The 115,343-nt window shown below is 50.0% G+C and carries 86 protein-coding genes (2 of these 86 cut by a window edge); 45 read left to right on the top strand and 41 right to left on the bottom strand.

The window, feature by feature from the left end:
- A protein-coding gene (locus CWM47_RS21760) for a GAF domain-containing sensor histidine kinase (RefSeq protein WP_100990300.1) crosses the window boundary here: on the bottom strand, window positions 1–351 show its beginning. Its footprint begins 1,017 nt before the window's first position; only the first 351 of its 1,368 coding nucleotides appear in the window; its start codon is at window positions 349–351; the stop codon falls past the left edge of the window.
- A gap of 502 nt (window positions 352–853) precedes the next feature.
- Here CWM47_RS21760 and CWM47_RS38245 point away from each other — a divergent pair.
- The gene (locus CWM47_RS38245) at window positions 854–1,054 is read left to right on the top strand and encodes a hypothetical protein (protein ID WP_157816040.1); all 201 of its coding nucleotides are present in this window, start codon (window positions 854–856) and stop codon (window positions 1,052–1,054) included.
- A 62-nt stretch (window positions 1,055–1,116) separates the two neighbouring features.
- On the top strand, window positions 1,117–3,423 hold the full coding sequence (locus CWM47_RS21765; RefSeq protein ID WP_100990301.1) for a S41 family peptidase: 2,307 nt from the start codon (window positions 1,117–1,119) through the stop codon (window positions 3,421–3,423).
- Window positions 3,424–3,536: 113 nt separating this feature from the next.
- Here the strand turns inward: CWM47_RS21765 and CWM47_RS38250 are convergent, their stop codons facing one another.
- The 5 genes from CWM47_RS38250 to CWM47_RS21785 all read right to left on the bottom strand — a co-directional run bounded on the left by CWM47_RS38250 (window position 3,537) and on the right by CWM47_RS21785 (window position 6,864).
- Entirely contained in the window at window positions 3,537–3,713 is a 177-nt protein-coding gene (locus tag CWM47_RS38250; protein ID WP_157816041.1) for a hypothetical protein, read from the bottom strand.
- Window positions 3,714–3,751: 38 nt separating this feature from the next.
- On the bottom strand, window positions 3,752–4,105 hold the full coding sequence (locus tag CWM47_RS21770; protein ID WP_100990302.1) for a tellurite resistance TerB family protein: 354 nt from the start codon (window positions 4,103–4,105) through the stop codon (window positions 3,752–3,754).
- A 78-nt stretch (window positions 4,106–4,183) separates the two neighbouring features.
- Window positions 4,184–4,573, bottom strand: a complete 390-nt coding sequence (locus CWM47_RS21775; RefSeq protein WP_100990303.1) for a hypothetical protein — start codon at window positions 4,571–4,573, stop codon at window positions 4,184–4,186.
- A gap of 237 nt (window positions 4,574–4,810) precedes the next feature.
- Window positions 4,811–6,172, bottom strand: coding sequence for a sensor histidine kinase (locus CWM47_RS21780; RefSeq protein WP_100990304.1), 1,362 nt, complete (start codon window positions 6,170–6,172; stop codon window positions 4,811–4,813).
- Window positions 6,169–6,864: a response regulator gene (locus tag CWM47_RS21785; protein ID WP_100990305.1), complete on the bottom strand. Its 696-nt coding sequence runs from the start codon at window positions 6,862–6,864 to the stop codon at window positions 6,169–6,171. Before CWM47_RS21785 ends, CWM47_RS21780 begins: the two co-directional genes overlap by 4 nt.
- A 252-nt stretch (window positions 6,865–7,116) precedes the next feature.
- Here CWM47_RS21785 and CWM47_RS21790 point away from each other — a divergent pair, with 252 nt between their 5' ends.
- From CWM47_RS21790 to CWM47_RS21805, 4 genes are all read left to right on the top strand, one after another.
- The gene (locus CWM47_RS21790) at window positions 7,117–7,917 is read left to right on the top strand and encodes a 2Fe-2S iron-sulfur cluster-binding protein (RefSeq protein ID WP_100990306.1); all 801 of its coding nucleotides are present in this window, start codon (window positions 7,117–7,119) and stop codon (window positions 7,915–7,917) included.
- A gap of 20 nt (window positions 7,918–7,937) precedes the next feature.
- The gene (locus tag CWM47_RS21795; RefSeq protein WP_100990307.1) at window positions 7,938–8,960 is read left to right on the top strand and encodes an FAD binding domain-containing protein; all 1,023 of its coding nucleotides are present in this window, start codon (window positions 7,938–7,940) and stop codon (window positions 8,958–8,960) included.
- 20 nt (window positions 8,961–8,980) lie between these two features.
- A complete protein-coding gene (locus CWM47_RS21800) occupies window positions 8,981–11,107 on the top strand; it encodes a xanthine dehydrogenase family protein molybdopterin-binding subunit (protein ID WP_100990308.1) in 2,127 nt (708 codons plus the stop codon).
- A gap of 148 nt (window positions 11,108–11,255) precedes the next feature.
- Entirely contained in the window at window positions 11,256–11,681 is a 426-nt protein-coding gene (locus CWM47_RS21805; protein ID WP_157816042.1) for a DNA-binding transcriptional response regulator, read from the top strand.
- Window positions 11,682–11,722: 41 nt separating this feature from the next.
- Here CWM47_RS21805 and CWM47_RS21810 read toward each other — a convergent pair whose 3' ends face one another.
- Complete coding sequence (locus CWM47_RS21810) at window positions 11,723–12,733, bottom strand: SDR family oxidoreductase (RefSeq protein WP_100990310.1); 1,011 nt, start codon at window positions 12,731–12,733, stop codon at window positions 11,723–11,725.
- Window positions 12,734–13,025: 292 nt separating this feature from the next.
- Here CWM47_RS21810 and tpx point away from each other — a divergent pair, with 292 nt between their 5' ends.
- On the top strand, window positions 13,026–13,619 hold the full coding sequence (gene tpx, locus CWM47_RS21815; protein ID WP_100990311.1) for a thiol peroxidase: 594 nt from the start codon (window positions 13,026–13,028) through the stop codon (window positions 13,617–13,619).
- A gap of 5 nt (window positions 13,620–13,624) precedes the next feature.
- On the opposite strand, the gene CWM47_RS21820 is transcribed toward tpx, so the two are convergent.
- The 5 genes from CWM47_RS21820 to CWM47_RS21835 form a co-directional block, all read right to left on the bottom strand.
- Entirely contained in the window at window positions 13,625–14,026 is a 402-nt protein-coding gene (locus CWM47_RS21820; RefSeq protein ID WP_100990312.1) for a DUF2147 domain-containing protein, read from the bottom strand.
- Window positions 14,027–14,406: 380 nt separating this feature from the next.
- Window positions 14,407–16,131, bottom strand: coding sequence for a tetratricopeptide repeat protein (locus CWM47_RS21825; RefSeq protein ID WP_100990313.1), 1,725 nt, complete (start codon window positions 16,129–16,131; stop codon window positions 14,407–14,409).
- A 207-nt stretch (window positions 16,132–16,338) separates the two neighbouring features.
- Window positions 16,339–17,256 (bottom strand): intermediate filament family protein, encoded by a 918-nt coding sequence (locus CWM47_RS21830; RefSeq protein WP_100990314.1) that lies wholly within the window; start codon window positions 17,254–17,256, stop codon window positions 16,339–16,341.
- A 207-nt stretch (window positions 17,257–17,463) separates the two neighbouring features.
- Complete coding sequence (locus CWM47_RS38255) at window positions 17,464–17,667, bottom strand: hypothetical protein (protein ID WP_157816043.1); 204 nt, start codon at window positions 17,665–17,667, stop codon at window positions 17,464–17,466.
- 392 nt (window positions 17,668–18,059) lie between these two features.
- Window positions 18,060–18,788 carry a 3-keto-disaccharide hydrolase gene (locus CWM47_RS21835; RefSeq protein WP_100990315.1) on the bottom strand — a complete coding sequence of 243 codons (729 nt, stop codon included), beginning with the start codon at window positions 18,786–18,788 and terminating at the stop codon, window positions 18,060–18,062.
- Between the two features lie 378 nt (window positions 18,789–19,166).
- Between CWM47_RS21835 and CWM47_RS21840 the strand changes: the two genes are divergently transcribed.
- A complete protein-coding gene (locus tag CWM47_RS21840; protein WP_100990316.1) occupies window positions 19,167–20,420 on the top strand; it encodes a GDSL-type esterase/lipase family protein in 1,254 nt (417 codons plus the stop codon).
- Between the two features lies 1 nt (window position 20,421).
- Complete coding sequence (locus CWM47_RS21845; protein ID WP_100990317.1) at window positions 20,422–23,913, top strand: PVC-type heme-binding CxxCH protein; 3,492 nt, start codon at window positions 20,422–20,424, stop codon at window positions 23,911–23,913.
- 134 nt (window positions 23,914–24,047) lie between these two features.
- On the opposite strand, the gene CWM47_RS21850 is transcribed toward CWM47_RS21845, so the two are convergent.
- From CWM47_RS21850 to CWM47_RS21860, 3 genes are all read right to left on the bottom strand, one after another.
- A complete protein-coding gene (locus CWM47_RS21850) occupies window positions 24,048–24,617 on the bottom strand; it encodes a YceI family protein (RefSeq protein ID WP_100990318.1) in 570 nt (189 codons plus the stop codon).
- Window positions 24,618–24,853: 236 nt separating this feature from the next.
- Entirely contained in the window at window positions 24,854–25,717 is an 864-nt protein-coding gene (locus tag CWM47_RS21855; protein ID WP_100990319.1) for a glycerophosphodiester phosphodiesterase, read from the bottom strand.
- 28 nt (window positions 25,718–25,745) lie between these two features.
- Window positions 25,746–28,943, bottom strand: coding sequence for a TonB-dependent receptor (locus tag CWM47_RS21860; RefSeq protein ID WP_100990320.1), 3,198 nt, complete (start codon window positions 28,941–28,943; stop codon window positions 25,746–25,748).
- Window positions 28,944–29,261: 318 nt separating this feature from the next.
- Here CWM47_RS21860 and CWM47_RS21865 point away from each other — a divergent pair, with 318 nt between their 5' ends.
- Window positions 29,262–29,534, top strand: coding sequence for a hypothetical protein (locus CWM47_RS21865; protein WP_100990321.1), 273 nt, complete (start codon window positions 29,262–29,264; stop codon window positions 29,532–29,534).
- Between the two features lie 124 nt (window positions 29,535–29,658).
- On the opposite strand, the gene hemN is transcribed toward CWM47_RS21865, so the two are convergent.
- The gene (gene hemN, locus CWM47_RS21870; protein ID WP_100993984.1) at window positions 29,659–31,020 is read right to left on the bottom strand and encodes an oxygen-independent coproporphyrinogen III oxidase; all 1,362 of its coding nucleotides are present in this window, start codon (window positions 31,018–31,020) and stop codon (window positions 29,659–29,661) included.
- Between the two features lie 116 nt (window positions 31,021–31,136).
- Between hemN and CWM47_RS21875 the strand changes: the two genes are divergently transcribed.
- The 4 genes from CWM47_RS21875 (at window position 31,137) to CWM47_RS21890 (ending at window position 37,990) form a co-directional block, all read left to right on the top strand.
- Window positions 31,137–33,656 (top strand): heavy metal translocating P-type ATPase, encoded by a 2,520-nt coding sequence (locus tag CWM47_RS21875; RefSeq protein WP_100990322.1) that lies wholly within the window; start codon window positions 31,137–31,139, stop codon window positions 33,654–33,656.
- A gap of 162 nt (window positions 33,657–33,818) precedes the next feature.
- A complete protein-coding gene (locus CWM47_RS21880) occupies window positions 33,819–34,991 on the top strand; it encodes an MFS transporter (protein WP_100990323.1) in 1,173 nt (390 codons plus the stop codon).
- 118 nt (window positions 34,992–35,109) lie between these two features.
- Window positions 35,110–37,260: a catalase HPII gene (gene katE, locus CWM47_RS21885; protein ID WP_100990324.1), complete on the top strand. Its 2,151-nt coding sequence runs from the start codon at window positions 35,110–35,112 to the stop codon at window positions 37,258–37,260.
- Between the two features lie 151 nt (window positions 37,261–37,411).
- The gene (locus CWM47_RS21890; RefSeq protein ID WP_100990325.1) at window positions 37,412–37,990 is read left to right on the top strand and encodes a DUF4082 domain-containing protein; all 579 of its coding nucleotides are present in this window, start codon (window positions 37,412–37,414) and stop codon (window positions 37,988–37,990) included.
- A gap of 167 nt (window positions 37,991–38,157) precedes the next feature.
- Here the strand turns inward: CWM47_RS21890 and CWM47_RS21895 are convergent, their stop codons facing one another.
- Together CWM47_RS21895 and CWM47_RS21900 are read right to left on the bottom strand one after the other, a co-directional pair.
- Window positions 38,158–40,953, bottom strand: a complete 2,796-nt coding sequence (locus tag CWM47_RS21895) for a TonB-dependent receptor (RefSeq protein WP_100990326.1) — start codon at window positions 40,951–40,953, stop codon at window positions 38,158–38,160.
- A 333-nt stretch (window positions 40,954–41,286) separates the two neighbouring features.
- On the bottom strand, window positions 41,287–42,036 hold the full coding sequence (locus tag CWM47_RS21900; protein ID WP_100990327.1) for an acyl-CoA desaturase: 750 nt from the start codon (window positions 42,034–42,036) through the stop codon (window positions 41,287–41,289).
- 173 nt (window positions 42,037–42,209) lie between these two features.
- Here CWM47_RS21900 and ccoS point away from each other — a divergent pair, with 173 nt between their 5' ends.
- From ccoS to CWM47_RS21935, 8 genes are all read left to right on the top strand, one after another.
- Window positions 42,210–42,431, top strand: coding sequence for a cbb3-type cytochrome oxidase assembly protein CcoS (ccoS, locus tag CWM47_RS21905; RefSeq protein WP_394341947.1), 222 nt, complete (start codon window positions 42,210–42,212; stop codon window positions 42,429–42,431).
- 15 nt (window positions 42,432–42,446) lie between these two features.
- Window positions 42,447–44,645 (top strand): cytochrome-c oxidase, cbb3-type subunit I, encoded by a 2,199-nt coding sequence (gene ccoN / locus CWM47_RS21910; RefSeq protein ID WP_100990329.1) that lies wholly within the window; start codon window positions 42,447–42,449, stop codon window positions 44,643–44,645.
- Window positions 44,646–44,752: 107 nt separating this feature from the next.
- Complete coding sequence (locus tag CWM47_RS38795) at window positions 44,753–44,923, top strand: hypothetical protein (RefSeq protein WP_170069440.1); 171 nt, start codon at window positions 44,753–44,755, stop codon at window positions 44,921–44,923.
- Between the two features lie 14 nt (window positions 44,924–44,937).
- On the top strand, window positions 44,938–45,774 hold the full coding sequence (locus CWM47_RS21915) for a cbb3-type cytochrome c oxidase N-terminal domain-containing protein (protein ID WP_100990330.1): 837 nt from the start codon (window positions 44,938–44,940) through the stop codon (window positions 45,772–45,774).
- A 58-nt stretch (window positions 45,775–45,832) separates the two neighbouring features.
- The gene (gene ccoG / locus CWM47_RS21920; protein WP_100990331.1) at window positions 45,833–47,293 is read left to right on the top strand and encodes a cytochrome c oxidase accessory protein CcoG; all 1,461 of its coding nucleotides are present in this window, start codon (window positions 45,833–45,835) and stop codon (window positions 47,291–47,293) included.
- A 140-nt stretch (window positions 47,294–47,433) separates the two neighbouring features.
- Entirely contained in the window at window positions 47,434–47,859 is a 426-nt protein-coding gene (locus CWM47_RS21925) for a FixH family protein (protein ID WP_100990332.1), read from the top strand.
- 6 nt (window positions 47,860–47,865) lie between these two features.
- Complete coding sequence (locus CWM47_RS21930; RefSeq protein ID WP_100990333.1) at window positions 47,866–48,588, top strand: sulfite exporter TauE/SafE family protein; 723 nt, start codon at window positions 47,866–47,868, stop codon at window positions 48,586–48,588.
- A gap of 279 nt (window positions 48,589–48,867) precedes the next feature.
- A complete protein-coding gene (locus CWM47_RS21935; RefSeq protein WP_100990334.1) occupies window positions 48,868–51,384 on the top strand; it encodes a cation-translocating P-type ATPase in 2,517 nt (838 codons plus the stop codon).
- Here the strand turns inward: CWM47_RS21935 and CWM47_RS21940 are convergent.
- Window positions 51,370–51,681, bottom strand: coding sequence for a thioredoxin domain-containing protein (locus tag CWM47_RS21940; protein ID WP_100990335.1), 312 nt, complete (start codon window positions 51,679–51,681; stop codon window positions 51,370–51,372). The genes CWM47_RS21935 and CWM47_RS21940 overlap by 15 nt on opposite strands.
- A gap of 396 nt (window positions 51,682–52,077) precedes the next feature.
- Between CWM47_RS21940 and CWM47_RS21945 the strand changes: the two genes are divergently transcribed.
- The 3 genes from CWM47_RS21945 (at window position 52,078) to CWM47_RS21955 (ending at window position 55,329) form a co-directional block, all read left to right on the top strand.
- Window positions 52,078–53,697 carry a sensor histidine kinase gene (locus CWM47_RS21945; RefSeq protein WP_100990336.1) on the top strand — a complete coding sequence of 540 codons (1,620 nt, stop codon included), beginning with the start codon at window positions 52,078–52,080 and terminating at the stop codon, window positions 53,695–53,697.
- The gene (locus CWM47_RS21950) at window positions 53,675–54,733 is read left to right on the top strand and encodes a response regulator (RefSeq protein WP_100990337.1); all 1,059 of its coding nucleotides are present in this window, start codon (window positions 53,675–53,677) and stop codon (window positions 54,731–54,733) included. The genes CWM47_RS21945 and CWM47_RS21950 overlap by 23 nt, the downstream gene beginning before the upstream one ends.
- Window positions 54,734–54,906: 173 nt before the next feature.
- A complete protein-coding gene (locus CWM47_RS21955) occupies window positions 54,907–55,329 on the top strand; it encodes a hypothetical protein (protein WP_100990338.1) in 423 nt (140 codons plus the stop codon).
- A 102-nt stretch (window positions 55,330–55,431) separates the two neighbouring features.
- On the opposite strand, the gene CWM47_RS21960 is transcribed toward CWM47_RS21955, so the two are convergent.
- Window positions 55,432–56,085, bottom strand: coding sequence for a class I SAM-dependent methyltransferase (locus tag CWM47_RS21960; protein WP_100990339.1), 654 nt, complete (start codon window positions 56,083–56,085; stop codon window positions 55,432–55,434).
- Window positions 56,086–56,386: 301 nt separating this feature from the next.
- Entirely contained in the window at window positions 56,387–57,220 is an 834-nt protein-coding gene (locus CWM47_RS21965) for a universal stress protein (RefSeq protein ID WP_100990340.1), read from the bottom strand.
- Between the two features lie 233 nt (window positions 57,221–57,453).
- Between CWM47_RS21965 and CWM47_RS21970 the strand changes: the two genes are divergently transcribed.
- The 3 genes from CWM47_RS21970 to CWM47_RS21980 all read left to right on the top strand — a co-directional run bounded on the left by CWM47_RS21970 (window position 57,454) and on the right by CWM47_RS21980 (window position 60,140).
- Complete coding sequence (locus CWM47_RS21970; protein ID WP_100993985.1) at window positions 57,454–57,936, top strand: pyridoxamine 5'-phosphate oxidase family protein; 483 nt, start codon at window positions 57,454–57,456, stop codon at window positions 57,934–57,936.
- 345 nt (window positions 57,937–58,281) lie between these two features.
- Window positions 58,282–59,160, top strand: coding sequence for a universal stress protein (locus CWM47_RS21975; RefSeq protein WP_100990341.1), 879 nt, complete (start codon window positions 58,282–58,284; stop codon window positions 59,158–59,160).
- Window positions 59,161–59,321: 161 nt separating this feature from the next.
- Window positions 59,322–60,140 carry a universal stress protein gene (locus CWM47_RS21980; RefSeq protein ID WP_100990342.1) on the top strand — a complete coding sequence of 273 codons (819 nt, stop codon included), beginning with the start codon at window positions 59,322–59,324 and terminating at the stop codon, window positions 60,138–60,140.
- 177 nt (window positions 60,141–60,317) lie between these two features.
- On the opposite strand, the gene CWM47_RS21985 is transcribed toward CWM47_RS21980, so the two are convergent.
- A complete protein-coding gene (locus CWM47_RS21985) occupies window positions 60,318–60,599 on the bottom strand; it encodes a hypothetical protein (RefSeq protein WP_100990343.1) in 282 nt (93 codons plus the stop codon).
- A gap of 911 nt (window positions 60,600–61,510) precedes the next feature.
- Here CWM47_RS21985 and CWM47_RS21990 point away from each other — a divergent pair.
- Window positions 61,511–63,043, top strand: a complete 1,533-nt coding sequence (locus tag CWM47_RS21990; RefSeq protein WP_100990344.1) for a DUF2271 domain-containing protein — start codon at window positions 61,511–61,513, stop codon at window positions 63,041–63,043.
- Entirely contained in the window at window positions 62,988–63,668 is a 681-nt protein-coding gene (locus tag CWM47_RS21995) for a PepSY-associated TM helix domain-containing protein (protein WP_100990345.1), read from the top strand. The genes CWM47_RS21990 and CWM47_RS21995 overlap by 56 nt, the downstream gene beginning before the upstream one ends.
- 140 nt (window positions 63,669–63,808) lie before the next feature.
- Here the strand turns inward: CWM47_RS21995 and glgP are convergent, their stop codons facing one another.
- Window positions 63,809–65,488, bottom strand: coding sequence for an alpha-glucan family phosphorylase (gene glgP, locus CWM47_RS22000; RefSeq protein WP_100990346.1), 1,680 nt, complete (start codon window positions 65,486–65,488; stop codon window positions 63,809–63,811).
- Window positions 65,489–65,710: 222 nt separating this feature from the next.
- On the opposite strand from glgP, the gene CWM47_RS22005 reads away from it, so the two are divergent.
- The 4 genes from CWM47_RS22005 (at window position 65,711) to CWM47_RS22020 (ending at window position 70,306) form a co-directional block, all read left to right on the top strand.
- Complete coding sequence (locus CWM47_RS22005; RefSeq protein ID WP_240625389.1) at window positions 65,711–66,958, top strand: acetate/propionate family kinase; 1,248 nt, start codon at window positions 65,711–65,713, stop codon at window positions 66,956–66,958.
- An 18-nt stretch (window positions 66,959–66,976) separates the two neighbouring features.
- Window positions 66,977–69,337, top strand: a complete 2,361-nt coding sequence (locus CWM47_RS22010; RefSeq protein WP_100990347.1) for a phosphoketolase family protein — start codon at window positions 66,977–66,979, stop codon at window positions 69,335–69,337.
- 175 nt (window positions 69,338–69,512) lie between these two features.
- Entirely contained in the window at window positions 69,513–69,758 is a 246-nt protein-coding gene (locus tag CWM47_RS22015) for a hypothetical protein (RefSeq protein ID WP_100990348.1), read from the top strand.
- A 32-nt stretch (window positions 69,759–69,790) separates the two neighbouring features.
- Window positions 69,791–70,306: a hypothetical protein gene (locus CWM47_RS22020; RefSeq protein WP_100990349.1), complete on the top strand. Its 516-nt coding sequence runs from the start codon at window positions 69,791–69,793 to the stop codon at window positions 70,304–70,306.
- A gap of 194 nt (window positions 70,307–70,500) precedes the next feature.
- On the opposite strand, the gene CWM47_RS22025 is transcribed toward CWM47_RS22020, so the two are convergent.
- From CWM47_RS22025 to CWM47_RS22035, 3 genes are read right to left on the bottom strand one after another with little or no spacing between them, the layout of a single operon-like run.
- Window positions 70,501–71,280 carry a 3-hydroxyacyl-CoA dehydrogenase gene (locus CWM47_RS22025; RefSeq protein WP_100990350.1) on the bottom strand — a complete coding sequence of 260 codons (780 nt, stop codon included), beginning with the start codon at window positions 71,278–71,280 and terminating at the stop codon, window positions 70,501–70,503.
- A 10-nt stretch (window positions 71,281–71,290) separates the two neighbouring features.
- A complete protein-coding gene (locus CWM47_RS22030) occupies window positions 71,291–71,980 on the bottom strand; it encodes a YjjG family noncanonical pyrimidine nucleotidase (protein WP_100990351.1) in 690 nt (229 codons plus the stop codon).
- A 51-nt stretch (window positions 71,981–72,031) separates the two neighbouring features.
- Entirely contained in the window at window positions 72,032–72,337 is a 306-nt protein-coding gene (locus CWM47_RS22035; protein WP_100993987.1) for a (2Fe-2S) ferredoxin domain-containing protein, read from the bottom strand.
- 212 nt (window positions 72,338–72,549) lie between these two features.
- Between CWM47_RS22035 and CWM47_RS22040 the strand changes: the two genes are divergently transcribed.
- On the top strand, window positions 72,550–73,071 hold the full coding sequence (locus tag CWM47_RS22040; RefSeq protein ID WP_100990352.1) for an RNA polymerase sigma factor: 522 nt from the start codon (window positions 72,550–72,552) through the stop codon (window positions 73,069–73,071).
- A 14-nt stretch (window positions 73,072–73,085) separates the two neighbouring features.
- Here CWM47_RS22040 and CWM47_RS22045 read toward each other — a convergent pair whose 3' ends face one another.
- The 3 genes from CWM47_RS22045 to CWM47_RS22055 all read right to left on the bottom strand — a co-directional run bounded on the left by CWM47_RS22045 (window position 73,086) and on the right by CWM47_RS22055 (window position 75,856).
- Window positions 73,086–73,784: a hypothetical protein gene (locus CWM47_RS22045; protein ID WP_100993988.1), complete on the bottom strand. Its 699-nt coding sequence runs from the start codon at window positions 73,782–73,784 to the stop codon at window positions 73,086–73,088.
- Window positions 73,785–73,884: 100 nt separating this feature from the next.
- Window positions 73,885–75,348 (bottom strand): Gfo/Idh/MocA family protein, encoded by a 1,464-nt coding sequence (locus tag CWM47_RS22050; RefSeq protein WP_100990353.1) that lies wholly within the window; start codon window positions 75,346–75,348, stop codon window positions 73,885–73,887.
- Between the two features lie 166 nt (window positions 75,349–75,514).
- Window positions 75,515–75,856, bottom strand: coding sequence for a hypothetical protein (locus tag CWM47_RS22055; protein ID WP_100990354.1), 342 nt, complete (start codon window positions 75,854–75,856; stop codon window positions 75,515–75,517).
- Window positions 75,857–76,003: 147 nt separating this feature from the next.
- On the opposite strand from CWM47_RS22055, the gene CWM47_RS22060 reads away from it, so the two are divergent.
- Window positions 76,004–76,405 carry a hypothetical protein gene (locus CWM47_RS22060; RefSeq protein ID WP_100990355.1) on the top strand — a complete coding sequence of 134 codons (402 nt, stop codon included), beginning with the start codon at window positions 76,004–76,006 and terminating at the stop codon, window positions 76,403–76,405.
- 66 nt (window positions 76,406–76,471) lie between these two features.
- Here the strand turns inward: CWM47_RS22060 and CWM47_RS22065 are convergent, their stop codons facing one another.
- Entirely contained in the window at window positions 76,472–76,999 is a 528-nt protein-coding gene (locus tag CWM47_RS22065; RefSeq protein WP_100990356.1) for an ABC transporter permease, read from the bottom strand.
- A gap of 65 nt (window positions 77,000–77,064) precedes the next feature.
- Complete coding sequence (locus tag CWM47_RS22070) at window positions 77,065–78,492, bottom strand: glycoside hydrolase family 125 protein (RefSeq protein ID WP_100990357.1); 1,428 nt, start codon at window positions 78,490–78,492, stop codon at window positions 77,065–77,067.
- A gap of 329 nt (window positions 78,493–78,821) precedes the next feature.
- Between CWM47_RS22070 and CWM47_RS22075 the strand changes: the two genes are divergently transcribed.
- On the top strand, window positions 78,822–82,373 hold the full coding sequence (locus CWM47_RS22075) for a ThuA domain-containing protein (RefSeq protein ID WP_100990358.1): 3,552 nt from the start codon (window positions 78,822–78,824) through the stop codon (window positions 82,371–82,373).
- A gap of 83 nt (window positions 82,374–82,456) precedes the next feature.
- On the opposite strand, the gene CWM47_RS22080 is transcribed toward CWM47_RS22075, so the two are convergent.
- The gene (locus CWM47_RS22080; RefSeq protein WP_100990359.1) at window positions 82,457–83,029 is read right to left on the bottom strand and encodes an RNA polymerase sigma factor; all 573 of its coding nucleotides are present in this window, start codon (window positions 83,027–83,029) and stop codon (window positions 82,457–82,459) included.
- Between the two features lie 302 nt (window positions 83,030–83,331).
- On the opposite strand from CWM47_RS22080, the gene CWM47_RS22085 reads away from it, so the two are divergent.
- The gene (locus tag CWM47_RS22085; RefSeq protein WP_100990360.1) at window positions 83,332–87,516 is read left to right on the top strand and encodes an ATP-binding protein; all 4,185 of its coding nucleotides are present in this window, start codon (window positions 83,332–83,334) and stop codon (window positions 87,514–87,516) included.
- 176 nt (window positions 87,517–87,692) lie between these two features.
- On the opposite strand, the gene CWM47_RS22090 is transcribed toward CWM47_RS22085, so the two are convergent.
- The 5 genes from CWM47_RS22090 to CWM47_RS22115 form a co-directional block, all read right to left on the bottom strand.
- Window positions 87,693–88,970 (bottom strand): MFS transporter, encoded by a 1,278-nt coding sequence (locus tag CWM47_RS22090; protein ID WP_100990361.1) that lies wholly within the window; start codon window positions 88,968–88,970, stop codon window positions 87,693–87,695.
- A gap of 527 nt (window positions 88,971–89,497) precedes the next feature.
- Entirely contained in the window at window positions 89,498–90,820 is a 1,323-nt protein-coding gene (locus tag CWM47_RS22095; protein WP_100990362.1) for an MFS transporter, read from the bottom strand.
- 154 nt (window positions 90,821–90,974) lie between these two features.
- Window positions 90,975–91,760 (bottom strand): SDR family NAD(P)-dependent oxidoreductase, encoded by a 786-nt coding sequence (locus tag CWM47_RS22100; RefSeq protein ID WP_100990363.1) that lies wholly within the window; start codon window positions 91,758–91,760, stop codon window positions 90,975–90,977.
- A 186-nt stretch (window positions 91,761–91,946) separates the two neighbouring features.
- Window positions 91,947–93,005: a sugar phosphate isomerase/epimerase family protein gene (locus CWM47_RS22110; RefSeq protein WP_100990365.1), complete on the bottom strand. Its 1,059-nt coding sequence runs from the start codon at window positions 93,003–93,005 to the stop codon at window positions 91,947–91,949.
- A 25-nt stretch (window positions 93,006–93,030) separates the two neighbouring features.
- Entirely contained in the window at window positions 93,031–95,589 is a 2,559-nt protein-coding gene (locus CWM47_RS22115; RefSeq protein ID WP_100990366.1) for a DUF7133 domain-containing protein, read from the bottom strand.
- 386 nt (window positions 95,590–95,975) lie between these two features.
- Between CWM47_RS22115 and CWM47_RS22120 the strand changes: the two genes are divergently transcribed.
- The 3 genes from CWM47_RS22120 (at window position 95,976) to CWM47_RS22130 (ending at window position 101,398) form a co-directional block, all read left to right on the top strand.
- Window positions 95,976–97,598, top strand: coding sequence for an FAD-dependent oxidoreductase (locus CWM47_RS22120; RefSeq protein WP_100993989.1), 1,623 nt, complete (start codon window positions 95,976–95,978; stop codon window positions 97,596–97,598).
- A gap of 96 nt (window positions 97,599–97,694) precedes the next feature.
- The gene (locus CWM47_RS22125) at window positions 97,695–99,419 is read left to right on the top strand and encodes an FAD-dependent oxidoreductase (protein WP_100990367.1); all 1,725 of its coding nucleotides are present in this window, start codon (window positions 97,695–97,697) and stop codon (window positions 99,417–99,419) included.
- Between the two features lie 161 nt (window positions 99,420–99,580).
- A complete protein-coding gene (locus CWM47_RS22130) occupies window positions 99,581–101,398 on the top strand; it encodes a beta-N-acetylhexosaminidase (protein WP_100990368.1) in 1,818 nt (605 codons plus the stop codon).
- A 168-nt stretch (window positions 101,399–101,566) separates the two neighbouring features.
- Here the strand turns inward: CWM47_RS22130 and CWM47_RS22135 are convergent, their stop codons facing one another.
- Window positions 101,567–103,345 (bottom strand): SGNH/GDSL hydrolase family protein, encoded by a 1,779-nt coding sequence (locus tag CWM47_RS22135; protein ID WP_100990369.1) that lies wholly within the window; start codon window positions 103,343–103,345, stop codon window positions 101,567–101,569.
- A gap of 344 nt (window positions 103,346–103,689) precedes the next feature.
- Here CWM47_RS22135 and CWM47_RS22140 point away from each other — a divergent pair, with 344 nt between their 5' ends.
- The 4 genes from CWM47_RS22140 (at window position 103,690) to CWM47_RS22155 (ending at window position 112,721) form a co-directional block, all read left to right on the top strand.
- Window positions 103,690–106,869, top strand: coding sequence for a SusC/RagA family TonB-linked outer membrane protein (locus CWM47_RS22140; protein ID WP_100990370.1), 3,180 nt, complete (start codon window positions 103,690–103,692; stop codon window positions 106,867–106,869).
- A 19-nt stretch (window positions 106,870–106,888) separates the two neighbouring features.
- The gene (locus tag CWM47_RS22145; RefSeq protein WP_100990371.1) at window positions 106,889–108,442 is read left to right on the top strand and encodes a SusD/RagB family nutrient-binding outer membrane lipoprotein; all 1,554 of its coding nucleotides are present in this window, start codon (window positions 106,889–106,891) and stop codon (window positions 108,440–108,442) included.
- Window positions 108,443–108,555: 113 nt separating this feature from the next.
- The gene (locus tag CWM47_RS22150; RefSeq protein WP_100990372.1) at window positions 108,556–111,969 is read left to right on the top strand and encodes an FG-GAP-like repeat-containing protein; all 3,414 of its coding nucleotides are present in this window, start codon (window positions 108,556–108,558) and stop codon (window positions 111,967–111,969) included.
- A 143-nt stretch (window positions 111,970–112,112) separates the two neighbouring features.
- A complete protein-coding gene (locus tag CWM47_RS22155; RefSeq protein WP_100990373.1) occupies window positions 112,113–112,721 on the top strand; it encodes an RNA polymerase sigma factor in 609 nt (202 codons plus the stop codon).
- Window positions 112,722–112,804: 83 nt separating this feature from the next.
- Here CWM47_RS22155 and CWM47_RS22160 read toward each other — a convergent pair whose 3' ends face one another.
- The 3 genes from CWM47_RS22160 to CWM47_RS22170 form a co-directional block, all read right to left on the bottom strand.
- Window positions 112,805–113,725, bottom strand: coding sequence for an SMP-30/gluconolactonase/LRE family protein (locus CWM47_RS22160; protein ID WP_206170535.1), 921 nt, complete (start codon window positions 113,723–113,725; stop codon window positions 112,805–112,807).
- Window positions 113,726–113,853: 128 nt separating this feature from the next.
- A complete protein-coding gene (locus CWM47_RS22165; protein WP_100990374.1) occupies window positions 113,854–115,137 on the bottom strand; it encodes an amidohydrolase/deacetylase family metallohydrolase in 1,284 nt (427 codons plus the stop codon).
- Between the two features lie 86 nt (window positions 115,138–115,223).
- Window positions 115,224–115,343, bottom strand: the end of a protein-coding gene (locus CWM47_RS22170; protein WP_100990375.1) for an aminotransferase class V-fold PLP-dependent enzyme. The gene runs 1,101 nt beyond the window's last position; 120 of the gene's 1,221 nt are visible here — the last part of the coding sequence; the start codon falls outside the window, past its right edge; its stop codon occupies window positions 115,224–115,226.

Here is a 115,343-nt window from a genome sequence, read left to right on the forward strand (position 1 = left end):
TGTTTTCAGAATAATCGGAAAGGAAATGTAGCTCTGAAACCCATACATCAACGGAGTGGGATGCTTACAGAACGTATCACTTTCCCGAACGTGGTCAATAACGATAGCCTGATGCGAATCCCGAATCTCATTACAAATCGTGGTTTCAACTTTTAATTCACCACCAGGAATCAAGCCAAATTGAATATCATCGCGGACACTACAGGCAATCCACCTATCCTCTGTGACACGGGCCAATGCGGCAAATCCCATTCCAGTTACCTGGCACACTACGTCGAGTAATGTAGTGATCAGGGGTATCTTGTTAACCCGTTCAATGTCCTTCGCAAAATCAACGTTTACAGTACTCATGCATTCGATGGATTGATAACCAAAGATATGCGTTTTGATGGCCCAAAATTAGATTTATGCACGTTTAGCGCCCGAATATATCCTGTTAGAATCACCTATACATCTTAAGTCGTTTTTAGTATACGCTTCTCCATTTATATAGTATCAGCAAGCCTGGAAAAGCAGAAAAAACCTACGAAATTCACACATACGGTCTAGTTTTGGCACCGTTGCCTGGCCATTTTTACTAGGGCCTCGTGTGTTGCATTCTGATTAAGCACTTCGATTGCCTGGTGGATTGAGCTCAACTGCTGACCTGGAGTAAGTTTTAAGCGTCGGGCTACTGAAGGATAAACATCAAGAGAAATCTTATCGTAATAGACTGTAACTGGCATATGGATTAGACAATAACTATTCTACTATATAGACTTTGATTCATTAGGTATGTCACTATCAATGCCAGTAAACTCCGGCTAGCCGGTAAGTTAATGGCGACCATCTAAATGACTTGGTATCTGACCGTTTGGGCCTTCATCAACTGGGGGCGAAGGTATCAAAGGGGATGCCCATGTCGGTAGAACTGGTTGATTCCGACTTACGTGTGTATATCCGATTGAGCCTTCGCGAGGTCATAATAGATAAAGACCGGTTGCATCAAACAGCAGCATTTACCGATATTCGCTCAGGATGCTGTGAATTTGTATCTGCGCCCGGCATAGGTTAAACCAAATCCGGACTGCGGCTGCCCATTACCAGCTAATACCTGACAGAAGCAACCCTATTATTATGCACCAGTTTTATCAACGTTTACCGATCCTTTTTCTATTAATGGCGGTCTTGCTGACCCTGTCAGGCACGGCTCAGATCATCACCTACACACCCGCGCAAGTAGAGCGAGTAGCTAAACTCTCGGAGTTGTACGGCCACATGAAATTTTTTCATCCTTACTTGGGATACAAGCCTATCAACTGGGACTCGGCTTTTGCCGTAGCTGCCCCACGCGTTGCCCTGGCCAAAACCGATGCTGAAACCGTTGTTGCTATCCGGCAACTGCTAGCCGTACTGAACGACGATGCAACGACCGTCACACAGAAAGAAAAGTCTACCGCCCGAACCTTCACGGCTGCGGATTCGATGAAGATCTACCTGACGCCAGACAGTGTATTGGTGTTCAAGGCAAACGGATATGCCGGGGCGGAGGATTACGATGTTCCGCTGGAGAAACTGAGTTCGTTTGTGGATATGCTCCCCAAAGCCAAAGCCATTCTGCTGGATTTGCGGGGGAAAGAATTGCCTTCGAATGAGCAGATTGACTATTTTCAGTATGGGCTTAGTTACGTTGGTGTGGAGCGGCTTCTTTCGGCTGAACCGTATGCGACGGCGGGTAGCCGAATGCGGAATTACAGTGGATTCGTTCCCGAAGGTGGTGGTGGAAGTGGAGGCTACTGGTCGGCATTTTATACAGTTAGCGGCCAGATAGTACTGCCCCGGAAGAGCGCAGTAAACCGTCCGCTGGCAATCCTGAGTAACAGGAACGCCATCCTGTCACCAGCGCTTTTTGCCCTGCGCACCCGTCCGCACGTCCAGTTTTATGCCACCGAACCCCTGTCGGATGCACAACTGGCCCGAACAACGACATTCCCTTTCAGTGAAACCATCGACGTTCGCTTCCGTACCGGTGAGGTCGTCAATACCGATGGAAGTCTGGGCGTAACGGGCACTTTGCTAATTCCTGCCGCAACAAACCAGTCCGGCGGTTCCGCTGATGCCGCAGAAGCCTACGTGCTGGGGCAATTACGTACGGCAAAGACGCAGCCGATGACGACCCCGCCAACGACCCCGGCAGCTTTACCTGTAACGCCCCCGCCAACGGTATATCCAGCCGGCAAATACCCATCCCTGGGGTACAGATTACTGGCCGGTGCCAAAATCTGGTCGGTTATCCATTACTTCCACGCCTATAAAGACCTGATGCCTACAAATTGGGATGCCAACCTGCGAACGGCTATCGGGGAGTTAGCCGCAGCGTCGGATTCAACCCAATATGCGCTGGCTATTGCTCATTTTTATCGCACGATTCAGGACGGTCATGGGTTTATCAGTGCCTCACCCCTGCGCTATTATGCCGGAGATGGCGGGGTGCTCATTGATATTCAGTTCGTCGAGAATAAGCCTGTTATTACCCGCGTCTATGCCGATTCGGTTGCCGCCAAAGGCATTCGGACGGGCGACATTATTACCGAAGTCAACGGTGAAAAAATAGCTAGCAGAATTGCCCGGATGGCGGCCATTCAACCGGCATCGAACGAGTGGACCCGGCTGCATTACGTGCGTAACCGATTGTTGCGCAGCCCGGTGGGTACGCCCATCCGCCTGAAGTTGCTGGGTGCCGATGGGCGGGAGAAAACCGTTTTGCTCACTAGTCAGCCAGCCAGCCAATTAACTACGCCCCCCGATACATCAGCTCACTTCCGACAACTGGCTGGGGGTATTGGCTATGTAGATATGGGCCGACTGCAAACCAGGGATGTCGACCGGATGTTCGACGCGTTCAAACAAACGAAAGCCATTATTTTTGATGTGCGAAATTATCCGCAGGGGACTGCCTGGGCCATTGCCCCCCGACTGACCAATAAGCGTGAGGTTGTAGGCGCTCGTTTTTCCCGTTATTCGCCAAACGAGCCGGATTTCGCCAACGGGGAGGCTGCCGGGTCGGTTCAAAAATACTTCTTTGACCAGCGTTTACCCGCTAACACCGGCAAGTCGGTCTATACCGGTAAGACGGTTATGCTCATGGATGAGCGTACCCAGAGCCAGGCTGAGCATACGGGCCTGTTTTTTGAAGCTGCCAACGGTACGGAATTTATTGGTAGCCCCACTGCCGGAGCTAATGGTGATGTAACGAACTTCTTTATTCCCGGTGCTATAAGCCTGACGTTTAGCGGGCAAGACGTTCGCCATGCGGATGGACGTCAACTGCAGCAGGTGGGTTTACAGCCCAGGATTCTCGTTCGGCCAACGATCAAGGGCATTCGGATGGGTAAAGACGAGGTACTGGAGCGGGCGGTGCAGTATTTGAATACGGGGAAGTGACCTTCAGCCATACTTAAGTCATCTCCCCGCTGACAGAGTTGCCATCTAATAGCTAAACCAACGGTTGATGAACGAGATATTTTGCAGTGCCGAGGCAGTTTACTAGGGACCGACTACACCTTACCCGCTGCCATGCGAAGCAGCTCGGGAAATTCAGCTTTTTCGAAGCATGGTTTCAGTTTACTCGTTTGGGCCGATGAAGACTCAACTATCAGGAATAGCAGGATCAGGAACGTACCAATTGTTCGTATGCGAAGACCATTAATTTCCTGAATACTATGTATGGACACGGTAGTTAACGGGTAGCACAGCCTGATCTCATAAAGATTCAGAGTGGCTGAATATCCCGCCAGAATGTACGAATGAACAATAATTCCGCAGGGGACATACCCTCATGGGACCGGGCTACCCGCAATAAAATTGTCACGAATCGCCTTTTGGTACGTTCGGTGAGTTCGGCCCGCTTGTCGATCAGGCGACGCATGCCAAAGGCATAGGCATCCTCGGCCGATTCCTGAACGCTTTCCCGCAAAAAGTACCCGCTCAATGCCAATGCGCTGTGGGGACCTTCTGACAGGAGAAATTGGGCGATCTGTGTTTCCTCCTTCTGGACGTGGCCATCCAGTTTGGACAGGGCGTAAACGATACTCCCAAAGCCCAGCGATATCTCGGGTGAATACATAAGGCATATATCATTTATATAGCGAATAGCGTAGCCAGGTCATATCCCGGCTTACGCTACTTCCTGACGTCTTGTCGATTATTGTCCGCTATTCACCGATTGACGAAGCACTCGATCCGCTACAACAGAATCCGTTTGTGGCGTTGGTTTGCTAACACTAACCCGTTGTATTTTGTAATTTCGGACGGCAACGTCCATATCAGGGGTATGCGGCACCACTACGCCACCCATGGATGCGGCACCCGGAACCGGATGCTTATAGTTGGCCAAAGGCCCCGTACTGAGTCCGGGTGTTTGAACCACAACACCCGATGGTTTTTCCCACTGCCGGGCAGCGGTTGATTTGTTGGGGTGCTTATAGTTGTGCGTTGAATAGGTATGATCTTTCCGCAGTTTACGATTATCCTGGGCTGAGGCCGTCAGAACCAGAAGGCTGCTAAAGGCTAAGACAAACAGGTATGTTTTCATGGCTTTTCTTATTGTTTACGTACTGTACCAGTCTGGAATGTGACGTTAATAGTCTATCCGCTGATTGACTCTACAAAGGTCACACACCGGCGTTAAGCTCGAGTTAGAGCCACATTAGAACGGCATTAGAAATGCAGTTGGGTCCTTACAGAGGCAAAATGGCGTAGAGGTAACCGCACATTTACCGATGAGCGATGAGGCTGCGTATCCGAAACAGCAAGAAAGGAATTGAGGGAATTAACGAGGTAAGGTGACCGTAAAGGTCGTGCCCACTTCTGGTGAGGAGTCAACTCGAATCTGGCCCTGATGCAACTCGACAATGCGTTTAGTGAGGGCAAGGCCAATCCCGTGGCCCGGTAAACCACTGGCGTTGCTGCCCCGTTGAAACGGGCTGAAAATTGCCATTAACTGGTCGGCAGGAATTATTGATCCCGAATTATGAACGGTTACCAGCATGGAGCTACTTTGCGCGGAAAGTGTCACCGATACGGTATGGTCGGGCGAAAATTTGCCGCCATTATCGATCAGGTTAAAGAAAGCGGTTCGCAGCAGGGATTCGCTACCCGTTAGTTGCCAGTCTCTATAAGGTTTGGTGGGCGAGTCGATACGAAGATGAATATTGTATTGCGGTTGAAGTCGCTGAAAATCAAGTTGTATCTGGCTCAGTAGCGAGTCTAGCTGTACGGGTAGCATCGGCACCGCTGAAGAGTCCATACTCGCGCTGGCCAGACCCAGTAACCCATTTGTCATCTGGTTTAAACCGCGCACATCATCAAGAACAGAACGGAGCGTTTCCCGAAGTTCGTCGGCGTCGTCATCGGCCAGTAGCGACACTTCCAGTTGACCTGTAATGGCCGTTAGCGGTGTTCGTAATTCATGAGAGGCATGGGAAACAAACGATCGTTGCAGGCGAAACGCATCTTCCAGCCGATTCAACATCCGATTGAACCGCCGGGCCAGTTGGGTGAGTTCGTCTTCTGTATCGCCTTCAGATAAACGCAGCGACAGGTTAGAAGCCGTAATGGTATCGATGCGTTGATTGATCTGGTTAATGGGCTGTAACGTCCGACCCGCAAAAAAACGTCCGGCCAGGAGCATGAGCCCCGTCATCACACACCACCCGATGGCCAGCAGCCGGGCGAAGTCCTTTAGTGTGCGATGGCCATAGGTATCAACGGCTGAGGCAAAAATGACCGATGCCGCCTGCTCTTCTGTAAACAGAATGCCTACGATCTCCCGGTTCGCTTCCCGCCAGTACAGGCGTTTCTGCTGCCGTATGCCTGCTAACGTAGCGGGCGAAACGGTCAGGTAATCCGTACCACTTTCGTAGATTAGTTTGTTGTTGGCGTCATAGATAATGATTTCCTCCTGCGGTAAAACGGTCAGCTGATTTTTGTCGAGTAATTTATAGAGGGTTGGCCCCATCCGCTCTTTGCCTACCAGCAAATGCCCCGCCGTTTGCGCTTCGGCCTGCAGGCGATTCTGGAATTCATTCCCCCTATATCGTTCGGCAAGTCCATAAAGCAACCCGCAGAACAAAGCCAGCAGGAGGGAGACGATAGCGGTAAATAAAAGGGTAAGTCGGGTCCGAAGGCTCATTTTTCTTTCAGCACGTAGCCCATACCAATCAGGGTGTGAATGAGCTTGGTAGGCGAATCTTTATCGATTTTAGCGCGCAGGTAACTAATATACACATCAATCACATTGGTACCCGTATCAAAGCCAATATCCCAGACCTGCTCGGCTATATCGACCCGCGAGACAACCCGGCCCGCATGTCGCATCAGGTACTCCAGTAAGGCATATTCGCGGGCGGTCAGGTCAATCGTCTGGCCCCGTCGGCGGGCAACGCGCTCGTGGCGGTCAAGTTCCAGATCAGCTACCCGCAGGATTTGATCGGTCTCCTCGGCCGATGCCGACCGGCGTAGTAAGGCTTTTAAACGGGCAAGCAGCTCCATAAAATCAAACGGCTTGGCCAGATAATCATCCGCACCAGCCTCAAAACCCAGCAATTTATCGGCGGTCGTGTCCAGCGCAGTCAGCATCAAAATAGGAATCTTGCGATCCTGGCGACGAATGGACTCGGCCAGTTCCAGTCCGCTTATATCGGGCAGATTGATATCCAGAATCACTAAATCGTACGGATTGGTGGCAAAGAGTCGTTTGCCTTCCGCTCCCGTTAAGGCTATATCGGCAACATAGTCCTGCGTTTGCAGACCTTTTTTAATGAAGCCGGCCACTTTAGGCTCATCTTCAACCAGCAGTATATAAGCAGTAAACGGAGTAGGCATCCGACAGGAATGAAATGAATGGTTATTGGTCTATGTAGACGACAGATTGAGCTGGAAAGATACTAAGATTAACTGTTTTGCTGCTTTTTGATGGCAGGTAAACGAACGGCGGGCTTAAGTGCCTGTTTGAAAGTAATTATTCTCTTAACAATCGGCTTCACTTCGCAGTTAGGGATTCGTCGGCGCTTGTCGTAAAAATAATCGGAATGATTGTCAGCGACAGCAAACGGCCACCTAAAGACTGTTAAGGGCATGATAGACGAAAACGAATCACCAGAACTGACGGAAGACGAAAAGCGGTTGTTTGCCGATCTGATGCCCGAAGACCTGAACGAAATTCTCGATACAGGTGTCAACCGGCGTCATTTTCTCAAATTGATAACGATGGCGGGCGGAGGTGTTCTGGCCGCTCAATCGGCAGTGGCCGAGCAGTTGATGACCCGGCCATTTGCCGAAACAGGCACAGCGGAATTTGCACCCGACAGTCTCGATAATGGGGTGAGCGTATCGTTCAAGGTCAATGGTACAGCCCGCAAACTAACGGTCGACTCCCGAATGACTTTGCTGGATACCCTACGCGAACGACTCGACCTGACCGGCTCTAAAAAAGGCTGTGATCATGGTCAGTGCGGTGCCTGTACCGTGATCGTAAACGGTCAGCGGATATTATCGTGCCTGACACTGGCCGCGAGTTGCGAAGGGAAAACCGTGCAGACGATTGAAGGAATTGCACAGGGATCGACCGGGGCGACCACCCGACTTCATCCGGTGCAGGAAGCTTTCCTGAAACACGACGGATTCCAGTGCGGCTTCTGTACACCCGGCCAGATCTGCTCGGCGGTGGCGATGCTCGACGAAGCGAAAAAAGGCCACCTAAGCTACGTAAGCGAGAATGTTCGTCAGCCAGCGGCCCCCGCAAAACTTTCCAATGAAGAAATTCGAGAGCGGATGTCGGGGAATATTTGTCGGTGCGGGGCTTACCCTAACATTGTCGCTGCCATTCAGGAGGTTCATAGCGGCAAGCCCGTCGAACAGATTTTTCGCTCGGTTTAATTCTTCATCAATCGTATCCAATGAGACCGTTTACCTACAGCCGGGCCAAAGACCCTTCGTCTGCCATCAAGATGCTGGCTCAAAACCCCAATGCCAAATTTCTCGCTGGCGGCACTAACCTGCTCGATCTGATGAAAGAGGACGTCGAACGGCCCGACGCCCTGATCGACATTTCTGAACTAGGGCTGAGTGATATCAACCTCATAAGCGCAGGCACGAATCAGGGTGGTATTTCACTGGGTGGCCTTAGCAAAAACACGGCTACCGCCAATCATCCGCTGGTACGGCAGAACTATCCGTTATTGACGCAGGCGATTCTGGCGGGGGCCTCGGGTCAACTGCGGAACATGGCGACCAATGGCGGGAATCTGCTGCAACGAACCCGCTGTCCATATTTCTACGAAGTGGCCATGCCCTGCAACAAACGGGAGCCGGGCACGGGGTGTGGCGCAAAGGAAGGTATCAATCGGATGCACGCTATTTTCGGCTGGTCCGAACAATGTGTGGCGGTCTATCCATCCGACATGGCCATTGCGCTGGCGGCTCTGGATGCTGTTGTTAAGGTCCGAAGCGCGAGTGGACAGGAACGAAGCATCTCGATGGCCGACTTTCACCGGTTGCCGGGCGATCAGCCCGAAAAAGATACCAATCTGGCTCATGGTGAATTGATCACAGCTATTGAACTGCCCAAAAACCGGTTTGCCGATAAATCCTATTACCTCAAAGTTCGTGACCGTGCTTCCTATGCCTTTGCGCTGATATCGGTCGCAGCGGCTCTGGAAATGGATCAGGCCAACGGGCCAGGTAACCGAATCAAGCAAGTGCGCATTGCGATGGGCGGGGTCGCCCATAAACCCTGGCGGGCATTGAAAGCGGAACAGATGCTGGTTGGTAAAGAGGCCACGGAAGCTAATTTCAATCTGGCCGCCAGTGCCGAAATGGCCGACGCCAGGCCATTGGAACACAATGCATTCAAAGTTGAATTGGGGAAACGAAGCATCGTTCTGGCCTTGAAAATGGCTTTCAACGGTGGCAAAGCATAAGGGTAACGTCAACACAGTCTATGAAGGATACCACAAAAACAATCGGCACGCCAATCAGCCGGATCGATGGAATCGCCAAGGTGACGGGCAAAGCAGCGTATTCGATGGATCATCCGGTCAAGAATCCGGCCTATGCCATTTTGTTTAAAAGCACTATCGCTGCCGGAACAATTCGGGATATCGATACGACTGCCGCCGAGAAAGCCCCCGGTGTGCTGGCCGTGATTACCCACAAGAACGCGCCGAAACTTAACGTTAAGGGCGGACTGCGTGGGGGCGCTTTACTGCAAAGTCCCGAGGTTGACTTCTTCGGGCAAAACATCGGTATTGTGGTGGCCGAAACCTTCGAACAGGCTCGGTATGCATCCCGACTGGTCAATGTTACCTACGATAAAAAAGAACCTAAAGTTGATTTCGATAAACTGGCCAGTCAGGCCCGTCTGCCGAAGGATAAAGAGAAAGCTGACGCCATACGGGGTGATGCAAAATCTGCACTTGGCCAGGCAACGATTAAAGTAGAAGAGGTCTACGAAACGCCCATTGAGCATCACCACCCGCTGGAACCCCATGCCGCCATTGCCGAATGGAACGGCGATAAGGTGACGCTGTATAGCAGTGCTCAGATCGTGAATGGTGCGCAGACGGCTGCGGCTGCCACGCTGAATCTGAAGCCGGAACAGGTGCGTATCATTTCCCCCTTCATTGGCGGTGGTTTTGGCTCGAAAGGTGGCCAATGGGCCAATCTGGCGCTGGCGGCTGTTGCGGCTAAACACGTGAACCGCACCGTGAAGCTTGCCCTGACTCGTCAGCAGATGGTCAACTCGGTGGGTTTCCGGCAACATAATCGGCAGAAGGTGGGTCTGGCCGCTACGGCCGATGGCAAACTGACGGCGCTGTCGCACGAGATTACGACACATTGTGCTATCGACGATGAGTTTGTTGAACCTTGTGGCGACTGCTCAAAAATCATGTACGACACGCCTAACTCGCTCATTACGTATCGGGTAGTGCCCATGAACCTGATTCTGCCTACCTATACGCGCGGTCCCGGTAAATCGACGGGCAGCTTTGCGCTCGAATCAGCGATGGACGAACTGGCGTACAAACTTAAAATGGACCCGATCGAATTTCGGATCAAAAACGAACCCGAACGCGACCCATCCAATGGCAAACCCTGGTCGTCGCGTACAACCGTGCAGTGCCTGCGGGAAGGAGCAAAAGCGTTCGGCTGGGAAAAACGCAAGCCTGAACCCCGCCAGAACCAGCAGGGTAATTACTGGATTGGCTATGGCGTTGCGGCCGGAACCTACCCCGCCCACCAGCGCCCCACGTCGGCGCTGGTAACGCTGAAACGAACCGGCGATGAGGTAACGGCCACCGTGGAACTGGCGGCTGCCGACCTGGGTACGGGCACTTACACCATCCTGACTCAAACGGCTGCCGATGCGCTGGGGCTATCTATTCAGCATGTCAAAGTAATCATTGGCGACTCGGATCTGCCTCCGGCTGCCGGTGCGGTGGGTTCGGTGGGTGCTGCCAGTTATGCTAACGCCGTGAATGATGCCTGCCAGAAAATTACGAATGAGTTGGTCGCCAAGTCGGGCAAGCAATTTTTTGTAGCGCCAACGGCTGCGCAGTTGATGCGTTCGGAAAAACTGACCGATTATAAGACTCGGGTGGAGTCCAAAGCGCCCGAAAGTGCCGAAGACTTTTCGGCCCATAGCTTCAATGCCAACTTTGCGGAAGTCGCCGTGAACAAATCGACGGGAATGGTTCGCGTAAATCGTTTTCTGGCAGTGACTGGGGCGGGTACTATTCTGAATCCAAAAACCGCCCGCTCGCAGATTATCGGCGGGAATGTCTGGGGCATTGGCATGGCGCTGACCGAAGAGTCGGTGGTTGATCCACGCTGGGGCAATTTCGTTACCCGCTCTTTGGGCGATTATCACGTTCCGGCTAACCTGGACATTGGTCATCTGGACGCTATTTTCATCCGCGAGAACGACGAGCACGTCAACACGCTGGGGGTAAAAGGCATCGGGGAGGTGGGCATCGTAGCTGTAGCAGCCGCTGTTGCCAACGCCGTTTTCAATGCTACCGGCAAACGGGTACGTGATCTGCCGATAACGCCGGATAAGTTATTATAAGTTATGTTGAGATGCCATGCATTCTCAAAAAAAGTAGTGTCTTGCTCTCAAATAAACGGACGTTCTTTAAACGTTAATTAAGTAGTTGACAGCTATTAAAGCTGTCAACTACAATCAGGTGCATACAGTTGGTTATACACCGTTTCCTATGGACACAATAAAACCTTGGGTTGCCTTGCTGGATGCAGACGAAGACGACTATCTATTCTGGCAACATGGCTTTCGCAGATGGGCGCAGCATCTGGAACTGTATTGGTTTAGCTCAGTCGCCGAGTTTATATCAGCCACTTCGTTGGGTAATGACAAACCGGTGGCTTTGGTAATGGATGGGGTTGTTCCGGATGGGGAGGAAATAAAGTGGCTTAGTACGCTTCTACTCCATCCCAGCTGTCAGAAAGCTTGTCTAATTATGTTGTCAGGGGAAGTGATCGAGCAGCAACGGATAGACTACTTGAGACTGGGAGCTACAGATCATTTACAAAAACCTGTGCATCTGGATGACTTACAGGTAGTGGTTTTAACTGTGAGTAACCATATCGCCCATAATTCAGGCTTGCCTCGTGATAACGTATAAGTGCTTGATAAGCCATTTATCAAGCACTTTTCTGACTTGTACTAGGGCTGTCCACCTCCACCGGCAGCTCCGTACACCTGACCTGTGGCATAGCTGCCATCACTAGCTGCCAGTTGGACATAAATAGACGCCAGTTCGACAGGTTGCCCAGGTCGACCAAGTGGCGTATTACCACCAAAGGTTTTTAGTTTTTCCTGCGTAGCACCACCACTAGGCTGTAAGGGCGTCCATATTGGACCTGGGGCCACGCCATTCACCCGGATACCCTTAGGACCGAGTTGTTTAGCCAGGGACTTGACAAAATTCATTGTCGCGGCTTTCGTTTGCGCGTAGTCGTACAAATTAGGCGAAGGGTCATAAGCCTGCTCGGAGGTTGTACCAATAATGGCCGATCCGGCTGGCATATGGGGCAAGGCCGCTTTGATGATCCAGAAGGGGGCATAAATATTGGTTTTCATCGTCGCGTCGAAGTCTTCGGACGTTACATCCAGAATGGATTCGCGACTTTGCTGGCGGGCGGCATTGCTCACCAGGATATCCAGCCCACCCAATCCTTTCACCGCTTCATCGACTAATCGTTTGCAGAAGGCTTCGTCACGAATATCGCCGGGGATGGCAACCGCCTTACGGCCTTCTTTTTTGATCAGCTCAATTACCTCTTTAGCGTCGGATTCCTCGGCTGGCAGGTAGTTAATGGCGACATCTGCTCCTTCACGAGCGTAGGCAATAGCGGCTGCCCGTCCCATTCCCGAGTCTCCGCCGGTAATTAAGGCTTTGCGTCCAAGTAAGCGTCCCGAACCCTTATAGCTAGTCTCCCCATGGTCGGGACGAGGGTCCATTTTACTGGCCAGGCCCGGCCAGGGTTGCGGCTGGGCTTTAAACGGAGGCTTGGGGTATTTTGTGGTTGGATCGACAAGCGGTGCGGGCGCTGTCGTCGTTGTTACGTTTGGCTCCGCATTTGCCAATACCGAAGGGCCCATTACGGAAGCCGCCAAGCCGCTGCCAATACCACCAATAACCTGGCGTCTGGTAAACTGATTCTCATTACTCATGATTGTATTCGTTTGTTGAGCAAAAGTTTGTTGTCGTACCCTATAGCTAACCTACAGGATATGGCTCTCAACGCGTGGCAGGCCAGTAAGGTTAGATATTCTTTCAGTTTAATGAGGCAATTAGGATACACAGGCAAAGGACAGACTGCCTTTGTCAACTCCTGTGTAGGCTCTGATTTTTGTACTGGACGGGTATAAATTGAGCGTTTATGATTTTATCGGCTGGTATGATTGATTTTCATGCCTGTTTTCTTCGCACATTTGTGGTTCAACGATCAATCTAAAACAACTTATGACCAGTATTAAAAACTCCATACACGCTTACAAAGTCCTTTTTCTGGGACTTGCAGGACTATTCATTACAGGTATTTCGCTAGGGCAAACGACAGGCACGGCCGTTACGCTGGGGGGTAAAACAATTCATACCGTTGGTAAACTGCCCGCTTTGGGAACACCGGTCAAAGATTTCACATTGACCGGTATTGATCTTATGGATAAGACATTAGCCGATTATAAAGGCAAATATGTAATCATGAATATTTTTCCGAGTGTGAACACCGGTGTTTGTTCCAAATCGGTACGGAAGTTTAATGAAGATGCGGCTGGACTAAAAAACACAACTGTACTCTGTATTTCCAAAGATCTGCCTTTTGCCCAAAAAGCTTTTTGTGGGGCGGAAGGTATTAAAAATGTCGTGATGCTGTCTGATTTCAGAACTGATTTTGGCCAATCTTATGGGGTGCAAATTGCTGACGGACCCATGAAAGGCCTGTTAAGTCGTGCTGTAATCGTAGTGAATCCCGAAGGAAAAATCGTCTATGAACAGCAAGTGCCGGAAATAGGGCAAGAGCCTGATTACTCGGCCGCTATCGCTGCCATCAAATAGCGGACCTATTTTCGGGTCATGGTGAATTTGCGGTGAAGCAGTTTGATGCCTTTGTACACAATTACGTCGATGGCCTGGGGGTCCGTCATGGATACTTCGACGCTTAATTTAATGCCTGATTTAGGATGGACTAACTGCCCGTCGGACCAGACCTGTCCATCATATTTCAGATTTCGAATGATAACGGCGTCTTTGACGAGGCCAAAATTTTTCTCGCCAGCCTGGTCAACATCCGCGACACGGACAAAATATTGATTATCTATCCGGAAGATGTTGACGCTGGACCCCCTGGAAGGGAACAGCCAATGCCCCAACAACTGATCGGCCGGCTGATCGGCTTTGGCTCCTATCAGCAGGAAGGGTAAAAAGACTACCCAAAGCTTGTTTCGATATGATAACGACTTCATTTGTTTGCTGTCTGTTTTGGCTCAATCGGTAGGTAGGCTATCCTGGGGTGTTTATTTAAAAACAAGCAATAGTTGACAACTAATAGGTAGGCAAATTACACTGGTTTAGTCGTTCAATAGCGCTTTCCTGACTTATAGCTCCAATAGCTGAATGACACTCTGGATTTGAATGTTCTGGAAAGCTTTATCCTACAGATTGTTGCCGATAAAGATACCACGTTTGTGTTAAAGAAGGAAGTAAACGACTAGAGTAGTTAGCGTAGGGTGTTTGCCAACATTCGGTTCAGATCATTTCTAGGTAGCAACTACAAAAAAAACGCTACCAGAGATCATTGCCCCGGTAGCGTTCCGAAAACTAAAAATCAACAATGAAAAAGTAATTACTGGTTATCAGTCTCGGCCGTAGCGATTTTGGCTAGATCCTTATTTTCTGGTAACAATTCAAGCCCTTTTTTGAGCCACTCACTGCGGGCGGCCTCGTCTTTCGTGACAAGCTCGTTGTATGAAATCATGTATTTGAAGGCCAGGGCCAGATCTTTTTTGTACCGGTTTCGCTCCTCAGGTTTATCGGCTACCATCGTAATAAACTGCTCGAAATAGGGTTTTGCCTTTCCATTAAGAACAGATTCTTCAGGCGTGTAGGCATAGTAGTTGGCCTTGGCCCTGTAAAGCACGGTTGGTGCATAGTCCGGCGTTTGTTTCTGGGCAAGTGCCAGGGCAGAATCTGCCATTGCAAACCGAACGGTATCGCGCACTAATTTTCCCAGACTGTCGCGCCCGAAGCCCAGTGTGTAGTTGCTCATGCCATAGCGGAACAAGTCCTGCACATCGGCTTTAAAGCCGTGTTTGGCCGCCGAATCGAGTGTGGCTACGGCTTCGGGGTGTTTCTTGGACCGATAATAGTATTTGGCAATTTCGCTGTACAGATTATCCGTCGTGTCGAAAGGAGCGGCCTTGGCGAGATAGGTTATTCCAACGGAGTCGTTCATAGCTTTTAGTGAATCATTGGCAAATCCCTCGTTGGCCAGATAAGCCTTACCGAGGTATTTATAATCGTCGGACATGGCTTTTTCGGGGGCTTTTTCCAGAAACGTAGTCAGGTTCTGGATTGCTTTCTGCGGTTCTTTCAATGACGAATAGGCCCAGCCTTCGATTCGATAGACGATTGGATTTTGGGCCAATACCGTTCGATTGCTGTCAATCAGATTCACGGCTCGCTGATAATCCTTGGCCAGAAAATGGAATTGTGCCTGTCGCAGCAGCGTTTCCTGACGCTTGTCTTTCGATACGTTTACATACTGATCGATATAGCTGGCTGCTTCCTTGTAGCGATTTACCAGAAAATACAATTCGGCCAATTGGTTATAAGCCGGAGAATACGAACTGTTGGCGTCGATGGCTTTTTTGTAGTTCTCGACAGCCAGGTTGAGGTTCCGGCCCTGCCAGTAAATATCCCCAATGCGTTGATACACACGAGATGGATTCATACCAAGCTCAAGGGCACTTTCGTAGCGGGTTACAGCAGTACCGGCATCTTTGTTGAGGTAATAGGCATCGCCAAGGGCTAACTGAATAGCGGGGTTTTTCTTGTCGCGCTCAACCGCCCGGTTCAGGTACTCAATGGCTTTCGTGGCATTGACCGCCTTGGGGTAAAGCGGTTTGATTGACCCATTTCCGGGGGTTAGATAGCCTGTGTAAGCCTCGCCAATCCGGTATAGAATATCGGCATTTTTGCCTTTGCTTTTGCTAATCACTTCGGCCAGTTTCGCACCAGCGTTGGCCGAATCTTTTTGAACAAGGAACGTGAGTGCTGAGCCCGTTTGATTGAGCGGAACCCGTTTTTCATCCATCGGAATTCCTTTAGAAAACCAGATGCGGGCTGAGTCGGGCTGTCCGGCCCGGAGGTAACCATAACCTGCATCGAAATTAGTTTGAAGGGATGGGTTTTGCTGCGCATTTCGAACCAGCAACTGCTTGGCTTCATCGAAACGCCCCAGGTTCATCAGGGTCGTTGCATCGGGAGCAGGCGTTTGCGCCAGGGCTGGCCTGGTCAGCATAGCGCCGGTCAAGCTCAATAAAGTCAGAATATGAACATGCGTTTTCATAGGAATACTGTGTTTAGGCGATTACCGCTGTAATCTGATTAGTATGCCTACAAGGTATCCCCCAGATTTAAGAGCGGGCTTAGAGATTTCTTAGAATTGACTTAGAAAGCAAATCAATCCATTTACGCCCTACCTCACTCAGGTAAAATAGTGAACCCGTCCCGTACAGTTAATTAACTAACTGGTACTAACGCTGTGAAGAAAGGCCTAAAAAAACCAGAAACTATCCCGGAAACTAAATTCCACGGCGCCCAGGTATCGATCTTTCGTATAAACAGACGCCCGGTATAAACCTGGTTTGATGGTTTCTCCCGGCTCAAATTGAAACGAGATTCGCTGAGAGTTGCCTGTAAAGTTCACCGTTTGCTCCGCGTGAATCGGGATTACTTCATTGATGTTTGGGAGTGTTACCGTCGTTGTTCTCAGCGGAGGCATCATTACTTTATGTTGCTCGTTGGTGAGGCTCAGGTACACATTCTGCCTGCCTTCCAGCTGTAATTGGGCTGGTACGTTGAGCGAGATGGAGAGTGTACGAACTTTTTTCGCTTTGGCCGTTTCTTTTCGATTCGATTTTGCGGCCTTCACCAGAAAAGCATCGCCCGTCATGGACGAGTACGGGATTTTAGTAGATAAGTTGACATGAAGATCGTCGACCATCTTTTGCAGGCTTTTATTTTGCTCCAGGACTAGTTCATTTGACTTGGTTATCCAGCCAATTTTGTCCCGCATAGCCTCCATTTGATTGGTTAAGCTGTCGCGTTGGAGAGTAAGCTTATCCATTATCTGCCGAAAATCCTGAATGGTGAGATTCCTATTAGCAGCCTTCTGCCGTAGCTGAGCCAATGCCTCATCGCGCTCGCTCAGTTGCTGGTGCAGGTTATCGATTCGGTTCGTTAGATACGCATTTTCGTCGGTAGTTGTTTCAAGCTGCCGTACCAGACTTCGGATGTCGCCTTCCAGCTGGAGTTTGACGGACAGCAGCGAGTCGGCCCGTTGTTCGACCTGATCATACCGAATAGTCATTACACGGTTATGGTTCCAGTAAAGGCCTCCTGATATGCCTATTATAATCAACATCGCCAGGGCACTGGCCAGGCTAAATGGGTTACGTTCTGTCGTTGTCATGATGCCGGGAGATTGCGTAAGCTAGCTTTCTATCGACGCAAAATTGGCCCTCTCCGTTAACAGCGGACTTAGAGAAAACTTAAAATTTGCTTAGAATCTGGCTCATAGTCAATCATATACACGGCTACACGGCGTTGAGGTTGAATACTGCAAAACAGTCTGTTGAACCACATATTCCTGAGTCAGAATACTGATAGCCTCATTACTTCAGCGAAATAAACTCGGAAACTCAACTAACCACAGAATAAGCAACGTCAGCAGAAACAGGGCACTCATTAATAACACAAGCCAGTCAGGTTTGCGGGGCTTTTCATTATACGTGAACCTTGATGTTTTTCGGGACTCAGCCGGACTAACCGGGCTCGGCGGGAAGAAAGGGCTATAGGAATAGGCTATTGTTTTATCTATCATCTTACCGGTGTTATTCGGTTACGGACTAAGCTACTTTTGTATCAAAGATTACTAGTACGACTTAGGATTCGCTGATAAACTCCTTAGAATCTGCTTAGAATTTTCTGATTACTGAGCTAATTCAACAGTAAAAATGGTAGAGGATAAACCTTCAATACACACGCTACGGGGTCAACCGGCATAGGCAGTTGTCGCGGGAAATTATCTTTGATCCAGTCTGCCAACTCGTTTTTGCAGGTTTCCCAACGTAACGATTACTTTATTGCTTAGGAATAGTATTAGGTGTTGTTGCCCGCCAGTATTTTGAGCAAATCAACCATGTCAAACTGCTCCGGCGGTCTGGCTTTGTTCAAACGTACACTCATAAGGCATACGGCTGGCCTGGATTGTCTCTAGCCGTTTCTGAGTTTAATATCCCGGAACCAGACACTGGTATTCCAGTCCTGTAGACCAATCCGTCCGCTAAACTTTCCTTTGCCAACTGGCTTATCTTTAAGCTTACTTGTTGACATGCGCTGTTTCCAATCGGCACTGGTTAGATCGTGCTCCTGAACCGTGTAGCCATTTAATATAACCGTCAGTTTGTTTTTTTTCAGACTGACCATAAGCTGATTCCAGCTTCCAAGTGGTTTGGGTTCCTGAAGCCGTACATCAGCCAGGCCAAATAGATCACCTGAACTGTGTGGATGAGGCACCTCTTTTTGATAGAGCTTATCATCACCCACCTGAACCTCAATAGACGTATCGAATATTTTTTTATACTCAGGGGCTTCCTGCACAAAGAAAAAGAAACCGCTATTGGTGTACTTTTCGATTTTAAACTCCGCTTTAAATTCAAAATCACCCGTTACAATCGCATCGGTCACTAAATCGCCCGCATCGCGCGATGGGCCAGTTGCCGTAGTGGATACATCCAGGTGAAGTACGCCCTGTTCGACTTTCCAGGATGCGGGTGTGTCTTTAGCATTATATCGGTGCCAACCCTTCAGATCCCGGCCATCAAAGAGAAGTTTCCAGCCATCTTTTTTTTCCTGAGCCGATAATATATTGGGGGTTTGCGCCTGTACACTCGTGTACGCTAGACTTATGAGTAAACCGAAAGCAGTTAATTTAGCGAACATATGAATTCTGATAAAATAGGGGTAGTGTTCAATAAAGAATAATGCCGAAGCGAATTACTTACATCAAAATCCTGTATTTGCCGGATGGGTAAACATTAAGTCAAAAATTTTAATTGGCTGACGGCGACTATCCTCGTATTCACGGCCGGGTGTATGATATGGGCAGGGCACCGTTGTTGACCTGCTTATTAATAAGGCTAACTTTAGGGAGGAACTGGATATATATCGACTGGATAAATGCCCGATAGCATGGGCAACTTACCAGTCTCTATTTTCATGTTTTTGACTCACGCGTAAAGAGTAAGACTTTACGCGTCTTCACTTCTTTATAGAGCACATCCGAAGGGGGTGTTGCGTAGTAACGTTGACTTAAAAAGCATGAGAAAGATTAAGGTATTGGCCATGCCTGGGTGTAGTTTGTTTGTGCTCCTCTTCCTTTCCTTCAGATTGGCCGTTGCTCAGAGTAGACCCCGGACGGCTACAGAATCTACGAAGATTCCATTTGACCTGAAAAATGGCGAGCGGGTCGTTTTTCTTGGAAATTCGCTTTTCGAAAATGACTTTCAGTACGGGTATCTGGAGTTGGCCCTGACCACTCGCTGGCCAGATCGGGATGTTACCTTTCGGAACCTCGGCTGGACCGGCGACAATGTCTATGGCGTGGCACGAAGCACCATTACCAACCCGCCCACGGGCTATGAGTTGTTGATGCAGCACCTCACCAAAGCACAGCCAACACTGGTTTTTGTTGCCTATGGAGGCATCGAAGCGCAGGATGGGGAGGATGGCCTGCCTGCGTTTAACGAAGGATTGAGCAAACTGCTCGACAAAATTGATCAGTTGGGGGCAAACGCTATTCTGGTATCCCCAATGCCGATTCTGGCCGCCGATTCTGCGCAAAGTTTGCAGAAACGAAACGCTATGCTGGAACTATATGCGTCGGCTATAGCAAAAATGGCCTCGGAGCGCGGCAAACAGTATATCGACATCTACAAACCTATTCAGGAGATCAGCAAACAAATGCCCCTGACAGATAATGGGATTCACCTGAACGAAACGGGATACTATCAGCTGGCCACGATTCTTGAACGAAGCCTGGGACTGGGACCCCGCACAACGCCCGTTTCGATTACTACAGGAAAAAATACGGCAGAGGTCGCGGGGCCAGCTAAGCTACAGGGTTCCGGAAGTACGAACGAAAACCTCACCTTTACCATCGATGAACGGTACCTGCCGCTGCCCACGCCCACAGACGTAAAAGAACGTCCTGGTCAGGGACAATTACTAAAAATAACAGGCTTAAAAAAGGGGTTTTATAGACTCACCGTCGATAACGAAGAGGTATTAACCGCTTCGGCAAAAGAATGGGGAGAAGGGGTCTCGATTAAACAGGGAAGTTCGTTTGAACAGGTTCGTGAACTGCGGCAGATGATCCTGAAAAAGAACGACCTGTTTTTCTTCCAGTATCGCCCGTTGAACACAACCTATATCCTTGGCTTTCGCTCCTATGAGCAGGGGCGTCATGCAAAGGGCCTCGAAGAGCAAAGTATTCTTATTAAGTGGCTGGAAGGGCAGATTGCCGTAAATCGCAAGCCTAAAACCAGCGTGTATCAACTTTCCCTCCTGAAGTAATATGAACGTTAAGAACGGTACATGGCCCCTGAGGCTCCTCCGTAAAATAAGCCTGTTTTCTGTCGTTCTGCTGATTACCTCAGCCATAAATCAGGATGCTCAAAACGACATTCCCGATCCTGACCCAACCCGTGAGCTGGCGTCCTTTAAGGTTGCCGACGGTTTCGAGGTGACGCTATTTGCCGCAGAACCGCTGGTGGCCAAACCCATTCAGATGAACTGGGACGCCGACGGGCGGTTGTGGGTGGTGAGCAGTACGGCTTACCCACACCTGAAAACGGGCGAAACGGCGAACGACAAAATCTTTGTGCTCGAAGATACCGATGGCGATGGCAAGGCCGACAAATCGACCATTTTTGCCGAAGGGCTGCTGACACCTACGGGAATCCTTCCCGGCGACGGGGGTGTGTACGTTGCCAATTCAACCGAAATCCTGCATTTTATGGATACGGATGGTGATGGCAAGGCCGACAAAAAACGCCGGATTCTGAACGGATTTGGCACCGCCGATACGCACCACCTCATTCATACCTTCCGTTGGGGACCTGAAGGACTGCTGTATTTCAACCAGTCTATTTACATCTATAGCCATGTCGAAACGCCCTCCGGTATCAAGCGGCTGGAAGGCGGTGGCGTGTGGCAGTTAAATCCAAAACACCTCGAACTGGACATCTACGCCAAAGGGCTGGTCAATCCGTGGGGGTTGCAGTTTGACCGTTGGGGCCAGTCTTTCCTGACCGATGGGGCCGGTTTTGAAGGCATCAATTATGCGTTTCCGGGGGCTACGTTCCTTACCTCGCCGGGGGCCGCCCGCATTCTTCGGGGCTTAAATCCGGGGCAACCCAAACACAGCGGACTGGACGTGATTTCGGGTCGGCATCTGCCCGAATCCTGGCAGGGGAGTGTGATTACCAACGACTTCCGGGCCAACCGAATCAACCGATTTAAGCTGGAAGAGCAGGGAAGCGGCTATGCATCCCGGCAGGTCGAGGATTTGATGTGGACAGACAATGTCGCGTTTCGCCCGGTCGATATCTCCGTTGGGCCGGATGGCGCTATTTACGTGGCCGACTGGTACAACCCGATTATTCAGCATGGCGAGGTTGATTTTCATGATCCGCGTCGCGATCAGCAGCACGGGCGCATCTGGCGGATCGTTGCCAAAAATCGTCCGTTGGTGAAAAAACCAGCCTTGACGAAAGCCAGCGTCCCCGAGCTGTTAGACGCCTTGAAACTGCCCGAAGACTGGACCCGCTCGCAGGCGAAGCAGGTTTTGAAAGCGCACGGTGCTACAGAAGTGGTTCCGGCGCTACAGAAATGGGTTCAGGGACTGGACAAAACCAATTCCGATTACGAACACAACCTGCTGGAAGCCCTTTGGGTCTATCAAACCCTCGAAGTCGTGAACGAGCCGCTTCTGGTGCAACTGTTGTCTGCCGAAAATCACAAGGCTCGGGCTGCGGCCCTGCGTGCACTGGAGTTGTGGTATCCTAAACTCACCAACGTGTCGGCTCTGCTGACCAAAGCCGTAGCCGATAAACACCCGCAGGTACGGATGGAGGCCGTTATTGCGCTGCGGAAAGTGAAAACGCCAGAAGCGGTCCGCACCGCCTTATCGGTATTGGATAATCCGATGGATGAGTTTCTGGATTACGCGCTCTGGCAAACCGTTCGCGAGGGGGAACCGCTATGGGCAAACCGGCTGAAAAAAGACCCCGACTTTCTGGGCGATGCCCGGAAGACCGTCTTCGCGCTGAAATCGGTGAGTAGTCCGGAAGCCGTTACGCAGTTGAGACAATTGTATCAGCGGGGTAAAGTACCGGAAGACTATAAGAAGGACGTGCTCGGGTCGATTGCGAAGTTCGGCAGTGCGGCTGACATTGGCGGTCTGTTCGAAAAAGAATTACAGGTTAAAGGCAGTTCGGCTAAGGAGGTTGCCATGGTACTCAGTACGCTGGAAGAAGCCGCCAGTCGGGATGTCAAACCAGCCGGAGATCTGGACCGGATTACGGACTTTATCGACAGCGACGACGAAACTGTGTCGACAAGCGCCATTCGACTAATTGGGCTGTGGCATGTTGACGAGCTAACCGGCACGCTGGTGAATCTGGCCCAAAAGGGCGATAAGACGGTACAGAAAGCCGCGTTGGATGCGCTGACAACGCTGAACAACGACAAAGCCCGGACGTCGCTCGTAACGCTGACAACAGCCAAAAATCCGACCGATCTTCGGCTGGCAGCAGCTTCGCAGCTTGTGTCGGTAAATGCCGCAGAAGCCGCCCGGATCAGTGCCGATCTGTTGCGGACGTTACCCGCACAAACCGATGTTTCTCCGTTGTTTAACGCATTTTTAGCCAGTAAGCAGGGTGCACAGGCACTCGCCGACGAATTGAATGCCCGCAAAATACCCGAGAAAATGGCTATTGCCGGTCGGCAGGCGATGCAACGAAACGTGCCGTACAATCGGCGTAACAGCGACGATGTAAAATTACTGGCGAAGGCACTGGAGGCATCCGGTGGTGTGTTGCCTGTCGAGAAGATGCCGCAGGAGCTTACAGCGGAAGAAATTAGTAGTCTGGCTAAAACAGTAAGCCAAACCGCTGACCCGATCAAGGGTGAGATGGTCTTCCGGAAAAGCAACCTTACCTGTCTTACCTGCCACGCTATTGGCGGAGCCGGCGGACGAATCGGGCCTGATTTAAGCAGTCTCGGCACAAGTTCACCCGTCGAAACCATTACCCGGTCCATTCTCTACCCGAACCTGTCCATCAAGGAAGGGTATGAGCTACAACGTCTGGTGAAAAAAGATGGCAGCGAACAACTGGGCTATCTGGTAAGCAACGGCACCTCCGAACTGGTGATACGCGATGTGACAGGTTCAGAGATTTCTATTCCCAAAAGCCAGGTGAAGAGTATCGAGAAAGTGCCGGGTTCGCTGATGCCAGCGGGATTAACGGCTGGTCTGGACAAAGAGGAGTTTATTAACCTGCTGGGATTCCTGTCTAAAATGGGCGAATCGGGTAAGTTTCGTGTACCCACGGCCCGATTTGTTCGTCGCTGGAACACCGTTTCGCCTACGAAAGAGTTTGCAAAAAAGCTCCGGGAAGAGGGTGTAGGTGCTGTCGTGAAAGACAATACAAAGTTAGCCCTGCAACCGGCTTACAGTAAAGTTTCCGGCGATCTGCCAATGGAGGAACTACCTGTTATCGTTGCCAACGCCAATAAAACCTACAGCGTTGTCCGGTTTGATATCGAAGTAGTGAGTAAGGGCAATGTGAGTCTGGGCCTGAACACAATGGCTGGGCTAACCGCCTGGGTCGACCAGAAGCCGGTCAAACTGACGAACAATGGCTTAGTGGCCGAGCTGTCGCAGGGTATTCACACGTTCACTCTGGCCATTGACAGAACCCTGCATAAAGACGATCCGCTAAGCATACAGCTTCTGGATGCCGATAACTCTCCGGCGCAAACGCGGCTGGTTATGGGGCGGTAGGTTAGGCAATTGACCTTCCGGCAGCGGCCGACCTCACCCCAACCCCTCTCCTTGAAATAAGGAGAGGGGCTAAAAAAACTCGCATTAGTCCCTCTCCTGTTTTAGGGGTGGGGTGAAGTACACTATATAGCTAATCAGTTCTTCTGAAGCTCGCCCGTTGCTTTTAGCTCCACTTCTTCGCTTACAAGAGCAGAGGGCATGGATGCTCCCAAACCAAAATCCTTGCGGTTAATCGTGCCAACGGCTTTAATACCTACGGCTGGCTTTTTGTTATTCGGGTTCGGCTCGGGGCCAACCATCGTTACCGCGAGTGTAACGGGTTTAGTGATGCCTTTGATGGTTAGATCACCGTCCATCTTGTATTTTCCATTGCTCACTTTCTTGAATGAGGTACTTTTAAAGCTCATGGTGGGCTTGTTGGCGGCATCGAAGAAATTTTCGCCTTTGAGGTCATTATCCCGCCGTTCATTTTCGGTATTGATGCTGGCCGTTTCGGCGGTCATCTCAAATACGGCGTCAGAAAAATCATCTTTTGTTGCTGTCATCTTCGCATCGAATTTGCGGAAATACCCATCGACCTCCGAAATCATATGGTGTGTTACGGTAAAGGCAATTTTGGAGTGGCCTTTGTCCAGCGACCAGGTTTGCGCAAACGCACTGGCTGTACTCAGTAAAATACTGAAGAATAGTACTGCTTTTTTCATGAGAATAGGGGAGTTAACGGTATCGTGATTTGCGTGTAAATAGAGCAATTATACTCAGTTGGCAATCAAGATTACATTAACTTTCTGACTTCATCGCTGACAATCGCCCATTGGCCTGAATTTGCCGATAGGCAGACCGTTTTAGCCGATGAGATGCCACTAAACATAAGCCGGGAGCCCTATACGAACGAATACGCATAGGGTTCCCGGCTCGGGCTGTCTCGTCAAAAAGAAGGCTAAAACAGGTTTGGGTAGTCAGTAATAATGCCATCCACCCCCATCTGTTTAAGGCTTGCTATTTCCTCTTTTGTATTCACTGTCCAGGGAATGATCGACATCCCCTGCTGATGGCAGGCTTTTACTGTTTCGGCCGTTACCGTTTTATAGTACGGGCTGTAGGTGTTCGGTTTGAAGCCCAGCAAGGCCAGATTTTCGTCCAGCGTTTTTGGGTTGGCCGTCAGGTAGGAGAGGGATATAGTTGGCTGTTGCTTATGAATCAACTGCAACGGCCGAACGTCGAACGACTGGATGATGAGTCGGTTGCCCAGCGAATACTTGGTCAAAACAGCCATCACCAGATTGACAAATTCCGCTGGTTCGGGATGAGAAACGCCGTCGCCTGCGGGAGCCGATTTGATCTCAATATTGAACATGGGCATGGGTAAGCCCTTGGCCTTAGCATAGGTATCGACCGAGTCGATCAGTTCGGATAGAAGCGGCTTATACGCCTTGAACTTCTGTTGCTGGGCAAACTGAGGATGCGGCTTACTGCCCACGTCGAACTTTTTGATCTCCGCATAGGGCAACTCATAAAGATTGATCTTCTTCTGCTCCTCCGGCGTTACGGGTGTACCATCCGGCTTGAGTGCAATATCTGCCGACATGTAGGTATCGTGCGAAACGACTACCTGTTTGTCTTTCGAAATGATCACATCGAGTTCCAGCGTATTCACGCCCAGATCCATCGCCTTTTTCATAGCGGCAACGGTATTTTCCGGCATGAGTCCCCGGGTTCCCCGGTGGCCTTCGCGGTTAAATTTTGGTTGTGCCATCAGGAGATGAGTGATAAACAGCAGGGCGAGTGTTAGTATCGTTTTCATGGTATTAGGTAGTTTGCCAGAAACATAATTAAAATCCGTAGCGCAGCCCGATCTGAATTTGGAACGGATCGCCTGAGGGTGTAACGACACCCGTTGCGTTTACGCGGTAGTTAAACTGTTGAGTTGCCTGACTAAACGCAGGTACAGCTGCGTTCCCCCCCGAGGCTGGAATACCCAACGCATACAACGTCTGGTTTCCCAACGATAGGTTTGTTCCCTTGTTGCGGTTCAGCAGATTGGCCACGTTGAACGCATCGACCGATACGTCAACATATTGCCGTTTCTTGAACAACAGGAACCGCTTGTTGGCACGAAGATCGAAAACGCCGTAGAAACTATTGATTCCCCCGTTACGCTCGGCAATCTTACCCGAGTAGGCATTGACGTAATTTTTGAGGCTCTGGCTGGCGGTAGGACTATCCAGCAGCGTCTGCAAACCGGTCCGTATGTTAGCGGCTGTTTCGGGGCTGTTTCTGTCAAAAACGAAGGCCAGATCATTTGTTCCGACAAAGTCGCCATTGTTGTTGGCTCCCGACAGCAGCGAGTAGCGCGTACCGCCAATACCCGAATACCGGAAACCTACCGAGATGCCATAAAACGAAGGCAGCGTACCGTAAATAACCAGTTTGTTCCGGAACTGGTTGTCAGAATACGTCATCTGGCTCAGGTTGCGCGGATCGTCTTTCACCAGTTGAACCAGCGTTGCTGTATTCGCTACGTTACCATTGAAGGACGTATTGTCTTTGGTGTCGTTCCAGGTGAAGCTGGCCGAAATTTCGCCATCACGAAAATACTGGTAGGTTCCATCGAGCACAACGGCAAACTGGTTGACTTTACCCTGGCTCCCCAGCTCCAGTACACGGCCCAGCCGCTGGCTGATACGGCCCTGCTGCCAGTCGCCCGCGCCGTTGGCAGGCATCGAAGCCAACGGTACGTAAACACCTCTATTGGCCTCGTTGGCTAAGCGGAAAAACGGCTCTGCCACAATGTTCCGGTCAACATACGTGTAGTTATGCCGGGCCAGTGAGGCATAGCCCGTCAGACTAACTTTCAACTTATCGGTCAGGTAATGGGTATATGACAGGTTTGCTTTGTACAGTACAGGCACCCGCGCATCGGCACCGGTCATGTTAATGGTGGGCAACTGGAAAGCGGCCAGCGACGGAATACTGGCGTAGTTGGCCCGGTAAGCAGCAAAATCCGGCGTTGGTACGTTCGGAGCCCGCACATCGACTGTGCCATAGTGTTTACCGTCGAAGGTCAGGTTATTGATGATGACGTAGTTGTTGATATCAGAGGCAAACACACCCGCACCAAAACGGACGAAATCTTTGTGCTGTTCGTTCACATCCCAGGTCAACTGCAAGCGGGGCTGTGCTACAAATGCTTTAAGCTGGTTGTCGGTGCGTAATTTCAGGTCGTCAAAGACCACCTGATTAAAGGCCGCCTTTGGATACACAGCATAATCGAACCGCAACCCGGCGGTCATATCCAGACCCGGAGCCAGCTTGGTACTCATCTGGCCATATAAGCCAGCATTGAGCGTATTCCCCACCACACTTGGGTCGGCAACTAAGGGCACTTCCCGGAAATACCGGTAGGGTTGCAGTTTCTCAAACTTATCCAGTGCCGAAGCAGAACCATCTACCGTGTAATGAAACCGGCCGTTGACCTCACTGCCATACAGCGACTTGGCATGCGTGTACATCACATCGACGCCAAACGTGTACTGCGCTTTGTTGGTGTTGTAATATAGATTATCCACCAACTGAACCACGTTGTTTGTAAACCCTTCCTGCGCGAAGCGGTGGCCCCCCATCTGGATATTCGTTGCCCGACTGACCCCACCAATAGTTGAGGCTACGTTTTCGACAATATTGCGGGGAATATTGGCTTCCGGTAACTGATCGCCGGGGCTGCTTTTCTGGTAGGTATATAAATGCTGAACTTTCAATTCGTTCGTGAACTGCGGGTTCAGCGATGTGCGCAACGTAGCCAGCAAGCTGTTATCCACGTTGAAATCATTCCCATACGATTCGAAGATGTTGATGGCTGTGTTATCGGCCAGACCCAGCTTGTTGCGGTCGTTGGTGTAGTTATTACGAATTGTGAGCAGGTTCTTTTCGTTCAACTGCCAGTCGATGCGAGCAAAGGCGGCATCAGAACCCCGAACTTTACCGAATGTGCCGTACTGGGGTGTGTTGGCCGTGCCATACTGGGTGCGCGCAATGTTCACAAAGCGGTCGAGGGTGGCGCGGGTAACCAGAAACCGGCTTTCATCGGCGGGCGTCTGAACGTCGGCAATGATCAACGGGCGCGAATCCTGCTGGTGATCCCAGACGAGAAAAAAGTGCAGCTTGTCTTTGATGATCGGCCCGCCCAGCGAAAAACCGAACTGGTTGGTCGAGAATGGAACCTTGCGTTCGTTGCCCCGAATGTCGTACTGGCTCGATAACCAGTTGGCCCGTGTGTAGTTAAAAACGCTACCCGTTAACTTGTTCGTTCCGGCTTTCGTCACGGCGCTGATGGTACCGCCCCCGCTGCGACCGTAAATCACATCATACTGGTTTGTAACCACCTTAAACTCACGAACGGCTTCGATAGAAATCGAGTAGGGAGCTCCGCTACGGCTGGTCGTTGCCCCGGCGGAGGTGGGGTTCTTGGCCGTGGTACCGTCGATGGTAAAGTTCGTTGATGAGCCAAGCTGACCGGATAGATTGGTGCCCCGGCTTAACGGCGACAGATCGGTTAAGGACGTAAAATTCCGGCCATTGACCGGCAGGGCGGCAATGGACCGGGCCGATATTGTTGTAGCCGCTCCCAAGTACTCCGTCTTGTTTTTCAAACCCGACGCTACTACCTGTACGACTTCGAGCGACTGGCCGCTCTCCTCCATGCTGAGGTTCAGGCGTATGGCATCGCCCTGATTCAGTGTGTAGCCCGTTCGGGACTGGTCGCCGAAACCAACGAAGGTAGCGCGAACGGTATAGGGACCGCCCAGGGGCAGTTCTTTGAACAGATATTCGCCCTGGGCATTGGTTACGGTGCCGGTCGTGAAGCCCGTCGATTCGTTTCGCACCTGAACGGTAGCACCGGGTAGGGCAGACTTCTTATTGTCGGAAATAACGCCCGAAATGGACGCCTGAGTGGTTTGCGCGACGGCTTTGTCTATCACCAGACAAGATACCAGAAGCAGCAAAAGGATAGAAAGTACATGTTTTTTCATAGGGCAGATGAGCGACTAAAATTTCGTGCCGCAAAGAGAGTTAATCTACTATTAACCTATATTATCTATATATAAACAAATTGTGATGTTTGCGGTATTTTGGTAATATTAGTTGTAAAAATTGTGCTGAAGCAAGTTATAGTTTCGTGTCATGTCGAATCGTCGAAATAAAATAGTCTTCTGCTATCAAGGTTAAGGTTAAACGGTACGTGAACAACACGCATCCATTGGCGTTTATCATACGCATTAGTGACGGATAAGGCTGGGCTACCCATTGGCGGTTCGCCTTTGCCGAAGTTCCGTTACGCTTGAGCGTATATGAATACCATAGATCAACCAAAAGAAATAGTACTGAAGAAAATTCAGAAACGACTGCGACGGGTAATCAGGACTTACGAAAAAGTCATTGAAAAGCTGGAGATTCAATTAGCCAAAATGAACCTGTTGGATGAGGAAGAAACGGGTACAACGGTCAGGCAGACCATACTACTAGGTCTCGACCAGTCCCGGAAATTTCTAGTGAAAGCCCGACTGGATTATCAGAAAGTGCTCGAAAAACAAGCTGATTTAGTGGCAGGTAATATGGAGTAAAGTAATACGTACCGTGGCGTCGGGCCGGGTGGCTGATCGTCTGCGGTTGCATAAAAAATATAAAAAAACGGGTGAACGTGCCGCAGTGGCGACGTTCACCCGTATAGTTTTTAAAGGGTATGCCTTAAACCGTTTGCGAAAACAGTTTCGTTTGCGGTTGGGCGTAGTTAAGCCGTTCATCGAAGGCCATGCAAATGTTTCGCAGGAAAGGTCGACCTGCCGGATTCACCGTGAGACCTTCGTCGTCGTACTCCAGCAATCCATCGAGCCAGAACGATTCCAGACGCGCGCTGAGGGCTTCCCACTCGTGTCTGGACCAGCTTCCGGGATGCCATTGTGTTTGTCCCTGGCACATGATGTTCAGGATTTGCCGACGTAGAAACTGGTCCTGATCATCGAGAATATGCCCGCGCAGCAATGGCAGCTCGCCCGCTCTAACCTGATTCATATAGGCGTCTAAATCCTTTTCATTCTGGGAAAAGCCCGTCCATACATCGCTGATGGACGAGGCTCCAAGCCCCAGTAATACACGTGTTTGAGTGGTGGTATAGCCCATGAAATTCCGGTGCAGTGTACCGTTCTCCAACGCTTTGTACAGTGAATCGTGCGGTAGGGCGAAGTGGTCCATGCCGATTTCGACGTAACCTGCCTGCTCCAGTAAATTCCGGCCGGTTTCATACAGCACCCGTTTCTGGTCGCCGGAGGGCAGGTCTTCATCCCGAAATCCCCGCTGGCCGTTGCCTTTTATCCAGGGTACGTGGGCGTAGGAATAAAACGCGATACGGTCGGGCTTGAGAGAGAGGGTTTTATAAATTGTATCGGTAATAGCGTCGGGCGTCTGGAAGGGTAAACCAAACACCAGATCGTGGCTTATGGATGTATACCCAATTTCGCGCGACCAGGCCGTTACCTGCTTCACATTCTCGAATGGCTGGTGACGGTAAATGGCGCGTTGTACGACGGGATCATAGTCCTGAACGCCAAAACTCACGCGCCGGAAACCAAAACCATACAGGATTTTAAGGTGCTCGCGGGTTGTGTTGTTGGGGTGGCCTTCCCAACCGAAATCCGTTTCATCGGCCGGATCGGCATATCGGAAAAGGCCCGTTACTAATTGGTTGAGGTGATGGGGCGAGAAAAAACTGGGCGTTCCACCACCCAGATGAAGCTCCGCAATACGGGGTCGTTCGGGCAGTAGATCGCAGTATAGATTCCATTCTTCCAGAAGGGCGTCGATATAGGGTTCTTCGACCGTATGATTTTTTGTAATGCGCTTATTGCAGCCGCAAAACGTGCACAGGCTTTCGCAATAGGGCAGGTGAATGTACAGGCTGATGCCCGTTGTGCCATTCGTAGCCGAAAAGGCCCGCCGTAGGTTGCGTACCCAGGCGGTTTCGCTGAAGGTGCTTTCGTCCCAGAAAGGCACAGTTGGGTAACTGGTGTAACGCGGACCGGGAACGTTGTATTTCTGAATAAGCGAGTTCATGTACAAAAATGGGTCAGCTAGCAATGCCAAACCCTGAGTCGTATCAGGGAAAGTTGTGACGATCATCAGGGTTTGGCAAGGCGTCGGCTGCCAACTTGCCCCCAAATTTCTAAGGCATGAATACGGCAACATCCGTTGGGGCAACATCCGTTGGGGCAACATCCGTTGGGGCAACATCCGTTGGGGCAACAATCTCAGTAACTGGCTGCTACCACTGTGGCAATGACTGCACTGAACACGACATCAAGTTTGACGAGAAACATTTTTGCTGCGATGGCTGCAAAACAGTCTATTCTATTCTAAGCCAGCATCAGCTTTGCCAATATTACTCCATTGAGCAGGAAGATGAAGGTAGTCGGCCGGGTACACGTCTCGAAACAGAAAGTGCGAGTCAGGCCCGGCTCGAATTTCTGGACCACCCCGACATTATGGCCCAGTTACTGGAGTTTTCCAGCGATACAGTGGCCAAGGTTACGTTTTATGTGCCCACTATTCACTGTAGCTCCTGTTTGTGGCTGCTCGAACATCTCTATAAAATTCACCCCGGCGTTCAGCAATCGCGGGTTGATTTCATGAAAAAACAGGTTCACCTGACCTATCAGCCCGATAAATTGACGCTCCGGCAAGTCGTTGAACTGCTCAGTTCCATTGGCTACGAGCCGCTCATTAGCCTCAACGATGTGGTAAAAGAACAACAAAAGCCATCTTATCGGCCCCTGTTGTATCGACTGGCCGTTGCTGGTTTTTGTTCGGGCAATATTATGCTGTTCAGCTTCCCGGAATACCTCGGTCTGGACGATGCGTCATTTACGCATCTCTTTGGTATTCTCAATATCATTCTGGCCATACCCGTTGTGTTCTATTCGGCGTCGGGCTATTTCGATTCGGTCTGGACGAGTCTGAAAAAGGGGGTTGTCAATATTGATTTTCCTATTCTGCTGGGTATTTTGATGGCCTTTTTTCGGGGAACTTACGAAGTGCTGATTCTCAACGGTGCGGGCTATTTCGATTCGCTGACGGGGCTGGTATTTTTCCTGTTATGCGGTAAATGGTTCCAGCAGCGCACCCACGAATTTCTGTCGTTCGAACGCGACTATAAATCTTATTTCCCAATGGCTGTTACCCTTCTGGGGCGTAAAGCCGAGGGAGAGGCAAGTCCGGCCAATGGGCCTTCACGACCTACTGCCGAGCAGGTTATACCCGTATCGCAGTTGCGGAAAGGTGACCGCATCCGGCTGCGTAATCAGGAATTGATTCCGGCCGATGGCATGCTCTATAAGGGTCAGGCCATGATCGACTACAGTTTTGTAACGGGTGAGTCGGAGCCGGAGTATAAATCGCCGGGGGCGTTGGTCTACGCGGGCGGCAAGCAGCTTGGCGAGGCAATTGAACTGGAGGTTGTGCGCGATGTGTCGCAAAGTTACCTGACTCAGCTCTGGAACAACGACGCTTTCCGCAAGGGCGAAACATCCCGTATGCACACCTTCGCCGATGCGGTCGGTAAATATTTTACCCTAACGGTCATTACCCTAGCCACCCTTATTGGAGCGTACTGGTACACACAGGACCCGGCGCGGGCGGTCAATGCCTTTACGGCGGTGCTCATTATCGCCTGTCCGTGTGCGCTCTCGCTCTCGTATCCGTTTGCCCTTGGAAATGGAATTCGAAAGCTGAGCCAACAGAAACTGTACCTGAAAAATGCCGAAGTCATTGAGCAAATGGCCAACTGCGATACCATCGTTTTCGACAAGACCGGTACGCTCACCACCACGACACAGGCCACTGTAAATGAGTCTTTTGAACAGCCATTAACAGATTACGAACGGTCGCTGGTGCTATCGCTGGTTCGGCAGTCGACTCACCCCCTTAGCCGGAAATTAACAACTGCCTTAGCCAGTGCCAAACCCATGATAGTAGAGGGATATACCGAAGTGCCGGGTCATGGTGTGCAGGGTATGGTAGATGGCTGGGTCGTGAAAGTGGGGTCGTACTCGTTTGTAAACCCCTGGGCAGAGTTGCCCCGCTCTGCATCGACACAAACCAGTGGAGCCGCCGTTTACGTTACAATCGAGAAAAATTACCGGGGTTGTTTTCATTTCCCGAATCAGTATCGCACCGGCCTCGATGCGATGTTGGCTACCCTCAAATCGACACACAAACTATACCTGCTGTCGGGCGATAACGCGGCATCGCGCCCCGAACTGGCCCTCTGGTTTGCGCAGGCCAATATGACGTTCGACTGCCAGCCGCAACAGAAGCTGGATGTGGTACGGCAACTACAGGAGCAGGGCCACCGAGTGCTGATGGTTGGCGATGGGCTGAACGATGCCGGAGCTCTCAAACAAGCCGATGTTGGTATTGCCGTTACCGACGATACGATTCAATTTACACCCGCCAGCGATGCCATTCTGGAAGCGTCATCGTTGGCTAAACTGCCTGATTTTCTGGGGTATAGTCGGTTTGGTATGCGTCTGATCCACGTCAGTTTTGTGGTGTCGCTGCTCTACAATTTCATTGGCCTGTCTTATGCATTAACGGGCAATCTGTCGCCGGTTGTTGCCGCTATTCTGATGCCGGTCAGTTCGGCATCCATGTTGCTGATTGCCACAGTAGGCATGCGCTGGAAGAAGTTGTAAGTATCTGTCTGGCGCATCTGGCGCGGGTATTTACCCGTGCCTGTTTATAGAGCCAGCATTCGCTGGCAGCACAGTTCAATTAAATGCCAGCGAATGCTGGCTCTATGAACAGGCACGAGCAAATGCTCGCGCCAGATGGCGCTCACTTGCCTATCTTTGGCGATGCTTCCGTCTGCACGTATCAATCGTCAATTACTTGTTGTTGTTTTTGCTCAGTTTGCCGGTACTTCCCTCTGGTTTGCCGGTAATGCAATCCTGCCCGAACTGCAACCGCTGCTGAAGTCTTCGGGGCTCGTTAGCTGGATTACATCGGCAGTACAAATTGGCTTTATCAGCGGAACGCTTCTTTATGCTCTTTTTGCTATACCGGATCGTTTCCGGTCGACCTATGTGTTTCTGGTATCCGTTGCGCTGGCGGCCTCGGTCAATGTCGTCTGGCTATTTCTTCCGCTCAACGCGGAAACAATTGTCGCCAGCCGGTTCATGACCGGCTTTTTTCTGGCAGGCGTTTACCCCGTTGGGATGAAGATTGCCGCCGACCGGTTTACATCTGTGCTGGGGCGGGCAATGGGTTTCCTGGTTGGGGCACTGGTACTGGGCACTGCCTTCCCTTACCTAATCCGTGGATTGGGCGGTAATTTACCCTATCATACGCTAATGCTATCGGTAAGTGCACTGGCCGTTAGCGGTGGCGTGTTACTGGTTGCTTTTGTACCGGCCAACACCATCCCGTTTGGCGGCAGCTTCTTTCGCTATCAAACGCTGCTTTCTTTAGGAAAACCTTCGGCTTATCGACCGGCTATGCTAGGCTATTTTGTCCATATGTGGGAGTTATACACATTTTGGGCTTTTCTTCCCATCCTGATTCGCTACTATGAGCAACATCACCCTGAATTGGCGATAAGCAATCCATTGTGGACGTTTGGGGCTATTGCTGCCGGGGCTATAGGCTGTGTAGGCGGAGGCTATGTTGCCCTGCGAGTTGGCAGCGCACGGGTAGCCCGGTTTTTATTGCTGGTTTCGGGCTTGTGTATCATGCTGGTACCCCTGTTTGTAGCAGTACCGCCCCTGTTGTTTGGCTTGTTTTTACTGGTATGGGGGGCCAGTGCTGCTGGTGACTCTCCACAGTTTTCAACCCTCGTTGCCAGCCGTGCCGCCGGTGATAATCGGGGCAGCATTCTAACCCTTGTTACCTGCTTTGGCTTTCTGCTAACGGTGCTGTCTATTCAGTTGATGGCCTGGCTGGTCGCTCATGTGGGCGTCTCGGGCTGGCTGTTCTATATCCTTCTTCCCGGCCCATTGGTAGGGCTCCTGGCAATGAGAAAGGCGGGCTAGTCAGCGCAAAGAATCATACGTAGACCATTTCCGCACAATGGCATTAAATTACTGAATGACACAAACAAAATGATACGCCCGGTCTTTCTATAGAGTAAAAGGACTAACAAAGAGTATCATGCCTACGGAAAACAACAAAACCAACACAAACGACAAAATTGAGGAATTGGAGAAGAATCGGGAATATAGTACCGATGAATTTCTGACAACAAACCAGGGCTTACGGGTCAGCGATGATCAAAATTCGCTGAAAGCTGGTCCACGCGGAGCCACGCTACTGGAGGACTTTATCCTTCGGGAGAAAATCACGCATTTCGACCATGAGCGTATTCCTGAGCGTATTGTACACGCCCGTGGTGCAGCGGCTCATGGCTATTTTCAGGCCTATGAGTCGCAGGGCAATCTAACCAAAGCGAAATTCTTACAGGACCCTTCCTTAAAAACGCCCGTATTTGTACGGTTTTCCACTGTGGCCGGTTCGCGCGGCTCGAGCGATCTGGCGCGTGATGTTCGCGGGTTTGCCGTCAAGTTTTACACCGAAGAAGGTAACTTCGATCTGGTTGGTAATAACATACCGGTCTTCTTCATTCAGGATGCTATCAAGTTCCCTGACCTGATTCATGCCGTAAAACCCGAACCGCACAACGAAATTCCACAGGCGGCCTCTGCGCATAATACCTTCTGGGATTTTATCTCGATCACCCCCGAGTCGATGCACATGATTATGTGGGTTATGTCTGACCGCTCCTTACCCCGGAGTTACCGGATGATGGAAGGTTTTGGCGTTCATACATTCCGGTTTATTAACGCCGAAGGCAAATCCAGCTTTGTGAAGTTTCATTGGAAACCGCTTCTGGGCGTTCACTCGGTGGTTTGGGATGAAGCACAACTTATCTCGGGCCGCGATGCTGATTTCCACCGTCGCGATCTATGGGACTCGATTAAAGGAGGGGCTTACCCTGAATGGGAATTGGGCGTTCAGATTGTGGACGAGGCCGACGAGCATAAATTTGACTTCGATCTACTGGATTCGACAAAACTCATTCCCGAAGAACTGGTGCCGGTTCAACGCCTTGGTAAGATGGTGCTTGACCGCAATCCCGACAATTATTTTGCTGAAACCGAGCAGGTTGCTTTCCATTTGGGCCATGTGGTTCCCGGCATAGATTTCAGCAATGATCCGCTGTTGCAGGGGCGTTTGTTCTCGTATACAGATACGCAATTGAAACGGCTTGGTGGACCAAATTTCCACGAAATTCCCATCAACCGCCCCATCGTACCCATTCACAACGGGCAGCGCGACGGACACATGCGCCAGGCCATTAATGTTGGCAAGACCAGCTATAGTCCTAATACGCTTAACGGTAATTCACCCGCTCAGGCAGGGGAAAAAGACGGTGGTTTTTCAAGTTACCCTGAACGCATCGACGCGAACAAAGTGCGTGCGCGGAGTAAGAGCTTCATGGATCACTACAGCCAGGCTAAATTATTCTGGAACAGTCAGTCGGATACCGAAAAAACGCACATTGTAAAAGCCCTTCGCTTTGAGTTAGGTAAAGTAGAGGCCGAAGAAATTCGCAAACGGATCGTTATCCAATTGTCTCAAGTTGACACGACACTGGCCACGCTTGTTGCCGAAGGCTTGGGCCTTGAGGTGCCATCGGCAGATGGGGTACAGCTAAACTGGGGTGTCCCCGCCGACGTTGATCCGGAGGAGTATAAGTCCATTCCCGCTCAGTCGAATGTAGGCAGTTCGGCAGCGTTGAGCATGGCCAACCCGCCAAAAGTGGGCATAAAGACCCGTCAGGTAGCTATTCTGGCGGCTGATGGAGTAGACGCTACTGACCTGGAAGCAATGAAAAACGCTTTGTCGGCAGAGGGGGCTGTTATTGCTATTATTGCACCACGGGTGGGTATGCTCAAGACGTCGACTGGTGAGATGGTCAAAATTGACGGCAGCCTGCAAACGTCGGCGTCGGTCGTGTTCGATGCTGTGTATGTGCCCGGTGGTCAGGCCAGCGTCAAATCGCTTTTGCAGGAAGACGAATCCATCCGGTTCATTCATGAAGCCTTCATGCATTGCAAACCCATTGCTGCTACAGGCGAAGGGGTGGATTTGCTGAAAGCTGCTGCTACTGGCGGTGCCGCAACGTTACTAAGCAGTGACGGCGTTATCACCAGCGATCAGTCAAGTAGTGAGGTTCCTCAGAAATTCATTGAGGCTATCGGTCAGCACCGCTTCTGGAGCCGGGAAAAAGTACTCGTGTAAGTAAGCGGGTCGTAATTGTATAGGATTGACAGGGGCTGCCAGCGATGGTAGCCCTTTTTGATTTACCGTTCGCTCAATGCCTGCTTTCATCTGTTGCCGTTTACGAGTAGCCCTGCGACCAATGGTTTAGAACAAATAATTTATCTGAATCATGAGAACAGGATTACTTTTTGGCATGCTACTGGGAGTAGCGAGCCTCAGCGGTTGCGCAACTAAAGAAACCGTAAAACCAACAGAAAACGCGTTAACTACCTTTATCAATGCCGAAAATGCCATTACGTCGGGGTCACGCACGTCGGGTCCCTGGGAGTTGGGTGTGGTATTCAGTTCGTCGGTGGCGGGTAAATTAACGCAGGTCGGTAGTAAGATGCCGGAGCCGGGCTCCTACCGGATCATCGTGTGGGACTTTGATACAAAGCAGGTACTACGTCAAAAATCTATAGAGCAAACTGCGCCTGACAAACTTACCTTGAATGACGTTGAGTCGCTGGCCCTGTCGGCTAACAAAAAGTATGTGATCAGCATCAATAGCCAGTCGGGCGGGGTGAATAAGAAGTATGGCTTCGCCTACAAAACAGGTAGTGTCGATTTCATGCCATTTACAAAGGGGAGCATACTGGTATACAATGCCTGCTATCGCAACACGGCTACCGCTTTGTTCCCCGATGTTACTACCAATGTCAAATATGAACTGTACGGATATCCTGAGTTCACGTTCATACCCGATTGATCCTAAACCCTTCCTCGATTTTAACGTCTCAAGCAAAAAAAGGGCTCTCTGTAGTAGAGAACCCTTTTTTTGCTTGAGACCTGTTTAAACAGGTTCTTAATGAAGAATGATAATTTCCTGATTGATACAATTATTCATTCTACACTCTCCATTATTTTCCCTGTCGCTTAGAACTTGACGTTCACGTTGGCATTGAAGGTCGTGCCCAGCTGGCTGAACTGCGAACCGTTATACCCCAGAATGTCGTAACGACCACTAAAGCCCAGGAAGCCACGCAATAACGCTTTGTCGGCGGGTTTGGCAATGGCTTGTGCTCCCGCGTCGTTCAGGGCTACTAAATCCCATTTAGGCAATACATTCAGCAGGTTGTTTACGTTTATAGTAGCCGAGACTTTTTTGGAGAAGCTATAGCCAACGCTCAAATCAGTAACAACGGCTGGTGTAAACGTAGCTTTGATGTTCTCCATTGCCGAGCCGCCGTTATCCAGATCCTGGAATGAGGTTGAGCCAAACAGGGTGTTGTTCAGATTGATATTCCACCTGGCTATCGAATAATCACCACCAAAGATTACTTTATATTTTGGACGACTCTCGGTGAGCAATGATTTGATCTGCGTGTTCAGGATGCTTGAACCTGCCTCTTTGATGGCCGGCGGATCGGCGGGTGTACCCAGAATTTTGTTTTCCAGCATGATGTTACCCGCTACGTTCAACCCTAACTTACCGGCACCGAGGCTGATGTTCCGGTAAGAAACGACATAGTCAAGACCGGCATTAACCGTGTTGATACCGTTAATGAAGAACTGAACCGTTTTGACACCCGCCTGAGTCAAAATCTTGCCCAGTGTACTGTTGGGGTCCGACGACGAGATGGATGAGCTATAAACGATACGGTCGGTTACGTTAATGTTAAAGTAATCCAGCGTGATAGTCAGGTTTTTCGTTGGATTCAACGCAAGACCTACCGTGTAGTTGGTCGATTTCTCCGGCTTCAGCGGAGGAATACCCAGCAAACTAGCCTGCGAACTGCGGTTGTTGAATAAGCCCGACAATTGGATGGTACCACCCACAAAGGCCGCCTGAACCGACTGTGCGTAGATCTGGTGCAGGGTAGGGGCCCGGAATCCCGTTGAGGCCGAAGCTCTCAACACCACTTTGTCATCCGCAAATTTATAGCGCGATGATAGCTTCCAGACATTGGCTGTGCCGAAATCGCTATAGCTTTCTGTACGGGCAGTACCGTTCAACAGGAAGTTTTTGGTAACGTCATAACTCACATCGGCGTAGGCACCGATGTTGAAACGCTGGTTTGTTCCAGCGTTCAGCTTATTGATACCGGGGAATGAATTGGCCCCTTCGCCGTCGTACGATGCGTCATCTCCTGCAAGGATCGTGTATTTCTCTGTCCGGCCCTCAATACCGAAAGCGATACCTAATTTGTCGGTCACCTGTTTGGATACATCGATGTTGCCAACAAGATGCCCGAACTGGTAGCCGCCTGGTTTGAAGCGTGTTGGACTGGATTTTCCTAGGGTGCGGTTTACAGTGTTCTCTACTGTATAGACCTGCTCATTGAAACCGGTAGTTAAGCTGGCATCATGTTTCCATCCGTTGGTTTCGCCTTTTACACCTACCGTTGCATTGTAGTCGATCAGATTACCTTCAAATGTTGGCCCATAACCGATATACCCTTTGTACAGATCAACATTGTCTTCGGTTGGGAAAGCAAGCGTGGCCTGTGTCAGGTAGTTTTTGCCGCCGTTGTCGGTAATGCTGTGCAGCAAGCCGCGATCCTGCCGCCAGTAAGGGGGACGATAGTTGGCAAAACTAGCTACCCGTTTCACAACCATAGCTGCGTTACCGTACAGATCAAGTTTATCGCCAATGGGTATACTGGCGTTGATCAGGAAGCGGGCCGCTTTTGTGGCCCCCGTACCGTTCACGTTGTTGGCGGTAGGGTAATCTTTCAGGTAGTTCGTGATCAGCGCATTCTGGGCGGCATCGCCACCAAACGTAGCAATCTCGGTGGGTACATCGACAATGCCCGACCGAACGGCACTGTTCTGCTGCATGAAGTCGACGGTGTAATTGACAAATCCTCTACTGCCAACGTTGCTGCCACCATTGAGGGCCAGGTTATACATGCCGCCGTCACCTTTTGACGTGACACCCGTGTTCAGGTTAACGCTGGTATAGTCGAATTTATCTTTCAGGATTATGTTCATTACCCCGGCAATGGCATCGGAACCATACTGGGCCGAGGCACCATCGCGCAAAATTTCAACGCGTTTGATGGCCTGCTGTGGAATGGCCGAAATGTCGACGCCTGTTTCGCCACGACCCGGTGAGAACTGCACATATAACAGTGAACTCAGGTTTTTGCGTTTTCCGTTGATGAGGATCAATGTCCGGCTGGGGCCCATGTTGCGGAGTTCCCAGGGGTCAAGAAGGGTAGTGGCATCGTTAACGGGGGTGTTAACGGTGTTGAACGAAGGCACACGATACTGCAACGATCTGTCGAACGTAGGCTGTCCGGTCGTTCTCAGGTCGTTGGCGGAAATAATATCGACGGGCACGGGTGAGTCGATCAATGAACGCTGTGAAGCGCGGCTACCCACTACCACCACTTCGGCCAGGTCTGCCGAGGACGCATCGAGGGCCACATCGAGCGTAACATCGCTACCCGCTATGCTCACTGTTTTTGTTACCGTTGTTAAGCCCACAAAGGAGTAAACAACCTGATAGCTGCCATTGGCCAGCCGTAACGTATAGGCACCGTTCGCATCGGTCGTTGTGCCCGTTGTGGTCCCTTTGAGTGCGATAGTTGCGCCTACAATAGGTTCTTTAAGCGCATCCCGAACAATTCCTTTCAAAAGGGACTGTGCCTGTGCATTGCCTAATGAAAGGCAAATAAGAAAACCTATTGTACAGAGTGAGTTGATAAGTAAACGATATTTGATCATACTGGTTATATAATAGTTAGACTGTAAATGTATGGGAAATGAGTATATCTGACAAAGTTAAATATCCTTTTTATTAGGTACAATTAATTCTGTAGCTCCAAAAGAATTGTTTTCATTTCAATTAATAAAATAATGTTTTGATTTATTCATAAATAGTAAAATTATTGTTTAATAAGATTTTGAGTAATCATGTTGGATATACTGTATTATCATGTATCTACACCGATACATTCATTTGCTTGGTAGCCGATCTCCCAATTATATACAAAAACGGCGTTCCGCTCAAAAGGCCACAGCCCAGGCGGAACGCCGTTCTATTACAAACGAACCAACTCACATATACGCTTCGTCGCGCCCTACACGCAATTTCACGATTTTAAGGGCATTCAATAGTTTCAATAATGGATAGGCGGGGTCGAACTCGTGCCAGCGAAATCCACCAAAATTGGCTCGACCGCCATATTTGTGGTGATTGTTGTGGTATGACTCACCCATCATCAGGAAGTCGAACGGCAGCAGGTTCCTGGCTGTATCGTCCACTTCGAAGTTGATGTAGCCATAGCGGTGGGCATACCAGTTGATGATGGCACCGTGAACCGGGCCCATCAAAAAGTGGAAAGGGAGCAACAGAAATAACCAGGGGGATGTTGCGAACTGGATATAAAACAGCGTGTAAGCCGTCATCCAGGCTACCCGTACCAGCCATTGATCACCTAAACGTTCCATCCACGGCCAGTTTGGAACCCCCTTTTTGAACTTCGCCGGAATCGAATCGCGGTTGTTCAGGATATCGTTATAATAGGTTCGGGTCTTCCACATCATATCGAATAGGTTTTTAGAATAATCCGGCGAATGCGGGTCATTCTCTGTATCGGCATGGGCGTGGTGCAGCCGGTGCATGATGCCGTAGGCGCGGGGGCTTAGAAAGGAAGAACCCTGGCTGATGAATGTCAGAACGTAAAAAACTTTTTCCCATCCTTTGCTCATGGTGAACATCTGGTGGGCAGCATAGCGGTGGAGGAAGAGCGTCTGCATGAGTACCGAGAGATACCAATGCGCAAGAAAAAAAGCAAGAATAATCATTCGTAAACAGGAGCCCGATGGAAGCCGGGTAAGGGGAGTTAAGCGAATTCCGGCCGTAAAAGTAGCGGCTCCTGGAAGTGCGGGAACTGACTTCTGTCAGATACGAAGATGAGATTAATTAGCTCGTTTTCAGCTTGAATTTTATCAGTTGTTTGCCTGATGAAACTCATACGTTGCCCATCAGATTACCCGCACTTTTGGGCCAGCAAACGCTTACGGATATGCATGTTATTTTCTTTATGATCGGCATTAGTCTGCTGATGGCAATGGGGTTTCTCGGCGCTTTTCTGTGGTCAATGCGCAGCGGCCAGCAAGACGATTTGTATACACCCGCTATGCGAATGCTGGTCGATGACAATGAACCAACCACTGCCTCCACTGATACCCCCGTTTAACAGTCTGTTACCACTATGAATGTTTCACAGAAACCGCCCACAATTATCTCGTCTGATCGAACCCAGCTTGGGAAAGCAGACACACCGCCTGTTGAGTACTTTGCGTATGACAACACCACGGTCCGTAATTTTGCCATAGCCACCATCATTTGGGGGGTAATTGGTATGCTGGTCGGTGTTATAATTGCCAGCCAGTTGTTTGCACCAGCCGCCAACCTTGGCAATCAGTACACGACCTTCGGACGGATTCGGCCCTTGCACACCAACGCGGTCATTTTCGCCTTTGTGGGTAACGCCATTTTTATGGGCGTTTATTATTCGCTCCAGCGGCTCTGTAAAGCCCGGATGTTTAGCGATGTGCTGAGTAAAATTCACTTCTGGGGCTGGCAGGCGATCATAGTATCGGCTGTTTTGACATTACCCCTGGGGCTGACCACTTCGCACGAATACGCCGAACTTGAATGGCCTATCGATATTGCCATCACGTTGATCTGGGTTGTGTTCGGGATCAATATGTTCGGTACGATTATCAAACGTCGGGAACGTCACCTGTATGTAGCCATCTGGTTTTACATCTCAACGTTCGTAACAATTGCCGTACTGCACATTGTGAACTCCTTCGAAATGCCGGTTAGCCTGTTCAAAAGCTACTATCTGTATGCTGGCGTACAGGATGCGCTTGTTCAGTGGTGGTATGGTCACAATGCCGTAGCGTTCTTCCTGACTACGCCGTTTCTGGGAATGATGTATTACTTCCTGCCCAAGATGGCTAAACGGCCTGTTTATTCGTACAAACTATCGATTCTGCACTTCTGGGCCTTGATTTTTTTATACATCTGGGCCGGTCCTCACCATTTACTTTATTCGTCGCTACCCGATTGGGCGCAATCGCTGGGAACCGCTTTCTCCATCATGCTTATTGCGCCATCCTGGGGCGGTATGATCAACGGTCTGCTCACCCTGCGTGGTGCCTGGGACAAGGTACGTGAAGATACCATCCTGAAATTCATGGTGGTAGGCGTGACGGCCTATGGCATGGCCACCTTCGAAGGCCCCCTATTGTCGCTCAAGAACGTGAACGCCATTGGCCACTTTACCGACTGGATCGTAGCCCACGTGCACGTGGGTGCTTTAGGCTGGAATGGCTTCCTGGTTTTTGCTATTCTGTACTGGCTCATTCCGCGTATATATCGCACGGAGCTATACTCGAAAAAACTGATGGCCATCCACTTCTGGATCGCTACGCTGGGTATTCTGTTCTATGCTGTTCCTATGTATATCTCGGGCTTTACCCAGGGTATGATGTGGAAAGAATTTACAGCTGAGGGTGTTCTGAAATACCCTAACTTTCTGGAAACGACGCTGCAATTGCTGCCTATGCACATGATGCGGGCCTTTGGTGGCACGCTCTACCTGACGGGGGCTATTCTGATGGCCGTTAATATCTTCAAAACGATGGCCGCTGGTAAGCTGGTTGCCAATGAAGCCGCCGAAGCACCTGCCCTTGCGGTTGCCTACGTGCCTACCGGTGGCGATACCTTCTGGCACCGCTGGCTCGAACGGAAACCTATTCCGTTCCTGATTGGCTCACTGGTCGTTATTTTGATTGGCTCCATGATCGAGCTGATTCCAACCTTTATGGTGCAATCCAATGTGCCTACCATTTCGGCTGTTCAGCCGTATACGGCGCTTGAAGTGCAGGGTCGTGACCTCTACATTCGTGAAGGTTGCGTGAACTGCCACAGCCAGATGGTTCGGCCGTTCCGCTCAGAAACAGAGCGTTATGGCGAATATTCGAAAGCGGGTGAATTTGTTTATGACCACCCATTCCTGTGGGGTAGCAAACGTACCGGACCGGATCTTCACCGCATCGGCGGCAAGTACCCCGACTCTTGGCACTACCACCACATGCGTGAACCAACATCCATGTCGCCGGGCTCAATTATGCCGCCTTACCCCTGGTTGCTGGAGCAGAAACTCGACGTTTCGAACACATCGGATAAACTCGCTGCCCTGCGCAAAGTGGGTGTTCCTTACTCTGACTTCACGGTCTACAACGCTAATGTTGAGTTAGAAAAACAGGCGAAGGGCGTAAGTGACCAACTGGCTAAAGATGGTATTAAGGTAGCCCCCGATAAGGAGATCGTTGCCCTGATTGGCTACCTGCAACGGTTAGGAACGGATATTAAGAAAATGGAAACAAGTCAAAAATAAGGAGTTAGTATGCAGGAGCGAGTAGTGAGGAGTTGCTTTCGCGTCAGCAAGAGTAAGCGTCAGCCCTCCTCACTCCTTACTCCTCGCTCCCAATACTAAAAAAAGCCATGTTCAAACAATTTATCTCCAAAATACCCGGTGCCGATGTTTATATGGTCGGCTCGTTTCTCACCTTCTTTGCCTTTTTTGCGCTGGTTGGCCTGTATCTCCTTCTGGTTGACAAGACGTACATTAAACAGATGGGCCAACTGCCGCTCGATGATTCGCCAACCGATTAACACCATTCTTCTCCATGAACTTAGTTATATTATTTACTAGCGGGCTGCTGGCCCTGGAGCCGACTCCATCCATGTGGACTGTATCGTCGGGTCAGGATTTGTTGATTATCATGCTGGCCCTGATCCTTCTGGCGGGCATGGTAGTAGTAGGCTTTGTAGCCTTGTATATGTTTCTTGTTCTCAAGAAGGTTTTAGCTCCTGAAGTTGTTGACCAGGTCGTTAGCCATAAGACGTTCCTTCAACAGATAACAGGCATGAAACCCCTGGAACAGGAACATGAACTGGTAATGGAACATGCCTACGATGGCATTGCCGAACTCGACAACCCAACACCACCCTGGTTCATGTGGTTGTTCTATAGCTCAATTATTTTCGCTGTGATCTATATGGTCTCGTACCACATCATTGGTGATGGCAAGGTTATGGTTAACGAATACACGCAGGAAATGGCTATTGCCGATAAAGCGCGTGAAGAGTACATCAGCAAAGTGGCGGGCTCGATCAACGAGAATACTGTAACCCTGATGAAAGACGCCAAAGCTGTTGATGCCGGTAAGACGCTCTTTGCCCAATACTGCGTTGCCTGTCATGGTGCCAGTGCCGAAGGTAAAGTAGGGCCAAACCTGACAGACCCTTTCTGGCTGCACGGCGGTAATGTAAAAGCCGTTTTCCATACCATTACAGAAGGCGTACCCGAAAAAGGTATGATCTCCTGGAAAAAGCAACTTAACCCGCTCCAGGTGCAGCAGGTTGCCAGTTACATACTTTCGCTTCAGGGCTCGAACCCAGCCGGAGCAAAAGAGCCACAGGGTGAAAAAGAAGCTGGTGCCGCTCCGGTAGCCATGCGCTAATAAGACAAATGGACAACGGCCCGAGCCATTTTTTTTCGGGCCGTTGAGCTTTAAAAAGATGAGTGTCAACGTAATTCCCCCTCCAGCTAATTTTCGCAACGTACTGCCCACGTCCGACTCGTCGGGCCATCGGCGCTGGCTTTACCCCCGTAGTATCACGGGTCGTTTTACCCGCTGGCGCACGGTTGTGGCCATTGTTTTACTGGTAGGTTTGTTTGCCGGGCCGTTTGTGTGGGTTGATGGACATCCGTTGTTCATGTTCAATGTACTCGAACGTCGGTTTATCTTTTTTGGAGTTACGTTCTGGCCTCAGGATTTTTATCTGGTTGCCTTCGGCCTTATCACGTTCATTGTATTTGTTATCCTGTTCACGGTGCTGTACGGACGGGTGTGGTGCGGCTGGGCTTGTCCGCAAACGATTTTTATGGAAATGATCTTCCGTAAAATCGAAGTCCTGATCGAAGGCGATTATAACGCGCGTCAACGGCTGGATAATGGCCCCTGGACAACCGAAAAAATAGTTAAAAAGGGTATTAAGCATGCTGTTTTTCTAGTTATTGCTTTTGCCATTAGTAATACCTTTCTGGCCTACATGATCGGTCGCGATCAGTGGTACAGGCTCATTACGGATAATCCCGGCGAGCATTTAGCCGGGCTCTCATCCATGCTGGTGTTTACGGGTGTATTCTACCTCGTTTTTGCCCGTCTGCGCGAAATTGTCTGCACAACTATTTGCCCGTATGGACGCTTACAGGGTGTTTTGCTCGATAAAAATTCACTCATTGTTGCCTATGATTTCATTCGGGGCGAACCCCGGGGGAAAAAAGTGAAGCATAATACCGATGATCAATCAGAGGCTATTCCATCAGGCTTGATTCCCTTGCCTATAGTGCAAAGCGCACCGCCAAAAGGCGACTGTATCGACTGTAAACTTTGCGTGCAGGTTTGCCCAACGGGTATTGATATACGTAATGGAACGCAACTGGAATGCATCAACTGTACACTGTGCGTTGATGCCTGCGACGATATAATGCACAAGATCAATCGCCCGCTCGGTTTGATTCGCATGGACTCCCAGGAGGGTATTGAAAAAGGGAAACCTTTCCGATTTACGGGCCGGATCATGGCGTATACCGGGGTGCTTGTTGCCTTGCTGAGTATTATTGGGTTTATGCTTATTAGCCGTCCCATGCTGGATGTTACGGTACTTCGGGCACCGGGGCAGTTATACCAGCACGAAAAAGGGGGTAACGTATCAAACTTGTATCTGGTTGAACTGGTCAACAAGACCTACAAACCAATTCCTATTCGTTTCAAATTGAGCCGTCCCGATGCCAAACTGGTTTTTGTGCAGCCGTTTTCGGTCATTCCGGGGGGTGAACTGGCAAAGAGCATGTTCTTTATTTACCTGCCCGAAAAATCTATTCAGGAAAACAGTACCCCATTGCAGATTGATATTCTGGTCGACAATAAAGTCATAAAACAGATCAAAACAACCTTTCTGGGGCCGGTAAAGTAAGTGGAGTAAGTGAAGTATGTGGAATTAGTGAAGTAAGTTAAAACGGGTACCAACCACTCCACACACTTCACATACTCCACTAATTCCACCCACTCCACCAATACCACTCACTCCACCAATTCCACTTAATCATTAATACTATGAACTGGGGAAAATCAATTGTACTCACTTTTGTTGTCTTTGCCGGGTTTATTGGCACGATGGTTTACAAAATGACCCGCCAAAGTGTCGATCTGGTACGCGACGATTATTACCAGACCGAGATGACGTATCAACAGCAGATTGATCGCGAAATCAATGCCCGCCAGAAAAGTCCTGTTAACATGACGTATCAGGCTGATAAAAATCAATTTGCTATTGAATTACCCGCCACGCTTCGTAAGGGCGACATCCACTTTTATCGGCCTTCAAATCTCAAATTAGACTTCAGTATACCGCTCGATGCCAGTCAGGTTGGAACAAAAGTAGTGTCGACCGCTAAACTGGCTCGGGGTCGCTGGCTGGTGAAACTAAACTGGTCTGACGATCAGCGAGAATACTATACTGAGCAGGAATTGTCCTTATAAATTACCATGAATATTTACACGCTCTGGTGGGCCGCAGCACTAACGACAGGCCTGGTTGGGAGTCTGCACTGCGTTGGCATGTGCGGGCCGCTGGCTATGGCGATGCCGGTAGGGCGGTTGCCCCGTTCGCAGCGTGGTCTGGCCATAGGGCTGTATCATGGCGGTCGGGTACTGGCCTATTCCGGCCTGGGTTTGCTCATGGGCACCATTGGGCAGGGCATATTACTGGCTGGCTTGCAGCGCCCGGTGTCTATTGTAGCGGGCCTGTTTTTACTGGCCTGGACACTGGTTAACCGGGGACTGTTTCCGGGACTTACCATGAGCCGGGCAACGCGCTGGGTGGTTCAGCCAATGACTCGTTTTTTGCAAAATCCTACCTTGTCGGCATTTGCAGGCCTGGGATTTCTCAATGGGTTGCTGCCCTGTGGATTTGTCTACGTAGCTCTTGCCGGTGCCGTAACGACAAGCAGTGCGGCAACCGGTGCGGTGTATATGGCCCTGTTTGGGTTAGGAACCGTACCGGCACTGGTATCGATTCGGTTTTTGCCGAGCTTATTCCCGGCGGCTCTGCGTCGGCGGTTTACCTTATTTGTGCCCGTCGTTACTGTTGCGCTGGGCCTTTTACTACTCGTGCGGGGCGTTTATAACCCCACCATAACCGACGAACACGGACATCAGATTCCCGTTTGTCATGGCAGCACCGCGCTCTCAGCACCCCATCCGCATTAATAATCATGCAGAATTAAAACATATTTTTTACCACAGAGACGGTCCGCCGTGCGGCACAGAGAGCACAGAGGTCAAACAGGCTAATTTCTTTCCTATTTGAACCTCTGTGCTCTCTGTGCCGCACGGCGGACCGTCTCTGTGGTAAAAAATTTTCTTAGGTATTTATAATCCTGAGCATAAAGCCTGCGTATGACAAGTATCAGGCTTTGTACTCTCAATCATCAACCATTTGCCCCGCTGGCAGAGTGAACTTAGAGCACATCTTTTTTTGTGCTCAGCATGCGTCATAAATCGCCCCCCAAAGATCATTCATTAACCGGTCTTTCGACTGTGCAGGCCGAAACTGCCCGGAATAAATTCGGTAGTAATCAGCTAACAAAGCCGGAATCCCAAACGGGTTGGCGGCTGCTTGTTGAAGTGGTTTCCGAACCTATGTTTATTCTGCTGGCCATTGCGGGGACACTGTATGTGTTGCTGGGACAGTGGCAGGAAGGTATTATACTGGGTATTGCCATGTGCCTTGTGTCGGGAATCTCGGTCTTTCAAACGATACGCAGCGATCGGGCCCTGCTGGCCCTCCGGCAGCTTACACAACCAATGGCTTCGGTTCTTCGTGATGGCAAGCTCACTACAATAGCCGTAGAGCAGGTTGTGGTAGGTGATACTGTCTGGCTTACAGAAGGGCAGACGGTTCCGGCCGATGGGCTGCTGATTCAGGCCAACGACTGCGCTGTCGATGAAGCCATATTGACCGGTGAATCGGTGCCTGTAAGTAAACTAACATCCGATACGGATCAGTTCTTTGCCGGGACATTACTGGTGTCTGGAAGTGCTTATGTGCGGATAACGGCCGTTGGGGGTACCACCGAACTGGATAAACTGGGTCGTTCACTTCAGGCTATCAAGGTCGAAAAAACACCCTTACAGCTGCAAATCAACCAGTTTGTCCGACGAATGGCCGTTGCCGGTTTTGGCGCTTTTGCGCTGGTATGGGGTGTTAATTTTGCTCATTCCGGCAACTGGGCCACCTCGCTGTTATTGGGGCTGACCATCGCCATGTCGGTATTGCCCGAAGAAATTCCGGTTGCTTTTAGCAGTTTCATGGCCCTGGGAGCGGCAAGAATGATTCGGTTTGGCGTTCTGACCAAACAGCCCCAGACCGTCGAAAGTGTAGGCTCGGCTACCGTAATCTGTACTGATAAAACGGGTACGATTACCCAGGAGGGTATGACCCTCGCTAAGCTGTATGACGGTAACACAATGACAGAACTATCCCTGAATCAGTTCTTGACCAGCTCGGCACGTACTGTGCTTTCCTATGCCCGCTGGGCCAGTGAATCTGAGCCGTTTGATTCAATGGAGCGAGCTATTGTCGTGGCCTATCAGCGTGTCTTTAACGCAAAGGACGCTATTCTAAGGCCTATTATTCATGAATATCCGTTAGGGGGAACACCGCCTATGATGACCCACGTTTATTCGCTCGATACCGGGCCGGAACGAGTGGCGGGCAAGGGGGCTGTAGAACGTATTGTTCGCATCTGTCATTTATCGGAAAGTGACGCGGCTCGAATACTTCTGGAGGCAAACGAACTGGCAAAGCAGGGTTACCGGGTGCTGGGTATAGCGGGCAGCGACTGGGCAGGCGATACGTACCCCACCGATCAGGATGATTTTAAGTGGTCATTCAAAGGATTGATAGCGCTGGAGAATCCGCCCAAACCCAATGCAAAAAAGGTTATTCGCCAGTTCGGACAGGCGGGCATTACCGTGAAAATGATTACCGGCGATTCGCCCGAAACGGCTCAGGCTATTGCCCGTCAGGTGGCACTGCCTTCTAATGACAGGCTCCTCACCGGCGATCAGGTCATGGCACTTTCCGATGTTGACTTACAGCAGGAAGTTGCTTCTGTTAATGTCTTCGCCAGGATGTTTCCTGAGGCAAAACTGCGCGTTATTCGGGCGCTGAAGGCGGTTGGCGAGGTGGTGGCCATGACTGGCGACGGCGTCAATGACGGCCCGGCCCTCAAAGCTGCTCATATTGGTGTGGCTATGGGCAAACGGGGTACAGAGTTAGCCAGGCAAGCGGCATCGCTGGTATTGGTCAACGATGATTTGAGCGGAATGGTGGATGCTATTGCCCAGGGACGACGAATTTACCAGAACCTGAAGCGGGCAATTGGCTATATTGTTTCGATCCATATCCCGATCATTCTGACAGTAGCTATTCCATTGCTTTTTGGCTGGCGGTACATAAACCTGTTCAGCCCTATACACGTCATTTTTCTGGAATTGGTGATGGGGCCAACCTGTTCGATTGCTTTCGAGAACGAACCGGCTGAAGGCGATTTGATGAAACAGCCGCCCCGACCACTGTCTGATACTTTTTTTACCGGGGGAGAACTTAGCTTTCGGGTGCTCCAGGGATTGGCCATCGCACTGGCCACGTTGGGTATTTATTACCAGATGATGAAGGAAGGGAACACGCTCGAACACGTGCGAACCATGACGTTTCTAACGCTTGTGCTGAGTAATATATGGCTTACACTGGTGAGCCGCTCAGACCGGGCGTCGGTGCTGACAACGCTTCGGCGTCCTAATCGACTGCTTTGGCTTATGCTGGGCCTCACTATTGGTATGTTGACGGCCATTTTATGGTTGCCTGACGCCCGGCATCTTGCTCAATTCGACCGGTTGGCGGTTAATGAACTCGGTCGTTGTGTGTGGATGTCGCTGGCGGGTGTAGGCTGGATAGAGGGCTATAAACTCTGGAAACGGCAGCGATCAAACGTTCGATAAACCAAGCGATAGCGCTTCGGGGTTGACCTCGTCGGAAGGTCCCTCATGGCGCCATAGTTCAATGCCCTGTTGGACTAGAATATAGGTGGGGAATTTATCTACTGAAAAACTTTGTACCACATCGGGGTGTAACGTTTCGTCGATCTTTAAAATTTTAATTGCCTCACCAAGGTACTGCTGTAACGTGTCGACAAGTTTCGACACGGCACCGTTCTCGCGACTCGCTGATGGCAAAAAAGCCAATAATACGGCCGTTTTTGCGGGAATCAGTATGGGGGGATGTTTAGTAAGATCCATGATGAATATATCCGGTCGTCGTATTAATAAGCAGTATAGCTGGAATGGTAATTGTCTGTAAAGTTGGAGCAATAGCCTTACAAACTCTATGATGAGAGTCAAAAAGGGGACTGATTTTTAACAGATTTACCCGGATGGAGCCAGGGTAAACCACAAAGATGATTCGCTTCTTCAACCTAGTACGCACGGGTGTTAATTCAGTTGGATAGTAAACTTAGTTTTATGTTTAATGAGTTTTAGGGAAATTTATATACATTCATACTTCAATACACCGGCTATCTGAGGATTTAAGTCAACCAATTTTGTAAGTCGGTTATTTTGTATCTGTCCAACCTAAAAAATAGTTTTCGTAACCGCACGATATCGTTTACTTACAGGCTATGTCAACCTCCTCTTATGCTTCCGGATCTCTCCTTGAATCGTCTAACAGAATTGCTTTTTCAACAGAGCGAGGATTTTATTGGTATTTACGACATTGATACCAAACGTTTTGCACGCGTTAATCAGGCTGGTGCCCGTATGCTGGGTTTTGCTTCGGAGTCTGAATTTCTGGGTAATGAAACCTGGTCGAAACCGCTATTACTTATCCCTTATGCTGTAGATGAACCACAGGACGATTTGATTCAAAAGGTGCGGCAAAACGGGCGCTATGAAGAGGAAGCCGAGCGGTGGCGGCAGGATGGTGGACGATTCTGGAGTCGACTCGTCATTACGGCGCTTACACACGAAGGGTCACATTACTTTCTAGTCTATCTTACAAATCAGGGGCGACTGCACCAGGCCGAGCAGGAACTGAAACAAAGCGTTCAACGCTACGAAGCGGTATTTACCCATGCTACCATTGGGATCATCGTTGCCAACCAGCGGGGCCAGATCGTGTCGGTTAATCATATGGTACAGCAACTGTTTGGCTATCAGAGCAATGAGCTCATTGGTGAACCTATTGAGATGCTGGTCCCTACAAGTGTTGGTCAGTATCATGAGCGTCTTCGGCAGTCGTTTGCGGATAATCCGCAGGTGCGTGAAATGGGCCATAATCGCGATTTGCACGCTCGCAGGAAGGATGGCTCCGTGTTTCCGACCGAAATCAGCCTGAGCTATTTTCAACTCGACGATGAGTTTTATGCTGTTGCCTACATTATCGATATTTCGTTCAAAAAAGAAGCCGAACGTGAATTGCTGGCACACCGCGACCGCATCGAACGGCTTAATACAGACTTGGAACAGAAAGTAGCCGACCGTACTCACGCGCTCATGAATACGCTGGAGCAACTGGAACAGTCGAAAGATGAATTAGCGAAAGCGCTGGTGGCAGAACGAGAACTGGGTGAATTGAAATCACGTTTTGTCGAAATGGCTTCGCATGAGTTTCGTACACCCCTGACAACCGTACTCACATCGGCAACCCTGATTGAAAAATATCCCGAGGGCGATCAACAGGACAAACGCCAGAAACACCTGCAACGTATACGGTCATCCGTAAAACACCTCAACGACATTCTGGAAGAGTTTTTGTCGGTCGGTAAACTTGAAGAAGGAAAGGTCAAAGCTCAACCGGTATCGGTCGATCTGGAGCAACTTATTCAGGATGTTGTTGCCGAGATTCAGGGGACGCTGAAAGTTGCACAGGTCGTTCAATTATCAATAAATTGCCCCAATCGGGTTTGGCTCGACCCGTCGATGTTGCGAAAAGTGATGGTCAATCTGTTAACGAATGCCAGCAAGTACTCCGGCGAAGGTATGACGATTATGGTGAAGGCCGAATGCGTCAATAACGTTGCCATATTATCTGTAGCCGACCAGGGAATCGGTATCTCGGCAGAGGACCAGGAACATTTGTTTGAACGGTTCTTTCGAGCCCAGAATGCGATCAATAAACCCGGTACCGGCCTGGGGCTGCACATTGTAGCCCGATACGTTGAGATAATGGGGGGGACAGTCGATCTCCAAAGTGAATTAAATAAAGGTACAACAGTGACTCTACTCCTGCCATATGAAAACCATCCTCTTGATTGAAGATAACGATGCTATTCGTGAAAATACAGCCGAAATTCTGGAACTGACCGGCTACACAGTTTTAACCGCCGAAAATGGTAAGCTCGGTGTTGAAAAAGCCCTGGAAAGCAAGCCGGATCTGGTCATTTGCGACATTATGATGCCAATTCTGGATGGCTATGGCGTGCTGCATATTTTTAATAAAAATCCGCAGCTTTCGGGCATCCCATTTATCTTTCTGACCGCCAAAAGCGAACGGACAGACTTTCGGAAGGGCATGGAACTGGGGGCCGATGACTACCTCACCAAACCGTTCGATGAATCGGAACTGCTTAGCGCTATTGAAGGGCGGCTGAACCGGTTCCAGAACGTTGCACCCCAGCAACTTAAACCGGACTACGATTTACAACAGGATGGCCTTAACCAGTTTCTGGACGATGCCCGTCAGGTGGGTAACCTGGAAAGTTTGTCCACAGACCGGAAAACGCATGCCATCCGTAAAAAACAGTTTGTCTATTCCGAAGGCGACGAACCCACTCGATTGTATTTTTTGAAGTCGGGTAAAGTGAAAACGGTTCGGACCAATGCCGATGGTAAAGAACTGATTACGGGACTCTATAAAGCCGGTGATTTTTTTGGGTACCTTCCCCTCCTCGAAAATGCCGAGTACACCGACTCGGCCATTACACTCGACGATTCTGACCTTGTTTATATTCCCAAAGGCGACTTTCGGCAGCTCTTGCAGGCTAATCCTGCTGTTGGTCAGCAGTTTATAAAGTTACTGGCGGGGCGCGTGAGCGAGCGTGAAAAGCAGCTGTTGGGTATGGCCTACAGTTCGCTCCGGCGTCGGGTGGCCGATACGCTGCTTAAGCTGTACGATCAGCAACCCGATGCCATTATTCAACTCTCCCGCGACGATCTGGCGGCCATCATCGGCACCGCTACGGAGTCGTTGATTCGCACATTGAGCGAATTTAAACACGATGGGCTGGTTGAACTGGTTGGTGCCGGTATTCGGGTGTTGCAGCCTGCTAAACTACGTCGGGCCAACTGGTAGGTTGATCAATTATCGTGTCGACTCTTAAACGGCGGGAAGAAAAGCAGATGAACAACAACGGCATGAATAATTTCACGAATGACCAAAGTCATTGGTTAAGCTAAGTTTGCTCAGCCCTAATCGCAGCCGGTAGGCCTACTTTTGAGTAGTCAAACAACTTAAAAATGGTGTCGATGAAAACGGCTTTTTATGTAACGGATTGCTCAGCTAGTTCAGCGCACCTTCTGCGTAATTGGTTAGCTGCTCAGGCAGATGAATCGATCCGCCTGACCATTGTTTACCCTTATGACATTGAGGAGGGCCAGCCACTTACGCAAAACACGCTGCGCCCCGCTAAAGAAGAGGCTCAGACACTATTGAAAAACTGGTCGACAGAACTGGCCTGGACGGGTACGCTGCTTCCCGAAACCGTGCTGGCAAGTCAGGAACTGGCGCTGACCATTTATTTATTAATACGTTCATACTCCTTCTGGCTGGTGGACGATTCGACATGCATTGCCCAATTTTCTGATATACTGACGAAAACCAGTACCCAACCCTGTTGGCTGTCTGCGCTTGACGTCGCCCACCGTAACCTCGAAATGGCCGTTTGCTAAGACAGGCTTAGTCAAACGATCTCGGCACCGCCAGCTGCCAGCTTATGCTCAAACGAGCGGGCTGGCGGTGCTGTTTACTGCCGGGCCGAAACGATACCGGCTTTATTTTTGAGCGACCACTCTGCTTTGCACATACTGTGGTATCCGCAAAAAGCCATACAGTCGGCAACTAAGGTCGAATACACCCCGCCCGAATTTAGCAATGAACTTATAAAGCGGAGGCCATCGGTGAATCAACGCTTTTGCTGAGACTACACTGAAACCAGCCTGGTGAAATAAATTTCCCAAACACATGGGACTCCAGGTGTAGAGGTGGTGGTCTGGATTTTTTGGATTAAATGCATTTGAAGCTCCTTCAGACGGAACGATGAACACAATCAGTCCGCCGGGCCGAAGCTTGTCTTTGAGTAACGTAATCTCATCTAAAGGACGGGATGTATGCTCCAGAGCATGACTGGAAATAATTACATCAGCCCAATTATCGGCAATATCATGGGCCGAGCTAACTGTTTGTATACCGTTATGCGTAGCCACCAGACGAGCCTGGTCATTAATCTCGATGCCCATTTTTTCGCCACAGGTTAGCTGTTTAAGCAGATACCCTCCTCCGCAACCAAAGTCGATCACCTTATCAGACGGTTTAATATAGGGCTGGAAAAAAGGACCGTTTGCCCAACCGCCAAACACGCCCATTTCGCGTTGATAGTCGAAGTATGTTCGATCGTACAACGTAGCCGCTGATACTGTGTTACTCATGGTAGTATTGTATGTTTAATTTAATAGAATAATTAAGTATCAAAGTTGAGAATTTTGTTACAAATAATGTAACTTTTATGGCAAAATTAGTGCCAATGTCCCTAGGTCGGTATATGATATACGTTTACGCTTAAAAGCAGGCCAGACAGGTATAAACAAAGGTCGTTTTGTGATAAGCGTGAGTGAAACTTGGATTGATGCCTGGAAGTGTATCAGGACCACGTCTATACAGCAAAGCCGGTTGAGTCCACCCCAACCGGCTTTGCTATGTATTAATAAGTAGCTGAACAGACTCAACGCTTTATTCTATTACCCGCATAATCAACACAGGGCGTGACGTATGATTCAGCACATCTTCGGCCACGCTGCCCGATACTAAATGGCGAAGTCCTTTATAGCCGTGCGTGAACAGGACAATCAGGTCAGCGTTTACCTCATTGGCGTAGTCGATAATGCCATCCGGTACATTTCTGGCTGGGTGTATCACAAATTTAAAGTCCGTTATTCCCTTTGTTGCGGCAAAGTCATTAACCCATTCGCGCACACCATCGGTATCCCGATTATCGGTAGGAGTCATTACGTAAACGAACTGATGCAAGCCATTTTCGCCCAGTTGGAATGGGTAGTGATGCAACGCTTTCAGATGATTATCTACATCTATGCCACAAACAATATTCTCAGGTTTGAAGTGAGCAATTGGTTCTTTTACTACCAAAACCGGGCAATGGGCATGCCTGACAATGGTCTCGGCGTTCGATCCGAGTAGAAACTCTTCCAGGCCCGATGCACCTTCAGAAGACATAACAATCAAATCGGCAGGGCGTTCTGTTACATTGTGAACCAGCCCCATACCGTTGGTGATCAGCGTTGGAATGATGGTAACACCACTATATTTTTTATCCTCGGCTATTCGCTTCAGGGCAACTTCTGCTTCTTTTTCTACCTCCTGATATTCTGCCAGCATGTAGTCATTGGTGATCAGGATGGCTTCTGAATAGACAGGCACAGGATTGGGATAAACAACGTTATGCAGCAATACGATAGATGCCTGATAGAGCCGGGCAATATCCACCGCTACAGACAAGGCTGCATCAGTATCAGGACTTAAATCTGTTGGAACAATGATCGTTTTCATAGAAGGGAGTTGCTTTGGTTTGTAGCGCAAATCAACTCACAGGAAGTATCCTAAACACTGATGCCGGGTTCGGAACTTGCTGATTTTCATCATGTAAGACTTTTTCTGTGGCAACCAGGTCAAGGTGGTGAAAAGATTTTTATATGAGTAAAATCAGGTAGCAGGCTGATTTGGATTTGGGTGCCGCTGCTGGCTTGATAGTAGCTTTGACCTACACAAAAACCACGTCGACCATGCTACGTGACCTATCGCCGGAAGTGACAGATTATATACTGAGTAATCAGTTTTTTGGTCGCATAGGTTGTGCGGCCAACGGGCAGGTACTGGTGCTGCCGGTGACCTACCTGTACGATGGGCAAGCCATTTACGGGCAAACGCGGGAGGGTGCTAAAACCCAACTGCTGCGGCAAAACCCGGCGGTATGTTTTGAAGTGGATGAGCTGTGTAGTCCTACCTGTTGGCGTAGTGTTGTTGTGCAGGGACTATATGAGGAGTTGGACGGCGACGACCGACTCTATGCCGAACAGCGGCTGGGGCCGGGGCGAATCGCTCCTTATGAAGCAGCCTTAGCCGACGATGCCGGTTCGGAACATCGAAAACCGCTTGTGGTATACCGGATTCGTATTCTGAGTAAAACCGGGCGTTCAGAGATGAAAGGTGATACTAATTGTCTGGTTTCCAGTCCGAATCAATTTGGGCAATCTCCAGCGATCTAACCATATACAATGTAGTACATAGTCAATCTCACCATTTATTAAAGAGGGGGTGCCGAAACCCACGATGCAGCTGCGTTGTGGGTTTCTTAATGCTTTATATTCAGACAGAAACGCAACCCACGGGTAATTATCAGGGGTCATTGACGGCGAGCCAGTAATCTGGATGAATAATCAAGTCCACACCTGACCCCTGTCATTTACAGTGCGTTACAAACTGACTACATTTAGTAAGACAAATTTTTAATGACCTGGAACGACTTAACGACCATGAAAAAGATTCTCCTGCTCATTGATTTCTGTGTATTGGCTCCGGTGTCTTACTAACTCATTTAAGCTTCCAAAACCATGTATAAAATTCTTTTATTGACCGATTTTTCGGCGGCCTCACGCCATGCGCTGTCGTTTGCTCAAACTCTTTTTGCCGATACTGCCACTGATTTCTCTTTAACGAATGCATTTCCTTTCGAGCCGGAAATGAGCTACGGCGGTGCTTTCTGGCTTGAAGAAGAGCAGCAGGAAACAAGAAAGAGCCTGCATCATTTAAAGGAAACGATGACGCAGCAACCAATATCCAGTTTGCATACTTATCGAACATCGATTATACTGGGTGAGCCTGTTCAGGCTGTAGAGCGCTTACTGGAGCAGGAACATTTCGATTTAATCGTGCTTGGAACCACCGGCGCAGGCCGGAGCTCTCTGTTTGGCAGCGTAGCAACAGGAATGATCCGGCAGGTAACGACCAACGTACTGGTCGTACCAGCATCGGTGTCTATTGGGCCTATCGAACAGATTGTATTGGCTACTGATTACCGGTCTGTCAACCATGCCGAGTCATTGGTCATGCTGAAAGAGGTCGCCTGCCGTAAGGCGGCAATGGTAACCCTGCTAACCATTAAGAATGCTGAAGAACCGGTGGTGGTACCTACAGAAATCAGCCGTCAGTCTGTTTTTAATGCGTTGGCGAACGTGCAAACGGAATCATTCGAGATGCATGACGACGATGTGCTGCACGGCATCAATACCTTCCTGGATACGCATACTGTAGACATGCTGGTGATGCTGCCGCACCATACGGGTCTTTTCGATGTGCTTCGGAACAAGAGTGTCAGCCGTGCTGTGGCTTATCATCCCCGTGTTCCGCTACTGACGCTGTATGACGCGAAAAACAAGGTCAAAGGCGTATCTGAGCCAGTAAACACTTATCCGGTTGTCTCTGGTTTGTAAATAGCCTTGGGCTCCGTTAACGGTCGCTACAGACTTATTTCCTGCTGCTTACTTCGGGTAAGATTCTCAAATATATTACCAGGAAAAAAAAGCTTTCAACAGATGTATTAAAAGGACTTATTCACCTTTTGCTCAGCTTATTCACTCAATCGTTCATTCCAATGAAAACCATCGTTCTTGCTACCGATTTTTCTGCCAATGCCAAACAGGCCGCTCATTTTGCGGCTCAACTGACTCGCGATCAAAAAGCCAGATTAATTTTAGTTCATGCGTTCCATGTCTGGCCCGACAATCCGGCCAAAACCGGCGATTTTTCTCTTTCCGTACAAGCTACAAAAGAGAGTAGCGAAAAGGCCTTGAAGCACCTGACTGACGAACTTCGGAAAGAGGTTGGCGCTGATGTTTCCATTGAGTACATCGCACGGGAAGGCCATACAATGAATGCTATTCGGGCTATAACAACCGAAAAAAACGCCGATCTGCTCATTATGTCGACGGTGGGTACAGCACCTAAAAGTGCGCAGTTGATGGGTAGTATAGCTACCGAAATGGTCGAAGAAACCGATGTACCACTGTTGTTGATTCCACCGGGTGTTGGCTATGCCGGTATAAAAAATATCGTGCTGGGCGTTGACCTGGCTACGCCACCCAATGCCCTCGCTTTAGAAACGGCGTTACTGTTTGCCAAGTCCTTTGGTAGTGTGATTAACGTGCTGTGTATTAGCGAACATCCCGAAAACCCTGAATTGAAAGAACGGGGGGAGTATATACGGCGGTTATTGATTCCTCAGCCGCATACACTGAGCATTGTAGCTGGCCATGAGGTGTATACTACGTTGCTTGACTTCTCTGTTGAGAATAAAGCCGACTTGATCATGATGTTGCCTCAGTCGCGGAGCTGGCTCTGGAAATTATTTGCCGAAGGAGAAACCCAACATGTTGCCCGACTAACAGACCTCCCGCTGCTGGCTATTGTCTGATTTTTTATAATTCTTGTGATAATAAAGCTATGAAACAGGTCATAACAACCCGTTTCATAGCTTTATTTGTTCGGTTGCCAACCCTCACTCCTTTCTTGAAAGCACTATTGAAACGCTTGTTTCGCCGAATTTACACCCACAAAATGGCTCGGTAAAACCAGTTTTAGTCTACATTTTTTAAACAAAAAGACTGCCTAAATTAACCTGCTCAGCATATAGACTTAAACGGTCAGCACAACGGGTATTATCCATAAAAGCAGTCACCTGAAAGGGCTCCCAATGGGCTCCCTTGCCTCTATTGATTGGCCATTGATAATGAATTTCGAGAAAATGATCATTCCAGTAATACAGTTTGACCTGAAGATCATTGTTTTGACGCTGAGCAATGAAGCGTCCTTTCAAGGGTATCACGATCACTTGCTCAGAAAGCGTTAACTGTTCAAACCGCTGCACGTTCATCTTTAGAGTGTTGTATAAGTAAAATCATATAGTAGCTTTTATTGGGAAATATGACGTTTTGAGACTTTGTTCTGTTGGGACTCGTTTGGGAATTACATAGAACTAATAGGCTTGTTTGTAAAATGTTTGACTGCTTCAAATACATAAGTAGTTTTCTACTTACGGAATACGTAAACTCCTTCTTACTCAGCATTCCTAACTAATTCATGTAAACTAACCAATGGCAGTAAATAAGCTCAAGTAGTCACTCAAATTTATAAACTATTTGTTTCCAAAACGTTTATCTGTATTCAAACTTATTTACATATTTATTATTTGGTGTATATTGTCGAATGCCTTATATAATGTTTTGTACTGCTGGTAGCTTATTGGCGTCTATAGCAAGTAGAATTTAGACATTTATAAACAGAAGGTATGCTGGGAGGTCGTACTAATCAACTGTATTCGATTTGTTAATTAAAATAACATACGAAAAATACAGTAGAGCGAATAATGCTGAAATTGAAATATGAGATAGGTGTAAGTGTTGGCGAAATTGCTGCAATCAACAAGATCAAATCAAGCGCCGTGAAGATGATACTTAAACGAAGCTGTTAAAAACTGCATCGGCTATGTACTCAGGTTTAACTATACAGAGAGGTACGTACTATAGTATTATAAGCAGGTAGTGTTACTTATTTTTCCGAAGTTATAGACTTCGATGAAGACTTTTTGTGAGCCTGTTCAAACTTCTCATCTCCTTAAAATGACGATTTAGGCAATTAATTCAGGCATTCAATCCCTTTTTATTTTTGCTATAAACCGGCAAATGCAAATTTGCTCTCACTAGTACAATGAGCAGGGACGTTAGGCCGCCGATTGTACGTAATGGCTGCGTTTGCTCGTTTCAAAAGCTATAAATCTGAATAACCATGAACTCACCAACTTATTGGCTGGCCGGTTGCGCTATTATGTCACCTGGCTTGGTGGCACCGTCGCCCGCTCAGGCCGAGGGGCTATACATTGCTCAGGCCGACCATGTAATGGGTACCTCCTTCGATCTGAAAATAGTAGCCAGTTCATATCCGGCCGCGGTACGGGCCGAAACCTTGGTGCGAGCTGAAATTGAACGGCTGTCGCAGGTGTTGAGCAGCTATCAACCCGATAGTGAGTTTAATAGCTGGCTGGCGACCACGAATAAAGCCGTTGCGGTATCGGATGATCTGTTTGCGGTGCTGGCCGGGTTTGAGAAATGGGGCCAGCAAACCGGAGGGGCTATCAATGCAGCCGCCGAAGGTATTAATCAGCTTTGGCAAAAAGCCGCTGGATCGGGCTCTGTTCCTTCAGAAACGGACCGGTTGCAGGCTGTAGCCGATGCCCGGCAACAACATTGGCAACTTGACATAGAAAACCATACAGCTGATCATCAGACAACGACCCCCTTACGCTTAAATACCTTCACCAAAAGTTATATTCTGGATCGGGCGGCCAATGCTGCACTGGCATTACCTGAGGTAAGTGCCGTTGTTCTCAACAGCGGGGGTGATCTGGTAGTGCGTGGTAACTGGACCGAAACTGTTGCGGTTGCTAACCCCCGCGCCGATGCAGAAAATAGTCAGGCTATTGCTCGTCTGGCTGTGCAAAATCGCGCTGTGGCCACCAGTGGCGATTACCGGCGGGGTGTACAAATTGGTACGGACTGGTATTCGCATATCGTCAATCCATTAACGGGTTTTCCGGCTAATGAAGTTAGCAGTGCCACGGTCATTCACCCCGATGCTGTAACGGCTGGGGCACTGGCAACGGCTTTCAACATACTGTCGCCCGTTCAAAGTGAGCAGTTGGCAGCTACAATACCGGATGCGGATTACCTGATTATGACTCAGACCGGCCAATCCATTACCAGCCCCGGCTGGGCAGACCTGCTGGCTCCTTCACCTTCGCTTACCAGCAACAGTTCCCTTAGTGAAACCGCCCGATTATTGTCCGTAACTCCGCTGAAAGATAAACTATGGAAGGCCGATCAGGAGTTGCTGATCAACTTTGAACTGAGCCAGATGGAAGGGCGGTATCACCGGCCATTTGTAGCCGTTTGGGTGGAAGATGAGAACCACCAGCCTGTTCGGAATCTGGCTCTCTGGTATAACAAACCACGCTGGTTACCTGAACTGAGAGCGTTTTACGCCCTGCCCAGGAGCAATGACGTTAATGTGGGGTCTGTCACCAGTGCAACCCGTTCGCCGGGAGCCTACACGCTTCAATGGGATGGTAAGGATAACGCCGGACAGTACGTAAAGCAGGGTAAATACACTGTCTGCATTGAAGCCGCCCGCGAACACGGAACGTACCAGCTCATGCGTCAGGAGATGGACTTTAATGGAAAAACCAAACAACAAACATTGAACGGTAATGTCGAAATCGCAAGCGCAGCCCTGGACTATCGCCAGAAATCCGATGCCCGCTGATCCTGCCCAGCCGCTATCCACTAAGAAAAAAGCAGCCGCCAAGCCCCGTTTGGCGGCTGCCGCTCGCTGGCTGCATATTTACCTGTCTATGGTAAGTTTTGCCATTATTCTATTTTTTGCTGTCACAGGCTTGACACTTAATCACGTTGACTGGTTTGATGACCAAAGCAGCACCACCGAATTTAAAGGAAAAGTGAGCCCGGCCTTTGTTAACCAAACCGATACCGCCAAGATTAATAAGCTGGCTGTTGTTGAGTTTCTTCGTAATACGCATGGTATCAAAGGCGCCATGGATGACTTTCGGATTGATGAACGCCAGTGCTCGATTTCGTTTCGGGGGCCGGGTTATGCTGCTGATGCCTTCGTTGACCGCTCGACCGGAGCCTACCAACTTACCGAAACGCGGATGGGCCTGGTGGCTGTCATGAACGATCTGCATAAAGGTCGCGATACGGGTAATAGCTGGTCGCTGGTGATTGACATTGCGGCTATTTTCATGACACTTGTGTCGGCAACGGGGCTGGTGCTGATTCTATTCCTTAAAAAGAAACGCTTTAGTGGACTGGTATGGGCTGGTATTGGGGCACTGGTTTGTTACCTGATCTATTATTTCTGGGTGGCCTGAGGGTGTTGATGATCCTATCAATAGGTTCATATAAAAACAATGGAACGCGGATGGTACGGATCTAACGGATCAATACGGATTTTATCCGCCTGAATCTGTTAAATCCGCACCATCCGCGTTCCATTGTTTATTTTGTCTTGTTAGACCGATACCGAATCAGTCTGTGCGGCTACCGTTTGCGGAAGCGAATAGAGCTTTTCATAATAGTCTGTTGCCATCCGGTCCGAATCAAAATAGGGTACAACATCGCGCATGCTGCTTTTGATCATGCGCATCCATTGGTCCGGCTGCTCGTAATACATGGGTAAAATGACCGTTTCCAGCAATGTGAACAGGTTATCGGCGTCGAAGGCATCCTGTTCGTGGGCTGGCCAGTTCAGATCAGCTTCGGACAACACAAAACTGTTGACTCCATTCTGCCCAAATTCGGGGACCCAACCATCATTGGTCGAGCAATTGACAGCCCCATTCATGGCTGCTGTCATGCCGCTGGTGCCCGAGGCTTCACGAGTAAGCCGGGGCGTATTTAGCCAGAGATCGGCACCCTGTTTCAGTAGTCTGGAAAGGTGCATTTCATAACCAACCATCACCGAGCAATTCACATAGCGTTTGGCAGTATAAACCAGTCGGTCGAAGATGCCGATACTGGCATAATCGAACGGGTACGGTTTACCTGCCCAGATCAATTGCACCGGGTATTTAGGGTTGGTCATCAGCCGGTCGAATCGTTCCGGGTCTGACAGAAGCAGTTCTGCTCGTTTATAGCCCGCAAACCGACGGGCCCAAACCATCGTGAATACGTTAGGATTGTAGAGGTCGCCGGTCTGGTCGGCCACCTCATAAAACAAACTTTGTTTCCTGGTTTTCTTATGAGCCGCCAGACGCACATCGTCATTACTAACCAGGGCTGCGTCCAGAACAGGGTCGCCCCAGAAAGCCCGTTTCTGGGCGTTGGTGATATAAATGATCGGACAGATATCAGGATACCCCTGCCACATCTGATTACTTACGTCTCCGTGTCTTTTTGAAACCGCATTGGCCAGACCCGAGAGTCGCAAGGCACCCAGTGCCCAATTAAAAAGGTCATCCTGAACACCCGTAATGTGTCTGACCTCCTCTAACGGTACATAGTCGAAAAAGCCCATCCGGTCCAGCAGTCGAATGTCGGTTCGGGGATTTCCAGCTTCTTCGGGCGTATGCGTTGTAAAAACCAGATGCTCTCGAACGGCTTCTACACGCCCCAATTTGTGGTATAAATAAAATGCCAACGGCAGAGGGTGGCTCTCGTTCATGTGGTACACGTCGGGCACAATCTGGAGTTGTTCCAGCAGTTTGGCACCCCCAATACCCAATAAAATACTCGACGCAATCCGAGTTTCGGGATTCGCATCGTAGAGTTTATGGCAGATGGTTTGGGCCAGGTAATCGTTTTCGGGTAGATCGGTCGATAGAAAATAGGTGGGAGTTGTATTGAACACCGTCGGTGGCAGGAAATAGGCCGTTACCCAAACAGGAGCATGGTTAACCTGAATCTGAAATTTCAGATTGGTGGGTTCGAGAAAGCTGTACTGTTTCTCCATGAACAGACAATCCATCGTTTGATCGGCTTTCCGCACCTGATCATAATAGCCGTATTTCCACAGAATACCCACGGCCACAACGGGCTGCTTCAAGGCGTAAGCACTTCGCATGTGCGAACCAGCGAGAAATCCCAGACCGCCCGAATACGTTTTGAGGGGCTGGGCAAAAGCAAATTCCATCGAAAAGTAAGCGACCCGGCGCAGTGACAGGGTTGGTGTGCTGGTTGAGTCAGACGTCATAAAGACAGGTTGTAATTCGTACTGTATAGTTGTGGCCCCGAAGGTCTGCGATTCGCCGATCTGCCAATCTGAGTATCGTCAGGCAACGGGTTGATAATTATTGGTCTGACTGACAACGAGCAACTTAGTCGCTGAGGCTTGTCATACTTTTCCAATTCATAAACCAGCAGCTTTACATGCCGCTTCGAAGTCCCGGCACCATTGGCCCTGGTGGAGTTCCTTATGAGTAACACGCCTTTACCCCAAAAGTTAACCTCCCTGCCCTATCAACTCCTTGTGTTGAATAGCGGCTCGTCGAGTTTAAAGTTTGCGCTCTATGTGATAGGCGATCGGGAAGAGTTATGGCTGTCGGGTAAACTAACCCGCATTGGCCTTACCGATGGGCATTTTACAAGAACTGTTGGTGCGCACCAGACGCAGATGATTCACTGCAATTTGCCTGATCATACAACGGCTTTAACCGTACTTTTCGACTGGCTTCATGAGCAACCCGATCTTCGGCTGAATGCCGTAGGGCATCGACTGGTACATGGTGGGTCTTTGTATAAAACTCCCCAGCCGGTAACACCCAGACTGATAGCCGATCTGCGTCTGCTTATTCCATTCGCGCCTGATCACCTGCCCGCCGAAATCGGGCTCATCGAGGCTATTGGGGGGCTATATCCTGATTTGCTTCAGGTGGCCTGTTTCGATACCGCCTTTCACCAGACGATGCCTGAAGTAGCCAAACGGTTGCCGATTCCCCGCCATCTGGCCGATGAGGGCGTTGCGCGGTACGGGTTTCATGGATTATCCTACGAATATGTGATGAGTCAACTGGCAGAGAAAGCCGGATGGGCAACGGCAAATGGGCGCCTGTTGCTGGCTCACCTCGGCAACGGAGCCAGTATGACGGCCGTTCGGCAGGGCGAAAGTATCGACACAACGATGGGATTTACGCCTGCTGGCGGCCTGATGATGGGTACCCGCTCAGGTGATCTTGACCCCGGTGTACTACTGTATTTATTGGCACATGGTTATGCTGATGCCGCTGCATTGAGTCATTTACTGAATGATGAATCGGGTTTAACGGGGGTATCGGACATAAGTTCAGATATGGAGGAGCTGCTCGAACAGGTACCCCATAGCCCACATGCCGCCGAAGCCATCGACCTGTTTTGCTATCTGGCTCGAAAGCAGTTGGGTGGCCTGATTATGGTGCTTAATGGGCTTGATACACTGGTTTTTACGGGGGGCATTGGTGAAAATTCGCCCGCTATCCGGGCCGCCATCTGCAAAAATCTTGATTTTTTTGGTATCGTGATCGACCCGCAGCGGAACGAAGCAAATGCCGAAATTATCTCGCCGGAAGGTCATAAGCCTGAGGTCAGGGTCATCCCAACGAATGAAGAACGCATGATTGCCTGCCACACACGGCAGGTGTTAATGGCAACGACGCAACCTGTGTCTGAGCCTATGGTAACCAATTAACTCAATTTCCTCAAAGCCATGAATCAAGTTATCACTCCATCAACAGTCCCTACAAGCGAACGGCTGGCGCAACTGCACCGCTACTGGCAGGCTACGAACTACCTTGGAGCCGCTCAGCTCTACCTGCGCTATAATGTGTTACTTGACCGCCCCCTGCTGGCGTCCGATATTAAGCCCCGATTGCTCGGTCACTGGGGTACACAGCCGGGGCTGAACCTGGTGTATGCTCACCTGAACCGACTTATTCAGGATACGGATGCCAATGTGCTGATGGTTGTGGGGCCGGGTCATGGCGCACCGGCTATTCTGGCCAACCTGTTTCTGGAAGGGACGCTGGGCGAATTTGATGCGCATTATAAACCGGGCTTAGTAGGGCTGAGCAACCTGATTCGCCAGTTTTCATGGCCTTATGGATTGCCCAGCCATCTGGTTCCCGGTACGCCCGGCCAGATTCAGGAAGGGGGCGAGTTAGGGTACAGTCTCTCGCACGCGTTTGGGGCTGCTCTCGACAATCCCGATCTGCTGGTGGCCTGCATCGTGGGCGACGGCGAGGCCGAAACAGGCCCGCTGGCCGCTGCCTGGCATTCCAACAAATACCTGAATCCAGCTACCTCAGGGGCTGTGCTGCCTATACTGCACGTAAACGGCTATAAATTATCGGCCCCGACAATTTACGGGCGAATGAGCAATGATGAACTGACGAATCTCTTTACGGGCTTTGGCTATCAGGTGCGCTTTGTTGGCGGCAGCGACCCCATGCAGGTACACAAGGCAATGTGGCAGGCAATGAACTGGGCACATGAGGAAATTCAGACCATTCAGCAACAGGCTCGTATGGGCATGCTGAACGGTGTGCCTGCCTGGCCAATGTTGATTTTACAAACACCCAAAGGCTGGACCTGTCCGTTAACGGTTGATGGTCAGCCGATAGAAAACACCTTTCACGCTCACCAACTGCCCGTTGCCGACCCTGCCGGAAAGCCGTCTCAACTGAAAACCCTGGAAACTTGGCTGCGTAGTTACCGTCCGCAGGATTTGTTCGACGAAAAAGGGTTGCCATTTGTCGATGTGGTCAGCATTTGCCCGCCAGACGATAAACGGATCGGGATGAATCCCCATGCCAACGGTGGGGCACTTTTAAGGCCGCTCGAACTCCCGAACATTGCCGATTATGCCGTTACTATCCCATCGCCGGGTACTGTATCGGTGGAAGGAACGCACACACTGGCGATTTACCTGCGCGATGTGTTCCGCCTGAACGATCACGCACAAAATTTCCGGGTAGTCTGCCCCGACGAAACGACATCGAACCGTATGTCGCCCATGTTTGAGGCTACCCAACGGGCCTGGATGGGACCAATGATCGAGACCGACGAGTTTCTGGCACCTGATGGGCGGATTATGGAAATCCTGAGCGAACATACCTGCGAAGGCTGGCTGGAAGGCTACTTGCTCACGGGGCGGCATGGCTTGTTCGGATGTTACGAAGCGTTTATCCCGCTTGTGGACTCGATGCTGAATCAATATGCCAAATGGTTGAAAGTAAGTAAGGAAACGCCCTGGCGTAAACCCCTGGCGTCGCTCAATTACCTGCTTACCTCACACGTATGGCGGCAGGATCATAACGGGTATACTCATCAGGTGCCTAGTTTTATCAACTCGGTGGTTGCCAAAAAAAGCTCTGTTGCCCGCGTTTACCTGCCGCCCGATGCCAACTGCCTGCTGTCTGTAATGGATCACTGCTTGCGCAGCCGTGATTATGTCAATCTACTTGTGGCCTCAAAAGCGAGTCAGGCGCAGTGGCTGACTATCGACGAGGCACAGGCGCATTGCCGCCGGGGGATGTCGGCCTGGAGTTGGGCGGGTAATGAAATCAACCACCAGCCCGATGTAGTGCTGGCCTGTGCGGGCGACGTGCCCACCAATGAGATCATTGCGGCAGCGGCCATTCTTCGCGAGCACCTGCCCGACCTGAGCGTGCGCGTGGTGAACGTAATGGATTTACTAACCATCATGTCGCCGGAGGACCACCCGCATGGTTTCCCGGAAGCTGCTTTTGTTCAACTCTTTACCCCCGGCAAGCCGGTTATCTTCGCGTTTCATGGCTACCCGATGCTGATTCATGAGTTGTTGCATCACCGCACGAATCCATTGCGTTTTCACGTGCGGGGCTACATGGAAGAAGGCCGTACGACAACACCTTTCGATATGCTGGTGCTCAACAACATGAGCCGGTACCAACTGGTGCTATCAGCTCTGGACCGTGTTGAAAAACGAGCTGGTAGTGGAGATTTGAGGATGTGGTGTCAGAATAAGCTTACAGAGCATGCTGCCTATATCCGCCGATGCGGTCAGGATATGCCGGAGGTGATGAGTTGACGGTTCGTGTCGTGCAGGTAAATGCCAAGGGGGAGATTATCAGGCTGTTAGTTGAAACCAATCAGTTCAGTCACTGACGTCCATCATTGTTGTACCGTTCAGCCATCTGTAGCTTTGTCTATACGATCAGCTCTAAACGGGCTGGTTGCCCATAACTACCTACTCCTCTAGAACCATGACGTTTGAACCTGCCTCCCAACTATTGGCCTTTGTGTTGCCAATGTCTTTTCAAAAAGGTGACCTGACGTTTAGCCGGTCGGCCAGTACTCCCGAAGCCATTCGAATACCGGTTAAGCGGGACGAAAAACCACGGCATGTGATCTCGACGGCACAACTTGCCAAAGGTGTATGGAACGTATGTTTGAACTGGTCCGATGGGCGTCAGCAATACTATGACGAGCAACAAATCAGCATTGGCTGAACTAAGGTAAAACGTATCTCTCCAACGGAATTATGAACGCGTTCTTCTCATCCTATCTGACTCTGATCCTGTATGCTGTGTCAAATATCGCAGCCATTCTGTTGCTGATTGCCTGTTACAAAAGACCCCTGATTGCTCGCTTTTGTTTCGCCCTTTTGTTTGCCTGGGCGAGTTGGTTCAATGCCACAACGGCGCTGGCAACACCCTGGGTTTATACCGATTTTGCCGACTATGCTGTGCTGGATGTTTACAGATGGTTTATCCTTGGACCGTTCGGGAAAGTAGCTACCCCGCTTATTCTGACTATTGCGGCTGGTCAGCTGTTTATTTCGGTTTCTATGCCATCAACGGGGCGCCTGTTCAAGATGGGCTGTGTGGCTGGCATTCTGTTTTCGATTGGTATTTTGCCGCTGGGTATAGGTGCCGCTTTTCCGGCTATGGTATTCATAGCGATGGGTTTCTATCAACTTTGGCGTCACCCCGCCGACCGTCAACTCTTGAAGCGACCTGTTATCCAATCTTCTGGCAGACGATTACAACCGCACTAATTTAAATGAATTGAATGTGGGTAAAACGGTCACTATGTGGCCGTGTGAGTGTAAATCTGTAATGTCCGGTTTTAGCTGGTATGGTGTCGGGTCGAAGGACTCGACATTATATCAACCACCTTTCTATGATGTCGGGTTTTGGAACGCCAGCCCGGCTAGACCTGACATTACGTCGAGGCTTGCGCTTGTAAGCCCTATTTCGGTCCCATTCGAATGGCTCCATCCAGGCGGATCACTTCGCCATTGAGCATCGGGTTTTCGATTATACTTTTCGCCAGCAACGCATATTCGGAGGGGCGGCCAAGCCGCGAAGGAAAAGGAACTTGCTGCCCTAATGAGATTCGGGCTTCTTCGGGCAGGCTGGCCAGTAAGGGAGTTTCGAAAAGGCCGGGCGCAATGGTCATGACCCGGATACCGGAACGAGCCAGATCGCGGGCAATGGGTAGCGTCATGCCCACAATACCGCCTTTGGAGGCTGAGTAAGCGGCTTGTCCCATCTGACCGTCGTAGGCTGCTACCGAAGCCGTATTGATAATGATGCCCCGTTCGCCCTCCCCGTTGGGGGCATTCTGTTCCATAGCCAAAGCCGCCAGCCGGATTACGTTGAAGGTGCCGATAAGGTTAACCGAAATAACGCGCTGAAAAGCAGCCAGCGAATGCGCTCCATACACACCGTCTACTTTGCCAAGTGTCTTTCTTGCTTCGGCTACACCCGCGCAGTTGACAGTAATGTGCAACCCTCCAAAGGTGTTAAGGGCCAGATTGATAGCGGCCTGAACCTCGGTTTCGTCAGTTACATTGGTTTTCTGGAATCGGACGGTGGTGCCCAGTTCTTCGGCCAGTGCGTTGCCGCGCTCGTCGTTCATATCCAGAATAACCACATTGGCACCATTGGCCGCCAGTAGTCGGGTGGTGGCCTCGCCCAGTCCCGAAGCGCCCCCGGTAACAATGGCTGTAGAGTTCGTGAGTTGCATGTGGTTTTTGTTACAAAATGGCCATCAATTCTTTCCAGTGACGAATATCGTAGGTAGGTGGATCAGTCACTACCTCTCCCTGCGGATTGTAAAACACCGTGTCCAGACCAACGCCTTTTGCGCCCATAATATCGGCTTCGTAATTATCGCCTATCATTAAGCTTTCGCTTGCCGTGGTGCCACTGAGTTCCATGGCGTATTGAAATACCACCGGATCGGGCTTTTTGGCGTTGGCGTTCTCGCTTGTAACGACGTGCGTAAAATAGTGCGCAATCTCGGAACGGTTCATTTTTACCGCCTGAATTTCGGCAAAACCGTTTGTGATGATGTGCATCGTATAGCGTCCGCTGAGGTAATCCAGCAACTCTTTGGCCGACTCCAGTAAATGGGGTTTATTAGGCAACAGACGCAGATACTCGGCATTCAGGTCGGCATGAACAGCTGACTCATCGACACCCAGCGCCCGAAATACCATAGGGAACCGGTGCTTCCGAATGTAGGTGTGCTCAATCAGATTCTTGTCGTAATCAGCCCAGAGCTGCCGGTTAATGGCGATGAAATGGCGGCTAAATTCGGCCGACGAGGCAATACCCAAATCGGCCAGCCGGAACGTGTCGAACAGTTCCGCAATACACTCGGCCGAATTACGGTCAAAGTCCCAAAGTGTATGGTCGAGGTCGAAAAAAAGGTGCTTATACATGAAGTAAGATTCTGGCACGGGTTAATACCCGCGCCATAAACCTAATTACCGTTAAAAATCCAGCTTAAGCCGTTCTACAGGCTGGTCATTCACCAGATGACTATCCACAATCTCGGCCACGTCGGCGAGTTGCACATTGCCGTAGTAAGTTCCTTCGGGATATACGACCAGCGTTGGGCCAAATGCGCAGGCATCCAGGCAACCTGTTTTCTGCGCCCGCATTTCTTTTAATAGACCGCGTTCGGCAAGGGCCGCTTTGAAGGCATCGACCAGTTCGTTGCCATGAGCTTCGCCACAGGACTTCTTAGGGGCGGCTTTTTGATTGGTACAAATAAAAACGTGCTTTTTGTATTTCATAAACTTGTTTGAATCGCTACTCAAAGGTAACAAGAACACCCGCAATGATTGTTTATTTGCCTCTATTGATTGCAAGGGGAGTTAACATACCGAAAAAAAAATATACAAAACCAATTTATAAACATTCTGTTAGGGTGTAGATGTATATGCTACCAGTTGGCTGATCGGTTGCCATATAGCACTCTGCTCTAAGTAATGTATTGTCCTAATTCATGAGTCAACCAGTAGATATACGTCAGGATTCCGATTTGCCTGATGAATGGAATGCCCAGAGCAGACTTGATTTTTCGACTCTCTATGATCGCTATGCGCCTGTGTTATTGGGCGTTATTACCCGAATCGTTACAGATAAAACAGAGGCTGTTAGTCTGTTGGAGCAGACGTTTATACAGGTGCGTTCGGAGCTAGTCCAGTTTCAATCCGAGAAAAAACCGCTTTTTATCTGGCTGTTGGGCATTGCGCGCTGTACGGCTCTAGAGGCTGTTGGTCAACGGAAACAAATTCAGATGCCGGTTTTACAACTAAAGTCGACTGGGCAGGTTGTGGCGTTGCCAACCTCTGCCGTTACCCACCAAACTGGTTTCTGCATTGATTCAACCGATGCCAACTTGAAAGAATTACTTGACTCGGTGCTTTTCAAAAACTGTACGCCCGAAGAAGCCGCTGCTACTATTGGTGTACCCGTTGACACGGCCCGTCAGCAATTACGGCTGGCTATACAGAAACTGCGCTAACCTTTTCTTTTTCATTAATCAGCACCACCAACGACCTTATGAAGGCTACTCCAGGCCAGGTCCAATTTCTGTTCAATGGCATGCCAGCTAGCTTCTGTTGCACCGCCAGGTGGGCGACCGGCTTCGTCGCACAGGCGCATGGCGTCAGCTCGTAATCGGGCATAGGCGGTAAACTGCACGATTGGCTGATTATATAAAGCAGCCGATGTTTTCTCCAGGGCAGTAGCCAGATCATTATACGAATACCGATCTCGCTGACGATGAATAATCCACCAGTCTAATTCCAGGGCCGCTACTTTTTTGACATCGAAACGCTCTACCGTCAGTTTCTGAATCGCTTCGTAATACGTTATCAGGCTGGGTAATGCCCGCTGGTAATCGGCTTGGGATTGCCCTTCTTTGAAAGCGAAGGCTGCTTTGGTTGCCAGAAAGGCCAGACCAAACGACCGCCAGAAAGGAGCATGAAACTGCTGCCGTAATCCACCGGCCAACTGCCAAAATAACAATGCCGGATTTTTATCATAATACGACCGCCACATGGCTGTTTCAAGTCTGGCGACTTCTTTGGCGTCGAACTGCCGGATACTGTGTCGACTTGGTACCAGGAGATCAATAGTAATCCAGAGCAGCAGGGCAACCAGGGTAGTACGCCAGAACCACCAGCCTGGTAAGGTCCGATAAGAGGGAGTTGATTTGAGTGAGGGATCTGCCACAAGCAATAAATCAATCAGGTAGTGGTTAATAAGTCATTCAGTAGTGGCAGTTCATCGCACGAATGAATGACTTATTAACCATTAACCACTACTTGTGTTATTACGATTTTTTTGTCGCCGACTTTGCTGAGGCTACTGCTGCCTTTTTCTTCGACGTAGTTATTGGTTTGGCATCCGGGTGTTGCTGCGTCATGGTGACGGGGTCCCAATGCACCACTTTCTGTTCAAAAAAGCTTTCGTTACAGGCAAGCACAGGAGCAGCTGCCCGGAAACCGAATACGGGGTCTTCTACCGTTCCCTGACTTCCTTTGCGAACATTGTCGAAAAAGTCGGCGAAGTGGTTCATATGCGGATCGTCGTTTTTGGGCGCTTCGAATTTTACTTCTTTTACCGGTTCCGACTTGCGGGTTTCGGGTGGGTAGCGCTCATCATATTTCTTGGCGAACTCCTGTTGAACGGGTTCTGTGAACGTAAAGTAACTGTCGTAGCCACCATAGCCGGGAGCCAGCGGAAGTTTCTTTTTGGTCATAATGAGGTTGTTCTCCGAAAATTCGATCTGCCCTTCATTGCCAATGATGCGCGTTACGTCGTTGATCTTGCCCGCATTGGCGAAGTTAACACGCAGCACCATCTGGAACGCTTCGTGCTGCTCCGTTTTAGGATAGTCCATGATGCAGGCCATGATATCAGGAACATCGCGGCCATCTTTCCAATAGGCCAGATTACCCGACGAATAAATACGGGTTGGCCCCATTGTGTTGGTTACGAAGTGGACACCCGTAATGAGGTGAATGAATAAATCACCAGCCACACCTGTGCCATAATCTTTGTAATTTCTCCACCGGAAAAACCGTTTTTCGTCGAATGGACGCTTGGGGGCGTCACCCAGAAAACGATCCCAGTCGAGGGTTTGGGTTGAGGCATCGGGCGGAATGGAGTACTGCCACGCGCCAATGGCGTTGAATCGGTCGTTGTTGGATTCGATGTAGTTTATCTGGCCAATTTCGCCCGCATCAACCAGTCTTTTGGCCTCTTTGAAGGCTGCGCTGCTGATGCGCTGACTGCCCACCTGCATGGTTTTGCCCGATTTTTTCCAAGCGTCAATGACAGCCTTTCCTTCGTTCAGGTGCTGCACCATTGGCTTTTCGCAGTAAACGTGCTTACCGGCTTTTAGCGCGGCAATGGTAATGTGGTCGTGCCAGTGATCCGGCGTTACAACAAGAACGGCGTCGATATCGGGACGAGCCAGAATTTCGCGGTAATCGCGGGTTGCAAACAGGGTTTTGTCTTTGCCATAGGCCGTTTTAGCGTGTTCGAGCCGACCATTGTACAAATCGGCCACGCCCACCAATTCTACATCGGGGTTACGCAGGGCGGCTTGCGTATCGAAATTGCCCTGAATACCCATACCAATGGTGGCAATGCGAATCTTGTCGTTCGGGCTGATTTTCATCAGATTCGGAATATAAGCCGGGGCACCAAAAGGCTTGGCAATGGCCTCTGTGGCGGCCAATGCCGAAGCCGCCGACAAGCTCTTTATGAAGGTTCGTCTGTTGGATTGCATAGAGATACGTGTTTAGCTGATAAAGCCTGTTTTACCCCTGATTTACCCACTTATCAATGGGTATCCCCAACTGGATAAACTAGCAAAAACGGCCTGCGCTCACGCGCAGGCCGTTGGGAGGAAGGTGTGTATGGTATGATGTAGAAAAGGAAAGCAACTCAAAAGTTCACTTTGTATAAAACTGCACGGCTACCCATTGGCGGTCGGTTGGTATCTGGTGCGTAGCCTGCCAGACAAACATAGCCTGGTCCAGAGCGGTGTTTAGCTGGCGCCTGGTTTGCCGACGGGCAATGTTCAGACAACGGTTAATGGTTTCCTGATAAATCAACTTTTTATCATTCGTGTAAAACCGAACGACGCAGGAATCTCCTTTGGGCGGTGTTTCAACTACCCAAAAACCGTCACGGGCAACAGGCGATTCGTGTTTTGTTTGCGCCTGTGAAGCGAGTGGAGCCGCATAACACAAAAGAGCCGCAAGGCCCAACTGAAATAAAAATAAGCGTTTCATCGGATTACTTGTTGGTGTGTACGCCTTAGTCGAAAACGTACCGGCAAATAGAAACAGGGTGGGTGATAATTATTTTTTACCCACGAATCATGCAACTTTACGTATTAAGATTCCTCTTTCACCAACTACTTATAAACCCTCTTTCCAATGAAAATCAACGCTTTATTCGCAGCCTTACTATTGGTTGTTATCACATGTCGGGCGGCTAACGCGCAAAGCGCTACAGCATCGGGCGATTCGCTAACGACCATTGCCGGTAAATGGGCCGGCACGTTTGACGGAGCATCCTCCGGGAAGTTTGAGTTGGTTATCAATCAGGACAGCAACCGGAAGCTGAGCGGGCAGGTTATCATGCTGGCCGATGATGGCAACCGCTATCCCGCCGATCTGAAAACGGTCGCCTGGGAGAATGGGAAGCTGAGTGCCAGCTATGTTGATGGTGATGGGGCAGAGGTGAAGTTTAGCGGAAACTACGCTAAACCAGCCTTGAAAGGAACCTGGAAATCGGAAGATGGACAGGCGTCCGGCACCTGGCAGGCAAGTCGGTGAAGAGTTGCATTTTATCAATTGTGATGATTGTTAACTGTCATCACAATTGATAAAATGAATAACATATCACAAATCCGGGATTTCGTTGATCCGCACTTTTAGGATGGGGCGCTCGCCGTTGGGAACAATGGCAATAAATGAATTACTTACCGTTTCGCCATTCCGCAAAATATGGCCCGCCTGAATATTGGTCGTGGTGGTCACGTCTTTTCCTTCCGAATTCTTGATTCGTTGCTGGTAGGGCACGGTGAATGGTCGGGCCATAACCTTGCCACTTTTTGACGTTAGCCGTTTACCATTCGCATTCAGGCAATCAAAAATAGCCAGTTGATTCTGGTCTTCCTGACCAAACAAGGTCTGCTTCGGGAAAAAGATTTTCGTGCAGTTACTCTTGTTCGTGGCGTAAATGGCCAATTCGTAGCGCATGAATGTCTCACCACTAATGTCCATACTGCGTTCGTTTCGTATCTCAATCCCATAGTCGATACCGTTCAGTTGAGCCGGTTTACCCGGTTCTATGTCAAAAGCCTGCTGACCAAAAAGAGGAGAATATACGGCTGCCAGAAAAAAGAAACAGGTTAAACGTCGATGCATAGCCGATGATTGGTAGGTTTAATAAGCAAAAATACACATTATGTTTAGTTTCATAAACTATTCGCTTACAGGACCTTACTCAACAAATGCGGGCGTTCTCTGGCTACTTTCAGGATCAATTCGCCAAAGAGCGTGTTGGCCCAGGCAAACCATTTACGGGTGAATTTGGCGGGGTCGTCCTGATTAAAAGATTCGTGCATAAAACCCGTTCCGGCGTGGGTATTCTTCAATAAATGAAGTTGTGCCAGAATCTCCTGATCGTTGGTAGACGTGAGCGCACGCATGGTCAAACTCATGGTCCAGATGCTGTTGACTAACGTATGCGGGCTACCGACACCCTCGGCGGCTTTGCCTTTGAAAAAATACGGATTGTCGGGGCTGAGTACGAACCGGCGGGTATTCTTATAGATCGGGTCGCTGGCGGGTAAGGCACCTAAATAGGGGAGAGCCAGCAAATTGGGTACATTGGCGTCGTCCTGAAGCAGGTGATTGCCATAGCCGTCCACTTCCAGCGCGTAGATTTTGCCATATGTCGGGTGTGTATAAATTGCGTATTGTTTCAGCGCCCGTTCCACTTCGTCGGCAAGGGCGCGGCAGCCGGTGGAGAGGGTTGGCGTAGGGCGAATCTGCTCAACCATCGTTGCCAACTGCCGTAGCGATACCACTGCAAACCAGTTTGAGGGCACATAAAAGGGAAACACGGTCGCATCGTCGGATGGGCGAAATGTGCTGTTGATCAGGCCAATGGGCCGTGTTGGGTTGCCGTACCCATCGCCCGGCACCGTATCTGTCGACCACGATGTACTGCGACTAAAATGGTATGGCCCCCGGCTGGATTTGCGCTGTTGCTCACGGCAGGTTTTCAAAACGAGTTGCATGGCCTGTAGCCAGTCAGCGTCGAAGGGACTGGTATCGCCGGTAATTTTCCAATAGTGATAGGCCAGACGGATGGGGTAACAGAGCGAATCAAGCTCCCATTTGCGTTCGTGAAGACCGGGTTTCATGTCGGTCGCGTCTTTTTTCCACTCACCCTCTTTGGTCGCATCGGCATAAAACGCGTTCGCATAGGGGTCCCGACGAATGCAGATACTCTGTCGCCGAATGACGCCCGCAATAAGTTGCCGCAACGGTTGATCCTGTTTAATAAGGGGCAAATAAGGCCAAACCTGCGCCGTACTGTCGCGCAGCCACATAGCGTCGATATCGCCGGTAATGACAAACGTATCGGGTTGGCCGTTTGTGTTGAGGAGCTGAACGGTTGTATCGAGCGTATTGGGGAAGCAGTTCTCAAAAAGCCAAGCTAATTCCGGGTCTTTAATGGTTTTATGCATCTGCTCGATGGTCTGCTCCACCGCCGAACTGGTGAAGTTTCGTTTGGTAGCTGCCGTCCGAACAACTGGAAATGTGGCTGTGGGCGCGGCCCAAATTGATTGCCCAAGTAGTAAGCTAGCACTCGCTCCGGCTGACTGTTGGATAAACTGACGTCGTTTCATGCGTAAGTATAGTGAAGAATGGAGAATGAGGGGTGAAAAAATAAGAAAATGATGAATGGGTTTGTGGTTAATTAACGGACCACCTTCAATCGGCATTACCACCCCCAACCCCCTCCTAAAACAGGAGGGGGCTCTAAAAAGGCTACCCTTCGGCATAGCCCCCTCCTGTTTTAGGAGGGGGTTGGGGGTGGTAATGCCGGTTGAAGGTGGTAATGCCAATAAATCGGGTAGTTTATTCGTCATCAATCCTTCTTAAACTATTGCGTCGACTGGAGCAAAATGCCCTGTCTAAAAACAACTTTTCAGCCGACTGCTCAACTTTTTTCTCTATGATCTGGTCATTTACATCCCTTAAGATCTCGCTTCGTTTGCTTGGTGTAGCAGGCGCCAGTGTTGGGTTATATGCCTGCTTAAGCAATCAGAAAGCCACGACTCAATCGGCCACATCGTCGGTGTCGTCGGTGCCGACTGCCAATGCAGTTTCGAACCAACCTCCAGCTGTTCAGGCCAGCCCAAATCGAATTCTGGTCTTTTCGAAGACGAAAGGCTGGAAACATACGTCCATTCCGTTTGGGATTGCGGCTATGCAGAAGCTCGGACAGGAAAATAAATTCAGGGTCGATACCACCAAAAATGCCGATTACTTTAACGACGATAGTTTGCGGCACTATACGGCGGTTGTCTTTATGAGTACCACAGGCAATATTCTGAATCAGCAGCAGCAGGCTGCTTTTGAGCGGTATATCCAGGCAGGTGGCGGCTACATGGGCATCCACGCTGCGGCCGATACCGAGTACGACTGGCCCTGGTATAACAAGCTGGTGGGCGGGTATTTTGCCAGTCACCCCAGCAATTCCAACGTGCGTAAAGCGACCGTTGACGTTACGGACAAAAACCATCCATCGACCGCCCACCTTCCCGACCATTGGGAGCGTACCGACGAGTGGTATAATTACCGGTCACTCTATTCGGACCTGACCGTCGTGGCCAATCTGGATGAGAACACCTACGATGGGGGTATTAACGGAAGCAATCACCCGATAGCGTGGTACCATGAGTTCGATGGCGGGCGGGCCTATTATACGGGTGGTGGTCATGAAGATGCCAGCTTTAGCGAGCCGTTGTTTGTACAGCATTTGCTGGGCGCACTCAATTGGGTAATGGGCAGCAACAAACCGCTCGACTACAGTAAGGCATATGCCGTTACAATGCCCGAAGAAAATCGCTTCGTAAAAACGGTGCTGGTCAATGATCTGAATGAACCAATGGAGTTGGCCGTAGCCGCCGACGGTCGCGTTTTCTTTACCGAACGGAGTGGTAATTTGTCGGTGTATAACACGCGAACGAACCAGCAGAAATTAGTCCACAAGTTTGCTGTGCCCACTAAACAGGGGCATGGCGTGCAGGGTGTAACACTCGATCCGAACTTCGCGACCAATCATTTTTTGTATGTCTATTATTCGCCCGAAGCCGAAACGAATCCTTTTTACAACCTGTCGCGCTTTGTCGTTAATGACGATAACACGCTCGATCTGGCTTCCGAAAAAGTATTGCTCACGGTTCCGAGTATCTACCAGCCGGGTTCTCACCACGGTGGATCACTGGCGTTTGATAAAGAGGGCAACTTATACCTGTCTACCGGCGACCATACCAACCCGTTTCCATCCAATGGCTATGCGCCCATTGATGCCCGGCCCGATCATCTGGCGTCCGATGCACGCGGAACGGCGGCCAATACCAACGATTTGCGGGGTAAAATTCTGCGGATCCATCCGCAACCCGATGGCAGCTATACCATTCCCGATGGCAACCTGTTCCCGAAAGGCACCGAACCGTCGGACCGCGAACTGACCCGGCCCGAAATCTATACAATGGGACTGCGGAACCCATACCGCATTGCCCTCAATCCAAAATCGTCGGTTCTGTACTGGGGTGAAATCGGCCCTGATGCCGGCAAGGACAGCGTCACGCTAGGGCCACGTGGTTATGATGAATTTAATCAGGCAAAAAAAGCCGGTAATTTCGGCTGGCCGCTGTTCATCGGCAATAGCCAACCCTATGGCGATCTGGACTTTGCGACCAACGTAGCCGGGCCGCGTTTTGACCCGAAAGCCCCGCTGAACAACTCACCCAAAAACAATGGGTTGAAAAACCTGCCGCCAACTAACCCGGCCATGATCTGGTATCCCTACGCAGCCTCGAAAGAGTTTCCCGAATTAGGATTGGGTGGCCGCAGCGCTATGGCGGGCGAGTTTTATAGCTACGACAAAAACTCACCCTCGAAGAACAAATTCCCGGAATACTACGACGGGGCACTGTTCATTTTCGACTGGATGCGTAACTGGGTCATGGCGGTGCGCGTAGATAAGGACGATAACTACATTCGGAATGAGCCTTTTATGGCAGGTAGTGGCGATTTTCGTCGACCTATTGATCAGGCTTTCGGGAAAGATGGCGTGATGTATATGCTGGAATATGGCTCCGTATATGGGGCTGACAACGATGATGCCCGCCTGGTAAAAATCGAATACAACACCGGTAATCGGGCACCCATAGCGAAGGCTAGCGTGGTCGATTCTGCTGCGACTGCCGAACGTAACGCCCGTTCATACCTGACTTCCGATGGGCGTAATGCACCCGTAATTCGGGAGGCTACCGGGCAGGCACCGTTGCGCGTAAAATTCAGCGGGCGCGGCACCGACCTGGACGATGATGCGGTAACCTACCAGTGGCTGTTTGACGGCAAAACCGTTGGGGCAACAAAACCCATGGCAACCTATACCTATACACAGCCGGGCGTTTATAACGCTATCCTGAAAGTGACCGATCAGGCGGGGCTGGTGGGTATGGATACCATTGCTATTAAGGTGGGTAATGCCAAACCGGAGGTGGCCATCGTAACCGCCGACAATAAGTCATTCTATTGGGCAAACAAACCATTTTCGTATGCGGTGAAAGTGGCCGATAAGGAAGATAAAAAGATTGATCCCAAGCGGATTAAGGTTTACTACGAATACAGCGCACAACCCAATGGCGCACCTATATCAGCCCCTCAGCAGGGGCATCAGGAGGTGGCTATGGTGGGTACGGGTTCGCTGGGGAAAACGCTGGTAGCCGGGAGTGACTGCAAAGCCTGCCATATGATTGACAAGCCATCGGTGGGCCCTACGTTCCTGGCTGTAGCCGACCGGTACAAAGGTCAAACCGGAAGCCTTGAAAAGCTGGCGAAGAAGATTATCGAAGGCGGTGGTGGTAGCTGGAGCAAAGACCATTTAATGAGCGCTCACCCGCAAATTCCGGCGCAGGATGCTCAGGAAATGGTCAAGTATATATTCTCCCTGACGGATGCCCGTAAACAGAAAACCATGCCGGTACAGGGAAGCCTGGCCCTAAACGAACACAAACCCGACGAGGCAAGAGGACAGTACAGCCTGTTGGCAACGTATACAGATAACGGTGGAAAAGTAGTGGGGCCACTTACCGGAACCGAAGTTGTTACACTGCGCAATGCCAATGTAAAAACATTAAATGCCGATGCCTATGTGGGCTTCCCCCGGTTTGGCAGCCGTCTGTCGGCGGGTAGCCACAAGGCGTATGTGCTGTTGAAAGACATCGACATGACTACAATTAAGGCGCTGACCTACGATTATTCATCGCTCAACAAGGATGGGGAAATTGAGGTTCGGCTGGATTCGTATGCCGGTCCGGTCGTGAGTAGTGTTCCGTATAAAGCTACCGGCGACTGGAAAACAACGAATCAGGTGACAGGTACATTCAACAAGCCCTTCACGGGCAGGCACGATGTGTATGTGATTGTTGTTAAACGGGACAAGCCGAACAACGACATCATCCAGTTGAACAGTGTTCAGTTCAACCAGTGATTTTTGAGGTATAAAAAGGCCCTGCTTTTGTTGTGTTCAGCAAAAGCAGGGCCTTTTTTCGTGTATATATTTTAGTAACCAGATCAGGAAGGAGACTCCCAGTACTCCTGCTCAGCCATAACTTTAAAATACAGAGTCCGGGCATGATCCCGAGCTCGTTTAATGCGCATCTTAACGGCACTAAACGTTAAACTCTGGCTTATAGCAATTTCTTTAATAGTCGACCTCTCTCCGTATTTCGTCAGCAATAAGGTACGCTGGATTGGGGTAAGCTGCCCGAATACTTTCTCTGAAGCCTGAAAGCAGGATTCTTCAGACGTGTCAGACCAGTCGTTGGTGATTGATGTATCATGTAGGTAATTTCGCCAAAGGGCTTGCTCCTGTTGTTTCTTACGAAGCTGGTCGAGACAATAATTGACGGTAACTACGTGCAGCCAGCTTGTAAACTTTGCATCGCCTTTATAACTGGTTAATTTTTGCGTTAGCCGTATGAAAATATCCTGCACGAAATCTTCAGAATCATCAGAATTACCCGTATAGAAATAGCATTTCTGATATACTTTCTGACGGTGTCTGATATAAAGCTGGGCTAAGTAACGGTCATCACTCTGATTAAGGTAGCGTGTAACAAGTTCTTGGTCGGATAGGTGAATCATGGTAGCCGGTGGGAGAGTACTAATTTAATCGTTGTATTGCCTGCTTCACTATTAAGTATTTGTACTTAAACAGATACTTCCATAATGTTCAGTAAAAATGGTTGCATTTTTGCTTGCAAATAACGTTACAGGAGAGGCCCCCAAATTGGCCAAAATTAGCCCTGAATTGGCCAAATGCCTGTTTATTATTCTTATTGACTACTTTTTTGTCATTTAAAAATGTACTCTTGTTGACATACTCACTTCTATACATTCGTACTTGTCTGTTCTTGGGCTTTTTATTGACGTGCGTGATCAATAGTATGGCTGAAGGGACGGGTCGTCAGCAGGATAGCCAGCCCGCCAATCCACCTTATATCGTACAGGTGCGGCACTATTCTATTGAGCAGGGATTACCTAACCGGACCGTAACTGAAATTGGGCAGGATGCCAGGGGTTTTATCTGGATTGGCACACTCAATAATGCTTACCGCTTCGATGGAAGCCGGTTCGTGCCCCTACCTACCAAACCCAAGCCTTCTGACAGCCAATTGCCCGTTTATGTCACTAAAATTCGATCTGATAAAGCGGGTTCACTTTGGTTTTTTAAAGCCCGCTCAAAATTCGACCAATGGATTGATCGCTGGCTCCCTGTCGAGGAAAAAAATATCCCGTTCACTGTTCGGCTGGCTACCGGCAATACACCAACACATTTTTCTCTGGGAAACAATATTAGTCAACGGGGTTCCACACAACAGTCGCACAACCCTCTTCTGATCGTTAAGGAAGATGGCTGGGTGTATCGATATGACGAGAAAAAAACATTGACGCTTCTGTATAAGTCGCCAACGCCAATACACCTGCATACCGCGACAACAACAGTAACAGGTTCGTTACTCATATCATCAAGCGACACAACAAATACTCATTATCAACTCATTGAATTCGACTCGTTGGGCCATATACGTCGTCGGCAACTACTCCCGAAGCTCTTTCGGCCAGTTTGTACAGATGCACAGGGGCGTATATACCTTATACAGATAATCAGCCATCTGGATACACCAGACAGATTACCCCGTTTGTCTGATCATCAGCTCGATCAATTACTCTATCGGCTTGATCCGGATGGTCAACTCACTAGCTTGCCAATCCAATTTTCCCGAAGCCCTTTTTCTGCTTCGGTCGTTCGTAGTTCATTTGCCTCGTCGCTGATTGATGTTCAGGTTGTTTATGATGCTCAACACGATTTGTTCTGGTTTTTAGGTAAAGCAACCTTGTTTGCCTGGCACCCGGCAAAAGGAATCATGTTCGATTTGGCCACGTCAAACGTTCCATTCTCGCAAATTCCACTTTTTAGAGATTTACTTGTAGACCGGATGGGTGGCGTCTGGGTGGCGTCGAGCGATGGTTTTTTACTATTAACCCTGACCCCTAATCGATTTATTCGATACCTGTATCGCCCACCTCTTGCGGTCACGGGTTTCTCGGATGCTACTCGTGGGCTAATTCAGATCGGTCATTCACTTTTGGCCAATGCTACGGATAGCTGGCTGATCGACTTGAAAACGGGTAACAGCCAACTGGCCTTGAGCCACCAAAAGGTTCAGAAAACGGACTTCCTTAATCAGCAGCCCGTAGTATCTGCCCAAAATGGTGGTGTATGGACGGCCCGCTCAAAACTAGCTCTTCTGCATCCATCAACGCACACCATTGAGCAGTACCCTTTGCCAGATAGTAACAACACGTGCTGGGCCATCTGGCCCGATGGGCGACACAATCTGTGGCTTGGCTACAATCAGGGTGTCGGCTATTTTGATGTACGTAAAAAGCAAAACATCCCTTTTAAGCACTACAATAATTTTCCTGAACTGGCCGAAAACCGTGTGGCTGGTTTCTTTCCTGATCGGCAGGCCGGTGGGGTATGGGTAGCCTCTTCTTCAGGCTTGTATTTACTGGATACGTTGCGGGGTATTGTGGCCCGATACAGTATGGAAAGACCCGCTCCCTTTCATCTGCCGTTCAATCACATTACGTTTGTTCATCCCGACCCTGACAAAGCGGGTTTATACTGGCTGGCTACCCGTGGCGGGGGGCTTATTCGCTGGGAACGTGCCACCGGTAAATACAAGCAGTACACTCAGGCTGATGGCCTGTTGAATAATACCCTCTATTGTCTCTACACCGACCATCCTGACCCGGCACTCCGATACGATAAAAACCGGCTCTGGTTTACCACCGATTATGGCTTGGTGAGTTTCAATAAAAAAGCTGAACGGTTTCAGACCTTTCTGCCCAAAGATGGTATTGCCCACGAAGAGTTCAATTTTACCTCAAATTATCAGGCTGCCGATGGCCGTTTATATTTGGGTGGTCTAAATGGCGTAACGGCCTTTTATCCCAATCAGATTCGGGCGAACGAATCGAAGAAGGCTCCGCTGGTGGTAACTCAACTGCAACAACTCGATGGCAAGACGGGCGATATGATCGACCATATGTCCAGCTTCCATCCCGGCCAGCCCATCCGGATTGCTTCTTCAAATCGGGCACTTCTGGTGTCGTTTGCCTTATTGGATTACCGGTTTCTTGGCCAGACCAGGCTATGGTATCGTATACGGAACTGGCAGGAAACCTGGGATTCTCAACCGCAGGCCGACCTGCGCATTAATGGCCTGCCGCCGGGAGAGTACCAACTGGATGTGCGGATGCAAAACAATAACGGGCAGTGGGTTTCCGATACACTCATACTGCCGATCGTTGTTGAGCCGCCGATTTATCAGCAAGCCTGGTTTATAGTATTGGCTCTTTTGATACTATTTGCCGCTATCGTGACCTTGTTTCGCTGGCGTAGTCGACGATTGATCGATGAGACGGCTCGACTTGAAGTTGAGGTTGCCCGCCGAACAGCCCAAATCAAAGCAGATAAGTCAATTATTGAAGAGCAGGCGGCTAAGCTGCTGGAAAATGACAGGCTGAAGTCCCGCTTTTTTGCTAACGTCACGCATGAGTTCCGCACGCCCCTAACCTTGTTACTGGGGCCGCTTACGTACCTGCTGAAACGCAATACGGATGATACGACTAACCGGCTGTTGACCATCATGGACCGTAATGCCCGGCAGCTTCAGATATTAGTCAATGATCTGCTCGGGTTGGGTAAACTCGAAGCGGGCCAACTCCAACTCGATGCCCAACCAGCCGACATGCGAATGGTGGTTGCCCGTACAGTGGCAGCATTCACTACCCAGGCCAGCTTTTCCGGAATTACGTTAAGTACATCTGGGTTAGAACGGCCAATGGGTATGCTCATCGACGTACCAAAACTTGAAACCGTTTTACGCAATATCATTGCCAACGCCCTGCGTTTTACACCGACCGGTGGGCATATTACTATTCAATTAAGTGATGCCAATGCCTATGCACACCTAAGTGTGAGTGATACAGGTAGTGGCATCCATCCCGAAGATTTACCTTATATCTTCGAGCGATATTACCAGTCAAAACGGCCTAGTGCTCCGTTGCAGGGAGGAACTGGTATTGGTCTGGCACTTTGCCGTGACTATTGTGAATTGTGGAAGGGAGAACTAAATGTTACCAGTGCCGCATGGCAGGGGAGTACATTTACGTTCACGTATCCTAAAGTAGCGGTACCATTGGCTGAAACAGAGTTGAAGGATGTTTTTACTGAGCAACGGCCAGTGAGTTTGTCGATGCCGCCAATGAAAGCGAATCGCGGGCGGGAGATGGTGCTGTTGGTAGAAGACAACGCCGATATGATAAACTACATACAAACACTGCTGGCCCCTTACTATACACAACACTGGTGTCGAAATGGTCGGGAAGCTATTGAATGGCTCAATCAGCAATCTGCCGAGACGTTGCCACAACTTATTCTGACAGATTTGATGATGACCGAAATGAATGGCATAGCCTTGCTTGCCGTTCTACGGGAGCAACCTACGCTTAAGCATATTCCGGTCATTATGCTCACCGCCCGTGTCAGCCAGGACGTACGGTTGCAGGCCTTACAGTTAGGAGTGTCTGATTATCTGACCAAACCGTTTGACGAAGATGAGCTACTGGCCCGTGTCCATAATCTGCTCGATCGCAACAGAGAGCGGGCTTTCTGGTTAACGCAAGCGCCCGACGACAGCCCTGATAGCTCGCCTGCGGTAGATGGTTCACTTTCTTCATTCGAGGATTGGTTGCAGGATATTCACCAACTAGTTGTCACTCATTTGACCGATAGTCGCTTTCAGGTCAATGATTTAGCAGAAGCTGCCAATATGAGTCAACGGCAATTTTACCGCCGTATTAAAACACAGACGGGTCTTTCGCCCATTCAGTTTGTGCAGGAAGTTCGCTTGCAGACTGCTCGGGAGTGGCTCGAATTAAATCGCTACAAAACCATTAAGGAAGTAGCCTTTGAGGTTGGTTTTCAGAAGGTATCTTATTTTTCGAGGTTGTTTCAGCAGCGATTTGGCGTTAGTCCCGCTTCGATGATTAATCAGTAAACGTTCGATGTAGAAGTGTAAGCAGTCATCACGTCACTCCGGTTTATATTCAACAAGGGGTTTAACCACAGAGGCACAGAGATTAAAATGAGGGCCAATCTACCCATTTTAACCTCTGTGCCTCTGTGGTTAAACCCCTTTCTCTAAATAATGAATAAAATTACCTGCACTATAGTCTACGCAGTTACTGTTCGCGTTAACGCAGGTTGTTTGTCAGGGGTTTTTACGGCAATCAGGGTGATAATTGCCGACAGGAAAAGAGAACCGGCCATAAAAATATAGGAAGCCCCAAAGCCGCCCGTTGTTCCGTTCAAATAGCCGACAACATACGAACCGGCAAATGACCCGAGGGCACCCAGGCTATTGATAAGTGCCATAGCTCCGCCAGCTACATTCTTGGGTAGAATTTCCGGGATGATAGCAAAAAATGGCCCATAAGGTGCATACATCGCACCACCCGCAATAATCAGCAGCACAAACGAGAGCCAGAAATTAGTAGCACCAACCAGGTAAGAGGCATAGAACGCAACAGCACCCAGCAACAAAAACGGCCAGACAAACAATTTCCGGTTCTGCGATTTATCCGAAAAATAAGAGGCACTTAGCATACCGATAATAGCCAGAACGTACGGAACTGACGAGAGCCAGCCGGTCTTGACAATATTCATGTTCGGGGCCGCATTAATGATGGACGGAAGCCACATAACGAACCCATAGACCCCAATACTCCACAGAGCATATTGAATACTCAGTAGAATGACAATTCTGGATTTGAACGCTTCTGCGTAGTTTTTAACGGGTTTGATTCCCTGTTGCTCTTTCAGCAATTGTTCTTCCACATCCTGTCTTTCAGTTTCAGTCAGCCACGTTGCATCGCTGGGTTTATCGGCTACCAGCCGCCACCAGAAGAAGGCCCAGATAATAGCCGGGAGTCCCTCCAGGATAAACATCCAGCGCCAACCCACTGCTTTAACCAAATAGCCTGACAATACCGACATCCAGAGGATGGTAGCCGGATTGCCGAGAATTAAAAACGTGTTGGCCCGTGAGCGCTCAGCTTTCGTGAACCACCGGCTTAAAAAAAGCAGCATTGACGGCATTACCGCACTCTCAACAACACCGAGCATGAAACGAATAACAATCAGCAGATTCACATTACTGATAATGCCGGTTGCCATAGCCAGACCACCCCACAGAATTAAGGACCAGAAAATCAATTTTCTGGCACTTCTATTCTCTGCATAAATAGCACCGGGGACCTGAAAGAAGAAATATCCCAGGAAGAATAAAGACCCCAACAGAGACGACATGGACGGGGTAATGTGCAGATCGGCTGCCATGCCACTGGCAGCGCCAAAGCCAAAATTTGCCCTGTCGAGGTAAGCAAGGCTATAGGTAATAAACGCGATGGGTATCAGGCGATACCAACGAGAAGGGGCTAATGTCTTTTCCATTGAGTTTCTGGTTGCTGTAGAAAGCATATTTCCCTGATTTTATACGCAAACAGGCTCGCAAGCTTAGTAATATGGCTGTATATCTACCCCAGATTAGCCAGCATGTTATTTTATGCTCATTCTGTTGACAACGACTAAAAGAAAGGGAGTGTCTGTAGACACTCCCTTTCTAAAAAACCCTAAAGATGTACTTGATTTTATAGTTTAAAGATAAACGTAATTGTATGAATTATACTATTTATCAAAATTCTAAGGTATAATGTATTTATAGGCTATATTGTCTGTTATTGCTGCGTTTATGTATGTAAAGATAAAATATTAGTTTGATAATATGCAAATCGGGTTAGGTTTATTTTGTTTGAAACTAAGTCAATTATTGCAATTTCTTTAAATTGTACAATTTGATTTCTATGCGTAAAAGGCGGAACGTGCTGAGAATTAAGGCAAAAAACCGTCCGATGTATATTTTGCAAAAAGCCATACCTGTCACACAGGTATGGCTTTTTGCTGACCGAAAGTAAGTGTGTTTAATCAATTGTAACTTCCTGAATGCCCTGTGTAACAACGCGTTCTATTTTCCCAACCAGAAAAATGTAAGAACAAGCACCAATGAAGCCAATCGTTCCGATGAATATTAAGGCAGGTTCGAAATTTCCATCTTTAGCCAGGTACCCGATAACGATAGGGACCACAATAGAGGCCAGATTTCCCATGAAGTTAAAGACTCCCCCAGTTAGTCCAATCAGGTTCCTTGGCGACAGGATAGAGACAAACACCCACGAGATCAAGGCCATGCCTGAGCCAAAAAAAGCCAGAGCCATGAAGAAGATGATCAATGTGGTGTCATTGGTATAATTCGCGCCAATGATGCTAACCGATAACAGGAGGCCGACAATAATAGGTGTTTTGCGCGCTACGCTTACCGATGTTCCCCGCCTGACAAACCGATCAGAGAGAAAGCCAGACAGCAGCAGTCCGGCACAGGCCGCCAAAAAGGGCACCGAAGCCAGATAACCCGATTTGATGAAATCCATGCCCCGATACTTTACCAGATACGTTGGAAACCAGGTCAGGAAAAACCAGAGGCTGGCATTCACAGAAAACTGCCCGATATAAACACCCCACAGCGTTCGGCTGGAAAAGACCTGCTTCACATTGGCCCATTTCCAGATATTGACCTTAGCCGCGGTCTTGTCTTTTGCTCTGAAAACTCCGCCACCATCTTCAATATAATCCAGTTCAGCCTGATTTACCCCCTGATGTTCCAACGGGTCCCGATAGAACAAATACCAGACAATGCCCCAAACAAGGCCCACTAAACCTGTAGTGATGAACAGGCCTTTCCAACCTGCATAGTATTGAACCGTCACAAGAACCGGCGTCAGAAAAGCTAACCCGATAAACTGCCCCGAAACGTACATGGCAATGGCCGACGCCCGCTCACTATCCGGAAACCAACTCGTTACGACCCGGTTGTTGATTGGATAAGAAGGTGCTTCAAAAGTCCCGGTAGCCAATCGCAATGCAAATAGACTGGCAAACCCCCGAACAAACCCCTGCGCTACCGTTACCAGAGACCAGGTGATCAAACAGAATGCATACAGAACACGCGGACCAAAGCGGTCGGCAATCAATCCGCCCGGAATTTGCAAAGCGGCATACGCCCACCCAAACGCCGAAAAAATCCAGCCCAACTGCGCCGGTGATAGCTCCAGATCAGTACTTAATGACGAAGCTGCTACAGCCAGGTTCGTGCGATCAAGATAGTTAATGGCTACATTGACAAAGACGAGGGCTAACATCCCGTAGCGAACCCGGGTCGGTTTAGGTTTGCCGCTTAACTGTTCCATTTTATGAGATTTAGTGTTTAGGTATCCAGGTTGCGGTATATGGTTTGACGGTTTATAGTATTCGGTTTACAGTATTCGGGGGCTAGCTCACTGGCAGCAGCCGCTCCGCTGTAGCGACGAACCGTAAACCAAATACCATAAACCGAATACCGTATTATCTGGCTGTCCAGCCGCCGTCTACAGTAAGCATAGAGCCAACCATAAAGCTACTGGCGTCGCTGGCCAGAAAAATAGCCGCGCCCTGAATCTCCCGCAAATGACCCCACCGACCTAGGGCGGTAGCACCCACCACAAACTTCAACCCCTCTTCGGTATCGGCGATGGGCAGGTTCATTTCGGTTAGAAAGGGACCGGGGCAAATAGCATTCACGTTGATGTTGAAGGGGGCCAGCTCCAGCGCGAGGGCGCGGGTCATCTGCACAACGGCCCCTTTGCTGGAGGTGTAGGGCGTGCGGTTCGATAGTCCAACCAGACCGAGTGTGCTGGCTAGATTGATGATACTGCCCCGCCCAGCTTTTTTCATAATCGGTGTAACGGCCCGGCAGCAAAGCCAGGTGCCAGTTACATTGACCTCCATTACTTTACTGAAGTCTTCCGGCGTCAGCTCGTCGATGGCCCCGCGAATGTTGATTCCGGCGCTGTTGATTAGAATATCGACAGTACCAAACGCGGCTACGGCTGCGTTAACCATCGCTTCGGCCTGATCGGTCTTTGAAATATCGGCGGCAAACGAAATGGCTTTTATGCCATAATCGGTGCTCAATTCCTGAGCCGCTGCTGCGCCTTCATCAGCATTGCGGTTTACTAACATGACATTGGCCCCTGCCGAGGCTAATCCGGCTGCCATAGCAAGCCCAAGTCCTTTGGAGCCACCCGTAATGATGGCCGATTTTCCGGTAAGGTCAAATTGTTTGATGCCCGGAAGTAGTTCTTTACTCATTTTTGATTGTTAAGGGTTGTATTAGTCTGGGCCAAGCCAGAGTGACAGTACTCTTGGCTATTTTGTCATCCCGACGAAGGACCGGGCCGCCGGAGCGGGGATCTTCGGAGAAATGGAAAACTTCGCCTTCACCGAAGATCCCCGCTCCGGCGGCCCGGTCCTTCGTCGGGATGACAAAACAAACCATTACACCAGTCCTAATTTGGTTTTGCTGTAATTAATGCAAGCGACAATGTTATCTTCTTCGAGGGCGAGTTTCTCTTCGGCACTTAACTGGGCCACGCGGGGTAGGCCGCCGGGATAGTTGTGCCCCCTGACCGTTCGCAGCATTCGGGCCAGATCGGAGCCCGGCACGCTGCTCATCGTTTCCCAGTAGGCATTGGTTAAACAGGGAATTTCCAACGGATCGCGTGTGATCATTTCCAGGCTAAAGGTGCCCGCTGGATTATGCTTTTTGCACAGATCAATCATCTTGGGCAGGTCCAGTATCCCTTTTCCCATTGGTACTTCGGAAAGCAGAAACCCATCTGGATATTCTTCAACCGCCATGTCTTTAACGTGTGTGCTAAAGGTATACGGGGCCAGCGTCTGGACAACCTCCATCGGATCTTCCAGCAAGGCCATGCTATTGCCAAAATCGAGCGTTACGCCAATCCATTCGCTGTTGACCTGTTTTAGCAGATTTACCAGGTCTGGCGCCCGCCAATCCTTGTGGTTTTCGATACCGAGTTTGACTTTATACTTCCGCAGAACAGGTTCGGCCAGTTGCAGCGACGCTAATGCGCTCTTTTTTAACTCGGCAAAAGCTTCGGGAGAGTGGTAGGTTTCGTAGCGTCGGCCGCTCGAACAAACTGTTCGCAATACCTGTGCGCCCGCTTCCCGTGCATTGACAACGTCCTGCTCAAATTTTGGGACATCATCTGCTTTTTTTGGTAAGCCAATCGACCCTTCCAGATAAAGGCCATATTTCTCTCGCTCCTCGCGCACTTTTTTGGCAAAATCAGTCGACCAGCCGTTTACGATTACCTGCACCCCACCGGCACCAAGTTGGTGGCAATGATCCAGCAACTGAATGGCATTGGTAAAAGCCGGATACTTCTTGCTGTCCGTTTTCGAATTCCAGCGACTCCAGTACGAATGCACCACAATGCCCATTCGTACCTCTTTTAAAAAGGATGGTATCTGCGGAAACGACAGGGCCATAGCACCGAGCGAAGCAGTTTGTAAAAAATCTCGTCTTTCCATTGGAGTAGGTGGCTAATAGGGTATGTTATTTTCCGCTGGTTGCTTTGCCTTCAATAATGTAGTTGTTCAGCTCTTTCGCCGTCCACGGAACAACCCGGCCCTGCGATGTAACCCGCGTCATACCCACCACACGCTTCCCAATGGGACCGGCATTGTTGCCCCACTCATTTCGGATATACATCAGGATAGCAGTAATCGAACCGTCGTCCATTGTCGAATGGGCGGGCATAACGGGCAGTATATCAGGCACATCATACACCTTTTTGGCAACTTCTACCGGTCCTTCCATGCCGTGTAGAATGATGAGAGACAAGCGTTTCTCGTCGCCCAAAACCCAGTCGGAGCCGATGAGCGGGGGAGCAAATCGTTTCAATCCGCTCCCATCGGTACCATGACAGCCTGAGCAGGTGCTGAGGTAGATCTGCCGGCCTGATGCGAACAGTTTCTGCTCGTCGTCATTTAACAGGCTCTTCTTCGGTAATGCTGTTCGACTGGCAACGTGGCCTGGCCACTCGAACATGGCACTTAGTACGGCAAGGCGTGTGGGTTCTATTTTGCCGGTTGGCTGGGTTAGGAGTTTGGGTGCAACAGCCAGTTTAATTGGCTTCAGTTTGCTGGTACTTCCCTGAATTGACAGGCTGGTGAGCACCGCCTTTTCCTGCCAGCTTGAGGCTATCTTATTCGTGTTCAGCCTGTTCAGAAGCGCGGCTAATTCTGCCGGGTTGCGTTTGCGAATAACCGATGTTGTAAGCATTTCCAGAAAAATTTCTTTCGCCGGTTCCTGGGCCTGCCATTGGGGAGACGTTAGCAGATTTTGCAGGAACGCGAATTCCTGATTGTAAAGGCTACTGAGTGCAGCATCCCGAATCAGGGCCGATTCGCCGTAACGATTCACAATTCCAGCCAGCAGTTGATGCGCTGCGGGTTGGTCGAGAACCCCGGCCGCAAAGGTCATTTGAAGGATTTGTTCGATGGGGGCCTTCTCCCATTGGGCCACCAGTTGCTGACCCAATTTTGTCCGAACGGTTTTGTCTGTCTTCGCAAACGGCTCAAGTAAGCGCAGGGTGGTTGTTTGAATAAGTGGGTCGGCGTCGGTCAGCAGACTGAAAAGTACGTCCGGACTACTTAATTTCATACCGTCCAATGTCCACAAGGCATGAAAACGGGCCAGATTATTATCTCCTTTTACGACTACATCTGTTAACGCCTGACGGGTGCTTTTGTCGTTTCGCTCGATCAGCAACCGCTGGGCCATGTCGCGGTGCCATCCGTCGGGATTGGCCAGTTCGGCAACCAGATCTTTCGATGAGGCCGTCGATAGTTTTTTGGGAGCTGAGGCTTGCCAGTTCTCCGGCACGATTCGCCAGATACGGCCATAGTGTACAGGAAGAACAAGATCCCGCTCAATTGTCTTTTCTTTCAGATAGGGTGTCACGTAGGCGCTATGCTGAATAAGGCCCCTATACATATCGGCTACATAAAGCCCGCCATCGGGGCCGGTTGACAGGGCGACTGGCCTGAATCGTTCATCGGTCGACGCCAGGAATTCTTTGCCGGGATGTGGATCATGAGCCGCAATCAGGAGCTCTTTGTTCTCCGATACATTACGTTTGATCAGGTTCCCGGCAGGTTCGCACACAAATACGTTGCCATAAAAAGGCTTCGGTAAGGTCGTTCCCCGATACACCAGTGGCGAGCAAGCGGCTGTAAATTCACGCAGATGGCCTTCTTTGTCCAGTGTGCCCGGTATATACCCCCGGTTAACTGCCGGGTTGGGTCGGATGGGGTAAACCCGACGGTCGATGGTCAGGCCGTGGTCAATACCCGTGGTAGGGGTATGGTGTTTATTGCGGGACAGGTAATTTGGCGGAACCAGATCGGCGTGGAGCTGCGACCAGTTGTAGTTATAATACAGACGTCCCCGGTCATCGTGACTGATGCCCCACTGCCCGCGGGCTTCGGTACTGTCACGCAGCCATTTGCCATCAACCTCATGGTATCGGAAGCGGGATTTGGCATTGTAGAGCCAGTTGTCCATGCTGCGCCAAAGCCCGTTGCCCGAATGTTCGGGCAGGCCGCTACCGGCGTAGTCTTTGTCAATCAGTGTTTTTGTGTCAGCTTTTAGATCTCCATTGGTATCTTTGGTGAGCCACAGCGCCCCGTTTTCGGCAACTAGGGCACCTCCTTCGACCAAGGCCAGCGCTCTTGGCATGATGAGACTATCGAGGTAAACTTTACTAACGTCCATCTGACCGTCGCCGTTGGTATCTTCCAGCACTGATATGCGCCCAACGGGTTTATCCTCGCCTTCGCCGTTTATATTCGGCATGAAGCCGCGCATTTCAACCACCCAGAGTCGCCCGTTTTCATCGAACGTAATAACGACCGGGTCCTGAACCAGAGGTTCGGCTGCAACGAGCTGGATTTTCAGGCCTGGCTCAAGCTGAAAAGTCGCTTGTTCTTCGGTAGGTGTTCGGGCTGGCGATGGGCCTTCATCCAGCAAACTGCCGAACTTGGCTTTAAAGCTCAGGAGGCAAAAAAGGCCGATACCCAGCAGGCAAACAAAGTAGACGGGCTTAACCATGAAATTCAAACGGCTTAATAACGTTCAGTGTATCTTGATATTACTCGAACACCTTCTGACAAAAAGCCGGGCAAGCTTCACAAATACTACTATTGTTTCTATAAATTTCACAACTAGCTAATCATCCCGGCCGGATGGGGGTTTACGCTGTGGTGTGATTACGAATATAGCCTAAAGTAAACCAGTACGCAGCCGTTCTTTAAGGTTGAGTAAAGCGAACCAACAAACCGATTCGTTGATCGCATTTAACGACATACAGAGCATTTATGAAAAATGTAGACAGTAGGGAGAGAAAGGGATTTGGCTATAACATGTTGAACGCCTTTTTGTGGGCGTTGACCCTGGGTATTTTTGTGTTGACGACAAATGCCCTGGCAACTGCTCCCATGCGAACCCGCCCTGCCTTGCTGCGGCAGGCTGTGGTGCGGCATTCCGATGTAATTGTTTACGGTGGAACATCGGCGGCTGTGATGGCAGCGGTACAGGTTAAGAAAATGGGTAAATCGGTGATCATCGTTTCCCCCGATGTTCATTTGGGCGGCTTATCGTCGGGTGGTCTGGGCTTTACCGATACGGGTAATAAAGAAGTAATTGGCGGGCTGGCCCGTGAATTTTATCAGCGGTTATACCAGCATTATCAGACAAAAGACGCCTGGAAATGGCAGAAACAAGAAGAATACGGCAATAAAGGGCAGGGTACACCCGCCATTGATGGGACCAGTCGAACGATGTGGATTTTTGAACCTCATGCCGCCGAACAGGTTTTTGAGGATTTTGCCAACGAGTACAAACTGACAATCTACCGGAATGAGTGGCTCGACCGGTCGGCAAAAGGTATCACCAAACGTGCCGGCAGTATTCGCTCCTTTCGAACGCTGAGCGGTACAACATACGAAGGAGAAATGTTCATCGACGCCACCTACGAAGGCGATTTGATGGCCGTTGCGGGGGTAAACTACCACGTAGGTCGCGAAGCCAACAGCGTTTACGGTGAAACCTGGAATGGCGTTCAGGCGGGCGTTTTTCAGCATGGGCATCACTTCAAAGTTAATGTGAGTCCCTACAAAACACCGGGCGATCCGGCCAGCGGACTACTCCCCGAAATATCGTCCGAGAAGATAGCCGCCAACGGAACCGGAGATCGTAAAATACAAACCTATTGTTTTCGTATGTGCCTGAGCAATCACCCCGATAACCGGGTGCCGTTCCCTAAACCCGAAGCCTACAACGCCGACCGGTATGAACTGCTGGCGCGGGTGTTTGCCACGGGCTGGCGCGAAACTTTCGACAAATACGACCCGATCCCGAATCGAAAAACCGACACGAACAACCACGGCCCATTCAGCACAGATTATATTGGTAAAAACTATGACTATCCCGAAGCAACCTACGAGCGTCGGAAGCAGATCATCAAAGATCATGAACTGTATCAGAAAGGTCTGATGTATTTCCTGTCCAACGACCCGCGCGTTCCGGCCGATGTACAGAAACCGATGCAGCAATGGGGGCTGGCCAAAGATGAATTTAAAGACAACGGAAACTGGCCGCATCAGCTTTACATTCGTGAAGCCCGGCGTATGCTCGGCGTTTTTGTCATGAAAGAAGCCGACGCGTTGGGCAAAACCACTGTTCCCGAACCCATTGGTATGGGCTCATATGCACTCGATGCCCACAATGCTCAACGGTATGTTAAAGACGATGGGTTTGTGCAGAATGAAGGCGATATCGGCGTACACCCCGACAAGCCCTATTCGATTGCCTATGGGTCTATTTTGCCGAAAGAAAATGAGTGCAAGAACCTGCTGGTGCCGGTATGTGTATCCAGTTCGCACATAGCTTACGGCTCTATCCGGATGGAGCCCGTGTTCATGATTTTAGGGCAGTCGGCAGCAACAGCGGCAGTTTTGAGTATCAATAACAAGGTTAGTCCGCAGCAGTTACCATACGAAACGCTAAGCAAGGTTTTATTGAGCGACAAGCAGCGATTGACGCTGAATGCCGCGAATTGAACGAACAATTATGTATGGGCCAAGCTCCAGGTTGGCCTCAGGTGTTAGATTTTGAAGTTCAAGGCCAAGTTCCAGCTTGGCCCATACATACCCTGGATGAATCGACGACATTTTATTGAACGTTTATCTCTCAGTAGCGGAGCGGCCTTAACCGTTCCACTATTTTCATTTCCGGATACTGCAACTGCACAAACACACGGGTTGCTAAATCGATCAAGTCAGGCCGAACGAGCCGCCGATGTGGTTATTGCCGGTGGCGGACTGGGCGGTTGTGCCGCTGCGCTGGCCGCTCTTCGGAATAAGTTAACGGTGATCCTGACCGAAGAAACCGACTGGATTGGGGGCCAGATGACCCAACAGGGCGTACCACCCGACGAACACCAGTGGATTGAAACCCACGGAGCAACCCAGCTTTACCGCGATTTTCGGACAGCCATCAGGGACTATTACAAACAGCATTACCCGCTGACAGATGCCGCCAAAGTCAGCAAATTCCTGAATCCGGGCGATGGGGCAGTTTCCCGTTTGTGTCACGAGCCGAAGGTAGCGTTGGCGGTTCTGGAGCAGATGATGGCCCCATACCTGAGTTCCGGCCAGTTGACACTATTTCTCGAACATAAAATCACCGGAGCCGATGTGCAGGGCGACCGGGTGCGGGCGCTAAAAACCGTCAGCCAGCGCACGGGCAAGGAAATCATTCTCACAGCGCCCTATTTTGTAGATGCTACCGAACTGGGTGATTTATTGCCGTTAACCGGCACCGAATTCGTGACCGGAACCGAATCGCAACGCGAAACGCGGGAGTTGCACGCGCCCGAAAAAGCTGACCCCAACAACTGTCAGGCGTTTACCATGTGCTTTGCGATGGATTACGTTGCGGGAGAGAATCACGTCATCGACAAACCCAAAGAGTGTGATTTCTGGCGAAATTATGTCCCCAGGGTCACGCCAGTCTGGTCGGGCAAATTGCTTGACTTGTCCTATTCGAACCCTAAAACACTGGAGCCCAAACAGCTGGGTTTTCACCCGGAAGGTATTGCCACGGGCGATAAACTAAACCTGTGGAACTACCGCCGGATGATTAGTAAAGCCAATTTCAGGCCGGGCGCGTATATAGGTGATATTTCTGGTGTTAACTGGCCACAGAATGACTACACGATGGGCAATTTGATTGGGGCCACCGACAGGGAGTTTAAAAAACACGTTGAGCGGGCCAAACAAGTAAGCTTGTCACTGCTCTACTGGCTGCAAACCGAAGTTCCGCGCCCGGATGGCGGACAAGGCTGGCCCGGTATCCGCTTTCGACCCGACATTATGGGCACTGAGGACGGTTTGGCTAAATACCCCTATGTCCGCGAATCCCGTCGGATTAAAGCGGTGTTTACCGTTCTCGAAGAGCACGTTGGAGCCGAGAATCGTGCATTAATGACGGGCAAAAAGGAAGGCAATACATCCGCCGAATTTTACGATAGCGTCGGTGTAGGCTATTACCACATTGATTTACACCCCAGCACCGGCGGTAATAACTACATCGACTTTGGGTCATTGCCGTTCCAGATTCCGTTAGGAGCCCTGTTGCCCAAACGCATGGAAAACCTGTTGCCCGCCAACAAAAACATTGGCACGACGCATATCACGAATGGTTGCTACCGGCTGCACCCCGTAGAGTGGAGTATTGGCGAAGCGGCAGGCATGCTCGTCGCCTATTCGCTCAACAAAAAAGTCATACCCCGTGCCGTTCGGGAGAAGGAGCAACATTTGGCTGACTTCCAGAAAATGATCCGCTCGCAGGGCATCGAAACCCACTGGCCGAAAGTGTGATTAAGTACCAAACAGCTTCCAGCTGTTTGAGCCGTAGGCTAAGTTAGATGGCACATTAGCCGCTTCGCGGCTCAAACAGCTGGAAACTGTTTGGTACTTAATCATACCTAAACCCTTCTCCCATTTACCTGTCTAATCGGCAATTCACTTATCTAAACTGAATGTATAAATTAATCGCGTTACTATTTCTGGCCATTACGGCTTCGGCCCAATCATCAATTCCTGCTCTGATTCCTGCTCCGCAAACGCTTGAACCCGGTACGGGTAGGTTTGCTATTACGGCGCAAACGCGGTTAGCCATCCTGACGCCCGTGGCCGATATTCGCCGGATGGTGACCGACAACCTGCCTGGAATTCCTACTTCCGATGTCCCTAAATTAACGAAGGCTATTACGGTTCGTCTGGCTCCCATTGCTGGTGTTGGGCCGGAAGGTTATGACCTCACTATTACACCAACGGGCATAACGTTGACGGCTCCTGAAGCCGCCGGGCTGTTCTATGGCTTACAAACGATGCGCCAGTTGATGCCCGTTGCCAAAACGTTTCGGGGACAGTCGATTCCGGCGCTACACATTCGCGACCAACCCCGTTTTGGCTGGCGCGGATTGATGCTGGATGTGAGCCGTCATTTCTTCGACAAAGCCTTCGTGAAGCGGTATATCGACCAGATGGCGCAGTATAAATTCAATGTTTTTCACTGGCACCTAACCGACGATCAGGGTTGGCGTATCCAGATCAACAGCCTGCTGAAACTGACCGAAGCGGGTGCCTGGCGTGTACCGAGAACCGGAAGCTGGGGGACGATTGAGAATCCTCAACCCGGTGAAGTTCCTTCATACGGAGGCTTCTACACGCAGGATGATATTCGCGAAATCGTTCAGTACGCACAGGATCGACACATTACTATTGTGCCCGAAATCGACATGCCGGGTCATATGATGTCGGCTATTGCGGCTTACCCCGGCCTGACTTGCGGCAAAAAGCAAGTGCTTGTTCCCACCAACGGCAAATTTTATAAGCTGGAAGACAATACCCTGAATCCATGCACCTATGGTACGTACTTGTTTATCGACAAGGTATTGACCGAAGTGGCGCAGCTATTTCCGGGGCCTTACATCCACATTGGGGGCGACGAAGCGTATAAAGGTTTCTGGACTACTTGCGAGGAGTGCAAGGCCACGATGACGGTCAATAACCTTAAAACGGTGGAGGAATTGCAAAGCTACTTCATCAAGCGGGTGGAGAAAATCGTGCAGTCGAAAGGTAAAAAGCTCATCGGGTGGGACGAAATTCTGGAGGGCGGTATCACCCCCGACGCTACGGTGATGAGTTGGCGGGGTATGAAAGGAGGTATCGAAGCCGCTAAACAGGGCCATCCGGTTATCATGACGCCATCCCAATTCTGCTACCTTGATCTCTACCAGGGCGAACCCTCCGCTGAGCCCAGCACCTACAGCATGGCCCGACTAAGCACCTCCTATTCATTCGATCCTGTTCCCGACAGCGTGCGGGCCGACCTGATTCTGGGTGGACAGGGCAACCTCTGGACAGAATCCGTACCCAACAGCCGCCATGCCGAATACATGACCTGGCCAAGGGCCTTTGCTATCGCCGAAGTACTCTGGTCGCCTAAATCAAAACGCAGCTGGCCGGATTTTATCGGCCGGATGGAAGCCCATTTCAAGCGGTTTGACGCTCAGGACGTAAACTACGCCCGCAGCGTGTATAACCCCATTGTTACCCTGAAAAAGAATTCGACGGGTATAACGCAAGTGGTGCTTAGTCATGAACTGCCCGATACGTACCTCTATTATTCTACAGACAACACGGTGCCCGATACTCATTTTCCGCTGTACACCCAACCGTTTCTACTGCCAAAAGGAGCCGAACGGGTAAAGGTAATAGCCTATCGAAATGGCAAACCCATCGGAAAAATGGTAGAGGTGATGTTGCCAACAGTGGCGAAAGCCGTTCAGTGAATTGGCGCGGGTGTTCAGTGATCTGGCGCGGGTATTTACCCGTGCCTTCTCATATAGCAAGCCGGTCCGGCGCCCCGGTTCGCTTGCGTCAGTGAATACTGACTTCATTAAAAGGCACGGGTAAATACCCGCGCCAGATCACTGAATACCCGCGCCAGACTCTAAGTATCACTTCAAATACGGCTTCAACGCTCCCACCAGCTTTCGGTAACCTTCGGGGTTGGGGTGGAGGCCGTCCGTAAATAATGACTCATCCACTTTGCCGTCGGGTTTTGTCAGAATAGCAGCAGGTTGAATAAACGTTACATTGAGTTCGCCCGTGATCTGGGTTATGGCTTCGTTGAGGGCCGCTACTCGTTTCTCTTCATCCCGGCGGGGCAAAATGGCGATCATCAGGATGTCGGCGGTGGGTTGCCGGGATTTGATGGCCTGCACCAGAAATTTAAGCCCGGCAACAATCTCGGCTTCTGTGTTTGCAAAAATGTTGTTGGTGCCGATCATCAGCACAACCTGTTCCGCTTTGTAGCCGTCCAGTTCGCCGTGATACACACGCCACAATACGTTTTCGATTCGATCCCAGCCGTAACCCAGGTTTTGTACTTTTAACGGCTCCATCACGCTGGCCCAGGAATCGCCCCCCTGTACATAAGGGCCTTTGGGCTCACCGCCCCAAAAGTGAGTAATCGAATTGCCCATAAACACAATGCGGGGTGGTTTCGCTTTTAGACGGGCCATAACATCGTGGTGGCGGGTTTCCCAGTCGTATGACTTCGCGTCGCGGTATTGCGTGCGGGGCTTCGTGGTCGAAAACGGGCCAACAGGTTCATTCAGGATTGTGCGAATGATTTTCTCGTAGGCATCGGCATATTGCTGCATGCCTAAATCCGTTGGGTGCGTTCCATCGACCATCGCATCCATATCCAGATTGATTTGCGATTTAGGTAACAGGTAAAGCCCCTTCACACCTTCACCTTTCAGTTGAGCAAACGCCTGACGCATGATCCCATTCGCTTCCGTATAATATTGCTGCCGAATAGGACTGATGCTACCGTCGGTATAGCCCGCGTGTTCGACCAGCAAAATAGGGGTGGCTGCGTGTTTCTGCCGCAGCATTTTCACCGATTCAAGAATGCGGCTTTTGATCTCGTCGGGTTTTATGCCTACGGTCGAAATCAGGTTGGGCAGACAGTCAAGCACATACAGGCTGGCATCCACCTGCGAGACATAGGCAATGACCTCTTTTTCGAGTCGGCCATTGCCCGAAAAACCCAGGTTAATCAGCGGGCGATCTAGCTTGCGACCCAGGATAGACGTCCAGGCCATACCAGGTCGGGAGGCACAGGCCCCCTGTGCTATGGATGTGCCGTAAACCACAATCGGTTTATCGGGCCGAACGGCCAGCGGTGTCAGCGTAACTCCTTTTGGTACGCCGATTTCGAGCCACTGAACGGAGTTGTACAAGGGAAGAAATAACCGGTATTCACGTCCTTTCTGGTGGTAGGTATCGTTAGGTTCCAGATTGGCAAATCGGTACTGGATTGTATCGCCGAAGGTATATTTACCGGCAGCCCAAAGCCAGTCGCCATCGCTGTTGCCCGCGTACAGATCAACACCACTAACACCCGTGGCGGGCATGTGGGGGAGGGCCTGCTTACCGCTGACAACATACCGGACGACTATCTGATCGGTACTGGCGCGAAACCGGATCATCAGCCCCGCCGAACTGTGCGACAGATTCCAGACCTCTTTACGAACGTTTTTCTCAGCTACAGCGGGCAGGCGATCATAGGGATTCTGAATGTCTTTACCCATCCAGGCTTGTCCTTCAATAACAGGGAAATCGTTTTTGGCCGGATTCCACCAGACGTATTCGACGGGTGTTTGCGCAAGGGTGATCTGACTGGTGTACAAAGCCAGAAGCAAACAGAGAAGCAACTTTTTTTTCATAATCTAATCCCAACCGTGGGTGATGAAACGGACTGAGAAACAACCCGACGTACCAGCATAAAGAGGATTGAACGTACTATCTAATGGCTTTATATGTTAAGAAAACATCGCACTAGTCAGCCGGATTTTTAACCACATTTTAATGGCTGGTTATACTCAGTACTGCTCTTGCGATTCCTGTTAATTTTATATTAACAATCAATTATTTATAGAAAGGTTAAATTAAAGGATAGTTTATAATTTTTTTGATTAATTGGCGGATATTGCTCTTAAATTCTGCACTTTGCCAATAAATGGATATTTTCTATTTAACACTTTCTTCATAATTAACCTCAGCTAACACTATGCTTAAACACTTACTTTGCTGTTTTTTGCTGGTAATTACTGCAGCCGGACCACTCTGGGCGCAAAACCGACAAATAACGGGTACTCTGCGCGATGAGCAGGGCCAGGCCATATCCGGAGCAAACGTGGTTATCAAAGGAACCACACGGGGCACTACTACCGATGCCGTAGGGGAATTTAAACTGTCGGTACCAAATGAAGCAACTACACTAACGGTGTCATCCGTAGGGTATACCGGAAAGGATGTAGCTGTTTCATCGAGCCAAAGCCAGCTTAGCGTAACGCTGGTAAGCGATGATCGGGTGCTGGGCGAAGTGGTCGTAACGGCCCTGGGAATCAAGCGGGAAGCCAAAGCATTGAGCTATGCTACCCAGACGATCAAACCCGCCCAGATCAATGAAGTTCGCGACGGTAATGTGCTGAATACCCTACAGGGTAAAATTGCGGGTGCGTATATCACCCAGGGTTCGGGCGGGCCGGGTACGGGTTCGCGTATTGTCTTGCGCGGTAACCGCTCCATTCAGGGTACGAACAATGCCCTGATGGTGGTTGATGGCGTTCCGATCAACAATAGCACGTTTGGACAGGCTACCAGCGACTTCGGCAGCGTGGCCAACTCGGATGGTGCGTCGAACATTAACCCCGACGATATTGAAAACGTAACGGTTCTGCGTGGGGCATCGGCTGCCGCGCTCTACGGTAGTCAGGCTGCCAACGGTGTTATTCTGATTACGACCAAGCGGGGTAAAGCAGGCCGGGTGTCGGTCGATGTGAACTCCGGCGTTTCTATCGACAAACCCTTTGCACTGCCAATGGTGCAGAACCAGTTCGGACAGGGCATTGGCGGTAAACTGGACCCTGCCGTTGGTGCGAGCTGGGGCGCAGCCATGACGGGCCAGTCGTATACCAACTATCTTGGTAACGCCGATACGTACACGGCACAGCCCAACAACATTCGTGACTTCTTCCGTACGGCTGTGAGTTTTAACAACTCTATCGGTATTACGGGTGGTTCAGAAAAATCGCAGACGTATTTGTCGTACACCAACAACGCGTTGCAGGGAACGGTGCCAGGTAATGATCTGATGCGCCATACCATCAACCTGCGGTTGTCGAACCAGATCAGCTCGAAGTTTTCGACCGATGCGAAAATCACGTACATCAATCAGTCGGTGGTGAACAAACCCCGGACGGGTGAGGAAAACGCGCCTGTGATTGACCTATACCAGATTCCCCGTAACGTTGGTATCGCTACGGCACAGAACTACCAGGCTCCCAATGCGTTTGGCCTGCCAACGCCAACCGCCTGGCCGTCAACGCTGTCGTCGATCTACCAAAATCCTTACTGGGTGACCAATCAAACGGCCATCAATCAATACCGCGACCGGGTGATCGGGTTTATCCTGGCGAAGTACCAGCTAACCGACTTCCTGAGCATTCAGGGACGGGCCAACCTCGACAAGTATTTCGATAAAAACGAAGAAAGCTACGGACAGGGCACGATTTTGTGGGCCAACCAAGCGGGGGGTAAATTCGCCCGGAATAACATTGTGAATACCCAAAGCTGGTATGACCTGTTGATCGAGGGTAAAAATAAACTTAGTTCAGACCTCACCATCGACTATCAGGCCGGGGCTATTATTCAGGATACCCGCTTTCAATCGACCAATGCCACGGCAGACGGTCTGAACGTACCGAACCGGTATAACCTGAACTTTGGTACCAACCAGACGCTCGGCGATGATTATTCACGTGTGCAAACACAATCGTTGTTCGGGCAGGCGTCGCTGGCTTGGCGGGATGCTATTTTCATCAATGCCAGTTTGCGCAATGACTGGTCCTCGACCTTACCAAAGCCTTACTCGTTCCAGTACCCATCGGTTGGTGCATCGGTTGTGTTATCTGATCTGCTGAAACTTTCGGGGCCCCTGTCGTTCCTGAAAATCAATGGCTCCTTTGCGCAGGTAGGTAACGGAGCGTCGCCGTATCTGCTGCAGACAAACTACTCCTACAGCCAGGGTGCCGGTTCCGGATTCATTAGCCGGGATGGTACACAGGCCATTGGTAACCTGAAACCTGAGATCACGAAAAGTCTGGAATTTGGTGTCGATGCCCGCTTCTTCAGCAACCGCATTGGCGCTACGGTTACCGCCTATAAAACCAACTCGATCAACCAGTTGCTGAAACTTGGGCTGGCACCTGCTTCAGGATTCAGCGACCAGTACATCAACGCGGGCGATATCCGGAACATGGGTCTTGAAGTAGTTATTAACGGAACGGCTATCAAAACCGATCGGTTGACCTGGGATCTGACGCTGAACATGGGCCTGAACCGGAACAAAATCGTGAGCCTTTCGCCCGATATAAAAACGGCTTTCCTTTCCGGCGGCTATGGCCGGTCGGCATCGCCGATTGTGCAGGAGGGTGGCGCTTATGGTGATATCGTATCCTATCGCTGGGCGAAAGATGCCAATGGTCAATACATGATTGGTTCTCAATCAAACAGTACGACCGTTTCGGAGGCATCGGTTGTGTCCACAGGCTTGCCTGTGGCTACGAAAGAGCAGGAGTTTATTGGGAACTTCAACCCAAAAATGCTTCTGGGCTTTACAAACACATTTACGTTCAAGGGCTTCTCGCTTCGCTTCCTAGTCGATGCCCGTTTAGGCGGTATAGCCGTTTCGGGTACGGAAATGAACCTGGCGTTCAGCGGTATTCCGGAAGTAACGGCACTGAACCGGGCCGGTGGCTGGGTATTGCCGGGTGTTACGGCTGGCGTTGCCGGTGCCGATGGCGTTACCATGATTGGTGCGGGTAAAACGAATTCGCAGGCGATTACGGCCGAGCAATTCTGGCAGACGGTATCGGGCAAACGCTACGGATGGGGTGAATTTTTTGCCTACGATGCTACCAACGTTCGCCTTCGGGAGATTTCGATCGGCTACGGCATTCCGGTACCTTCGAATTCCTTCATCAAGTCGGCTCGTTTGTCGTTCGTGGCGCGTAACTTATTCTGGATTTATCGCGGTAGTTCCCTACTGGATATTCCCGGTATTGGCAAACGCAAGATGTGGTTTGATCCTGACGTTAACATTAGTAACGGTAACTTCCAGGGCGTTGAATACGGTACCCTGCCATCGAACCGGAGCCTCGGTCTGAACCTGAAACTTTCTTTTTAACCTGAAACTATCGTCAATTATGACATCCTATAAAACGATATTACGGCAGACAGTTGTGGCGGCCTGCCTTTCGGCCCCTTTGTTCTGGGCTGTTGGTTGTACCAAGAATTTCGACGAGATAAACACCAACCAAACCAAGATCACCATTATCGGTGCTGGCGAAATTCCGTATCTTTTCTCGAAAGCGCAATCGGCAGCCACGCTCCCCGGTGGCAATTATCAGGTTGGTCAGAACCTCTTTTCTGACCAGTATGCCCAGTATTTCGCCTGCGTCGCTACGTATTTCCCATCCGATCGGTTCGTAATTCGGATGGACTGGCTGGGCGGTCCCTGGACGTCGCTTTACACGCAGGTCGTTCCCCAGTTGAAAACGATTATGTCGAGTACAGACGCCAACTCGGCCGAGTACGCACTGGCCAGTATCTGGTGGGTATATTCGTTTCACCGCTGGACAGATTACGTCGGACCTATCCCGTATTTCAAAGCGGGCGATCCGGCCACATCGGTACCCTATGACGCGCAGGACAAAATCTACGATGATTTCTTCAAACGTCTGGCCGCTGCCACGACGGTGTTGAAAGCCAAGACGACCGAAAAACCCTTTGGTGCTTTTGACTTGGTGTATGGCGGTGACGCGAACAAATGGATAAAATTTGCCAATACGCTTCGCCTGCGGTTAGCCTTACGTATCTCGAAAGTCGACCCTGCCCGTGCCAAAACAGAAGCTGAAGCGGCTGTGGCTGGTGGTGTATTGACAACCAGCCCCGACGACGATGCACTCGTTCAACGCAGTACCAAAGGTGGCGACAACAACGGTCTGGCTATCATGTCGGACTGGAACGAGTTTCGGATGAGTGCCGCTATGGAATCGGTGCTGAAAGGCTACGAAGATCCACGGTTGCCAACCTACTTTATGCCCGCTGTAAAAACCAACACCTACGAAGGGCTACGGAACGGGCTGGGTACAACGCAGCTAACTGAGACCGTCAATACGGCTGATTATAATTCGCACGTGGGGGCGCGCTGGACGTCAACCGGATTAGGAACGGCTCAAAACGTGATGGCCACGGCTGAGTCGTATTTCCTGCGTGCCGAAGGGGCGTTGAACGGCTGGGCTATGGGTGGTACGGCTAAGGATTTTTACAACAAAGGCATTGCCATGTCGATGGCCCAATGGGGTGTATCCGACGCTGCTGCTGTTACGGCTTACCAGAACAGCGCGAAAACGCCCGTTGCGCCAAACGATTTCCTGAAGTCGGCACCCTTAAGCAACATTCCGGTAGCCTGGGGCGGCACCGAAGCCATTCAGCGTGAGCAGATTGGTACCCAGAAATGGCTGGCTATTTTCCCGGATGGGTTTGAAGGCTGGGCCGAATACCGCCGGACGCGCTTTCCAAAACTATACCCCGTCGTTAGTTCGGATAACCCGGATATTCCAGCCGGTGGTGTACTGCGTCGTATCCCGATTCTGTTGGTTGAACAGCAAACCAACGCCGTTGAAGCCAAAAAAGGGGCAGCCTTATTGGGCGGACCCGACAAGGTGACTACGCCATTATGGTGGGATAAGAACTAAGTTTTTTTAAATCTATTCAACACAGAGATACGGAGGGTATCACAGAGAATACGGAGAAGACTTCTCTGTTATCTCCGTGCTGTTCTCCGTATCTCTGTGTTTACATTCACGCTATGAAATCCATAGGCTATTCGTTTCTCTTCCTGATTGTTTTCGCGTCCTGCGACAGCCAGGATACGCTGTTTGAGAAATTGCCCTCGGCCCAAACCAATATCACGTTCAAAAATGCACTGGAAGAAGCCCCCGATTTTAATGTACTGAAATACGGCTATTTCTACAACGGTGGGGGCGTAGCTGCGGCTGATTTTAATAATGATGGCTTGACGGATTTGTACTTCACGGGCAATCTAAGTCCCAACAAACTCTATCTGAATAAAACCGAACCCGGTTCCGGCAAACTAACTTTCGACGATATCACTGAAAAAGCCGGTGTTGGGGCTGCTGATGGCTGGAACACGGGCGTCTCGGTCGTTGACATCAATGCCGATGGCTGGCTCGATCTGTATGTGTGCCGATCAGCCGCTACAGACGCCAGACTGCGCCGTAATCTGCTCTTCATCAATAATAAAGATTTCCGGGATGGAGGTCCAACATTTACGGAGAAAGCCGCCGAGTATGGTCTCGATGATCCGGCGTATTCAACCCAGGCCGCTTTCTTCGATTACGATCGGGATGGCGATCTGGATTGCTTTCTGCTCAATCACTCGGTGCAGGAGTATGCGGGTTTTAGCCGCATGATCAGCGATTTCAAACAGCAAACGAACGCCAATTATGCCAGCAAACTTTACCAGAATCAGAACGGTAAGTTTGTGGATGTGTCGGCCTCGGCGGGCATGGTTTCCAACGTGCTGAGCTTTGGACTGGCCGTGGCTGTAACCGATTTCAACAACGATGGCTGGCTCGATTTCTATGTCTCCAACGATTACAACGAGAACGATTATCTCTACATCAACCAGCAGGATGGAAAATTCAAGGAGGTCGTTCGGGATGCTATGGGCCACACGTCGCTCTATTCGATGGGGTCCGATGCCGCCGATGTGAACAACGACGGTCGAATCGACCTGCTCACGCTCGACATGCTCCCCGAACGCAATGAGCGCATCAAATTGACTTCTGGTGATGACAATTACGACAAGTATACCCAGTTGCTCCGGTCGGGTTTCCACCACCAGACCATGCGCAATATGCTTCAGTTGAATGTGGGCGAGGAGGGAGGAAAGGGAGTAGGGGGAGGAAAGGGACGAGAGGAAAAAAACAGCAGCAATTCCCTCTCGTCCCTTTCTTCCCCTTCCTCCCCCTCTTCCCTTCCCCTTTTCAGCGAAATTGGCCAGATGGCGGGCATTTCCAATACCGACTGGAGCTGGGCGGGGTTATTTGCCGATTTCGATAATGATGGCTGGAAAGATCTGTTCGTGACCAACGGCTATGCCCGCGATTATACCAACATGGAGTTCCTGAAGTTCACGATGGATGAGCAGTTGAAAGCGCGTCAACCGGGAGCTCAACCGACTTCGATGGACCCTATGGCCGTAATCGCCAAGATGCCGAGCATCAATGAGCCGAACTTCATATACCGAAATTCGGGGAAGCTGACTTTTACGAACGAAACCAAAGACTGGGGATTTGACGAGCCAACGCAGTCAAACGGGGCGGTGTATGCTGATTTAGACAACGATGGTGACCTGGACTTAGTCATCAACAACGTGAATGCCGAAGCAGGTATCTACGAAAACCATTCCGACAAAAAAGCACAGAATCACCATTTATCACTTCAACTAAAAAGCCCGAATCCTGCCTACCTGATGGGCGCACGGGCAACCGTCTGGGCTGGTGGACGGATGCAGGCGCAGGACTTCATGCCGGTACGGGGTTTTCAGTCGGCCATGTACGGCCCGTTGCTGTTTGGGTTAGGTAAAGCAACATCTGTCGATTCGGTGTCGATTCGCTGGGCCGATGGGAAAACACAGTTTGTGCGGCCCAAAGCAGGTAACCAACTCACGATTACCTATGCGCCAACGACTGATACCCCTTCGTCTGTTTTGCAAACGCCCTTTTGGCAGGCTATCAGTGGACTGAACTGGACGCATCAGCAGGAGTCTATCAATGATTTCAAAATTCAGCCTTTGCTGCCGTATATGCTGTCGCCAACGGGGCCTTATTTTGCCGTTGGCGATGTGAATGGGGATGGACGCGACGATGTGTTTGCCGGTGGCGGACGCGGTCAGGGTGGGCAAGTGCTGATTGGCGGCACTAGCGGCTTTACGCCTATGTCTCAACCCGCATTGCTTGCCGACCGGGCTTGTGAAGACGCTGGAGCGGACTGGGTTGATGTAGATGGTGACAAGGATCTGGATTTGGTTGTGAGTAGCGCTGGCTACGAACTCCCCGTTGACGACGCCCGGTTGCAAGTCCGCCTGTACCTGAACGATGGCAAAGGACACCTGACGAAAGCACCGAATTTCCCCAATTTACAGGTGAGCGCATCCTGCGTTCGGTCGGGCGATGTGGATGGCGATGGCGACCTCGACCTGTTCATTGGCGCTCGGGTGGTGCCGGGTAACTACCCTGAAACACCCGTTAGTCACCTCTTGATAAATGATGGGAAAGGGCGTTTCTCGGATGTGACTGGTCAGCAACCCGCGCTGGCTCAGCTTGGCATGGTTACGGATGCCGCGCTTGCCGATCTTACCCGCGACGGTCGGCCGGAGTTGATTGTGGCTACCGACTTTGGTCCGGTACAGGCTTTCTCGTTTCAACAGGGACAACTGCAACGGCTCAACAATGGACTCTCGGCCATAACGGGTTGCTGGAATCGGTTGTTGGTTCAGGATTTCGATAAAGACGGCAATCCCGACATAATAGCGGCCAACGCTGGTCTGAACAGCCAGTTTCAGGCTACTGATGATCGGCCGTTGACGCTGTACGGGATTAAAAACGTGGCCGGGAATTTACTGCCTATCCTATCAGGCTACGACCGGAATAACAAAGCCGACAAACAGCCGCACCCGTTCAACGCACGCGATGAAATGCTTGATCAAGTGGTGAGCTTGCGGAAGAAATTCACCGATTACACCACTTATTCGAAGGCTAATATTACTGATTTATTTGAGCCGGACGAGCTGAAACGGGCGCAGAAACTTGACGCAACGACCCTACAAACGGTGTTGTTCCGCAATAGTGGCGGAACAAATGCCAAATTTACCAGCCAGCCGTTACCCATTGAAGCCCAGATGGCTCCGGCTTATGCGCTAGCGGCTATCGATGTCAATCGCGATGGATTACCCGACTTAATTATTGGCGGAAATCGCGAGTACAACCGTGTTCGGTTAGGCAAGGACGATGCCAATCGGGGGCAATTGTTCCTGAATCAGGGGAAAGGGCGTTTCACTTATGTGCCAATGGCGCAATCGGGCTTAGAGTGGAACGGCGATGTGCGTGACATTACTCCTGTACAGGTGGCCGGGCGTACCGAGTTATTGATTGGGACTACGGGGCAAGCTGTGCGGGTGTTTGAGTTGGTGAGGTGATGGACCGGTTTACCACACAATTTAATTTTGACAATTTTATAATTTACCCATGATTAACCTTACCACCTACTATCCACCAGTCTTTTTACTATGATTTTCTGATATTAACTGTTAATTTTCCTCTTACAAAAAAGCGGAGTATTTTGGATCAGCGACATCGTATTATCGAAGAGAACGAATACTTACTAGAACTCTGGCACAAAGCAAAAGCCGGAGATAAGGTGGCCTTTTGCCAACTCGCCGAGAAACAGTACCGCTCCTTATTTGCCTACGCCACCAATTTCACGGAAGATCGGGACTTTATAAAAGATTCGATACAGGAAATTTTCATCCGAATCTGGGAGAAACGGGCTACGATTGACATTCAGTATGTGTCGATTTACCTGTTCAAATCGCTTCGTAATCAGCTCTTGCAGGAATTTCGCCGGAGCAAGCCTGAACGCTCATCCCTGCACAGTCCAGAAGTAAGTGAACTGTCTGACTGGCAAACGATTGAAACCGAAATAGAACAGGGCGAAACCGATTCAGAAAGCCAGCATAAAGTCCGGCAAGCTATCAATACGTTGCCGAAACGCCAGCAGGAAGTCGTTTTTCTGAAGTTTTACAACGGGCTTGAAAACGACCAGATTGCCGCATTAATGGAAATAAACCGCCAATCGGTGGCCAACCTGTTATACAAAGCGCTTGGGGCGCTCAAAAGCCAGATGGCTTTTTATCAATTCTGGTTGATGGTAAGTTTTATGGCCTGGTAACGCGGACATCTTGTCCGCGTAGCCGTAGGCTAACTAGGTGAAATCTTATTTTAGCCTACGGCTACGCGGACAAGATGTCCGCGCTACTTCTGTTGCATAGCCCACTCCCGGCCCGGCGTGTCGACGCGGAAGGTCTCCATATTGCCCTGATCCTGCAACGTAATATAGGCAGTGCGGCCATCTTTGCCGCCAAACGCAATATTGGTTGGCTTTTGACCCGTCAGCGTTATCTCCTGAATCACCTTCCCTGCGGGCGATACTTTTGCAACGGTGCCTTTGCCGTATCGTACAATGTACAGGTTTCCGGTAGCGTCGCAACGCATACCATCCATGCCGAAGTCAGGAAATTCGATGAGTAACCGCTTGTTGCTCACCTGACCACTCGCTGATAAATCATACACCCAAACCTTACGCTGAGCCGACTCATTGACGTATAGTTTTTTGTTGTCAGGGCTTACTTCAATGCCGTTGGTGGTGCCCATATTGGCTTCGAGCAGCGTCACTTTTCCATCGGTATCAATGCGCCAGATATTGCCGGTATTTTCTTTCCAGTTTGGGTCGCTGGCATACAGTCGACCTTTGCTGTCGATAGCAATATCGTTGGGCTGGTTCATGCGGGCTTCATGAGCGAAAACGCTTAGCTTTTTCGTGCCCATAACCACTTTAAGGATGTTGTGCTTTGGGTAATCGGCAATGAACATATCGCCCGCTTTATTGAAGCGAATCCCATTGCCAATGCTGCCTTCGGGTAACTCCACAAACACGCTCGCCTGTCCGGTAGGGGTGATCTGTCCAATCGTACCCTGCTTGCCAAAATTTACGGCGTAGATCGTTCCTGCTTTATCAACCGCCGGTCCTTCGACTCCCGATGTAAACCCATTAACTGGCGTAAAAACGCTGGATTTGAAGAGGTCATCCGAAACAGACATACGACTTGCCGATAAGAACAGGATGCTAATAATCAGAAGAGTAAAAGTAATAAATGGGGTTATGCGAGTTGACATATGTGTTGATCGTTTCTGGCGCGAGCATTTGCTCGTGCCAGTTTATGAAGTCAGTATTCACTGACGCAAGCGAATGCTTGCTTTATTCAAAGGCACGAGCAAATGCTCGCGCCAGACGCGAAAAATCACTACGATCTCGGTTGCTGCGTTACGACAACCGGGTTGGCTATGCCGTTCAGGTCATACACAATTTTGCCTTTGCGAATGGTCATTTCGCATTCCAGCTTTTGTTTGCCCTCGATCTTATGGCCAGTATAATCAAAGAAACCGAAATAACCGGTATCCCGCACCTCAAATTTGCCCTCATGCAGGTTCAGAATCGCCACATCGGCCACGGAACCAACGGACAAACTGCCCAATTCTGGACGCTTAATGGCTTGTGCCGGACTCCAGGTGCTGGCTTTAATAACGCTTTGTAAATTCATACCCATTGCCATAAACTTCGACATGACATTGAGCATATCCTTCATGGCGTTGTTCATGCTGCCGGTATGAATATCGGTGCTGATCGTGTTGGGGTAAAAGCCGCTCTTGAGAGCCGGGATCGCTTGCGAAAACGCGAAGCTGATGCCGCCATAGCCCACATCAAAAATGATCCCTTTCTTCTGGGCTTCCCATACAAACGGCTTCACTTTATTAGTCGTCACATCCAGAATGGGCTCCCGCGTCTTCAACTGGCCAAAGCAATGCGTGAAGATATCGCCCGGACGAAGCCGCTTCAGAAATAAGTCTTCAATAGACAGGGTTGGGGTGCTGCCGCCGAAGTCGATCATAACGGGAACGTTAGCCAGCTTTCCGGCTTCCACAGCGCGGTCGGTGGGTGTCCAGTCGTAGCCGTTGAAATGGGCTAACTTTACGCCTACAACCAGTTCGGGGTACTTCTTCGCCATGTCGGCGGTTTGTTTGGCGTCCATGTCATTGACATTTTGCTCAAACGTTCCACCCCGCATACCGCTCCCGACAATGTTTAGGAGGGCCAGCACACGCGTCTGCGATCGGTCGATGGTTTGTTCTTTGAATGTTTCAAAATCGCGCCAGCCCGAACAACCCGCATCCACAATGGTCGTTACGCCGTTGCGGAAGGTGAAGCCATCGGGCGGGAGTGCGTTGGGACCGTTGCTATAGGTCTGGTCGAGATTTGTGCCAAAAAAGACGTGCGTGTGAATGTCGATGATACCGGGTGTCACGTACAATCCTTTGGCATCAACCACCTGAACCGCCCCTTTGGGATCAATAGATTTGGCAACAAGCGCAATTTTGCCATCGGCAATGGCGACGTCCATGATGCCATTGATATTGTTTTTCGGGTCGATCACATGCCCGCCTTTGATAACGACGCTGTACGGTTGCGCGACGACAAGTTGACTCAGCGCATAGCAAAGGGAGAAGAGAATTAGGAAGGTTTTTTTCATAGTTGAGGGGAGTAGCGCGGACATCTTGTCCGTGTAGCCGCAGGCTTGAATTGTTACGGCTACACGGACAAGATATCCGCGCTACATTACACAGCTGCTTTTGTCAATTCATCTTTTATGCGTTTGGCCACTATTTTTTCCTGGCCGGGCTTCAACATCCAGACGGTTACACCGATGTTGCTGGGGCCGCTGCCACCGACTTCAAT

The organism is Spirosoma pollinicola (assembly GCF_002831565.1).
Classification (GTDB): domain Bacteria; phylum Bacteroidota; class Bacteroidia; order Cytophagales; family Spirosomataceae; genus Spirosoma; species Spirosoma pollinicola.

Excerpts from the sequence above, each read along its gene's own strand:
- CWM47_RS21765 (WP_100990301.1), top strand. The coding sequence starts at position 1,117 with ATGCACCAGTTTTATCAACGTTTACCGATCCTTTTTCTATTAATGGCG.
- CWM47_RS21770 (WP_100990302.1), bottom strand. The coding sequence starts at position 4,105 with ATGTATTCACCCGAGATATCGCTGGGCTTTGGGAGTATCGTTTACGCC.
- CWM47_RS21775 (WP_100990303.1), bottom strand. The coding sequence starts at position 4,573 with ATGAAAACATACCTGTTTGTCTTAGCCTTTAGCAGCCTTCTGGTTCTG.
- CWM47_RS21780 (WP_100990304.1), bottom strand. The coding sequence starts at position 6,172 with ATGAGCCTTCGGACCCGACTTACCCTTTTATTTACCGCTATCGTCTCC.
- CWM47_RS21785 (WP_100990305.1), bottom strand. The coding sequence starts at position 6,864 with ATGCCTACTCCGTTTACTGCTTATATACTGCTGGTTGAAGATGAGCCT.
- CWM47_RS21790 (WP_100990306.1), top strand. The coding sequence starts at position 7,117 with ATGATAGACGAAAACGAATCACCAGAACTGACGGAAGACGAAAAGCGG.
- CWM47_RS21795 (WP_100990307.1), top strand. The coding sequence starts at position 7,938 with ATGAGACCGTTTACCTACAGCCGGGCCAAAGACCCTTCGTCTGCCATC.
- CWM47_RS21800 (WP_100990308.1), top strand. The coding sequence starts at position 8,981 with ATGAAGGATACCACAAAAACAATCGGCACGCCAATCAGCCGGATCGAT.
- CWM47_RS21805 (WP_157816042.1), top strand. The coding sequence starts at position 11,256 with ATGGACACAATAAAACCTTGGGTTGCCTTGCTGGATGCAGACGAAGAC.
- CWM47_RS21810 (WP_100990310.1), bottom strand. The coding sequence starts at position 12,733 with ATGAGTAATGAGAATCAGTTTACCAGACGCCAGGTTATTGGTGGTATT.
- tpx (WP_100990311.1), top strand. The coding sequence starts at position 13,026 with ATGACCAGTATTAAAAACTCCATACACGCTTACAAAGTCCTTTTTCTG.
- CWM47_RS21820 (WP_100990312.1), bottom strand. The coding sequence starts at position 14,026 with ATGAAGTCGTTATCATATCGAAACAAGCTTTGGGTAGTCTTTTTACCC.
- CWM47_RS21825 (WP_100990313.1), bottom strand. The coding sequence starts at position 16,131 with ATGAAAACGCATGTTCATATTCTGACTTTATTGAGCTTGACCGGCGCT.
- CWM47_RS21830 (WP_100990314.1), bottom strand. The coding sequence starts at position 17,256 with ATGACAACGACAGAACGTAACCCATTTAGCCTGGCCAGTGCCCTGGCG.
- CWM47_RS38255 (WP_157816043.1), bottom strand. The coding sequence starts at position 17,667 with ATGATAGATAAAACAATAGCCTATTCCTATAGCCCTTTCTTCCCGCCG.
- CWM47_RS21835 (WP_100990315.1), bottom strand. The coding sequence starts at position 18,788 with ATGTTCGCTAAATTAACTGCTTTCGGTTTACTCATAAGTCTAGCGTAC.
- CWM47_RS21840 (WP_100990316.1), top strand. The coding sequence starts at position 19,167 with ATGAGAAAGATTAAGGTATTGGCCATGCCTGGGTGTAGTTTGTTTGTG.
- CWM47_RS21845 (WP_100990317.1), top strand. The coding sequence starts at position 20,422 with ATGAACGTTAAGAACGGTACATGGCCCCTGAGGCTCCTCCGTAAAATA.
- CWM47_RS21850 (WP_100990318.1), bottom strand. The coding sequence starts at position 24,617 with ATGAAAAAAGCAGTACTATTCTTCAGTATTTTACTGAGTACAGCCAGT.
- CWM47_RS21855 (WP_100990319.1), bottom strand. The coding sequence starts at position 25,717 with ATGAAAACGATACTAACACTCGCCCTGCTGTTTATCACTCATCTCCTG.
- CWM47_RS21860 (WP_100990320.1), bottom strand. The coding sequence starts at position 28,943 with ATGAAAAAACATGTACTTTCTATCCTTTTGCTGCTTCTGGTATCTTGT.
- CWM47_RS21865 (WP_100990321.1), top strand. The coding sequence starts at position 29,262 with ATGAATACCATAGATCAACCAAAAGAAATAGTACTGAAGAAAATTCAG.
- hemN (WP_100993984.1), bottom strand. The coding sequence starts at position 31,020 with ATGAACTCGCTTATTCAGAAATACAACGTTCCCGGTCCGCGTTACACC.
- CWM47_RS21875 (WP_100990322.1), top strand. The coding sequence starts at position 31,137 with ATGAATACGGCAACATCCGTTGGGGCAACATCCGTTGGGGCAACATCC.
- CWM47_RS21880 (WP_100990323.1), top strand. The coding sequence starts at position 33,819 with ATGCTTCCGTCTGCACGTATCAATCGTCAATTACTTGTTGTTGTTTTT.
- katE (WP_100990324.1), top strand. The coding sequence starts at position 35,110 with ATGCCTACGGAAAACAACAAAACCAACACAAACGACAAAATTGAGGAA.
- CWM47_RS21890 (WP_100990325.1), top strand. The coding sequence starts at position 37,412 with ATGAGAACAGGATTACTTTTTGGCATGCTACTGGGAGTAGCGAGCCTC.
- CWM47_RS21895 (WP_100990326.1), bottom strand. The coding sequence starts at position 40,953 with ATGATCAAATATCGTTTACTTATCAACTCACTCTGTACAATAGGTTTT.
- CWM47_RS21900 (WP_100990327.1), bottom strand. The coding sequence starts at position 42,036 with ATGATTATTCTTGCTTTTTTTCTTGCGCATTGGTATCTCTCGGTACTC.
- ccoN (WP_100990329.1), top strand. The coding sequence starts at position 42,447 with ATGAATGTTTCACAGAAACCGCCCACAATTATCTCGTCTGATCGAACC.
- CWM47_RS38795 (WP_170069440.1), top strand. The coding sequence starts at position 44,753 with ATGTTCAAACAATTTATCTCCAAAATACCCGGTGCCGATGTTTATATG.
- CWM47_RS21915 (WP_100990330.1), top strand. The coding sequence starts at position 44,938 with ATGAACTTAGTTATATTATTTACTAGCGGGCTGCTGGCCCTGGAGCCG.
- ccoG (WP_100990331.1), top strand. The coding sequence starts at position 45,833 with ATGAGTGTCAACGTAATTCCCCCTCCAGCTAATTTTCGCAACGTACTG.
- CWM47_RS21925 (WP_100990332.1), top strand. The coding sequence starts at position 47,434 with ATGAACTGGGGAAAATCAATTGTACTCACTTTTGTTGTCTTTGCCGGG.
- CWM47_RS21930 (WP_100990333.1), top strand. The coding sequence starts at position 47,866 with ATGAATATTTACACGCTCTGGTGGGCCGCAGCACTAACGACAGGCCTG.
- CWM47_RS21935 (WP_100990334.1), top strand. The coding sequence starts at position 48,868 with ATGCGTCATAAATCGCCCCCCAAAGATCATTCATTAACCGGTCTTTCG.
- CWM47_RS21940 (WP_100990335.1), bottom strand. The coding sequence starts at position 51,681 with ATGGATCTTACTAAACATCCCCCCATACTGATTCCCGCAAAAACGGCC.
- CWM47_RS21945 (WP_100990336.1), top strand. The coding sequence starts at position 52,078 with ATGCTTCCGGATCTCTCCTTGAATCGTCTAACAGAATTGCTTTTTCAA.
- CWM47_RS21950 (WP_100990337.1), top strand. The coding sequence starts at position 53,675 with ATGAAAACCATCCTCTTGATTGAAGATAACGATGCTATTCGTGAAAAT.
- CWM47_RS21955 (WP_100990338.1), top strand. The coding sequence starts at position 54,907 with ATGAAAACGGCTTTTTATGTAACGGATTGCTCAGCTAGTTCAGCGCAC.
- CWM47_RS21960 (WP_100990339.1), bottom strand. The coding sequence starts at position 56,085 with ATGAGTAACACAGTATCAGCGGCTACGTTGTACGATCGAACATACTTC.
- CWM47_RS21965 (WP_100990340.1), bottom strand. The coding sequence starts at position 57,220 with ATGAAAACGATCATTGTTCCAACAGATTTAAGTCCTGATACTGATGCA.
- CWM47_RS21970 (WP_100993985.1), top strand. The coding sequence starts at position 57,454 with ATGCTACGTGACCTATCGCCGGAAGTGACAGATTATATACTGAGTAAT.
- CWM47_RS21975 (WP_100990341.1), top strand. The coding sequence starts at position 58,282 with ATGTATAAAATTCTTTTATTGACCGATTTTTCGGCGGCCTCACGCCAT.
- CWM47_RS21980 (WP_100990342.1), top strand. The coding sequence starts at position 59,322 with ATGAAAACCATCGTTCTTGCTACCGATTTTTCTGCCAATGCCAAACAG.
- CWM47_RS21985 (WP_100990343.1), bottom strand. The coding sequence starts at position 60,599 with ATGAACGTGCAGCGGTTTGAACAGTTAACGCTTTCTGAGCAAGTGATC.
- CWM47_RS21990 (WP_100990344.1), top strand. The coding sequence starts at position 61,511 with ATGAACTCACCAACTTATTGGCTGGCCGGTTGCGCTATTATGTCACCT.
- CWM47_RS21995 (WP_100990345.1), top strand. The coding sequence starts at position 62,988 with ATGTCGAAATCGCAAGCGCAGCCCTGGACTATCGCCAGAAATCCGATG.
- glgP (WP_100990346.1), bottom strand. The coding sequence starts at position 65,488 with ATGACGTCTGACTCAACCAGCACACCAACCCTGTCACTGCGCCGGGTC.
- CWM47_RS22005 (WP_240625389.1), top strand. The coding sequence starts at position 65,711 with ATGAGTAACACGCCTTTACCCCAAAAGTTAACCTCCCTGCCCTATCAA.
- CWM47_RS22010 (WP_100990347.1), top strand. The coding sequence starts at position 66,977 with ATGAATCAAGTTATCACTCCATCAACAGTCCCTACAAGCGAACGGCTG.
- CWM47_RS22015 (WP_100990348.1), top strand. The coding sequence starts at position 69,513 with ATGACGTTTGAACCTGCCTCCCAACTATTGGCCTTTGTGTTGCCAATG.
- CWM47_RS22020 (WP_100990349.1), top strand. The coding sequence starts at position 69,791 with ATGAACGCGTTCTTCTCATCCTATCTGACTCTGATCCTGTATGCTGTG.
- CWM47_RS22025 (WP_100990350.1), bottom strand. The coding sequence starts at position 71,280 with ATGCAACTCACGAACTCTACAGCCATTGTTACCGGGGGCGCTTCGGGA.
- CWM47_RS22030 (WP_100990351.1), bottom strand. The coding sequence starts at position 71,980 with ATGTATAAGCACCTTTTTTTCGACCTCGACCATACACTTTGGGACTTT.
- CWM47_RS22035 (WP_100993987.1), bottom strand. The coding sequence starts at position 72,337 with ATGAAATACAAAAAGCACGTTTTTATTTGTACCAATCAAAAAGCCGCC.
- CWM47_RS22040 (WP_100990352.1), top strand. The coding sequence starts at position 72,550 with ATGAGTCAACCAGTAGATATACGTCAGGATTCCGATTTGCCTGATGAA.
- CWM47_RS22050 (WP_100990353.1), bottom strand. The coding sequence starts at position 75,348 with ATGCAATCCAACAGACGAACCTTCATAAAGAGCTTGTCGGCGGCTTCG.
- CWM47_RS22055 (WP_100990354.1), bottom strand. The coding sequence starts at position 75,856 with ATGAAACGCTTATTTTTATTTCAGTTGGGCCTTGCGGCTCTTTTGTGT.
- CWM47_RS22060 (WP_100990355.1), top strand. The coding sequence starts at position 76,004 with ATGAAAATCAACGCTTTATTCGCAGCCTTACTATTGGTTGTTATCACA.
- CWM47_RS22065 (WP_100990356.1), bottom strand. The coding sequence starts at position 76,999 with ATGCATCGACGTTTAACCTGTTTCTTTTTTCTGGCAGCCGTATATTCT.
- CWM47_RS22070 (WP_100990357.1), bottom strand. The coding sequence starts at position 78,492 with ATGAAACGACGTCAGTTTATCCAACAGTCAGCCGGAGCGAGTGCTAGC.
- CWM47_RS22075 (WP_100990358.1), top strand. The coding sequence starts at position 78,822 with ATGATCTGGTCATTTACATCCCTTAAGATCTCGCTTCGTTTGCTTGGT.
- CWM47_RS22080 (WP_100990359.1), bottom strand. The coding sequence starts at position 83,029 with ATGATTCACCTATCCGACCAAGAACTTGTTACACGCTACCTTAATCAG.
- CWM47_RS22085 (WP_100990360.1), top strand. The coding sequence starts at position 83,332 with ATGGCTGAAGGGACGGGTCGTCAGCAGGATAGCCAGCCCGCCAATCCA.
- CWM47_RS22090 (WP_100990361.1), bottom strand. The coding sequence starts at position 88,970 with ATGGAAAAGACATTAGCCCCTTCTCGTTGGTATCGCCTGATACCCATC.
- CWM47_RS22095 (WP_100990362.1), bottom strand. The coding sequence starts at position 90,820 with ATGGAACAGTTAAGCGGCAAACCTAAACCGACCCGGGTTCGCTACGGG.
- CWM47_RS22100 (WP_100990363.1), bottom strand. The coding sequence starts at position 91,760 with ATGAGTAAAGAACTACTTCCGGGCATCAAACAATTTGACCTTACCGGA.
- CWM47_RS22110 (WP_100990365.1), bottom strand. The coding sequence starts at position 93,005 with ATGGAAAGACGAGATTTTTTACAAACTGCTTCGCTCGGTGCTATGGCC.
- CWM47_RS22115 (WP_100990366.1), bottom strand. The coding sequence starts at position 95,589 with ATGGTTAAGCCCGTCTACTTTGTTTGCCTGCTGGGTATCGGCCTTTTT.
- CWM47_RS22120 (WP_100993989.1), top strand. The coding sequence starts at position 95,976 with ATGCGAACCCGCCCTGCCTTGCTGCGGCAGGCTGTGGTGCGGCATTCC.
- CWM47_RS22125 (WP_100990367.1), top strand. The coding sequence starts at position 97,695 with ATGAATCGACGACATTTTATTGAACGTTTATCTCTCAGTAGCGGAGCG.
- CWM47_RS22130 (WP_100990368.1), top strand. The coding sequence starts at position 99,581 with ATGTATAAATTAATCGCGTTACTATTTCTGGCCATTACGGCTTCGGCC.
- CWM47_RS22135 (WP_100990369.1), bottom strand. The coding sequence starts at position 103,345 with ATGAAAAAAAAGTTGCTTCTCTGTTTGCTTCTGGCTTTGTACACCAGT.
- CWM47_RS22140 (WP_100990370.1), top strand. The coding sequence starts at position 103,690 with ATGCTTAAACACTTACTTTGCTGTTTTTTGCTGGTAATTACTGCAGCC.
- CWM47_RS22145 (WP_100990371.1), top strand. The coding sequence starts at position 106,889 with ATGACATCCTATAAAACGATATTACGGCAGACAGTTGTGGCGGCCTGC.
- CWM47_RS22150 (WP_100990372.1), top strand. The coding sequence starts at position 108,556 with ATGAAATCCATAGGCTATTCGTTTCTCTTCCTGATTGTTTTCGCGTCC.
- CWM47_RS22160 (WP_206170535.1), bottom strand. The coding sequence starts at position 113,725 with ATGTCAACTCGCATAACCCCATTTATTACTTTTACTCTTCTGATTATT.
- CWM47_RS22165 (WP_100990374.1), bottom strand. The coding sequence starts at position 115,137 with ATGAAAAAAACCTTCCTAATTCTCTTCTCCCTTTGCTATGCGCTGAGT.